Below are 91,605 nucleotides of genomic sequence, written 5' to 3' on the forward strand. Positions count from 1 at the left end.
GGGGGGACCCTGTGGGAGAGTAGGACGCCGCCGAACAATCATTGTGGGAAAGCCCCGCACCTTATGGTGCGGGGCTTTTCTGCGTTTACGGGCCGTTACCCGGGGTGGGCATTCCGGCGCAGCCCTCTTCACCAGTCGGCGGGGTAGCTCTTGAGGCCGGTCGTGTCGAGGATCCAACGGCCGGCGGTGACGGTGTCCCCGAAGGCGTAGGGAACCGTCTTGCGGTAGCGGATGCCGTCGGGTCCTTGTGAGGGGTCGCTGTGCACGGTGACGGTCTTCTTGTCCTTGCGGGGGTCCACCACGACATACGTCGGGACGCCCATCCTCGGGTAGTCGTGGAGCTTGTCACGGATGTCGGTGAGCGAGTTCGTGCGTGAGACGACCTCCACCACCATCAGGACATCGCGCGAGTTGACGACCTTCGCCGTGTCATCGGTGTCCTCTTCCGCGATGACCATGAGATCGGGGACCTTGGTCAGGCCGGTCTGGGGATCGCCCATGTTCGTGTCGTTGAGGGCCATGACCTCCGGGGTCTGGGCCTCGATCTGGCGGCGCAGCCGCACCACGTTGAGTCCGTGGGGAGCCGTGGGGCTCATCATCGTGAGGAAGATCTGACCATCGGTGGTCTGCACCTTCCACTGGTCTTCCTGGTGCTCCGCCAGCTCCGCGAGCTGCTCCGCGAACTCGTGCATGCGGCGCATCTGCTCGGGGGTGAGGTCGGCCATGGTGTCCTCCTGGTGGGTGCCCGACCAGGGTATCCAGCCCCGGTGCCGTGAAGCCTGCGGGCGACGGTCCGGGGAGGCTAGAGGCGGCCGGCGGCCTTGAGGGAGAGGTAGGTGTCGGCCAGGGCGGGAGCCAGGGTGTCCGGGGTCGCGTCGACGACGTGGACGCCGTGGCGGGAGAGCTGCTCGGCCGTGCGCAGTCGCTGGGACTGGGTCTGGGTGGCCGCGGCGGCCTCGTAGACGGCGTCCAGGGAGCCGCGGGAGGCGGCCATCTGCGCGATGTGGGGGTCCGCCACGGAGGCCAGGATCACCGTGTGCCGCTGGGTGAGGCGGGGGAGGTGCGGGAGCAGGCCCTCCTCGATCGGGGCCGCGTCCAGGCCGGTCAGCAGGACCACCAGGGAGCGGCGCGGGGCGCTGCGCAGGATCGTGGAGACCAGTGCCCGGGAATCCGTCTCGACCAGTGCCGGTTCGAGGCCGGCCATGGCGTTCACGAAGGCCGGGAGGGTGTCGGCGGCCGGGCGGCCCTGGATCTGGGCGCGCGTACGCCGGTCGTGGGCCAGCAGGTCGACGCGGTCGCCGGCGCGGGTGGCCAGGGCGGCCAGCAGCAGGGCCGCGTCCATCGAGGAGTCCAGGCGGGGGGCGTCGCCGACGCGGCCCGCGGCGGTGCGGCCGGTGTCCAGGCAGATCAGGATGTGCCGGTCGCGTTCCGGGCGCCAGGTGCGCACGGCGACCGTGTTCCGGCGGGCGGTGGCCCGCCAGTCGATGGAGCGGGTGTCGTCACCGGGGACGTAGTCCCGGAGGCTGTCGAACTCGGTGCCCTCACCGCGGGTCAGGACGCTGGTGCGGCCGTCCAGTTCGCGCAGCCGGGCGAGGCGGGACGGGAGGTGCTTGCGGCTGGTGAAGGGGGGCAGGACCCGCACCGTCCAGGGGACGGTGTGCGAGCCCTGGCGGGCGAGCAGGCGGAGGGGACCGTAGGAGCGGATCGTGACGCGGTCCGCCCGGCGGTCGCCGCGCCGGGTGGGGCGCAGGCGGGTGGTCAGACGTCGGCGTTCCCCCGCGGGGAGCGTCAGGGAGTGGCGGGAGGCGGCGGCCTCGGTGCCGGAGGGCCAGCTGCTCGGCGGCCAGGCGTCGCGGACGTCGGCGCGGAGCGTGCGGGTGCCCGGGTTGGCGAGGGTGAGGTGTACGTCGGCGGGCTCGCCGAGGCGGACCGAGGTGGCGCCCGAGCGGGTCGGCTTCAGGGTGCGTACGGGGGCCGCCAGGGCGTAGTCGACGGCGCAGGCCAGGGCGAGGGAGCCGTTGACCGCGAGGAGGCCCGTCCAGCTCGGTCCGAGGAGTCCGACGGGGATGCTGCCGAGGGCCGCCAGCAGGGCGGCGCGTCCGGTGAGGGCCATCAGCGGGGTACCGGGACGCGGGCGAGGATCGCCGAGATGACGCTGTCGGAGGTGACGCCCTCCATCTCGGCCTCGGGGCGGAGCTGCACGCGGTGGCGCAGGGTGGGGAGGGCGAGGGCCTTCACGTCGTCGGGGGTGACGTAGTCGCGGCCGGTGAGCCAGGCCCAGGCGCGGGCGGTGGCCAGCAGGGCGGTCGCGCCGCGCGGGGAGACGCCGAGGGTGAGGGAGGGCGATTCGCGGGTGGCGCGGCAGATGTCGACGACGTAGGCGGTGATCTCGGGGGAGACGGTGGTCCGGGCGACGGCTTCGCGGGCGGCTTCCAGGTCGTGGGCGCCGGCGACGGGGCGGATGCCCGCGCCGTGCAGGTCGCGCGGGTCGAAGCCGGCGGCGTGCCGGGTCAGGACGCCGATCTCGTCCTCGCGGGAGGGCAGCGGGACCGTCAGCTTGAGGAGGAAGCGGTCCAGTTGGGCCTCGGGGAGGGGGTAGGTGCCCTCGTACTCGACCGGGTTCATGGTGGCGGCGACGAGGAACGGCTCGGGCAGCTTGCGGGGGGTGCCGTCGACGGTGACCTGGCGTTCCTCCATCGCTTCGAGGAGCGAGGACTGCGTCTTGGGGGGTGTGCGGTTGATCTCGTCGGCGAGCAGGAGGTTGGTGAAGACCGGGCCGTCCTGGAAGGAGAACTCGGCGGTCCGGGCGTCGTAGACGAGGGAGCCGGTGACATCGGCCGGCATCAGGTCGGGGGTGAACTGGACGCGCTTGGTGTCGAGTTCGAGGGAGGCGGCGAGGGCGCGGACCAGGAGGGTCTTGGCGACGCCGGGGACGCCTTCGAGGAGGACGTGGCCCCGGCACAGGAGTGCGACGACGAGACCGGTGACGGCGGAGTCCTGGCCGACCACGGCCTTGGCGATCTCGGTGCGGAGCGCTTCCAGGGAGGAACGGGCGCTGTCCGTGGTGGCCGTCATGAGGTGCGGACCTCTCTTTCGAGGGCGTCGAGGTGGTCGGCGAGCGCGACGAGTGCCGCGTCGTCGGCGGGGGTGGTACCGAAGAGGAGGGCGGCCGGGTCGTTCGGGCGTCCGTCGGCGGTGAGGCGGGCCGATACGGCGGGGACCAGGGTCGCGGGGTCGTGGGCCTGCGGGGCCGGTACGCCGACCAGGGGGGCGAGGCGTTCGCGGGCGGCGGCGCGCAGTACGGTCGCGGCGCGGTCGCGGGCGTCGGCCCTGCGGTAGAGGCGGGCGCGGCCTTCGGTGGCCTCGGAGGCGCGGATCGCGACCGGAAGGTTCTCGGTGACGAGGGGTCCGAGCCTGCGGGCCCGCCACAGGGCGGCGAGGGCCGCGGCGGCGAACAGCTGGAGCAGGGCCCAGGTCCAGCCGGCCGGGACGAGGCCGAGGAGGGAGGTGTCCTCGGCGCCGGTGCCGGGGTCGGCGGACATGTCCGCGGGGGTGGGCAGGTACCAGACGAGTTCCGGGCGGGAGCCGAGGAGCTGGAGGGCGAGGGAGGCGTTGCCCTCGTCGGCGAGGCGCTTGTTGAGCAGGAAGGTCTCGGAGCCGAGGAGGACGGTGTCGCCGCCCTTGGTGGTGCTGGGGAGCACGAGCAGGGTGGGGTGTCCGTCGCTGGGGTAGCAGGCGGTGGCCCCGGGGAGGTCGGTGGTGTAGCGGAGGCCGTCGCCGGTGCCGGCCCGGCCGGCGGTGGCGGCGGGGAGGGCGCAGGCGGGGTGGCCCGGGTCGAGGTCGCGCTGGTGGGCGAAGCCCTTGGTGCGGGCGGCGGGGGCCAGCTCGGGGAGGGCGGTGCTGCCGGGGGCGACGAGGACGGTGCGGCCGCCGGAGAGGTCGATGGCCGAGCGGATGGCGCGGCGCTGGGGCTCGCCGAGCAGGTCGGGGTCGGCGACGAGGAGGGTGGTGCCGGGGCCGGCTGCCGCCGCGGCCTCCGCGGCGTTGGTGACCACCCGGGTGGTGACGCCGCGTTCCTTGAGGAGCTGGGCGAGGGCACGGCTGCCGTCGGGGTCGGCGGAGCGCGGGTCGAGCCGGCCGTGGTGGTCGCCCGCCTGGAGGCCGGCGAGGGCGACGGCGGCGGTGAGCAGGATGCCGGCCGCGAGGAGGAAGCCGCGGGCCCGGGTCCAGAACTGGGCGCGGGTGAGGGCGGTGGAGGTGGCGCCCGTGGTGCCGCCGGTGGTGCTGCCGGTGGTGCCGCCCGCGATGGGACCGGCGTCGGGACCGGTGGTGGGGCCGGCGGGGGCGGCCGTGGTGTCGGTGCGGTCGGGTGGGGTGGGCGTCATGGGGTGGGGCCCGTCAGGAGGGGCTTCGTGCGGGTCAGGGTGAGGTCGAGGTCGCGCAGGCGGGCGTAGGTGCCGGGGTCGCCGGAGCGGCCGCCGTAGGTGACGTCGTCGAAGGCGCGGGCCGCGGCGCGCAGGTCCGCGGCGTGGCCGGGGAGGGACGCGGCGGCTTCGGCGGCGGCCTCGTCGGCGGTGCGGCCGGGGCGGGGGTCGAGGAGGGTGCGTTCCTCCAGGGAGCGGACGAGGGCGCGCATGCGTTCCTGGACGGCCTCGGTCCAGCGGCCGGCGGCGGCGTGGGCCTCGGCGGCCGCGCGGTGGTCGTCGGCGGTGCGCGGGCCGTCGTCGAAGAGGGTGTCGGCGGCGGTGGCGGTGCGGCGGGGGGTGCCCAGGCGCCACCACAGGGCGCCGACGGCCAGGACGACGAGCAGGACGATGGCGAGGAGGCCGAGTCCGCCGCCCGGAGTGGCTCCGGAGGCGCGGTCGAGGAACTCGCCTATCCACTCCCAGAAGCGGTCCAGGGCGCGCTGGAGGAGCCCCGGGTCGTCCTGGTGGTACATCGGCTTGGACAGCTCGTGTTCGGCCGCCTCGCGGGCAGCCTCGCGCGATGTCGTCAGTGGTGGTGTCTCGGCGCGCGGCAGCAGGGCCGCCGCGCCCGTGACGATGAGTCCCCCCGTGCTCATCAGGGCGTCAGCCTCCGGTGACCGGTCCGCCGCCGTCCTGGCCGGCGGCCCGGGCGAGTTCCAGGTCCAGGGCCTCGCGGCGGATGCGCTGGTCGACGTAGAGGAGGGTGGTGACACCCGTCTGCATCGGCAGGGTGACGGTGGCGCCGACGACCGATCCGATCGCGGCGATGATCAGGAAGGTCCAGCCCGTGGTGGCGGAGCCGTCGAGCAGGGAGCCGAGGCCGCCGGGGGCCAGGAACAGGGCGACGGCCGCGAACGGCATGACGATGATCGCCGAGGTGATCCCCCGGAGCAGCCAGGTCAGCAGGCTGATGCCGAAGATCCGCCACCACGAGCCGCGGACCAGCTTGGCGGAGCGCTTGAGGGCGTCGGTGACCGAGCCGCGTTCCAGCATCAGCGCGGGCGGCGCCAGCACGAAGGTCACGTAGAACCAGGCCAGGAGCACCATGGAGACGGGGACGCCCAGGACCGCCAGCGGGGCGCTGCCCGCGAGGATGCCGGGGAGCACCGGCAGGACGGCGGCGGCGAGGGCGCCCAGCAGCAGGAGGGCGATGAGGCCGGCCAGGCGCGGGGCCAGCGGGCGGACGGCCCGCAGGGTGGCGGAGAGCGTGGAGGGCCGGCCGAGGACGGCGTGGCTGACGACGGGCGCGAGCAGGGCGGTGACCAGGAACAGCCCGAGGATCTCCAGGTAGTACTCGGCGCCGTACAGGAGCGCGGTGTCGCCGAGGAGCTTGCTCGTCTCGGCGGCGCTCGGCGTCGGGTCGGTGGTGATCACGGCGCTGCCCATGGTGGCGCGCTGGACGAAGAGCAGCGCGATCTGGGTCAGGGCGGCGACGACCAGGCTGACGGAGAGGACGGGGCGCCAGTGGCCGCGCAGGGTGCTCACGGCGCCGTCGAGGATCTCGCCGAGGCCCAGGGGGCGCAGCGGGATGACGCCGGGCTTGGCGGCGGGCGGCGGGCCGCCCCAGCCGCCGGGGTGGGCGTACGGGGAGCCGTGGGGCGTGCCCGGCTGCTGCTGCGGTCCGGAGTCGTACGATCCCCACCCGGTCTGCTGCTGAGGCGCCGGGGCCGCGGGCGGGGTCACGCCCTCGGCCGGGCTCGACCACTGGCCGGGCGGCGGCTGGGTGGCGGACCACTTGCCGTCGGCGGCGGGCGGCGCGGCGGGCCGGTCGCCTTCGGGGCCCTGGCCGTCGGACGGGGATCCGGGCGTGGCCCAGCCCGGAGAGTCGTTCATCGTCGCTCCTTCACGTGCACCTGCCGCGGCCGGCGCGCTGGTCGGCTGCCATCGTGCCACGGGGACCACGGAACGAACCGGCCGTACCCCCGGGTTCCCGGGCCGCTCGCCCTTCAATTGTCGCGTGGATCCGGGGCAGACTGGTCGTCCTGATCACCACGCAGGTCCGAGGGGCGATTTCCAGCCCTTTTGGCTGTGGGACAGCTCACCGCCAGGTAACGATTAGCTAATGGGATGATGTCAAGCATGAAGGGACGAGTCCTTGTCGTCGACGACGACACCGCGCTGGCCGAGATGCTCGGCATTGTGCTGCGTGGAGAAGGTTTTGAGCCGTCGTTCGTAGCGGACGGCGACAAGGCGCTGGCTGCCTTCCGGGAGGCGAAGCCGGATCTGGTGCTGCTCGACCTCATGCTGCCCGGACGGGACGGCATAGAGGTCTGCAGGCTGATCCGCGCCGAATCGGGTGTGCCGATCGTCATGCTCACGGCGAAGAGCGACACGGTGGACGTGGTGGTGGGCCTGGAGTCCGGGGCCGACGACTACATCGTCAAGCCGTTCAAGCCGAAGGAGCTGGTCGCCCGTATCCGGGCGCGCCTGCGCCGGTCGGAGGAGCCCGCGCCCGAGCAGCTGGTCATCGGTGACCTGGTCATCGACGTTGCCGGGCACTCGGTCAAGCGCGACGGCACCTCGATCGCCCTGACCCCGCTGGAGTTCGACCTGCTGGTCGCCCTCGCGCGCAAGCCCTGGCAGGTGTTCACCCGCGAGGTGCTGCTGGAGCAGGTCTGGGGCTACCGGCACGCGGCGGACACCCGCCTGGTCAACGTGCACGTACAGCGGCTGCGCTCCAAGGTCGAGAAGGATCCGGAGCGCCCCGAGATCGTCGTGACGGTCCGCGGTGTGGGCTACAAGGCCGGACCGAGCTGACGTGCAGCCCGGCACGCCCCGGGGCGGCCCCCGACGGGGAGTCCTGAGGGGCGGCCGGCTGCTCCAGGAGGGAGCGCCCGGCGGCCCCCTGTTGCGGTTGTTCGGACGTCTCGTCCGCCGGCCGCTGCTTCCGGCTGTCCGCCTGTGGCGCCGCAACATCCAGCTGAGGGTCGTCGCGGCGACGCTGCTGATGTCGCTCGCCGTGGTCCTGGCGCTGGGCTTCGTGGTCATCGCGCAGGTCAGCAAGGGTCTCCTGGACGCCAAGGAGGAGGCCGCGCAGAGCCAGGCCGCGGGCGGCTTCGCGGTCGCGCAGGAGAAGGCCAACACGCCGTCCGTGGCCGACGGGGCCGACACCACCGACAACAAGGTCGGACAGGACGCCAGCACCTGGATGAACGCGCTGGTCAAGCAGCTCGCCAGTGGCGGTCAGACCGCCTTCGAGGTGGTCGCGCTCGGTGCGGGCACCGGTGAGCAGGCGGCCGGCGCGCAGGGCGTCAAGGGTGCCCGCGCCTCCGGCAACGTGGACCCGACCGCGAGCGTCCCGTCGGCGCTGCGCAGGTCCGTCAACCACGGCACCGGCACCTTCAAGACCTTCTGGCAGATCCGGTACACCGCGGGCAGCGGGGACAAGGCGCCGGAGCCGGCCCTGGTCGTCGGCAAGCGGCTGACCGACATCAACGGGGACCCGTACGACCTGTACTACCTGTTCCCGCTCACCCAGGAGGAGGAATCCCTCAACCTGGTCAAGGTCACCATCGCCACCGCCGGCGTGTTCGTGGTCGTGCTGCTCGGCGCCATCGCCTGGCTCGTCGTACGCCAGGTCGTGACCCCCGTCCGGATGGCCGCCGGGATCGCCGAGCGGCTCTCGGCGGGGCGGCTCCAGGAGCGGATGAAGGTCACCGGCGAGGACGACATCGCCCGTCTGGGCGAAGCCTTCAACAAGATGGCCCAGAACCTCCAGAACAAGATCCAGCAGCTGGAGGACCTGTCCCGGCTGCAGCGCCGCTTCGTCTCCGACGTCTCCCACGAGCTGCGCACCCCGCTGACGACGGTCCGGATGGCCGCCGACGTGATCCACGACGCCCGCGCCGACTTCGACCCGGTCACCGCCCGGTCCGCGGAGCTCCTCGCGGGGCAGCTCGACCGCTTCGAGTCCCTCCTCGCCGACCTGCTGGAGATCAGCCGGTTCGACGCGGGAGCGGCCGCGCTGGAGGCGGAGCCCATCGACCTGCGGGACGTCGTGCGCCGGGTCATCGACGGCGCCGAGCCGCTGGCCGAGCACAAGGGGACCCGGATCCGGGTCCTCGGCGACACCCAGCCGGTGATAGCCGAGGCCGACGCGCGGCGGGTGGAGCGGGTGCTGCGCAACCTGGTCGTCAACGCCGTCGAGCACGGCGAGGGCCGTGACGTGATCGTCCGGCTCGCCTCGGCGGGCGGGGCCGTGGCGGTGGCCGTCCGCGACTACGGCGTCGGGCTCAAGCCCGGCGAGGCCACCCGTGTCTTCAACCGGTTCTGGCGCGCCGACCCGGCGCGGGCGCGCACGACCGGCGGTACGGGCCTTGGCCTGTCCATCGCCGTCGAGGACGCCCGGCTGCACGGCGGCTGGCTCCAGGCCTGGGGCGAGCCCGGCGGCGGCTCGCAGTTCCGCCTCACCCTGCCGCGCACCGCCGACGAACCGCTGCGCGGTTCGCCGATCCCGTTGGAGCCCGAGGACTCCCGGGGCAACCGGGCGCGGGCCGTGGCCGAAGCCGCGGGGCGCGGCAACGGGTCCGGCGGGCCGGGCGCCCGTACCGGCGCGGCCGGCGAGCGGGACGGCCGTTCGCCGATCCCGCCGCGGCCGGCCGTCACCACCGCCCAGCCGGTGCCCGCCGACCCGACGGCGCTGCCCGGCAACGGCGCCCGGGTCGTGTCCCGGCCCGCCGACCATGGAGCAGCACAGGAGGATGGATCCGGTGGAGGACGCTGAGCGCGCGTCGGCGTACGTACGGGGTGCGGGGCGCGCCGAGCCCGGGGACCGGGTGCGGGGCGTGCGGCGCGCGGGTTCCGCGGGCGTGCGGGCCGCCGCCGTCCTCGGTACCTTCGGGCTGCTGCTGGCGGGCTGCGCCTCCATGCCCGACCACGGCGAGATCCGCCGGGTGGATGCCTCGCAGGGCGTCGACTCCCAGGTACGGGTCTTCGGCGCGCCGCCGGCCGACAAGGCCAGTCCCGCCGACATCGTCGACGGCTTCCTGGAGGCCATGACCAGCGACGACCCCCAGCTGGCCACCGCCCGCAAGTACCTCACCGAGGACGCCGCGAAGGACTGGCGGCCGGGCTCGGCCGTCACCGTGCTCTCGGCCGGCCTCGACCGGGTGCGCGTCGAGGGCGAGAAGGACCCCGATTCGCCCCGCTGGAAGGTCACCGGCAAGAAGCTGGCGACCGTCGACGAGCGCAGCGCGTACCAGCCGGAGACCGGCGGCAAGCGCTACGAGGAGTTCCTGCAGCTGGTCCAGGTCAACAAGCAGTGGCGGATCTCGACGCCGCCCAGCAGCCTGGTGCTCAGCGAGTCCGACTTCCAGCGCATCTACAAGCCGGTGAACAAGTACTACTTCGCGGGCGGCAGGCTCGTCGCCGATCCGGTGTACGTGCGCCAGCGCAGTGATCCCGACTCCCGGATGGACCCGACCACGCAGACCGTGCAGTCGCTGCTGGACGGGCCCTCGAAGTGGCTCGGCCCGGTCGTCTCCACCGCCTTCCCCAGCGGTACGGCGCTGCGCGAAGGCACCAAGTCCCTTTCCTACGACGGCCAGAACACCCTGCGCGTGCCGCTCAACGAGAAGGGCAGCAACGTCGGGCAGCCGCAGTGCCAGAAGATGGCCACTCAACTCCTGTACACGGTGCGGGACCTGACGGCCTCCCGGCTCGACCGGGTCGAACTGCTGCGCTCCGACGGCAAGTCCTCGCTGTGCTGGGTGACGGGCGTGGCCGCCGCGTCCATCGCCGGCCGGCCGGCGCCGCCGGAGCACCAGTACTACGTGGACAAGGACTCCAAGCTGGTCCGGATGGTCCTCAACGCCAACGCCGACGAGCAGCAGCAGGACAAGCCGGAGGTGGCGCCGGGGCCGCTGGCGACGGCCGCCGCGTTCAAGGTGGGGTCGGCGGCGATCGCGTACGACGAGAAGCGGGCCGCGGTCGTCTCCGACGACGGGCACGGGCTGTACGTCGTGACGCTGACGACGGCCGGGCAGATGCCGCAGCCGCTGCTGACCAGCAAGACCGGCAAGCTGACCCCGCCCAGCTGGGACGCCCAGGGCGACCTGTGGATCGCGGACCTCGACCCGCAGACCCAGGGCCTGTACCGGATCCCGGGCGGGACCGGGACCCCGCAGAAGGTGGACGTCGCCGGGCTGGACGGCGGGCGGATCAGCGCGCTGAAGGCCTCCTCGGACGGGGTGCGCATCGCGCTGCTCGTCGAGAAGGAGGGCGGGCGCAAGAACCTGTACATCGGACGGATCGAGCGGCCCGAGGGCAAGGGGGACACCTCGCCGCTGTCGGTGCGGGAGCTGCGGCCCGCGGCCCCGCAGATGGCGGAGGTCACGGCGATGAGCTGGGCGCCGCGGGGCCGGCTGCTGGTGGTGGGCCGCGAGAGCGGCGGGGTCGACCAGGCCCGTTACATGCTGGCCGACGGCTCGATGGTGGCCGCGGGCCTGCCCGGGGCCACCGGGCTGACCGCGATCGCGGCGGCCGACGACGACTCGAAGCCGGTGGTGGCCTTCTCCGGCGAGGACGGGATCGTGTGGCTGCCGCCGGGGGCGCAGTGGCGCACGGTGGCGGCGGGCGGAAAGGCCCCGGTCTACCCGGGCTGAGCCCCGGGGCCGGCCGGTCCGCGGCCACGCCGGGCGGTTGTCCACAGGGGTCGCGCGGTCGGTGGGCGCCGGGCAGGGTGGTGGCATGCGGGGGTGGAGGCATGCGGGGGTGGAGGCATGCGGGGGTGGTGGCAGGAGCTGGCCGGGCTGGTGCTGCCGGGTGACTGCGCGGGCTGCGGGGCGGCGCGGGCCGTGCTGTGCCCGCGCTGCCGGGACGCGCTGAGCGGGGCCGGCGCGGGGCCGGTGCGTCCCGCGGCGCGGCGGGCGGGCCCGATCGGGCTGCCCGGTGTGCACGCGGGGGCGCGGTACGAGGGGGCCGTACGGGCAGTCCTGCTGGCCCACAAGGAACGCGGGGCGCTGCCCCTGGCGGCCCCCCTGGGCGCGGCCCTGGCGGCGGCGGTGCTCCGGGGCGGCGGGCCGCTTGGCGGGTCCCCGGACGGGTCCCGGGACCCGGCGGGCGGGTCCGGGGCGGGAGAGCTGGTGCTGGTGCCGGTGCCCTCGGCGCGGCGGGCCGTGCGGGCGCGCGGGCACGATCCGGCGCGGCGGATCGCCCTGGCCGCGTCGGGGCGGTTGCGCCGGGCGGGTGCGGCCGCCCGCGTGGCGCCCGTACTGCGGCTGCGCCGACGGGTCGCGGACCAGGCGGGCCTGGGGGCGCGGGAGCGGCTGGAGAACCTGGCGGGGGCCCTGGAGGTGTGCCGCGGCGGGGCCCGGGTGACGGCCGGGGCGCGGATCGTCCTGGTCGACGACGTGATCACCACCGGGGCCACGCTCGCCGAGGCCGCGCGGGCGCTGCGGGCGGCGGGTCTGGGGGTGGCGGAGGCGGCTGTGGTCGCGGCGCCGGCGGACTCCTTCGTGCGGATCCGGTCGGCAACTCGTACAGAGCAAAAATCTTGTGAATAGATTTGGAACTGCCGGGGAATGCGCATCGTTGCAGGTAGTAAGAGGGAACGGCCACCTGAACGGAGGTACGTTCCGGTAGCGGGTGCCGACAACCGGCTTTGAGGGATATGTTCGGTTGTGAGGAACTGGCGATCCTTGGGCACCGGGTACCGGAGCACCAGTCCGCCCGTTTTATTGCCAACCTTGTGTCAGTGCCTGTTCAGGGGGTTTCTCTCTACTCCCGAGTCGGTGGGATGTGGATCTTGCCGATGGGGGAGGAGGAGGTGAAAGTCGCCAAGTCCGAGGCTCCGGTGTTCACCGGGGCCTGGTGCGAAAGGGAGCGCTTCGCCACTGTCGGCGGGGCTCTCCGGGAACGGAGTTCTGCGTGGACATCGTCGTCAAGGGCCGCAAGACCGAGGTGCCCGAGCGGTTCCGCAAGCACGTGGCCGAGAAGCTGAATCCGGAGCGGATCCAGAAGCTCGACGCCAAGGTGATCAGCTTGGACGTCGAGGTGTCCAAGGAGCACAACCCGCGCCAGGCCGACCGTTCCGACCGCGTGGAGATCACCCTGCGTTCGCGGGGCCCGGTGATCCGGGCCGAGGCCGCCGCCGCCGACCCGTACGCGGCGCTCGACCTCGCCCAGGACAAGCTGGAGGCCCGGCTGCGCAAGCAGCACGACAAGCGGTTCACCCGCCGTGGCAACGGACGGCTTTCGGCGGCCGAGGTCGTCGACACGGTGCCGGGCGTCGCCACGCTCAACGGCAACGGCGAGCCGGTCGGTGAGGAGAAGGCGGACGGGATCCCGACCACCCGGATCGGTTCCCTGGAAGTGCAGGGCGAAGGCCCGCTCATCGTCCGCGAGAAGACCCACTCGGCCGGCCCCATGTCGCTCGACCAGGCCCTGTTCGAAATGGAACTGGTCGGACACGACTTCTATCTGTTCGTCGACTCCGAGACCAAGATGCCCAGCGTCGTCTACCGCCGTCACGCCTACGACTACGGCGTCGTCCACCTGAACGCCGACGGGGCCTCCAGCTCGGACGAACCGGCCGCGGGCGCGGGCGGCGCGCTGGGCGGCTGATCATCCATCCGTTGCCCCTGCGGAACGCCCCGGCGATCCGCAGGGGCACCTGTGTGAGTGCGGTGGCCGGTAGTCATCGGCTGGTGGCCGGTAGTGGCGTGTATGAGCCAGACGGGCTCCCGTGGACCCCCTTCCGGTCATCCGGGCATGGAATCATGGCGGGCAGTCAACCGGCGGCCGCTCCCGCCGGATTGGCCCAGCGGCTGAGCACATGCAGGGGGAGGAACGATGGCGGACACCTTCGGGCCGGTACGCGGTGACGACGGCGCGGGCTGTCGTGCGGCGGACCCGGCGGACCCGGCGGCGGATCCGGCCGGGGAGCCCATCCGGGTGCTCGTGGTCGACGACCACGCCCTCTTCCGGCGCGGCCTGGAGATCGTCCTCGCGCAGGAGGAGGACATCCAGGTCGTCGGCGAGGCCGGGGACGGGGCGGAGGCGGTGGACAAGGCCGCCGACCTGCTGCCGGACATCGTGCTGATGGACGTGCGGATGCCGCGCAGGGGCGGGATCGAGGCGTGCACCTCGATCAAGGAGGTGGCCCCCTCCGCGAAGATCATCATGCTGACGATCAGCGACGAGGAGGCGGACCTCTACGACGCGATCAAGGCCGGCGCGACGGGCTACCTGCTGAAGGAGATCTCCACGGACGAGGTCGCCACGGCGATCCGCGCCGTGGCGGACGGGCAGTCGCAGATCAGCCCCTCGATGGCGTCGAAGCTGCTGACCGAGTTCAAGTCGATGATCCAGCGCACCGACGAGCGCAGACTGGTGCCCGCGCCGCGGCTGACGGACCGCGAGCTGGAGGTGCTGAAGCTGGTGGCCACGGGGATGAACAACCGGGACATCGCCAAGCAGCTGTTCATCTCCGAGAACACCGTCAAGAACCACGTGCGCAACATCCTGGAGAAGCTGCAGCTGCACTCGCGGATGGAAGCGGTCGTCTACGCGATGCGCGAGAAGATCCTGGAGATCCGCTAGCCGCGGGCCGGGGTTCCGGCCCTAGAGCGCGTCCAGCTCCGCCGTGACCGCTGCGGCCTCCGCGGGCGAGGAGGCGCGTTCGACGCGGACCGCGTCGCAGCCGACCCACTCCGCCGCCTCCCGCAGGGCGCGGGCCATCGCGGGCGCCGCCTTCGGGGTCGTCAGCGAGAGCTGGCGGGCCACCAGCGTGGCGCCCTCGCGGCCCGGGTCCACCCGGCCCCGGAGCCGGCCCCCGGCCAGCAGCGGCATCGCGAAGTAGCCGTGGATCCGCTGCGGTTTGGGGACGTAGGCCTCCAGCTTGTGCGTGAAGCCGAAGATCCGCTCGGTGCGGGGGCGGTCCCACACGAGCGAGTCGAACGGGGACAGCAGGGTGGTGCGGTGGCGGCCCGCGGGGGCCACGGCCAGGGCGGCCGGATCGGCCCAGGCGGGCTTGGCCCAGCCCTCCACCGCCACCGGGACCAGCCCGGAATCCGCCACCACCGCGTCGAACTGCTCGCCCTTGAGGCGGTGGTAGTCGGCGATGTCGGCGCGGGTGCCGACGCCCAGGGACCGCCCGGCCAGGGCCACGAGCCGGCGCAGGCACTCGTGGTCGTCCAGGTCGTCGTGGAGCAGGGCGTCCGGGACGACCCGCTCGGCGAGGTCGTAGACCCGCTTCCAGCCGCGCCGCTCCGAGCAGACCACGTCACCGGTGTCGAGCAGCCACTCCACCGCGATCTTGGTTTCGGACCAGTCCCACCAGGGGCCGCCGTTCTTCGCGCCGCCCAGCTCGGTGGAGGTGAGCGGGCCGTCCGCCTTCAGCCGGTCCAGGACCAGGGCGCAGGAACCCTCCCGGTCCTTCATCCTGTGCCAGCGGTAGCCGTGCGCCCGCTTGACCCGGCGGCGGAACGCGAAGTGCGGCCACTCCTCGATCGGCAGGATGCACGCCGCGTGCGACCAGTACTCGAAGGCGTGGTTGTCGCTCCAGTAGGCCTTCTCCACGGTGTCCCGGCCGACCGCGCCGAGGCGCGCGTACGGGATCAGCTCGTGCGAGCGGGCCAGCACCGAGATCGTGTCCAGCTGTACGGCGCCCAGGTGGCGCAGCACTCCGCGGACCCCTCCCCGGCGGTCGGGCGCGCCGAGGAAGCCCTGCGCGCGCAGGGCGATGCGGCGGGCCTCGTCGGCGGACAGGGACACGGACGGCTGCGGCGCGCCGGCGGGGCTGCTGGTCATGGTGGGCAGCCTAGGCGGCCCCACCGACAACGGGTCAGGGCTGCCGGTCGGGGAGGTGCGGCAGCGCGGGGGTCAGGCCGAGGTCGGAGGGGAGCACGGCGCCGATCCAGCAGTCGCGGGCGGTGCCGTTGCGCAGCAGGGCGGCCCGCAGGGTGCCCTCGAAGCGGAAGCCGGCCTTCTCGGCGACGGCCCGGGAGCCCTCGTTGCCGACCTCGGCGCGCCATTCCAGCCGTACGGCGCCGAGCTCGGTGAAGGCCCAGCGGGCGACGCCGTCCAGGGCCTCGGCCATGTAGCCGTTGCCGCGGTGCTCCCGGGTCGCCCAGTAGCCGACCTCGTACGACTTCTCCCCGAACGCCGTGTGCACGTAGACGCCGACGGCCGCGACCAGCGGGCCGCCGGCGCCGAGGCGGACCGCGAAGGGGAAGCCCGTCTCCTCGCGCCAGCCGGTGGGTACCAGCTCGTTCACGAAGGTCTTCGCGTGCGCGCGTTCGTAGGGGGAGGGGACCATGGTCCAGCGTTGGATGTCCGGGTCCTGGGCGGCGGCGTACACCTCGTCCTCGTCCGACGGGGCGAAGGGCCGCAGGTCCAGGCGGGTCGTGCGCAGCGTCGTGGGTTCCATGGACGGATTGTGGCCGTCCGGGGGGACGGCGGGCGAGCAGTTTTCGTCCGGCCCGGCACCTTCGGCCCGGTCCACACGTTCTCATTCCGGGCACCCGTGCCCTGCGGACACGGCGGACCTCCCGGCGCGACCACGTCCTCGCTTACGATGGCCGTTGCGGTGGGGCCCACCTGCCGTGCCCGGTTACGAACAGTGCCCAGGCCCGACCGGCAAGGAGACAAACCTCGGTGTCCGTCTTCAACAAGCTCATGCGTGCAGGCGAAGGCAAGATCCTGCGCAAACTGCACCGCATCGCGGACCAGGTCAACTCCATCGAAGAGGACTTCGTCAACCTCTCCGACGCCGAGTTGCGTGCGCTCACGGACGAGTACAAGCAGCGCTACCAGGACGGCGAGAGCCTGGACGACCTGCTGCCCGAGGCCTTCGCGACCGTTCGCGAGGCCGCGAAGCGAGTGCTCGGCCAGCGGCACTACGACGTCCAGATCATGGGTGGCGCCGCGCTGCACCTCGGCTACGTCGCCGAGATGAAGACCGGTGAGGGCAAGACCCTCGTCGGCACGCTGCCGGCGTACCTGAACGCGCTGTCCGGCAAGGGCGTCCACCTGATCACGGTGAACGACTACCTCGCCGAGCGCGACTCCGAGATGATGGGCCGGGTCCACAAGTTCCTGGGCCTGTCGATCGGCTGCATCCTGGCGAACATGTCCCCGGCCCAGCGCCGGGAGCAGTACAGCAGCGACATCACGTACGGCACGAACAACGAGTTCGGCTTCGACTACCTGCGCGACAACATGGCGTGGTCGCAGGACGAGCTGGTGCAGCGCGGCCACAACTTCGCCGTGGTCGACGAGGTCGACTCGATCCTCGTCGACGAGGCCCGTACCCCGCTGATCATCTCCGGTCCGGCCGACCAGGCCACCAAGTGGTACGCGGACTTCGCCAAGCTGGTCACCCGGCTGACCAAGGGCGAGGCCGGGCAGCCGCTCAAGGGCATCGAGGAGACCGGCGACTACGAGGTCGACGAGAAGAAGCGCACCGTCGGCATCCACGAGGCCGGTGTCGCGAAGGTCGAGGACTGGCTCGGCATCGAGAACCTGTACGAGTCGGTGAACACCCCCCTCGTCGGGTACCTCAACAACGCGATCAAGGCCAAGGAACTCTTCAAGATCGACAAGGACTACGTCGTCATCGACGGCGAAGTCATGATCGTCGACGAGCACACCGGCCGCATCCTCGCCGGCCGCCGCTACAACGAGGGCATGCACCAGGCGATCGAGGCGAAGGAAGGGGTGGACATCAAGGACGAGAACCAGACCCTCGCCACGATCACCCTGCAGAACTTCTTCCGCCTGTACTCGAAGCTGTCGGGCATGACCGGTACGGCCATGACCGAGGCCGCCGAGTTCCACCAGATCTACAAGCTGGGCGTCGTGCCGATCCCGACGAACCGGTCGATGCAGCGCAAGGACCAGCCCGACCTGATCTACCGCACCGAGGTCGCCAAGTTCGCGGCGGTCGTCGACGACATCGCGGAGAAGCACGAGAAGGGCCAGCCGATCCTCGTCGGCACGACGTCGGTCGAGAAGTCCGAGTACCTCTCCCAGCAGCTGTCGAAGCGGGGCATCCCGCACGAGGTGCTGAACGCCAAGCAGCACGAGCGCGAGGCGTCGATCGTCGCCCAGGCCGGCCGCCGCGGCGCGGTCACGGTCGCCACGAACATGGCCGGCCGCGGTACCGACATCAAGCTCGGCGGCAACCCGGACGACCTCGCCGAGGCGGAGCTGCGCCAGCGCGGCCTCGACCCGGAGGAGCACATCGAGGAGTGGGCGCACGCCCTGCCCGAGGCGCTCAAGCGGGCAGAGGCGGCCGTGAAGGCCGAGTTCGAAGAGGTCAAGGAGCTCGGCGGGCTGTACGTGCTGGGCACCGAGCGGCACGAGTCGCGCCGTATCGACAACCAGCTGCGCGGCCGCTCCGGCCGTCAGGGCGACCCGGGCGAGTCCCGCTTCTACCTGTCGCTGGGCGACGACCTGATGCGCCTGTTCAAGGCGCAGATGGTCGAGCGGGTCATGGCGATGGCGAACGTGCCGGACGACGTGCCGATCGAGAACAAGATGGTCACGCGGGCCATCGCCTCGGCACAGTCGCAGGTCGAGACGCAGAACTTCGAGACCCGCAAGAACGTCCTGAAGTACGACGAGGTCCTCAACAGCCAGCGCGAGGTCATCTACGGCGAGCGCCGCCGCGTCCTGGAGGGCGAGGACCTGCACGAGCAGGTCGTCTTCTTCATGGACGACACGATCGACGCGTACATCGCGGCCGAGACGGTCGAGGGCTTCGCCGAGGAGTGGGACCTGGACCGGCTGTGGGGCGCCTTCCGGCAGCTCTACCCGATCAAGGTGACGGTGGAGGAGCTGGAGGAGGCCGCCGGCGACCGCGCGGGCATCACCGCCGAGTTCATCGCCGAGTCCGTCAAGGACGACATCCACGAGCAGTACGCGGCGCGCGAGAAGGCGCTCGGCTCCGACGTCATGCGTGAGCTGGAGCGGCGCGTGGTGCTGTCGGTGCTGGACCGCAAGTGGCGTGAGCACCTGTACGAGATGGACTACCTCCAGGAGGGCATCGGCCTGCGGGCGATGGCCCAGAAGGACCCGCTGGTCGAGTACCAGCGCGAGGGCTTCGACATGTTCAACGCCATGATGGAGGGCATCAAGGAGGAGTCCGTCGGCTACCTGTTCAACCTGGAGGTCCAGGTCGAGCAGCAGGTCGAGGAGGTTCCGGTGCAGGCCGCGGCGCCGTCCATGACGAAGGAGCCGGTCGGGGCCGCACGTCCCGAGATCCGGGCCAAGGGGCTGGACGCCCCGCAGCGTCCGGACCGGCTGCACTTCTCCGCGCCGTCGGTGGACGGCGAGGGCGGGGTCGTCGAGGGCGAGTTCGACGCGGACGGCTCCGCCGGTGACGGCGGGGACGGGATGACGCGGGCGGAGCGGCGCAAGGCGCAGAAGGCCTCCGGCGGGCGTCGGCGCAAGAAGTAACCCCGCTCGGGGTTCGTGGCAACACCACCGGCCGGGGCCGGACACCTGTGGGTGTCCGGCCCCGGCCGCGTCGCGTGGCGGGTGCGGCGCCGTTGCCGGAGGTACGGCCGGGTGGGTGAGGGGGAGTCGCCCATCGGGGGGTACGGGGGGTGGGTGCGGGCGTCCGTCCGGAGGGGTTCCGGGGCCCCGGGTGAGGCCGGCCCGGCCATGCCCCGCGCCCGGCCCGGGGACCGTGCCGGGACCACCGCCGCGCGCGGGCGCACGGTCACCCGGATAGGTGGTGCGGGGGCGGCCGTGCGCGGGCCCGGGGCGGTGATTGCCGAGCGTGGCCGGGGGCCGTAGAAACACCACACAGAGTGACCGCCCGGTACCGCCGCCGGGCCCGGCCCGTACGGGGGAACCGCCATGGACACCACCAAGAGCCCGACCCGCAGCCGTCCCGCCGGCCGGCGGGACTCGCGCCGGCCGGCCGGCACCCCGCGGGCCCGGCGCCGGCCCGGACCGCACGACTGGTTCGCGGAGCGCCTCCTGGCGGTGCTGAGCGGCCAGCGGCCCGTCCACTCGCTGCTGGGCCTCACGGTGGGCCCGGCCTACGAGCAGCTGGCGGACCTGGCCCCCACCGGGCCCCCGCTGGGCCGCCCCCGGCCCGTCCTGCGCCACTGCGGCCGCTTCCACCCCGGCCCGGGGGTCATCGAGGCCTTCGCCCGCATCGCCACCGGTGACCGCGTCTCGGCGATGGCCTTCCGCCTGGAACAGGGCCCGGACCTGCGCTGGCGTTGCGCGGCGATCGAGATCCGGGGCCCGCGCACCCGGGGGGATTCGGCCCGCGGGGCGGCGGTCGTATCCTGAGGGCGTTTCCGCCTACCGAAAGCAGCCGGCCATGCGCGTGTACGTCCCCCTGACACTCCCCGGCCTCGCCGAGGCGCACAAGGCGGGCGAGCTGGGGCCCGCCCCGCTCCGCGCCTACGCGGTGACCCCCGGGCTGCGGGAGTGGTACGTCTCGGACGACATCGAGGAGCTGGAGTACGCCGCCCTCAGCCGTGCCGCCGAGGCCTCCCTGCGCCTCCTGGCGGCCGACGCGGACGCCCCCCGCCGACGGGTCGTCGTCGCCCTCGACGTCGACGACAAGGCCGCCTCGGCGGTCCCCGGCCCCGACGAGGCCACCCTCGGCCAGGTCACCCTCGCCGCCGCCGTACGGCTCAAGGCGGCCGCCGCCGTCCACGTCGACGCCGACGACGCGACGCAGGACGTCGCCGCGGCCGCCGCGGCGCTGCCGGCCGCCGACGCCGGGGACGACGACGCCCGCTTCACCGTCGACGGTGCCGAGGACCACGAGCTGCTGTGGTTCGGCGTCCAGGAGATTCCGGGGCTGCTGACGTGAGCGCCGGCGGGGCCCACATCGTCTGGGACTGGAACGGCACGCTGCTGCACGACATCGACGCCGTCATCATCGCGACCAACGCCTCCTTCGCGGAGTTCGGGTTCGCGCCGATCACCCTGGAGACGTACCGGGACCTGTACGTCGTACCGGTCCCGAAGTTCTACGAGCGCCTCATGGGCCGGCTGCCCACCGAGGAGGAGTGGCTCGTCATGGACGAGACCTTCCACCGCTACTACTGGGCGGCGGCCGACGCGGCCGGCCTCGCCGAGGGCGCGCCGGAGCTGCTGCGCGCCTGGCAGGCCGACGGACTCACCCAGTCCCTGCTGTCCCTCGCACCCCACGACAAGCTCGTGCCGCTGGTGCGCACGCACGGCATAGACGGGCACTTCCTGCGCGTCGACGGCCGTACCGGGCCCTCCCACACCACCAAGGCGGGACACCTCGTACGCCATATGGCCGCCATGGAGCCCGCCGGAGTGACCGCCGGACGGACGGTCCTCATCGGCGACGCCGTGGACGACGCGCTCGCCGCGGCCCACGTGGGCGCACGGGCCGTGCTCTACACGGGCGGTTCGCACAGCCGGACCAGCCTCGAAGCCGCGGGCGTGCCCGTCGTCGACACCCTGGCCGAGGCCGTCGCCACCGCCCGCGAGCTGGCCGGATAAGGACCGGCACGGCCGGTCCGGCCACGTCGCTGGCCAGAGTGTCCAGGTTTCCCCCCGGGATTTGTACAGATGCTGTCAATGACGACCGGGGGGTGGGGCGAGATAGCCTGGACCCGTGATCAGCGCGATAGTCATCGGGGGCTCGGACGCCCCCGGCCCGCGCCCGGCGCACATCCGTGCCCGGGCCCTCGCTGGTCCCCACCGCCGGGACGTCCAGCCGATCATGGCCGAATCCCTCCCGGTCGGCTTTCCCGACGCCCCGGCGTCGACACAGAATCCGGACGCACCCACCGCCCCAGGGCGGCGCTGTGTCATTCCTTCCTTCACCTACGTCACGCAATGGCGCGCGACAGGAGCCAGAGGACATGCAGACCAAGCTGGACGAAGCAAAGGCCGAGCTGCTCGCGCGGGCGGCACGGGTAGCTGAGAACAGCCCGGCCGGGGGGCTACTTCCGACTGGGTCCGAGCAAGGGGAGCGTCCCGAACGGGGATCGACGCTCGCCTACCTCCAGCGCTACTACCTGCACACCGCCCCCGAGGACCTCGTCGACCGGGACCCGGTCGACGCGTTCGGTGCGGCACTCTCCCACTACCGGCTCGCCGAGAACCGGCCGCAGGGCACCGCGAACGTGCGCGTGCACACCCCCACGGTCGAGGAGAACGGCTGGACCTCCAGCCACTCCGTGGTCGAGGTCGTCACCGACGACATGCCCTTCCTCGTCGACTCCGTCACCAACGAGCTGTCCCGCCAGGGCCGCGGCATCCACCTGGTGATCCACCCGCAGGTCGTCGTGCGCCGCGACGTCACCGGCAAGCTGATCGAGATCCTCGGCCCCGACTGCGACGCCCACGGTCCCAGGACCGCCCGCCCGCACGACTCCCTCGTCGAGTCCTGGATCCACGTCGAGATCGACCGCGAGACCGACAAGGCCGACCTCAAGCAGATCACCGGCGATCTGCTGCGCGTCCTGTCCGACGTCCGCGAGTCCGTCGAGGACTGGGAGAAGATGCGCGACGCCGCGCTGCGCATCGCCGACGAGCTGCCGAACGAGCCCACCGCGCCCGACCTGCGCGAGTTCGAGCTCGAAGAGGCCCGCGAGCTGCTGCGCTGGCTCTCCGACGACCACTTCACCTTCCTCGGCTACCGCGAGTACAACCTCGTCGACGGTGACGCCCTCGCCGCCGTGCCCGGCACCGGCCTCGGCATCCTGCGCTCCGACCCGCTGCACAGCGGCAAGGAGGACGGCCACCCGGTGTCCCCGTCCTTCAACCGGCTGCCGGCCGATGCCCGCGCCAAGGCCCGCGAGCACCGCCTGCTGGTGCTGACCAAGGCCAACAGCCGCTCCACGGTGCACCGCCCCTCGTACCTCGACTACGTCGGCGTGAAGAAGTTCGACGCCGACGGCAACGTGGTCGGCGAGCGCCGCTTCCTCGGCCTGTTCTCCTCCGCCGCCTACACCGAATCGGTGCGCCGCGTCCCGGTCATCCGCCGCAAGGTCACCGAGGTCCTGGACGGCGCCGGCTTCGCCCCCTCCAGCCACGACGGCCGCGACCTCCTCCAGATCCTGGAGACCTACCCGCGCGACGAGCTGTTCCAGACCCCGGTCGACAAGCTCCGCGAGATCGTCACCTCCGTCCTGTACCTCCAGGAACGCCGCCGGCTGCGCCTGTACCTGCGCCAGGACGAGTACGGCCGCTACTACTCCGCGCTGGTCTACCTGCCGCGCGACCGCTTCACCACCGGCGTGCGGCTGCGCCTGATGGACATCCTGCGGGAGGAGCTCGACGGCATCAGCGTCGACTTCACCGCCTGGAACACCGAGTCGATCCTCTCCCGCATCCACTTCGTCGTCCGCGTCCCGCAGGGCACCGAGCTGCCCGTGCTGACCGACTCCGACGTCGAGCGCATCGAGGGCCGGCTCGTCGAGGCCGCCCGCTCCTGGGCCGACGGCTTCGGCGAGGCGCTGACCGCCGAACTGGGCGAGGAGCGCGCCGCCGAGCTGCTGCGCAAGTACGGGACCTCCTTCCCCGAGGGCTACAAGGCCGACCACTCGCCGCGCGCGGCCGTCGCCGACCTGTGCCACCTGGAACGGCTCTCCGCGAGCGACCGCGAGTTCGCGCTGTCGCTGTACGAGCCGGTCGGCGCGGGCCCCGGCGAGCGCCGCTTTAAGATCTACCGCACCGGCGAGCAGGTCTCCCTCTCCGCCGTCCTGCCCGTCCTGCAGCGTCTGGGCGTCGAGGTCACCGACGAGCGTCCGTACGAGCTGCGCCGCACCGACCGGGTCAGCGCGTGGATCTACGACTTCGGTCTGCGGATGCCGCTCGCCCCGGGCAACGGCGACTCCTACCTCGGCGACGACGCCCGCGAGCGCTTCCAGGAGGCCTTCGCGGCCGTCTGGACCGGCGAGGCCGAGAACGACAACTTCAACACCCTGGTCCTCGGCGCCGGGCTGACCTGGCGGCAGGCCGTCGTGCTGCGCGCGTACGCCAAGTACCTGCGCCAGGCCGGCTCCACCTTCAGCCAGGACTACATGGAGGACACCCTCCGCAACAACGTCCACACCACCCGGCTGCTGGTCTCCCTCTTCGAGGCCCGGATGTCGCCCGGCCGCCAGGTCGCCGGCACCGAGCTCATCGACGCCATGCTGGAGGAGCTGGACGGGGCCCTGGACCAGGTCGCCTCGCTCGACGAGGACCGCATCCTGCGCGCCTTCCTCACCCTCATCAAGGCCACCCTGCGCACGAACTTCTTCCAGCTCGACGAGGCGGGCGAGCAGCACGCCTACGTGTCGATGAAGTTCGACCCGCAGGCCATCCCGGACCTGCCGGCCCCGCGTCCCGCCTTCGAGATCTGGGTGTACTCCCCGCGCGTCGAGGGCGTCCACCTGCGCTTCGGCAAGGTCGCCCGGGGCGGTCTGCGCTGGTCCGACCGGCGCGAGGACTTCCGTACGGAGGTCCTCGGCCTGGTCAAGGCGCAGATGGTCAAGAACACCGTCATCGTCCCGGTCGGCGCCAAGGGCGGCTTCGTCGCCAAGAACCTGCCCGACCCGTCGGTGGACCGCGACGCCTGGCTCGCCGAGGGCATCGCCTCTTACAAGATCTTCATCTCGGCGCTGCTCGACATCACCGACAACATGGTCGCCGGCGAGGTCGTTCCCCCGCAGGGCGTCGTCCGCCACGACGAGGACGACACCTACCTCGTCGTCGCCGCCGACAAGGGCACCGCCACCTTCTCCGACATCGCCAACGGGGTCGCCGAGGACTACGGCTTCTGGCTGGGCGACGCCTTCGCCTCCGGCGGCAGCGCCGGCTACGACCACAAGGGCATGGGCATCACCGCCCGCGGTGCCTGGGAGTCGGTCAAGCGGCACTTCCGCGAGCTGGGCCACGACACCCAGACCGAGGACTTCACGGTCGTCGGCGTCGGCGACATGTCCGGTGACGTGTTCGGCAACGGCATGCTGCTCTCCGAGCACATCCGCCTCGTCGCCGCCTTCGACCACCGGCACATCTTCCTCGACCCGAACCCGGACGCGGCCACCTCCTACGCCGAGCGCCGCCGCCTGTTCGACCTGCCGCGCTCCTCCTGGGCGGACTACGACACCGCGCTGCTGTCGGCGGGCGGCGGCGTCCACCCGCGCAGCGCCAAGGCCATCCCGCTGAACGCGCAGGTCCGCGAGGCCCTGGGCATCGAGGCGGGCGTCGCCAAGATGACCCCGGCCGACCTGATGAAGGCCATCCTCCAGGCCCCCGTGGACCTGCTGTGGAACGGCGGCATCGGCACGTACGTCAAGGCGACCGCCGAGACCCACGCCGACGTCGGCGACAAGGCCAACGACGCCATCCGCGTCAACGGCTCCGACGTCCGCGCCCAGGTCATCGGCGAGGGCGGCAACCTGGGCCTGACCCAGCTCGGCCGCATCGAGTTCGCCCGCACCGGCGCCGGCGGCGAGGGCGGCAAGGTCAACACCGACGCCATCGACAACAGCGCGGGCGTGGACACCTCCGACCACGAGGTGAACATCAAGATCCTGCTCAACGCGGTCGTCGCGGACGGGGACATGACCGTCAAGCAGCGCAACAAGCTGCTCGCCGAGATGACCGACGAGGTGGGCCACCTCGTCCTGCGCAACAACTACGCGCAGAACACCGCGCTCGCCAACGGCGCCGCCCAGGCGCCCAGCCTGCTCCACGCCCAGCAGCGCTTCATGCGCCGTCTGGAGCGGGCGGGCCTGCTCGACCGGGGGCTGGAGTTCCTGCCCGCCGACCGGCAGATCCGCGAGCTGCTGAGCAACGGCAAGGGCCTGACCCAGCCGGAGCTGGCCGTGCTGTTCGCCTACACCAAGATCACGGTGGCGGGCGAACTCATCGGCACCGAGCTGCCGGACGACCCGTACCTGCGCCGCCTGCTGCACGCGTACTTCCCGGGCGCCCTGCTCTCCAGGTTCCAGGAGCAGATCGACGCCCACGCGCTGCGCCGGGAGATCATCACCACCCTGCTGGTCAACGACACCGTCAACACCGGCGGTTCGACCTTCTTGCACCGTCTGAAGGAAGAGACCGGCGCCTCCACGGAGGAGATCGTCCGGGCGCAGCTCGCGGCCCGCGAGATCTTCGGCCTGGCCGATGTGTGGGACGCGGTCGAGGCCCTCGACAACAAGGTCGCCGCCGACGTCCAGACCCGGGTGCGCCTGCACTCGCGGCGCCTGGTCGAGCGCGGTACGCGCTGGCTGCTCAACAACCGGCCGCAGCCCCTGCAGATCACCGAGACCATCGAGCTGTTCGCGGCCCGGGTCGAGCAGGTGTGGTCGGAGCTGCCGAAGCTGGTGCGCGGCGCCGACCTGGAGTGGTACGGGTCGATCCTGGACGAGCTGACCGGCGAGGGCGTGCCGGAGGAGCTCGCGGCGAAGGTGGCCGGCTTCTCGTCCGCCTTCCCGACGCTGGACATCGTCGCCATCGCCGACCGGACCGGCGTGGACCCCCTCGACGTCGCCGAGGTGTACTACGACCTCGCCGACCGACTGGACATCACGCAGCTGATGGACCGGATCATCGAGCTCCCGCGGTCCGACCGCTGGCAGTCGATGGCCCGTGCCTCCATCCGCGAGGACCTGTTCGCGGCGCACGCCGCGCTGACCGCCGACGTGCTGGCGGCCGGCAACGGCACTTCGACCCCCGAGGAGCGCTTCAAGCTCTGGGAGGAGAAGAACGCGGCGATCATCGGCCGGGCCCGGACGACCCTGGACGAGATCCGGGGCTCGGACGACTTCGACCTGGCGAACCTGTCCGTGGCGATGCGCACCATGCGCTCGCTGCTGCGCGCGCACAGCTGAGTGACGCCCCCTTCGGGGGGTGGGTGAACGGGCGGCCCGGGACCATCGGTCCCGGGCCGCCCGTCGTGCGTTCCGTCGCAGGTCATAGGCCTTTCGGTCCAACACGACGGCAGGGGGCGGGCAGTGCGGATCGAACGACACCAGGTGGACGGGGCCGCGGCGGACGCGACGCAGGAGGAGTTCGTCGACCGGATCGGCTCCATCACGCGCAGCATGTCGCGGGCCGGCCGGATGACCGTCTTCGACTGACAGATGATCTCCGAGGAGTTCCTCGACCGGCTCGGCGTCCTCTCGCTGGCCGACCCCGGCCTCGGCACCCCGGAGGCCGGGGCCGTGCTGGCGGCCGCGGCCGAAGCGGCCGCGGGCGCCGTCCGGTTCGCCGCCTATTACGCCTACGACTCCTTCCACGTGTCGCTCGGCCACGTGAACTTCGGCATGGGCTACCGGGGCGGCGACGCCGGGGACCGCGAGGACATCACCGCCGGGGACTGGCTCGACGCCTACTGCCTCGCGGTGCTCGCGGACGGCACGGGGCGGGACGGCGAGGCCTTCCACTTCGCCCGGGAGGCCTTCCGGGAGGACGGGGCGGGCCGTCCCGCGACGGAGCTCGTCGCCCGCACCCGGACACCCTCGCCCTGGACGTGCTGCGCGCCCTGGCCGCGGGCCAGGAGGAGGCGTACGGGGACGGGCTCGTGCGGCTGCTGCGCCGGCACGCCGAGACCTCCGGTCCCACGGGCGGGCCCCGGAGCCTGCTGCCGCTGGTGCCGGTCGCGCTGGCCGCGCTCGGTCACCGCGACCACGGCTGGTGGCCGCCCGTCGACATCGACTACCTGCCGTACGCACTGTACGAGGGCTACGAGGCCGACTCGGAGCGTTCCATCCGCGCGGCGTACCTCCCGGAGGACGGCGGGCGGCCGGACGCGCGGAAGCTGGTCGGTGCGCTGGATGATCAGGAGAGGCTCCTCATGATCCTCGCCTCGCGCGGGCCGGACGCCACGGACGAACAGGTGCGGGGGGTGCGGCGGCCCGCGCAGCTGGGTGCCGCGCTGTTCCGCACGACGCCGGCCGAACCGGACACGGATCGGGCCGGGAAGACCGGTGCCGTGCTCGACCTCGGCGTCCTGGCCCTGGCCTGCCACGCCCGGCGCCGCGGCCGGCGGGTTCCGGTGGCGTCGCCCTACCTGCCGCCGCGGCTGCTGACCGCGGCCGGGCCCCTCGTCGCGCGCTGAGGGGTGGCGGGGTGCCCGGCCGGCAGCGCGGCGGGGCGGCCGGGTGGGTCAGCCGCGCGAGGTGAAGGCCTCGTAGGCGTCGCATACCTCCTTGGAGGGGCCGTCCATGCGCAGGACGCCCGATTCCAGCCAGATCGCGCGGTCGCAGGTCTCGCGGACCGTTCCGATGCCGTGGCTGACGAGGAAGACGGTGCCCGCGCGGGCGCGCAGTTCCTCGATGCGGGCCTGGCTGCGGCGCTGGAAGGCGGCGTCGCCGGTGGCCAGGGCCTCGTCGATCATCAGGACGTCGTGGTCCTTGGCGGCGGCGATGGAGAACCGCAGCCGGGCGCCCATGCCGGAGGAGTAGGTGCGCATGGGCAGGGAGATGAAGTCGCCCTTCTCGTTGATGCCGGAGAAGTCGACGATGTCCTGGTAGCGCTCGCGGATCTGCCGGCGGGTCATGCCCATCGCGAGTCCGCCGAGGACCACGTTGCGCTCGCCGGTGAGGTCGTTCATCAGGGCCGCGTTCACGCCCAGCAGCGAGGGCTGGCCGTGCGAGTAGACCGCCCCGGAGGCCACGGGCTGGAGTCCGGCGATGGCCTTGAGGAGGGTGGACTTGCCGGAGCCGTTGGAGCCGATGAGGCCGATCGCCTCGCCCTTGTAGGCGGTGAAGCTGACGCCCTTGACGGCGTGCACCTCACGGACGCCGGGTGCCTGCCGGCGCGAGAAGATCCGGCTGAGGGCGGCGGTGGCGCCCCCCTTGCGGGTGCCGGCGCCGTGCACCTTGTAGATGACGTGGACCTCGTCGGCGATCACGGTCGGGACGCGGGTGCCGGCCGTCGTGCGGTCGGTGGACGTCGCGTCGCGGGTCAGGGTGTCAGCCACGGCCGTACTCCTCCTCTGCCTTCCAGAAGTAGACGAACCCGCCGACGCCGGCGAGCAGGGCCCAGCCGATGGCGATCGGCCAGACGTGGTGGGGCAGCGAGGCGGCCTTGAAGCTGTCGATCAGCGCGAAGCGCATGAGGTCGATGTAGACGGCCGCCGGGTTGGTCTTGAGCAGCAGGGTGATCCAGTGCGGCAGGTGGTCCGTCTTCAGGATGGAGTCGATGGACCACATCACGCCGGAGGAGTACATCCAGGTGCGCAGGACGAACGGCATCAGCTGGCTGACGTCCGGGTTCTTGCTGCCGATGCGGGCCATGACCATGGCGCAGCCCGCGCAGAAGACGGCCATCAGGAAGAGCGCCGGGAGGGCGTTCAGCCAGGCCGGGCCGGGGGTCTGGCCGAAGGCCAGGAGCAGGACGACCAGGGCGCCCATGGTGACGAGCAGCTGCTGGAAGAGCTGCACGACGGAGGAGATGGGCAGGCTGGCGCGGGGGAAGTGCAGGGCGCGGACCAGGCCGAGGTTGCCGTGGACGGCGCGGGTGCCGGCGTTGACGGAGCTGCCGATGAAGTCCCAGACGAAGACGCCGGTGATCAGGAACGGCAGGTAGTCCGGCACGCCGTGGCTGGCGTGCATGACGACGCCGAAGATGAAGTAGTAGACGGCCGCGTTGAGCAGCGGGGTCATCAGGTGCCAGACCTGGCCGAGCTTGGCCGTGCTGTACGTGGCCTGCATGCGGGCGCCGGCGTACGCCGTCACGAAGTGGCGGCGGCCCCAGAGCTGCGCCAGGTAGCGGGGCAGGGAGGGGCGGGCGCCGCTGACGGTCAGGCCGTGGGCTGCCGCCAGCTCTGCGGGGCTCTGCGGTGCGGTAACGGTGGTCACGGTCACGGGGGAGTCGCTTTCGACGGGGGCGGGGCGTCGCTGGCGGGGGTGCCTCCCAGCGGAGACTGGGGACGGGACGGGTCCGTATCGTCGCTACGTGGAGCGTAGGGCCCTCGACGTCGGAACGCAACCGTATCGTCGTGACGTGGCCGCCGCTATGCTCTGTGCATGACCACCGAGCCCTCCCCCGCCCCCGCCCGCCGCGCCCCCGCCGGGGCCGCCGTCCTGCGCGAGGACGTGACCGAGGCGATCCGGGCCGCGGTCGTCGAGGAACTCGCGGCGGTCGGCTTCGCCCGGATGTCCATCGAGGGCATCGCCCGGCGCGCCGGGGTCGGCAAGACCGCCGTGTACCGGCGCTGGAAGTCCAAGCTCCACCTGGTGCTCGACCTGGTGGGCGCCTTCGCCGCCGACGGCCTGCCGGTGCCGGCCACCGGGTCCCTGTACGGGGACCTGCGGGCCCTGCTGGAGGTCATGTCCCACGTACTGCGCCACCCCGTGGCCTCGGCGGTCATCCCCGACCTGCTCGTGGAGGCCGCCCGGAACCCGGAGATCGCCGACGCGGTGCGCGGGGCCCTCCTCGACGGCCAGCGCCGGCTCGCCGAGGGGATCGTCGCCGAGGCCGTCGAGCGGGGCGAACTGCCCGCGACGGCCTGCCCGGAGCGGGCGCTGGACCTGGCGATCGGGCCGCTGTACTGGCGGCAGGTGGTCGTGCGCGACGCCGTGCCGGCCGGCTACCTCGACGACCTGGCGCGCGCGGTCGTGGCGGGGCTGCGGGCCGGCTGACCGGACGCGTCAGAACGCGTAGCGGTGCGCCGGCGTCGCTTCCGGGGCCTGGGACGGGGCCGGCGGGGCGGGGTGGCGGTCCTCCGGCGGAGTGATCGCCGGGAGGGGCGCCGACTGCCCCAGGAAGACCCGGCGGACCACCCGTTCCGCCGCGTGCCCGTCGTCGAAGGAGCAGAACCGCGACCTGAAGGCGGAACGCAGCTGCGCCGAGCGCGACCCCTGCCAGTGGCCGGTGGCGAAGATGTCCACGAGCTCGTCCTCGGTGCGCGCGACCGCCCCCGGCGGGCACGCCCGCAGGTCGAAGTAGGTCCCGCGGGCTGCCTCGTACGCCTCCCAGTCGTCCGCGTGGATCACGATCGGCCGGTCCAGCACCGCGTAGTCGAACATCAGGGACGAGTAGTCCGTGACCAGCGCGTCCGAGGCCAGGCAGAGCTCCTCCACCGACGGGTGGGCGGAGACGTCGATCAGCCGCGGGTGCGGGTCCCACGGCCGGTCCCTGCCCGCGTACGTCAGGTGCGTGCGGGCGAGCAGCGTGAAGCGCGGGCCCAGGTCCCGCAGGACCCGCTCGAAGTCCAGGTGCTCGGGCCGGCTGCGGCGGTAGTCGCGGTGCGTCGGGGCGTAGAGGACGGCCGTGGAACCCGGCGGGACGCCCAGGCGTTCGCGCAGCTCCAGCACGTCGGACCGGGTGGCCCGGTGGAAGACGTCGTTGCGCGGATAGCCGTATTCGAGGGTGGTGTACGAGGACGGCACCGCCCGCTCCCAGACCAGGGTGGAGTGCCGGTTCGAGGAGAGCAGGTAGTCCCACTGGTCGGCGCCGCGCAGCAGGCCGGCGAAGTCCGGGGTCGGGGTGGCCGCCGGACGGTCCTGGAGATCGAGGCCGACCCGCTTGAGCGGGGTGCCGTGCTGGGTCTGCACCAGGATCTGCCCCGGGCGCTTGACCAGGGCGCGGTCGAAGTTGACGTTGGTGGTGAGGTACGTCGCGCGGGCCAGGGCCGTCCAGTACGCGGCCGAGCCCGGCCGCAGCGGGGTGGTCTCGGGCGGGAGCGTCGGGGTGTGCCGGGGGTCGCAGATCCACGCCGTGCGCATCCGAGGGGCCAGTTCCCGCAGCTTCGCCTCGATCGCCGCCGGGTTGCAGGCGTAGCCGCCGTGCCAGTACGCGGAGAACACCGCCAGTTCCGGGCGCAGCGGCAGCAGGCGCTGGATCCGGTAGTGCAGGCGCAGACAGGACTCGCGCAGCCCCCGCACCGGCGCGGCCCCCGCCCGGCCCGCCGCCAGGGACGCCGAGCGCAGCACGGACAGCAGCCGGTAGGCGCGCCGCAGGCCCAGCCGCATCAGGGCGTGCCGCAGCCGGTCCGTGCGGGACGGGGACGGCGGCAGGGAGCCGGAGCCCGCGCCGGGGGCCCGGTGGCGGCGCAGCAGGGCCGAGGCCCGCGCGAAGAACTCGGGGCGGGCGCCGTGGGGGATGCGGCCGCGGTGGGCGTACAGGACGCAGAAGTGCTCGGCCATCCGCCGGTGCACGGCCGGCCGCCAGCGCTCCAGCTCCGGGCGGGTGGCGAGGTAGCCGAAGACCCGCTCGTACTGGTCGAAGACGTCGAGGTGGCGGCGGGTGGAGGTGGTCAGGATCGAGCCGGTGCGGCGCTGGCGGTAGTGGACGCAGACCCGGTCGAGGACGGCCAGGGACTCGGCGGCCAGCAGTGCCGGATAGGTCCAGGGGGTGTCCTCGTAGAAGCCGGGCGGGAACGAGAGGCCCTCGCGCTCCACGTACTCGCGGCGGTACGCCTTGTTCCACACCACCATCAGCATGCCGAGGAGGGAGGGGCGGTCGGCGAGGCGGAAGCTGGCCGGGCCCTCTTCGCGGAGGCGGTGCGCGAGCCGGTTGCGGACCAGTTCGCCGGTCCAGAAGGAGCGGGCGTAGTCGTAGACCAGGACGTCGGGGGAGCCCGTGGCCTTGAGCCGGTCGGTGATGGCCTGGAGGGCGCCGGGGGCCAGGGTGTCGTCGCCGTCGAGGAAGAGCACGTAGTCGCCGCCCGCGCGGGCCAGACCCGCGTTGCGGGCCGGGCCCAGGCCGAGGTTGTGCGCCAGGTGCACGGCGGTGACCCGGGGGTCGCGCGCCGCGTACTCGTCGATGATCGCGCCGCAGGCGTCCGGGGAGGCGTCGTCGACCGCGATCAGCTCCAGATCCGGGTACGACTGGGACAGGACCGAGTCCAGGCTCTCCTGGAGGTACGCCTGCACCTTGTACGCGGGCACGATGACGCTGAACCGGGGCACGGCACATCCAGGGGTCGGCGCGGGCATGTGGCCCAGCAACCGCGGGCGCGGCGTTCGGGTTACGCACGGTGTGGCAATCGGGTTACCCGGCGTCAACACCGCACGTCAATGCCGTGATCACGCTGCTACTTGACGGCTCCGGCCATCACCCCCGTCACGAACTGCCGCTGGAACGCGAAGAAGACGACGAGCGGCACCACCATCGACAGGAAGGCCCCGGGCGCCAGGACGTCGATGTTGTTCCCGAACTGCCGCACCTGCTGCTGGAGCGCCACCGTGACGGGCGGGTGCGCCGAGTCCGCGAACACCAGCGCCACCAGCATGTCGTTCCACACCCACAGGAACTGGAAGATGCCGAGCGAGGCGATCGCCGGACCGCCCAGCGGGAGCACCACCCGCGCGAACAGCCGCAGTTCGCCCGCTCCGTCCAGGCGCGCCGCCTCCAGCAGCTCGCGCGGGATCTCCGCGAAGAAGTTGCGCAGCAGGAACACCGCGAAGGGCAGGCCGAAGGCGGTGTGGAAGAGGACCACCCCCGCCGTGGTCTCGAAAAGGCCGATGGCCCCGAAGAGTTCGGACACCGGGATCAGCGCCACCTGCACGGGAACCACCAACAGGCCCACGACGACCAGGAAGAGCCAGTCCCGGCCCGGGAACTCCAGCCAGGCGAAGGCGTATCCGGCGAGCGAGCCCAGCACGAGCACGAGCAGGGTCGCCGGAACGGCGATGGCCACCGTGTTCAGCAGCGAGCCGGTGATGGTGTCGTTGGCCAGCAGCCGGGCGTAGTTCGTCGCCGTCAGCTTCGAGGGCGCGGTCAGCGCCCGCCACCAGCCGCCCGTGTTGAGGTCGGTGGGGGACAGGAACGAGGAGATCAGCAGCCCGAGGGTGGGCAGCAGCCAGAAGAGCGCGGCCAGGACGAGGAAGACGCGGGTGGCGCCGGCCGCGGCGCGGGCCGCGATCCGGCCGACGGCGGTGGGTGTGCTCATCGGGACCCCTCCTTCCGCAGCCTGCGGATATTCAGCAGCATCACGGGCACCACCAGAACCAGCAGCAGCACCGCGATGGCACTGCCCAGCCCCTGGTCGGCGTCCGTTCCGAACGACGTCCGGTACAGCTGCAGCGCCAGCACGTTCGCGTCGTCCTGGACCGCGCCCGGCGCGATCACGAAGACCAGGTCGAAGATCTTCATGACGTTGATGACGAGGGTCACCAGGACCACCGCCAGCACCGGCGCGAGCAGCGGCACGGTGATCCGCCGGAACACCTGCCACTCACCCGCCCCGTCCACCCGCGCCGCCTCCAGCAGCTCCCGCGGTACGGCCGCCAGCCCGGCCCCGATCAGCACCATCGCGAACCCGGCCCACATCCACACGTACGCCCCGATCACCGCCGGCGTCACCAGCACCGGGCCGAGCCACTCCACCCCCGCGTACGCCTCCCGGAAGTTGGACCCCGGCAGCCGCAGCAGCGCCCCGTCCGCCGCCGCCGGCAGGGCGAAGGTGCCGTCCGCGCGGGCCGTCGTCGAAGCCACCACCCGCCCGCCGCGCACCGCCTCCACGCGCATCCCGGAGAAACCCCGCTCGGTCGGGTCGACCGCGTTCGGCCGGCCGCCCCCGCCCCGGGTGAAGTCCTGCCAGACGGTGCCGGTGACCTTCCCCGGCTCCGCGGGCGCCGCCGCGGCCGTACGGGTCCCCGCCGGCAGGGCCTCCGGCGCCACCCCGACCAGCGGCAGCAGCACCGGAACGCCCGCCCGTACGGGCGCCCGCGTCACGAAGGCGCCCCCGTCGGCGGGATCCAGCGGGGAGTCCCGGCCCGGCCGGGCCTTGGGGAAGGCCGAGGACTCCGCGAAGGTGTCGTGCACCCCCACCCAGACCGCGTTGGCCACGCCCCGGTGGGGGTCGTGGTCGTAGACGAGCCGGAAGATGATGCCCGCCGCCAGCATCGAGATCGCCATCGGCATGAAGACGAGCAGCTTGAACGCCGTTCCCCAGCGCACCCGTTCGGTGAGCACCGCGAAGACCAGGCCGAGCGCCGTGGCCACCGTCGGCGCCAGCACCACCCACAGCGCGGTGTTGCGCAGCGCCGTGCGGATGGTCGGGTCGCTCAGGATCTCCCGGTAGTTGCCCGCGCCGACGAACACGTCCCCGGAGCGGTCGAAGAGGCTGCGGTAGAGGGAGTACCCGATGGGCTGCACGACGAGCGCGCCCAGCAGCACCAGCGCCGGCAGGAGGAACGCCGCCGCGATCAGCCGCCGCCGCCCGGCCGCGGACCGTCCGGACGGCGTCCGGCCGGCTGCCGACGGGCCGGCTGCCGACGGGCCGGCTGCCGACGGGCCGGACGGCGATCGGCCGTCTGCCGTCCGGCCGTCTGCCGTCCGTCCGGCCGTCGGCGACGGGCCGTCCGGCGCGTTCGCCGTGCCCGTGCCCGTGCCCGTGCCCGTGCCCGTGGCGGCGGCCGCTGCGCGCGCCGCCGCCGTCCCGTCGTCCGGATCCCCGGCTGGCCCCTTGCCGGTCGTGGCGGTCACCGGATCAGTTCCCGTAGGCCTTGGCCGCGTCCGCCTCCAGTTTCGCCTGGGTGCCCGCCACGTCCGACGGGTTCGCCAGGAAGTCCTGGAGCGCCTTCCACTCCCCGGCGCCCGGCGTCCCGCCGAACGCCGCCGGAGCCTGGTCCGACATGTCGAAGCGGAAGTCGTCGCCCGCCGCGACCAGCGCCTTCGCGATGTCCCGCTGGATCGGATTCGGGTACGCGCCCGGATCCACGGCCTTGTTCGGGGAGACGAAACCGCCCTCGCGGGCCTGGATCTCCGCCGCGTCCGCCGAGGCCAGGAACGTCAGCAGCGCCTGCGCGCCCTTCGACGGCTTCAGCGCCACCGCCACGTCACCGCCCGACACCACCGGCGCCTTCGCGCCCACCGCCGGGAACGGGAACACCTTGGCGCCCTCGCCCACCTTCTCGCCGGTCTGCGCGATGTTCACCGCCACGAAGTCGCCCTCGAAGACCATCGCCGCCGCGGGCCGGTCGCCCCCGGAGAAGGTCTGCGTCACCGACTTCGGGAACTCCGTCGCCAGCGCCCCGCTCGTTCCGCCCGCCAGGAAGTCCTTGCGGCCGAACAGCTGCCCGAGCGTGGTCAGCGCTTCCTTGACGCTGTCGTCCGTCCACTTCAGCTCGTGCCGCGCCAGCCGGTCGTACTTCTCCGGACCGGCCTGCGACAGGTAGACGTTCTCGAACCAGTCCGTCAGGGTCCAGCCGTCCGCGCCCGCCACCGAGACCGCCGGGGTGCCGGAGGCGGACAGCGTGTCCGCCGCCGCGATCAGCTCCTTCCAGGTCTTGGGGGGCGCGACGCCCGCCGCCTCGAAGGCCTTCGCGTTGTACCAGACCAGCGACTTGTTGGCCGCCTTGTAGTACACCCCGTACTGGGTGCCGTCGACCGCGCCCAGCTTCTTCCAGCCCGCCGAGTAGTTCGCGTCCAGCTGGGCCGCGGCCTCCGGGCCCACCGGCTGCGCCCACTTGTTCCGGACCGCCGACACCAGCGCCCCGACCTGCGGGAGCAGCGCCACGTCCGGCGGCTGACCGCCCGCGATCTTGGTACCGAGGAAGGTGACGATGGGGTCCTGGGCCGGTACGAAGGTCACCTTCGCGCCCGTGCGCTTCTCGAACTCCTTGAGCACCTTGGCGAAGTTGGCCTGCTCCGGCCCCGTCCAGACCGCGGCGACCTCCAGCTTCTCGCCGGGCAGTTTCGGTAACTCCACCCGCGGCGACGCCGTTCCGCTCGGCCCGCGCTCCTCCGGCCCCGGCTGCGGACCGTCCCCGCACGCCGACAGCGCGAGTGCCCCCGCGGCCGCCAGGGCCGCCCACCCGATCGTCGTCCGGCTCGTTCCGTGCTTGCGCATGGCTGTGCCCCCGATGCCCGTGTGTGTCCCGGACCACAAGGTCTACGCCGACCCGCGCGGCCCCGCAATACCGCGTGAGGGGGCCGTCGGGGGGCCGCCGCGGGGGAGGAGGGGACGTCAGGGGGCGGGCGGGAACAGCACCGGGGTCGCCGACACCAGGTGGGAGGCCCGGTCGAGGGCGCTCGCCAGCAGCGCCAGGTCCGTCGGGCCGTTGCCCAGCTCGCGCACCGGACGGCGGGCCGGCGGATCACCCATCCGGTCCCACTCCACCGGGACCACCGTCGGCCGCAGCGTCGCCGTGCGCGGGATCCGGCCCGTGACCCGGCCCGCCTGGAACGGCACCGCACGCCCGTCCGCGTAGCGCAGCACGCCGCGGCCCGGACCCGGCTGGTCCGGGGCGTCCAGCTCGACCCGCAGCGTGGAGCGCCGGGCCAGCTCGGTGTCGGCCGTACGGTCCGGGCGCGCGCTCGTCGCTATCAGGTGCACCCCGAGCCGGGTGCCCTCCCGGGCCACCGCCTCCAGCGCCCGCACCACCGAACCGGCGGCCGGCCGGCCCGTACTGCCCAGCGCGGGCGCGACGAGCGCGTCGAAGTCGTCCACCAGCACCACCAGCCGGGGCAGCGGACTCGGCCCCGCCGCCGGCTCGGTGCGCGGCGCGGAGGCCCGCAGCCGCAGGGTGCCGCTGCGCTGCGGATCGAGGTCACCGCGGAGCTCGCCCGGCGTGGGCTGGCGGGGCGCGACCACCCGGCCCGTCAGCTCCCGGCCCGCGTGCCACTCCGCGAACGCCGTCCCGTCCAGCAGTTCGTGGCGGCGCTTCAGCTCGGCGCCGAGGGCTTGCGCGAACTCCCGCATGCGCAGCGGGTCCGAGGCCACCAGGTGGGCCGACACGTGCGGGAGTTCCGTGCAGGGCGCGAGGCCGTCGCCGCGCTCCCCGCCGGCGCCGTCCAGCAGGACCAGGCCCAGGCGGTCGGGGCGGGCCGCCGCCGACAGGGACGCCGCCAGCGAACGCAGCAGCTCCGTCCGGCCGCTGCCGGCGGGCCCCTCCACCAGCAGGTGCGGACCGTCGTGGACCAGCTCGGCACCGACCGGCCCGCGCCGGCCCGCGCCGAGGACGATCTCCACCCGGCCGCCGACGCCCTGGCCCTGATCGGTGGCCGCCGCCCAGCGGGCCATCAGGGACGCCGGGGTGGCCCGGGCCAGGCCGAGCTCGTCGAGGAGCCGCGCGGTCGCCGGGAGGCTCGCGGCGGCCGGACGGTACCCGGCGCCCTCCGCGGGCGCCGCGTCCGCGCGCAGCGGCGCCAGGGCCCGGGCGAACCGCTCCGCCCAGGCGGCGGAGACCCCGTCCGCGACCGCCGTCTCCCCGGGTCCGGCCGGCCGGCCGCCCGCGACGGGGAGGCTGCGCACCGCCGTGGCCACGTCGCCGCTCAGCAGGGCGGCCCGGCCGCAGTCGCGGAACGCCGGGGAGCTCGCACAGGCCGCCTCGTACGTCGCGGCCACCGGGGAGGCGGGCGTCGCCGCCGGGGCCTGTGCGAGGACGAGTACGTGGATGCCCGCCGCCGGCCCGTGCGAGGCCAGCCGGCCCGTCACCTCGCGCAGGTGGCCCGCGCCCGGATCGCCGTCCACGACCACCAGCGTGCGGGGCCCCGCGTAGGCGTGCGCGGCCCGGCGCAGCGACTCCGCGTCGGCGGCGGCCCAGTTGGTGCCGAGCGCGCTGTCGTCCAGCCGCCGGGTCAGCTCCCCGGTCCGCGCGGCCGCCTGGTCCCGGTCGTACGCGAGCAGCAGCCGGCAGTCCTGGCCGTGCGCCGGGCGTACGTGGGGCAGCCAGCCCAGCCAGCCCCAGTCGCGCCGCCGCTCCTGCACGGGGTACGCGCGGTCCGCCGCCAGCAGCACGATCTCCAGCCGCGCGGGCGCGTGCAGCCCGGCCAGCTGGGCGATCACGGACCGGGCGACGCCGGTCAGCCGGTCCCGCGGCCCCGCGATCCCGAGCGAGCCGCACTCGCGCAGCGAGACCCGGCTGCCCGCGCCGAGCCCCGCCTCCAGGAACCGGGGGTGTCCGGTCCCGCGCGACCACAGCCGCCGCGTCGGCCCGAGCGCGGCCAGCAGCAGCGCCGCCGGGTCGTCGGTGTCCGGTGCCGCGGCCCTGGCCGGCGCGTCCGGTTCGGCCTCCGCCGCCTGCTCGGGCTCCTCCCCGCGCACCCATCTGCGCGCCCAGGCCCCGAGCCCCCGGCGCCTGGCCGCGCCGGGCGTCCCGGGCTGAGTCCCGTCTCCGGGCGTCTGCGACAGGGGGGCGCCGGAGTGCCGGTCCGGTTCCGCGGCGGTGCCGCCGCCGGGGGCGGCCGGTGACGCCGGGCGGCCCGTGGCGGGGTGCGCCGCGCCGGGCGTGCCGGGCCTGGGGGTGCCGGGGCGCAGCCCCAGGACGGGGTCGGGGCCGGGGCCGCCGTGCGCGGAGGGGGCGTCCGTGCCGGGCTCCGTACCGTCGGCGCCCGTACCCGCCGGGCCGCCGGAGGGGCCCGGGGAGGGGAGGGAGAGGTGGCCCTCCAGGTCGGGGACCACCGTCAGGGGCCGGGCGTCCCCGGAGCCGGAGGCCAGCCGCAGGGTGGACTCGCCGACGCGCAGCAGCGCGCCCGGCGGCAGCGGTACCGTCCCCGCGCCCACGGGGGCGCCGTCGAGGGTGGTGCCGTTCGTCGAGCCGAGGTCGGCCACGGTCACCCGGCCGTCCGCCCGTACGGTCACCGCGCAGTGCAGCCGCGACACGTCCGGGTCGTCCAGCGGTATGTCCGCGTCCGCCGAGCGTCCGATCCGGACCGCCCCGGGGTGCAGCAGGTGGACCCCGCCCGCGTCGGGTCCGGCCACCACGTGCAGCTGCGGGGCGGCGTGTCCGTCGTCGGCCAGCGCGTCACCGTCGGGCGCGGGGGTGTGCAGCGTCAGCACCGCCCCGTCGACCAGCGGCGGCTCGCCGAGGACGGCCCGCTGCGGGTCGAGCCGGCGCGCTCCGGCGTACAGCACCACCGTGCCGCCGGTGTCGGGACCGCCCACGGTCGCCGCGAGCCCGGAGGCGACCGCGGCCAGCGCGGTCCCGGCGGGCGCGGTGACGAGGACGTCACAGCCGGCCGCCGCGGCGGCGGCCTGGTGGCCGCTGCGCGGCCCAAGGACGGTCAACCGGATCTGCATCGCCGTCAGCGGTCCCTTCTGCGCGGAGCGCAGTGCGCGGTGCGTGCGTCCGGCAGGGGACGGCGGGGCATGCCTGCCCGGTCACCCCCCGCCCGGCACGGACGCGTCGTCCGGTCAGGTCTGCCGGAAGGCAGGGCTCCCGTCCCGGCCGTTCCGTACGGGTGCATCCTCGCACCTGTCGCGTTCGACACGCCCGGCACCCGCCCACAATTGATCTTGATCGGTCACGGGTGGGCCGGCCCACCGTACGAATACGGACAGGGAGCTGCGCAAAATCGCCTCCGGCATACCCCGCATACCTCACCCTTCGCACATATGTGCGGCAACCAACCTCCGTCGGCCCGCGTCTTCCCCGGGGACACCCCCTAGAGTTGGGCCGGAAACCCACTCAGCGGAATCAGCCGGAACACTCCGGGAAAGACCCGACCACACGACAGCAGGGGAGCGCGAGACGTGCGGCCAGTCGGCAGCAAGTACCTGCTCGAAGAGCCGCTCGGACGCGGCGCGACGGGCACCGTCTGGCGGGCCCGCCAGCGGGAGACCGCCGGCGCGGAAGCGGCCGTCGCCGGGCAGCCCGGCGAGACCGTGGCCATCAAGGTCCTCAAGGAGGAGCTGGCCCAGGACGCGGACATCGTCATGCGCTTCCTGCGCGAGCGTTCCGTCCTGCTGCGCCTGACCCACCCCAACATCGTCCGCACCCGCGACCTCGTCGTCGAGGGGGACCTGCTGGCCCTGGTCATGGACCTGATCGACGGCCCGGACCTGCACCGGTACATCCGCGAGAACGGCCCCTTCAGCCCGGTCGCCGCGTGCCTGCTGACCGCGCAGATCGCCGACGCGCTCGCCGCCAGCCACGCCGACGGCGTCGTCCACCGCGACCTGAAGCCCGCCAACGTGCTGCTCGACGAGCGCGGCGGCCAGATGAAGCCGATGCTCACCGACTTCGGCATCGCGCGCCTGGCCGACTCCCCGGGCCTGACCCGCACCCACGAGTTCGTCGGCACCCCCGCCTACGTGGCGCCCGAGTCCGCCGAGGGCCGCCCGCAGACCTCCGCCGTCGACATCTACGGCGCCGGCATCCTCCTCTACGAGCTCGTCACCGGCCGCCCGCCCTTCGCCGGCGGCACCGCGCTCGAAGTGCTCCACCGCCACCTCAGCGAGGAGCCCCAGCGGCCCCCGAGCGTGCCCGAGCCGCTGTGGATCGTCATCGAGCGCTGCCTGCGCAAGGAGCCCGACGAGCGCCCCAGCGCCGAGAACCTGGCCCGCGGCCTGCGCGTGGTCGCCTCCGGCATCCGCGTGCACTCCTCGCCCGACGAGGTCGAGGCCGCGCTCGGCGTCGGCGCCCTGCTCGTGCCCGACCCCTCGCCCGCGCCCGTCCCCACCGTGCCCGGTGCCGCCGACCCGACGCAGGCGCTGCCCGCCGGGGCCGGGGCCGCGCAGCCGGGCGCGTACGACGCGTACGACCCGAACGCCATGACCAGCGTGCTGCCGCCGATCGGCGGGGGCGACGCCACCACCGTGCTGCCCAGCACCGGGGCCCCGGGCGCGCCCGGCGGCGCCCCGGACCCGACCTCCGTCATGCCCCCCGTGCAGCGGCCCGACAGCCCGCACCCGTGGGAGTCGCAGATGAGAGCCGCCCGGGACCGCAACGAGCAGACGCAGATGCACTACCTCGACCCGAGCGAGGACCCGCTGCGCCGCCGCCCCCAGCGGCAGGCCCCGCCGCCCCCGCAGCACCAGCCCCGGCCGCAGCAGCAGCAGTACCCGCAGCAGCCTCCGCAGCAGCAGCAGCCTCAGTACCGCCCGGCACCTTCGCCGCAGCAGTACCAGCAGCCGCAGCAGTATCAGCAGCCGCAGTACCAGCAGCCCCAGCAGCAGTACCAGCCCCAGCAGTACCAGCAGCCGCAGCAGCCCCAGTACCAGCCGCCGCAGCCGCCTCCGCAGCAGCAGCGGCCCCAGGCACAGGCCCGGCCGCAGGCACCCCAGCAGCAGCGGCCCCCGCGCGAGCCCCGTGAACCGCGCGAGCCCCGCCGCCGCAGCGCCAACCCGGTCCGGATCCCCGGCCTCGGCTGCCTCAAGGGCTGCCTGGTCATGATCCTGCTGCTGTTCATCGGCGGCTGGCTGGTCTGGGAGCTCACCCCGCTCCAGGAATGGGTCGGCACCGGCAAGAACTGGTGGGACCAGGTGTGGAGCTGGGGCAGCGACGCCGTCGACTTCGTCACCTCGATCGGGGACTCGGCGAGCGGCGGCGGTGGCACGCCCTGAGGCCGGCCGACAGCCCCTGAGGCCCGGCCGAGGCCCGGCCGAGGTCCCGCCGAAGGGCTCCCGTAGCGCCGACTTCGTGGATTTGTCGACATCCAGGACGTGATTTCGCCCGCAGAAGTGAAGGTCGCCGCGATCCGGAGCCTCCAACCCCCATTCGGCCGCGTAGCTTTGTCGCGTACTCCAGCCGCTGAGGGAGCAGTCGTGGCACGGAAGATCGGCAGCCGGTACACCGCGCACCAGATCCTGGGGCGCGGCAGCGCGGGCACGGTGTGGCTCGGCGAGGGGCCCGACGGGCCCGTCGCCGTCAAACTGCTGCGCGAGGACCTCGCCTCCGACCAGGAACTGGTCGGACGCTTCGTCCAGGAGCGCAGTGCGCTGCTCGGGCTGGAGCACCCCCACGTCGTGTCCGTCCGCGACCTCGTCGTCGACGGCAACGACCTCGCCCTCGTCATGGACCTCGTCCGCGGCACGGACCTGCGCACGCGCCTCGACCGCGAGCGGCGGCTCGCCCCCGAGGCGGCCGTGGCCATCGTCGCCGACGTCGCCGACGCCCTCGCCGCCGCCCACGCGGCCGGGGTCGTCCACCGGGACGTCAAGCCGGAGAACGTACTCCTCGACATGCAGGGCCCCCTCGGGCCGGGCGGCGCCCACCCCGCGCTGCTCACCGACTTCGGCGTGGCCAAGCTCATCGACTCCCCCCGGCGGGCGGCCGGGGGCCGGGCCACCGCGCCGACCACCCGGATCATCGGGACGCCGGACTACCTCGCGCCGGAGATAGTGGAAGGCCTGCCCCCGCGGGCGGCCGTCGACATATACGCCCTGGCCACCGTGCTGTACGAGCTGCTCGCCGGGTTCACCCCCTTCGGCGGGGGCCATCCGGGCGCGGTGCTGCGCCGGCACGTGACCGAGACCGTGGTGCCGCTGCCGGGGATCCCCGACGAGCTGTGGCAGCTCATGGTCCAGTGCCTGGCCAAGGCCCCCGCCTCGCGGCTTCGGGCCTCGGAGCTGTCCGTCCGGCTGCGGGAGCTGCTGCCGCTGCTGGCCGGGATGCCGCCGCTGGACGTGGACGAGCCGGACGACGCCGAAGCGGAACCGGAGCCCTCGGAGGAACCGGCGGCCGATCCCGTACGCCGGCGGGGCGTGGTCCCGCTGGTACCGGGTTCCGCGACGGACTCCAACCGGGACACCCACACCTCCATGCGCGTGCCGGCCCCCGACGAGCTGGCCGGCGGCGCCCTCGGCACCGCCCGCGTCCCGCGTCCGGCCGGCGGCCACCGTCCGGGCTCCGCCCGGCACCGGGCCGAGGCCGCGCGCAAGCGGCGGCTGGTGCTCTCGGCGTCGGCGCTGGCGCTGGCCGCCGCGGTGGGAGTGGGGAGCTGGCTCGCGGTGTCGGGCGGCGAGGACCCCGCGCCGCCGAAGCAGGACGGCAAGCACTCCGCCCCGGCGCCCCGCTAGGACCGCCCCGGCGCCCCGCTGGGCCCGCCCCGGACCCTGCCGGGCCCCGCTCCGGCCCCGCCGGGCCCCGTCCGGGGCCCGGCCGCCGTGCGGGCTACGCCGTGGCGAGTTCCGGGTGCCAGCGCCGGGCGACCTCCGGGTGGGCGCGGACCCAGCCCTTGAGCTCGTTGCGCCCGTACTCCGCGTGCAGCGGGTTCGAGGCGTCCTGGTCGATGCCGGGTGCCCCGCGCAGGTAGTCCCCGGGGACGGTCTCCACGACCGCGTCCAGCCGGGGGTTGTAGAAGAACGGCACCGAGAACCGCTCCACCGCGCCCGGCGGGCTGACCACCCGGTGGTCGGTGGCCCGCAGGTACCCCTCGGTGGCGATCTCCAGCAGCTCGCCCAGGTTGACCACGAAGGCCCCCGGCAGTGGCGGGATGTCGACGTACGCGCCGTCCCGGACCACCTGGAGCCCGCCCACCGAGTCCTGCAGGAGCAGCGTCAGGAACCCGTAGTCCTTGTGCGCACCCACCCCCTGGTCGGCGCCCGACGGGGCGGACCCGGGGTAGCGGATCAGCTTCGTGTGCAGGTGGGGGCGGTCCGCGAAGGCCGCGTCGAAGAAGTCGGCGGGGGCGCCGATCGAGGCGAGCAGCTCCCGGAGCAGCCGGTGCGCCACCGCCGCCAGCCGCGTCTGCCAGTCCAGGACCACCCCCCGCAGCTCCGGCAGCGCCGCCGGCCACTGGTTGGGGCCCTCCAGCCACAGGTACGCCGGGTCATCCGGCCCCAGCACCGGAGCCGGCCGCTCCGCGCCGACGTCGAGCTGGTCGCGCCAGTCGGAGGAGCCGCCCGTCAGCTCGTGCCCGATCCGGGTGTAGCCCCGGAAGTGCGGGGAGTTCAGATTGCTCACCGAGATCCGGTCCGCCTCCGGCAGCGCGAAGAACGCCCTGGTCAGCTCCAGGATCCGGGCGGTTTCGGCCTCGCCTATGCCGTGCCCGGTCAGGTACAGGAAGCCGGTGTCCCGGGCGGCGGCGTGCAGCTGCTTCAGGAAGTCGGCCCGCTCGGCCGGGTCGTCCGCCCGGGAGAGGTCGATGACGGCGAGCGACGCCGAGGAGGACGAGGAGGAGAGCGTGGCGGAAGAAGTAGAGGAGGAGGGGTGCGCGGACGGCATGACGGCTCCGTTTCGGATGTCACGGGGTCCTGTGCCCCGGAGATGGCGGGGCAGCGGGTGGGAGCGCACCGCCGGCAGGGATGGCGCCGGGGCGGCGGGGCCGCGTACAGGACCGAAGTCGGATCGGGGTGGATCAGGCTCGTGCGAGGTCCGGCGGCAGACAGCTCGTGGTGGTGACACGCATGTGGTCCACATGGCGACGCTTCACGAGTAGAACGGTCATACGGTGAGGGTACGCCCGTACCCACCCCTCTCCGTACGGGTTGATCCGGCCTGGCCGGAGAGTGCCGTCCGGGGACCGGCTACGCTGGACCCGTGGCAGTCGTCGATGTTTCCGAAGAGCTGAAGTCCCTCTCCTCGACCATGGGGTCGATCGAGGCCGTCCTGGACCTCGACAAGCTGAGGGCAGATATCGCCGTGCTCGAGGAGCAGGCCGCCGCGCCGTCCCTGTGGGACGACCCGGACGCCGCCCAGAAGATCACGAGCAAGCTTTCGCACCTCCAGGCGGAGGTGCGCAAGACCGAGACCCTGCGCGGCCGCATCGACGACCTCGCGGTGCTGTTCGAGCTCGCCCAGGAGATGGACGACGCGGACACCCTCGCCGAGGCCGAGGTCGAGCTCGTCTCCGTCCGCAAGGCGCTGGACGAGATGGAGGTCCGCACCCTTCTCTCCGGCGAGTACGCCGAACGCGAGGCGCTGGTCAACATCCGTGCCGAGGCCGGCGGCGTCGACGCCTCCGACTTCGCCGAGCGCCTCCAGCGCATGTACCTGCGCTGGGCCGAGCGGCACGGCTACTCCACCGAGATCTACGAGACCTCGTACGCGGAAGAGGCCGGCATCAAGTCGACCACCTTCGTCGTCAAGGCCCCGTACGCCTACGGCACCCTTTCCGTCGAGCAGGGCACGCACCGCCTCGTGCGCATCTCGCCCTTCGACAACCAGGGCCGCCGCCAGACCTCCTTCGCGGGCGTCGAGGTGCTCCCGGTCGTCGAGACCAGCGACCACGTCGAGATCGACGAGACCGAGCTGCGCGTGGACGTGTACCGCGCCTCCGGCCCCGGCGGCCAGGGCGTCAACACGACCGACTCGGCCGTGCGCATCACGCACCTCCCGACCGGCATCGTCGTCTCCTGCCAGAACGAGCGTTCGCAGATCCAGAACAAGGCCAGCGCGATGAACGTGCTCCAGGCCAAGCTGCTGGAGCGCCGCCGTCAGGAGGAGCAGGCCAAGATGGACGCCCTCAAGGACGGCGGCAGCTCCTGGGGCAACCAGATGCGCTCCTACGTCCTGCACCCGTACCAGATGGTCAAGGACCTGCGCACGGAGTTCGAGGTCGGCAACCCGCAGGCGGTCCTCGACGGCGAGATCGACGGCTTCCTGGAGGCCGGCATCCGCTGGCGCAAGCAGCAGGAGCAGAGCGCGTAACGCGCCCCGCGAGCGAAGGGCCCGGACACCCTCAGGTGTCCGGGCCCTTCGTCCTTACGTGTGATCGGGACGCGGCGTCGGCTACGCGGTCCGAGCCACCAACGCCAGTGCCGCCACCAGCGCCACCAGAAGCGCGATGAGCGTCACCGGATTCAGCCCGGCGAAGGGGCCCTCCTGCTGGAGGCGCTCCCGGTTCGCCCGGCACACAGGGCATCGGCCCTGGCTGACGGGTGCCGCGCAGTTCGCGCACACGAGCCGGTCATATGTCATGCGCTCCTCCTCTCGTCCCCTTCGTTAACGGCGTGGGGACCGAGTCCGTTCCCCTTACCACTGTGCCAGCTCCGCCGACATTCGGCGCGGCCCGTCCGGGCAACCGCGGAACCGCACCGCCGACAGCCGGGATATATCGGGGCAAGTGCGGATGCCGGGTCCACACCTCGCGCCCGGTCGCGTATGGTCACGCACACCTACTCCCGGCGACCGTGGTGCACCCGTGATCCGATTCGACAACGTCTCCAAGTCCTACCCGAAGCAGAACCGTCCCGCACTCAGAGACGTCTCCCTGGACATCGCCAAGGGCGAGTTCGTCTTCCTGGTCGGCTCCTCCGGCTCCGGCAAGTCCACGTTCCTGCGGCTGGTGCTGCGCGAGGAGCGGGCGAGCCACGGTCAGGTGCACGTCCTGGGCAAGGACCTCGCCAAGCTCTCCAACTGGAAGGTCCCGCACATGCGGCGCCAGCTGGGGACCGTCTTCCAGGACTTCCGCCTCCTGCCCAACAAGACGGTGGCCGAGAACGTCGCCTTCGCGCAGGAGGTGATCGGCAAACCGCGCGGCGAGATCCGCAAGGCCGTCCCGCAGGTGCTGGAGCTGGTCGGCCTCGGCGGCAAGGAGGGGCGGATGCCGGGCGAGCTCTCCGGCGGCGAGCAGCAGCGCGTCGCCATCGCCCGCGCCTTCGTCAACCGGCCCGCCCTGCTGATCGCGGACGAGCCGACGGGCAACCTCGACCCGCAGACCTCCGTCGGGATCATGAAGCTGCTGGACCGGATCAACCGCACCGGCACCACCGTGATCATGGCGACGCACGACCAGCAGATCGTCGACCAGATGCGCAAGCGCGTCATCGAACTCGAACAGGGCCGACTCGTGCGCGACCAGTCGCGCGGCGTCTACGGCTACCAGCACTGAAAGGTCCCCAGACGCCATGCGCGCCCAGTTCGTCATGTCGGAGATCGGCGTCGGCCTCCGCCGCAATCTCACCATGACCTTCGCGGTCATCATCTCCGTGGCCCTGTCGCTGGCCCTCTTCGGGGGCTCCCTCCTCATGCGCGACCAGGTCAGCGCGATGAAGGGGTTCTGGTACGACAAGGTCAACGTCACCGTCTACCTCTGCACCAAGAACGACGCCATCGACGCGGCGGGCGCCCCGGCCGCCGCCGGGGCGCCCGCCGCGGGCGGCGGCAAGCCCTGCTCCAAGGGGGCGGTGACCCCCGAGCAGAAGCAGGGCATCGAGACCGAGCTCAAGAAGATGGCACTCGTCCAGACCGTCATGTACGAGTCCTCGGACGAGGCCTACAAGCACTACAAGGAGCGCTTCGGGCACACGGCGCTCGCCTCGGTGGTCACCCCGGACCAGATGCCCGACTCCTTCCGGGTCAAGCTGCGCAACCCGGAGAAGTACGCGGTCATCACCTCGGCCTTCGCCGGCCGTGACGGGGTCCAGTCGGTCGCCGACCAGAGCAGCGAGCTCGACAACCTCTTCGCCCTGCTCGGCACCCTCAACTGGGCGGCGCTCGGCATCATGCTGATCATGCTGATCGTGGCCCTGCTGCTGATCGTCAACACGGTGCGCGTCTCGGCGTTCAGCCGTCGGCGGGAGACCGGCATCATGCGCCTGGTGGGCGCCTCCGGCTTCTACATCCAGGTGCCGTTCATCATGGAGGCGGCCGTGGCCGGCCTCATCGGCGCGGGCCTCGCCTGCGGCATGCTCGGCGCGGGCCAGTACTTCGTCATCGACCACGGCATCGCGCTCCGGGACAAGCTCCAGCTGATCAACTTCATCGGCTGGGACGCCGTCCTCACCAAGCTCCCCCTGGTCCTGGTGATCGGCCTCCTGATGCCCTCCCTGGCGGCCTTCGTCGCGCTGCGCAAGTACCTCAAGGTGTGATGAGCGCCCCGCTCCCGGTCCGGCCAACCAGCCGTACCGCGGCGGGGCTTGTCCTAGACTCGGCGCCATGCCGGGTCTGCCCGCTTTCTGTCTCCGGCCCCGCGACCTGCGTCGCGGGGCCGTTCTGACGTTGCTCTTCCTCGCCTCCGTGGGCGCCGGGGCGGGTAGCGGGTCCTGGGCGCCGAAGGAAGCGGACGCCGACCGGCCGCTCGCCCTCACCGGTACTCCGTTACCCGCCCCGCGCCGGAGCGGGACCGCGGACCGGGAGGCCGTCGCGCGCGCCGCCGCCGAGGCCGTCGCCGAGGGCAAGTCCGGCAAGAAGGCCGCCCAGGAGGTGGTCAGCCGCAGCGGCGACCGCTGGGGCACCGTCTACGACCGGGGCGAGTACGCGGCCTTCGCCGAGGACCTCGACGGACACTGGACCGGGGTCGGCCTCTGGACCGGGCGCCACCACGACGGCGTGATCGAGGTCGAACGGGTCCAGCCCGACAGCCCCGCCGCCCGGGCCGGCCTGCGCGCCGGGGACCGGCTGCTGAGCGTGGACGGCCGTGCCGTGACCGGGCTCGCCGTGGCCGACGTGGTGGCGCTGCTGCGCGGCGAGGCCGGCACCCCGGCGGTGCTCGGCCTCAGCCGGGACGGCGCAGGCCTCACCGAGACCCTCCGTCGGGAGCGGCTGCGCGTCGAACCGGTGACCGTGCGCAGGCTCGCGGACGGCATCACCGTGATCAAGGTGGCCTCCTTCACCCGGGGTTCGGGGGAGCGGGTGCGCGACGCCGTCCGCGCGGCCCCGCCCGGCGCCGGGGTGATGCTGGACCTGCGCGGCAACCCGGGCGGTCTGGTCACGGAGGCGGTGACGGCGGCCTCCGCGTTCCTGGACGGCGGGCTCGTGGCGACGTATGACGTACGGGGCTCCGAGCGCGCCCTGTACGCCGCCCCGGGCGGGGACACGGTCCGCCCCCTGGTGGCCCTGGTCGACGGCGGCACGATGAGTGCGGCCGAGCTGGTCACGGGCGCCCTCCAGGACCGGGGCCGGGCCGTCACCGTCGGCTCCCGGACCTTCGGCAAGGGCTCGGTGCAGATGCCCACCGAGCTCCCGGACGGCTCGGTGGCGGAGCTGACGGTGGGCACGTACCGCACCCCGGGCGGCCGCAGCCTCGACGGCGGGGGCATCACCCCCGACCTGACGGCGGCGGGGGACGGCGCGGAGGAGCGGGCGCGGACGGTATTGGGTGGCACCGGGGTGGGTCCGTAGTGCGAAAATGACCGCACTATGGCTAAGGAAAAAGGGCGCAAGCTGATCGCCCAGAACAAGAAGGCGCGGCACGACTACACGATCATCGACACCTACGAGTGCGGGATCGTGCTCACGGGCACCGAGGTCAAGTCCCTGCGCCAGGGCCGGGCCTCGCTGGTGGACGGCTTCGTGTCGGTCGAGGGCCGCGAGGTGTGGATGTACAACGTCCACGTGCCGGAGTACAGCCAGGGCACCTGGACCAACCACAGCGCGCGGCGCAAGCGCAAGCTCCTCATGCACCGGGAGGAGATCGACAAGCTGGAGCGCAAGGCGGACGAGTCGGGTCACACCGTCGTGCCGCTGGCCCTGTACTTCAAGGACGGCCGCGCGAAGGTGGAGATCGCGCTGGCGAAGGGCAAGAAGGAGTACGACAAGCGGCAGACCCTGCGGGAGAAGCAGGACACCCGCGAGACGAACCGCGCCATCTCGGCGATCCGGCGCAAGCAGCGGGGCACGGTTTAATCTCCTGGCACGCGGTGGTCCACTTCGCGTACCATGGCGTCAGCGCCTCCCGCTCGCGGGTGGTGCCGTTGAAAACAAAACATGGGGATGATCGGTTTCGACAGCGGATGTCGATGCAGGGGAAGCGAGCCGAGGAAGCGGCAATGATCTCGCTAACCACATGTCGCAAACAATAATCGCCAACTCCAAGAGCGATAACTCCCGCTTCACCCTCGCTGCCTAATAACAGTGAGCTGAAGCCTCTGTGAGGAGCGTCAGCCCGGAAGTGGTCCCGGTCCGGATCCTGGCGTCAACTAGGGATCTAAACCTCTAGCCCCGGTCACGGGGGTTGGAGGGAAACCAAACAGTGACTGAGCCCGTCGGAGACTTGTCCGTGTGATCTCCGGGGCTGAGAAAAGCGCAGCGGACTGCGCTCGGAGAAGCCCTGCTTCTGCACCGTTGGACGCGGGTTCGATTCCCGCCATCTCCACTCATCCCATGTGACAGAGAGCGCCAGCGACCACACCGGTCCTGGCGCTCTCTGCTGTGCCCGGGCCGGAGGTCACGGCCGGTCAGTAGTGGTAGCGCGCCTTGAGGATCTTCACTTCCTTGTCGTCCACGCGGTACACGAGCCGGTGTTCGTCATCGATGCGGCGGGACCAGTAGCCGGACAGGTCGCCCTTCAGGGGTTCCGGCTTGCCGGTTCCGGTGAACGGGGTGCGCTGGGCCTCGCCGATCAGGCGCGTGATCCTGACGGCCTTCCTCCGGTCGGACGCCAGCCAGAACAGGAAGTCCTCCCAGGCGTCGGGATCGAAGCTGACGTCCCTCACTCGTCACCGGCCGCGTCGGCCCCGAGGGACTCCAGTTCCTCCAAGGTCTTGGTGATGCCGGCCTCGCCTGCCTTGTCGCGGGCGACGGCCTCCATCAGGCGGCGGGCGTTGGCCGGGGAGCGGAGCAGATAGACGGTCTCCTGCCAGGACTCGTAGTCCTCGGCGGACATCAGGATGGCGTCACCCGCGTTGGAGGTGATGCGCGTGACGGTGTGGTCGGCGGCCACCTCCTTGATGAGGTTGAACAGGTTGGCGCGTGCGGAGGTCGCCGAGACGGCGGGTGTGGACACGGGTGCCCCTCTCGCGTACGGGAAACAGACATGTACCGGTTTCCGGTACATAAGAACGCTACCACCTGTACCGGATTCCCGTACGTGGTGAGTGGTGAAGGCCCCGCGGCCGGACGGCTGCGGGGCCTTCACGGGGCGTGGGCCCGGCGGGGTGGGCCGGGTCAGGCGCAGAACGGGAAGGGCGCTGGGGAGGAGCCCGGTCATCGCGGGGCGCGCGGGCCGGCCGTGAGTACCACGCGGGTACGGTCACTCGGGGGCCGGAGCGACAGGGCGAACAGGGCGGCAGCGGCCGGGAGGGCGTACGCGGTCGTGGTCCCCAGGTGGTCGACGGCCAGACCGGCCGCGGCGGACCCGGCGGCGATGCCCGCCAGGATCGCCGTGACCGCGAGGGTCATGCCCTCGTTGAGGCGGCCCTCGGGCGTCAGGGCGTGCACGCGGGACATGGCCGTCACCATCACCGGGGCCGTGGCCGTCCCCGCCAGCAGCAGGGCCCCGGCCAGCAGCGTCAGCGAACCCGTGGCCGCCGCGGCCCAGGGCAGCGCCATCGCGCAGGCCAGCCCGGCCAGGCAGGCCCGCAGGCTCCGGGGCCGCAGGGTCCCGTAGAGCAGTCCGGCCGCGCAGGAGCCGGCCGCCTGGAGCGCCAGCACCGGGCCGCTCCAGGCGCCGAGCCCCCGCCCGGTGAGGTGGGCGACCGAGGTGACCTCCATCGACCCGAACACCACCCCGGTGGCGAGGAACAGGGCGAGCAGCGGGAACAGCGCGCGCACCGGAGAGGGCCCGCGGACGGACCTGCGCCCGGCCGGCGGGGGCTCCGTGGCGCGGTGCGCGGTGAAGACGAGCATGCCGGTGAGGAGCAGCACCGCCCCGGTGAGGGTGCCGGCCTCGGGGAAGGCGGAGGTGCAGAGCAGGGCCGCGAGGACCGGGCCCAGCATGTAGCAGAGCTCGTCGGCCGCCTGCTCGAAGGACATCGCCGTGTGGTGCGCCTCCCGGGGCAGCAGATGCGTCCAGCGGGCCCGGGACAGACCGCCGATGTTGGGGGTCGTCGCGGTGGCCGCGTAGGAGGCGAACAGCGTCCAGGTGGGGGCTCCGGTCCGCACGCACACGATCAGGCAGAGCGAGCCGAGGACCGCGATCACGGTCGCCGGCACCGCGATCCGGGCCTGGCCGTGGCGGTCGACCAGCCGGGCCGTCCACGGCGCGACCACGGCGGTGGCGGCCAGTCCGGTCGCGGTGACCGCGCCGGCGAGGGCGTACGAGCCGCGCTGTCCGGCGATCATCATGACCGCGCTGATCCCGAACATCCCCATGGGGAGACGGGCGAGGAGGTTCCCGGCCGTGAAGCCGCGGGTGCCGGGGAGGGCGAAGAGACGGGCGTACGGGCCGCCCGCGCGGGCGGAGGCGGGGCGGGCGGGTGCGGGGGAGGAAGCGGGGGCGGCCAGGACCAGGGTGCTGCCGGTCACGGCCATCAGCGGGGTTCTCTGCGGCATGCCCCGATCCTGCGGTCCGGCCCGTACGACGGTCCAACACCTGTTCCGGCGCCATTCACGCACCCGTGTTGTCAATCCGCGTTGCTAGTCTCCGCGGGTGAACTCCCGTGACGTCGACCCCCGGCTGCTGCGCGGCTTCCTCGCCGTGGCCGAGGAGCTGCACTTCTCCCGCGCCGCCGCCCGGCTCTACGTCGCCCAGCAGGCCCTGAGCCGCGATGTGCGCCGCCTCGAACAGGTACTGGGCTCCGCGCTGTTCGTCCGCACCACCCGGGCGGTGGAACTCACCCTCGACGGGGAGCGGCTGCTGCCCCACGCCCGCGAGGTGCTGCGCGCCCACGAGGAACTGGCCGCGGCCTTCGCCGGTCCGCCCCGGGCCCTGCTCGTCGACGTGAACACCGACGGGCCCGGCACCGGCCGGCGGGTCCTGGAGCACGCCCGCGAACTCGCCCCCGGCTGCGAGCTGATGGCCCGCTTCGAGAGCGGGCTCACCCATGCCGCCGCCGAGATCGCCGCCGGCCGGCTCGACGTCTCCTTCGGGTACGCGGCCGGGCTGGCCCCCGCGCTGCGGTCCCGGCTCGCCCACCGGCCCGTCCGCTACGAACCGCTCGCCGTACTGCTGCCCGAGGACCACGCCCTGGCCGCCCGCGCCGAGGTGCCGCTGGCCGCGCTGGCCGGGGAGAGCGTGTACGCGGGCGCCGGGAACCCGCGGACCCTGGAGTGGACCGGGCTGGCCCGCGAGCTGTTCGCCGGGCGGGGCATCGCGCTGGCGCCGCCCGCGCCGGTGGCGGTGGGCAAGGAGGAGTTCGGGAGGGTGATGGCCAAGACCCGCACCCCGGTCCTGGCGACCGTGGACTTCGCCGAACTGCCCGGCTGCGTGAAACGGCCCCTGGTGGACCCCGTACCGCTCTCCCCGCTCGCCCTGGTGTGGCGCAGGGACCTGCGCCATCCCGGCCTGGACTCCCTCCAGCGGGCGGCCGACGGCCTGGCGGCCGCGCACGGCTGGCTGGAAGTCCCCCCGGGCAGCTGGCTCCCGGCGGCGCTCACACCGGGCGCCGCCCCCGGGTGAGCGGGAGGTTTCCCGCCGGTCATCCGGCGGGGACCGGGGCCGAAACGGGCCGTTCCTACCGTCGTTCCCACGGACGCGACAGATGGGGAGGCGTGTGATGACCCGTACCACCGCACCACGCGAGAGGGGCCGCTGGATCCAGCGGTGGGACCCCGAGGACGAGACGTTCTGGCGGGAATCGGGCGAGCGGATCGCCCGCCGCAACCTCCTCTACTCCGTGTTCTCCGAACACATCGGCTTCTCCATCTGGTCCCTGTGGTCGGTGATGGTGCTCTTCATGGGCCCCGGCTACGGGATCGACCCGGCCGGCAAGTTCTTCCTCATCGCCACCGCCACCTGCGTCGGCGCCCTGGTCCGGATCCCCTACACCTTCGCCGTCGCCCGCTTCGGCGGCCGCAACTGGACCGTCGTCAGCGCCCTGCTGCTGCTCGTGCCGACGGTGGCCGCGCTGGTGGTCATGGAGCCCGGAACCCCGTACGGGACCTTCCTGGCCGTGGCCGCGCTGACCGGCGTCGGCGGCGGCAACTTCGCCTCCTCGATGACCAACATCAACGCCTTCTTCCCCCTCCGCAAGAAGGGCTGGGCCCTCGGCCTCAACGCGGGCGGCGGGAACATCGGCGTCCCCGTCGTCCAGCTCGCCGCGCTGCTCGTCATCGCCACCGCCGGGGCCGGGCACCCGCGCCTGCTGCTCGCCGCCTACCTCCCCCTGATCGTGGCCGCGGCCGTGCTGGCCCTCGTCCGCATGGACAACCTGGCACCCGTGCGCGCCGACGCGGGCGCCGTACGGGAGGCGGCCCGCCAGCCCCACACCTGGATCATGGCCTTCCTCTACGTCGGCACCTTCGGCTCCTTCATCGGCTACGGCTTCGCCTTCGGGCTGGTCCTGCAGACCCAGTTCGGGCGCACCCCGCTCCAGGCCGCCTCGATGACCTTCCTCGGCCCGCTCCTCGGCTCCCTGTCCCGGCCCGTGGGCGGGGCGCTCGCGGACCGGTTCGGCGGGGCGCGGATCACCCTGGCCGCCTTCGTGGCGATGGCCGCGGCCACCGGGGTGGTCGTCCTGGCCTCCGTACGCGAATCCCTGCCCGTGTTCCTGACCGGCTTCGTCGCCCTCTTCGCGCTCAGCGGGGCCGGCAACGGCTCCACCTACAAGATGATCCCGGGGATCTTCCACGCCAAGGCCCTGGCGCGGGGCCTGGAGGGCGAGGAGGCGGCCGCGTACGGGCGGCGGATCTCCGGGGCCGCCATGGGCCTGATCGGCGCCGTGGGGGCCCTCGGCGGGCTCGGCATCAACCTGGTGTTCCGCCAGGCCTTCCAGGACTCCGGCTCCGGAACGGCCGCCTTCGTCACCTTCCTCGCCTTCTACGCGGCGTGCTGCGCCGTCACCTGGTCCGTATACCTCCGCCGGCCGCGGCAGCGCCCCAGGGCCGCCCCCGGAGCCCCGGGAGCCCCCGGAACCACCGCGAAGGCGCAGCTCACCTCCGTGTGAGGCGGGCCCGGTGCCGTGCGCGTTACGGCACCGAAATACGGCGGAACCGAGCCTGACACGACCCCTTGACAGGCTCGGTCCCGCGACGTGACACCCGCCCGGGCCCCGGACCCCGGGCAACGGCAGCCGAGGCAGGTCACCCCCCATGGACGAAGCAACGCACGGCCCCCTGGCGGGCTTCACCGTCGGCGTGACCGCCGCCCGGCGCGCCGACGATCTGATCGCCCTGCTGCGCCGGCGCGGCGCGAGCGTGGTGCACGCACCCGCGCTGCGGATCGTTCCCCTCGCCGACGACGGCGAGCTGATGGCCGCCACCAAGGAACTCATCGACTGCCCCCCGGACGCGGTCGTCGCGACCACCGCCATCGGCTTCCGGGGCTGGATCGAGGCCGCCGACGGATGGGGGATCGGCGAAGGGCTGCTGGAGCGGCTGCGCACCGCCGAACTGCTGGCGCGCGGGCCCAAGGTGAAGGGGGCCGTACGGGCCGCGGGGCTGGTGGAGGACTGGTCGCCGGGGTCGGAGTCCCTCGCGGAGGTGCTGGACCGGCTGCTGGCCGGCGGGGTCGCCGGACGGCGGATCGCGCTGCAGTTGCACGGGGAGCCGCTGCCCGGGTTCGTGGAGGCGCTGCGCGCGGGCGGGGCCGAGGTGGTGCCGGTGCCCGTGTACCGGTGGATGCCGCCGCAGGACCTGGCGCCGCTGGACCGGCTGCTGGACGCGGTCGCCGTCGGGGCGCTGGACGCCGTCAGCTTCACCTCGGCGCCCGCCGCCGTCTCGCTGCTGTCCCGCGCCGGGGAACGGGGGCTGCGGGAGGCCGTGGTGGAGGCGCTGCGCGGGCCGGTGCTCAGCGCCTGCGTCGGGCCCGTGACGGCGCTGCCTCTCCAGGCCGAGGGGATCCCCACCGTGGCGCCGGAGCGGTTCCGGCTGGGGCCGCTGGTGCAGCTGCTCTGCCAGGAACTGCCCGGCCGGGCACGGGTGTTGCCGGTCGGGGGCCGCCGGCTGGAGATCCGGGGCCGGGCGGTGCTCGTCGACGGCGCGCTGCGGCCGGTGCCGCCCGCCGGGATGGCGCTGCTGACGGCCCTGGCCCGGCGTCCGGGGTGGGTGGTGTCACGGGCCGAACTGCTGCGGACGCTGCCGGGGGCGGGGCGCGACGAGCACGCCGTGGAGACCGCGATGGCCCGGCTGCGGGCGGCGCTGGGGGCGCCGAAGCTGATCCAGACGGTGGTCAAGCGGGGGTACCGGCTGGCGCTGGACGCCGGGGAGTGCGGAGGCGGCGCTTCCGTCCGCTGAGGGGGTGCGCGCCGTCGTGGGGGTCGGTTAGCGTGCTCGGATGATCATTGACGGAGTGGAGATGAGGGGCGTCACGGTCGACGACGCCGCGGCGCTGGCCGTTGTGGTGGCCCGCAACCGGGAGGCCATGAAGCCCTACGAGCCCTTCCGGCGCGAGGAGTTCTACACGGAGGCCGGCCAGCGGGCCCGGATCGAGGCGCTGCTCGCGGAGCGCGAGTCCGGCCTCACCCTCCCGTTCCTGCTGGTCGCGGACGGGACCCCGGTCGGCTCGATCAACCTCGGCTCCATCGCCCTCGGGCCCCTGCGCAGCGGCGGCATCGGCTACTGGGTCGACCGCGACTGGCACGGCAAGGGCCTGGCCACCGCCGCCGTCGAGGAGGTCTGCCGGATCGCCCGCGACGAGGTCGGCCTGCACCGGGTCGAGGCCGGGACCCTGCTCGACAACGTCGCCTCCCAGCGGGTCCTGGCCAAGACGGGCTTCACCGAGTTCGGAGTCGCCCCCCGCTACCTCCACATCAACGGCGCCTGGCGCGACCACCGCCTCTTCCAGCGCCTCCTGCACGACGACCCGCCGCCGAAGTAACGGGCGGGGGCTTCGGCCCGGGGGGTTCCGCAACGCACGTGGCGGCGGCACTCTGGGGAGGCGACCCACGGGGGCCCACGGCGACCGAGGCGGTGACCGGCATGTGGTTCGACTCCGGGCGGGTCTGTCTTGACCTGCTGGCCACCTCCACGCCCCACGGGGACGCGGAGGGCATCGGTGACACCGACGAGCTGAGGCTGTGGCTGGTCGGCGCCGGACTGGTGCCCGACCGGACCCCGCTCGCCCGGCTGGGGCCCGACTGGGTGGCGGCCTTCCGCGGGCTGCGCGCCGACGTGGGCACCCTCGTACGGGCCGCCCTGGCCGGGGCCGGCCCCGAGGAGGACGCCCTCGCCCGGATCAACACGGCGGCCGCCGGCCCGCCCCCGGGCCTGTGTGCCGTACGGGACCGGGAGGGGCACCTGGTACGGGAGTTGTGCGGCGGGGTCGAGTGCGCGGGGCTCCTGGCGGCGGTGGCCCGGGACGCGGTGGAACTCCTCACCGACCCCGGCGACCTGGCCCTGCTGCGCGCCTGCGAGGGCGACGGCTGCGCCCGCGTCTACCTCGACACCTCCCGGGGCCACCGCCGCCGCTGGTGCTCCAGCGAACTGTGCGGCAACCGCGAACGCGTGGCCCGCCACCGGAGGCGGGTGCGGACGGCGGTGGGCGCGGGGGAGGGGTAGGGCGGGGGCCGGGGTCGGGCGCCCGCGGCGAGGGCCCGCCATCTCCCCCTCGACCCCGCGTGGCCGCCCGGCGCCTGCCCACCGCCTCCCGGGTGCGGGCGGGGGCTGCGCTGCGGCGGGATCCCTGCTGGTCCGCCTCAGGGAGGGTTCGGGGGTTTCCCGTCAGTCTCATCGTCTCTCCGCGTCGGGCCGGTCCCTCAAGGGCGCTCCCTTCGGTCGCGTCGCTCCGCGATGGCCTTCGGCCACCCTTGACCGACCGACCCGCCACGGAAATCCGAAGACTGCCGGGAAACCCCCAAAAGATACGGTCCACGGGGAGGAGGGGGAGGAGGGGGAGGAGCGGGCACCTCAGCGAAGCGAGACCCGCCTCCGCCCAGTCCCGCATTCCGGCCCGACATTCCATCGGCCCTCGGCCTGGGCCGCCCCAACCGCCCGATACGACGACCACAGCGACCAACGGGCCCCACGCGCGCCAGATCGCTACGCGCTTCGCACGGCATGGCGTCCGCCGGCCGTCCGGGGCTGCTACCCGCGCCAAAGGACGGCCAGAGCGCCCTGCGGAGCCCCCGGACGCGCCAGATCGCTACGCGCTCCTCATTCCTCGGCGTCTGCGGGCCGTCCCGCATACGACGTCGCCAGGATGACCGCACGTCAGGCCCTCGGCGTGCTCCAGAACGAAGGCCTCGCGGAGGCGCGGAAGGGAGCCGGCGTCTTCGTGCGGACGTTCAAGCCCCTGCGGCGCCGAGGCATCGAGCGGCTGGCACAGGAGCAGTGGGGCTCGGGGCGCTCCGTCTGGTCCGCCGACACCGAGGACCGGGAGCTCGTCGTCGACCAGGTCGAGGTACGGGAGGAGGCGGTCGGCCGCCTCGCCGACGCTCTCGGCCTCTCCGCCGGGTCCCGGGTGTGGGTGCGCAGCCGCCGTTTCGTGCTCGACGGTAAACCCGTCCTCTTCGCGACGTCGTACCTGCCGTCCGACGTGGTCGCCGACTCCGCCATCACGCGGGCCGACACCGGCCCCGGTGGAACGTACGCCCGGCTGGCCGAACTGGGCCACGAGCCCGTTCACTTCCGTGAGGAGATCCGCTGTCGGATGCCTTCGGCCGACGAAGCCGAGCGGCTTTCCCTTTCGCTGGGCACACCGGTCGTCCAGATCGTCCGCACCGCGTTCGCCGAGGGCGGTCGGGCCGTCGAAGTCAACGAGATGACCCTGGACTCCGCCTCCTACGTCCTGGAGTACGAGTTCGACGCCTGATCCACCGGTGACCAGCCCGAGACGGCCGTCGGACGCCATGCCGTGCGGAGCGCGTAGCGATCCGGTGCGCCGGTGGGGCCCGTTGGTCGCTGTGGTCGTCGTGTCGGGTGGTTTGGGCGCCCCGGGCCGGGGCCGATGAGGGATTGGGCCCGGAATGCGGGACCGGGCGGAGACGGGTCTCGCTTCGCTGAGGTGCCCGCCCCGCCCCCGCCCCCGCCCCCGCCCGGGAGGCGGGTGGGCAGGCGTCGGGCGGCCACGCGGGGTCGAGGGGGAGATGGCGGGTCCGTGGCCCCGCCCCGTACCCGTACGTATCCGTGCGATTCGTCCGGCGCGCGGAACCGGCGTGCGGACAGGGCCCGGGTTCGCGTACGGTTGACGGTCGCCCATGCACGTCAGAAGGGGGCCTTGGTGGCCGCGCAGAATGCCGCTGTCGACAGCACGGCGGATTCCGTCCGCGATCGGGAGATCGCGGCCGAGCAGACGCATCTCGATCAGGTGTACCGACGCCTTGAGGAGAAGATCCACGAGGCCGAGTTCCTGATGAACGACGCCGCCAAGCGGGGGCAGGTCGGCACGCCCGGCGCCCTCGCCGAGCGCGACGCGCAGGTCTTCCGCGCCGGGATCCACCTCAACCGGCTGAACAACGAGTTCGAGGACTTCCTCTTCGGGCGGATCGACCTCGTGCTGGGGAAGGACGGTGAGCGCGGTCCCGACGGCGCGTACACCTCCGTCGAGCCCGCCGACGACGCGATCCGCCCCGACCTCACCGCCGAGATCGCCGAGACCCTGCACATCGGGCGGATCGGCGTGCTCGACACCGACTACGCGCCGCTCGTCATCGACTGGCGCGCCCCGGCGGCCGCGCCGTTCTACCGCTCCACCCCCAAGGACCCCGGCCGCGTCGTGCGCCGCCGCGTGATCCGCTCCAAGGGCCGCAAGGTGCTCGGCGTCGAGGACGACCTGATGCGCCCCGAGCTCACCGCCACCCTGGACGGCAAGGAGCTGCCCGCCATCGGCGACGGCGCCCTGATGGCCGCGCTCGGGCGGGCCCGTACGCACTCCATGCGGGACATCGTCTCCTCCATCCAGGCCGAGCAGGACCTGGTGATCCGCGCTCCCGCCGCCTCCGTCGCGGAGGTCGCCGGCGGGCCCGGCACCGGGAAGACGGCCGTCGCCCTGCACCGGGCCGCGTACCTGCTCTACCAGGACCGGCGGCGCTACTCCGGCGGCATCCTGATCGTCTCCCCGACGCCGCTGCTCGTCGCCTACACCGAGGGCGTCCTGCCCTCCCTCGGCGAGGAGGGCCAGGTCGCCATCCGCGCGCTGGGCTCCCTCGTCGACGGGGCCGAGGCGACGACGTACGACGACCCGCCGGTGGCGCGGATCAAGGGCTCCTCCCGGATGCTCAAGGTGCTCCGCAAGGCCGTGCGCGGCGCGCTGGAGCTCGGGAACGCTCCCGAGCGGCTGCGCGTCGTGGCCTTCGGGCGGCGCCAGGAGCTGGAGGCTCCCGAGCTCGACCGGATCCGCCAGACCGTGCTCAGCGGCACCGCCCCGGTGAACCTGCTGCGCCCGCGCGCCCGCAAGCTGCTGCTCGACGCCCTCTACGCGAAGTCCGGCCAGTCGGGCCGGCACAGCGACCCGGAGCTGGCCGCCGAGCTGCGTTCCGCGTTCGACGAGGACATCTCCACCGAGGACGACTTCATCGGGTTCCTGAACGCCTGGTGGCCGGAGCTGACCCCGCGCAAGGTGCTGGCCGCGATGGCCGACGAGCGGCGCCTGGGCCGCTGGTCGCGCCGGGACCTGAACCCCCGCGAGACCCGCCAGCTGGCCCGTTCCCTGCGCCGGGTCGGCCCGGACGGCAAGGGGCCCCTGTCGGTGCACGACGTGGCCCTGCTGGACGAGCTGCACCAGCTGCTCGGCGCGCCCGCGCGGCCCAAGCGCAGGCGGGAGATGGATCCGCTCGACCAGCTCAGCGGGCTGGAGGAGCTGATGCCGACCCGCGAGGAGACGCAGTGGGAGCGGGCCGAGCGGATCGCGGCCGAGCGCACCGAGTACGCGCACGTGATCGTGGACGAGGCCCAGGACCTGACGCCGATGCAGTGGCGGATGGTGGGCCGGCGCGGCCGGTCGGGCACCTGGACGGTGGTCGGCGACCCGGCGCAGTCCTCGTGGACGGACCCCGACGAGGCGGCCGCCGCCCGTGACGAGGCCCTGGGGCGCCGCCCGCGCAGGCGGTTCACCCTGACCGTGAACTACCGCAACCCGGCCGAGGTGGCCGAGGTGGCCTCCCGGGTGCTGAAGCTGGCGGCGCCCGGGATGGAGCCGCCGACCGCGGTGCGCTCCACCGGCCTGGAGCCCCGTTTCGCGGCGGCCGGGGACGATCTGGGCGCGGCGGTCCGCGAGGAGACGCAGCGGCTGCTGGAGCAGGTGGACGGCACGGTCGGCGTGGTCGTGGCCATGGACCGGCGCGCGGAGGCCGCGGGCTGGCTCGCGGACCTCGGCGGGCGGGCGGTGGCGCTGGGCAGCCTGGAGGCCAAGGGCCTGGAGTACGACGCCACGGTGGTCGTCTCCCCGGCGGAGATCGCCGAGGAGTCCCCGGCGGGCCTGCGGGTGCTCTACGTGGCCCTGACGCGTGCGACGCAGCAGCTGACGGTGGTCTCGGCGGCGGGCGACCGGCCGGGCGAGGACGGCGTACCGGAGCTGCTGCGCCCCTGACGGGCCCGGGCGGGACCGGGCCCCGCCCCCGCCCCCGCCCCGGGCCCGTCCCCGCCCCGGTGGGGCCGGATGGCCCGCGGCCAGGCGCGTGAGCCGGGAGACCGACTCGTCGGAGGGGGGATCACATCCGGCGATCCTTTGTTAGCCTGGGTACGACACCGGCTCGATCCAAGCCCCCGGGCCCAACCTTCGTCGCCTAGAGCGACCACTTGCCGCGAGGCGAGCATGGCGGGTCGGTGTCGTCAGTCTGAGCGGGAACACCAGGTCCGCGCCCTCCACCCAGTGGGGGGCGCGGACCTGTTTTGTATTAACCCACCATTCCACCGGCCCCCGGTATCTCGTATGGTGGAAGTGTTCTTCCGAAATTTGTAGCTGGTTACCTTTTACCGGCTGGTAGGTGGGACGATCGGACAACGGGTCCGTCCACGTCTGCCGTGTGCGGGCCCGTGTACAGCGAAATCAGGGACAGAAGAGGAACACGGCCATGGCAACGGCGCCCAGCGTCTCGTATTCGATGACGGTCCGCCTGGAAGTGCCCGCGAGCGGAACCGCGGTCTCCCAGCTCACCACCGCCGTGGAGTCTTCGGGGGGCTCGGTCACCGGCCTCGACGTGACCGCGTCCGGCCACGCGAAGCTCCGTATCGACGTCACCATCGCCGCCACCTCCACCGCGCACGCCGACGAGATCGTCGAGAAGCTGCGCGGCATCGAGGGCGTCAGCCTCGGCAAGGTCTCGGACCGGACCTTCCTGATGCACCTCGGCGGCAAGATCGAAATGTCGTCCAAGCACCCCATCCGCAACCGCGACGACCTCTCGATGATCTACACCCCGGGCGTCGCCCGCGTGTGCATGGCCATCGCCGAGAACCCGGAGGACGCGCGCCGCCTCACCATCAAGCGCAACTCCGTCGCAGTCGTGACCGACGGCTCCGCGGTGCTGGGCCTGGGCAACATCGGCCCGATGGCCGCGCTGCCCGTCATGGAGGGCAAGGCGGCCCTCTTCAAGCGCTTCGCCGGCATCGACGCGTGGCCCATCTGCCTCGACACGCAGGACGCCGACGAGATCGTCGCGATCGTCAAGGCCATCGCCCCGGGCTTCGCCGGCATCAACCTGGAGGACATCTCCGCGCCGCGCTGCTTCGAGATCGAGGCCCGCCTGCGCGAGGCCCTCGACATCCCCGTCTTCCACGACGACCAGCACGGCACCGCCATCGTCGTCCTCGCCGCCCTGACCAACGCGCTTCGCGTGGTGGGCAAGGCAGTTGGCGACGTCAAGGTGGTCATGTCGGGCGCCGGCGCGGCCGGTACCGCCATCCTCAAGCTGCTCCTCGCGGCCGGCGTCAAGAACGCGGTCAGCGCCGACATCCACGGCGTCGTGCACGCGGACCGCCCCGACCTCGTCGACGCGGCCCCCGACTCCCCGCTGCGTTGGATCGCCGACAACACCAACCCCGAGGGATACACCGGCACTCTGAAGGAGGCCGTGGTCGGCGCCGACGTCTTCATCGGCGTCTCCGCCCCGAACGTGCTGTCCGGCGAGGACGTCGCCGCCATGGCCGAAGGCGCCATCGTGTTCGCGCTCGCGAACCCGGACCCGGAGGTCGACCCGGCCGTCGCCCGTCAGACCGCCGCCGTGGTGGCCACCGGCCGTTCGGACTTCCCGAACCAGATCAACAACGTGCTGGTCTTCCCGGGCGTCTTCCGCGGTCTCCTCGACGCCCAGTCGAGGACCGTGAACACCGACATGATGCTGGCCGCGGCGAGCGCCCTGGCCGACGTCGTCGGCGAGGACGAGCTGAACGCCAACTACATCATCCCGTCCGTCTTCAACGACAAGGTCGCGGGCGCGGTCGCCGGCGCGGTCCGCAAGGCCGCCTCCGCTCCTGTGACGGCGCCCACGTCCGTCTGATCCGGCGCGTCGCGGGGTGCGGGCCGGGCGGGGCGCCTCTAGGGTTGCGGGGATGCCCGCGTGGCCCGCGGTCCGCATCCACGGCGGTCCGACGGGTCCACCCGGCCCGGGGGACCGCTGAAGCCTTCGATGCGGACGGAGCGTCACCGCGGCGTGACTGTGGCGCTTTTCGTGTGACCCTGGCGGGTGCCGGATTGGCTTTCCCGCCGCTGGTGGGGGCAGGATGCGTAACCGGGCGAGAGGGTCTGACGTTCAGACCCGGGTCCGGGGACTGTCCGAGGGCCCTGGCAGCATCGGCTTCGATCTCACGCCTCTAAGGCAAGTTGAACACGGGAGTACAACATGAACCGCAGTGAGCTGGTGGCCGCTCTGTCCGAGCGCGCCGAGGTGACCCGCAAGGACGCCGACGCCGTTCTGGCCGCGCTCGCCGAGACCGTCGGCGAGATCGTCGCCAAGGGCGACGAGAAGGTCACCATCCCCGGCTTCCTGACCTTCGAGCGCACCCACCGTGCCGCTCGCACCGCGCGCAACCCGCAGACCGGCGACCCCATCCAGATCCCGGCCGGCTACAGCGTGAAGGTCTCCGCGGGCTCCAAGCTCAAGGAAGCCGCCAAGGGCAAGTAGTACGCCCTTGTGCCGGGGGCCGAACAGGCCCCCGGGACGGCAGTAGTACGTACGACGAAGGGCGGCCACCCCACGGGGGTGGCCGCCCTTCGGTCGTGCCCGGCCCGTGCGCGGCCCCCAGGAGGGCCTCACGGGCCCTTCCAGGGCCTCGTGGGGCCCTGGAAGGGATCGGTCCGGACCTGGACCGCCATCGGGTCTCAGGGTCCGGACCGGGAGCCGGTCTCAGACGAGGTCGCCGTTCGGCAGCTCGACCTTGGCGCCGAGCTCGACGAGCTTCTCCATGAAGTTCTCGTAGCCGCGGTTGATCAGGTCGATGCCGTGCACGCGCGAGGTGCCCTCGGCCGCCAGCGCCGCGATCAGGTACGAGAACCCGCCGCGCAGGTCGGGGATGACCAGGTCTGCGCCCTGGAGCTTGGTCGGGCCGGAGACGACGGCCGAGTGCAGGAAGTTGCGCTGGCCGAACCGGCACGCGCTGCCGCCCAGGCACTCGCGGTACAGCTGGATGTGAGCACCCATCTGGTTGAGCGCCGAGGTGAAGCCGAGCCGGGACTCGTAGACCGTCTCGTGGACGATCGACAGGCCCGACGCCTGCGTCAGGGCGACGACCAGCGGCTGCTGCCAGTCGGTCTGGAAGCCGGGGTGCACGTCCGTCTCCAGCGCGATGGCCTTCAGCGGGCCGCCCGGGTGCCAGAAGCGGATGCCCTCGTCGTCGATCTCGAACGCGCCGCCGACCCGGCGGAACGTGTTCAGGAAGGTCATCATCGAGCGCTGCTGCGCCCCGCGGACGTAGATGTTGCCGCCGGTCGCCAGGGCCGCGGACGCCCAGGAGGCGGCCTCCAGGCGGTCCGGGAGCGCCTTGTGGTTGTAGCCGCTCAGGCGGTCCACGCCGGTGATGCGGATGGTGCGGTCGGTGTCGACGGAGATGATCGCGCCCATCTTCTGCAGGACGCAGATGAGGTCTTCGATCTCCGGCTCGACGGCGGCGTTGCTGAGCTCGGTCACGCCCTCGGCCAGGACGGCCGTCAGCAGGACCTGCTCGGTCGAGCCGACCGACGGGTAGGGGAGGCGGATCTTGCAGCCGCGCAGGCGCTGCGGGGCCTCCAGGTACTGGCCGCCCTCGCGCTTCTCGATGGTCGCGCCGAACTGGCGGAGCACGTCGAAGTGGAAGTCGATCGGCCGGCCGCCGATGTCGCAGCCGCCGAGGCCCGGGATGAAGGCGTGGCCGAGGCGGTGCAGCAGCGGGCCGCAGAAGAGGATCGGGATTCGGGAGGATCCCGCGTGCGCGTCGATGTCGGCGACGTTGGCGCTCTCGACGTGGGTCGGGTCGAGGATCAGCTCGCCCGGCTCCTCGCCGGGCCGCACGGTCACGCCGTGCAGCTGGAGCAGCCCGCGCACGACCCGCACGTCACGGATGTCGGGAACATTGCGCAGCCGGCTCGGCTCGCTGCCGAGCAGGGCGGCGACCATGGCCTTCGGCACGAGGTTCTTCGCGCCGCGGACACGGATCTCGCCCTCGAGCGGGGTTCCGCCGTGGACAAGCAGGACATCGTTGCCGGTCATGGATCTCGCGTTCCGGAGAGGATGGGCAGGGGATCAGTGAAAAGGGTAAGGGTCGCCACCCCCTTGTTTGTATGGCCGACGTGGCCGTAGGACTGTCATGAATTCGGTACAGCACCCTGTGTGTGCGACAGGTGGCGGAGTGTCGCGTTCCGGGGCTTGGGAAGGCGCGCGCTCCTCTCTGCCGCCGTGCGCCCTGAGCTGCGCGTGATCCATTGCCGCCGTCCGCTCCCCCCGGAGGGCGATTGTGCGAGATCATGTCCGCATGACCGAGGTGTCCTCCCTCACAGGGCGGCTGCTCGTGGCCACCCCCGCCCTCGCGGACCCGAATTTCGACCGCGCGGTCGTGCTGCTGCTCGACCACGACGAGCAGGGCTCCCTCGGCGTGGTCCTCAACCGGCCGACCCCGGTGGACGTCCGCGACATCCTGCTGCCGTGGGCGCCGCTGGCCGGCGACCCGGGCGTGGTCTTCCAGGGCGGCCCCGTCGCGCTGGACTCCGCGTTGGGGGTCGCCGTGATCCCGGGCGAGGAAGGGCCGCTGGGCTGGCGCCGCGTGCACGGCGCGATCGGCCTCGTGGACCTGGAGGCCCCGCCCGAGCTCCTCGCCGCCGCCCTCGGCGGCCTGCGCATCTTCGCCGGCTACTCCGGATGGGGCCCCGGCCAGCTGGAGGCCGAGCTGGGCGACGGCGCCTGGTACGTGGTCGATTCCGAGCCCGGGGACGTCTCCTTCCCCGACCCCGAACGGCTGTGGCGGGCGGTGCTGCGCCGCCAGCGCAGCGAGCTCGCGATGGTCGCCACCTATCTGGACGACCCGTCGCTGAACTGACCCCGGCGGGGTTCAGTACCCTGGATTTCATGAGCACTCTTGAGCCCGAGCGCGGGACTGGTACGGGGACCCTCGTAGAGCCGACGCCGCAGGTGTCCCACGGCGACGGCGACCACGAGCGCTTCGCCCACTACGTCCAGAAGGACAAGATCATGGCGAGCGCGCTCGACGGCACCCCCGTCGTCGCGCTCTGCGGCAAGGTCTGGGTGCCGGGCCGCGACCCGAAGAAGTACCCGGTGTGCCCCATGTGCAAGGAGATCTACGAATCCATGGGCTCCGGCGGCGACAAGGACAAGGGCGGCAAGGACAAGTAACCGGGTCCGGTGGTCCGGATCCGGGGTCCGGTGGTCCCGGGTCCGGTGGTCCGGTGGTCCCGGGGGCGAAAGTCCCGACCGTCGAGGCGAAGGCCCTCGGTGCGCGCGATCGCGCCCGGGGGCCTTTTGCGTGCCCCGGGGCCGGGCTAGGGTCGGCCCGACGAGCACGCTGCGAAACGAGCGTTGCGCAGGGTGCAACAGGCTCGCTGCCGCGAAGGGCTGACGCATGGACCTGATCCCCGCACCGCAGGACGCCACCGTGGACGAGGAGGGCCGGCGCTACGCGTTCGGCCCGCAGCCGGTGCTCGCCGCAGGACCCGGCGGCGAGGGGGTCGCGCGCTGGCTGCGCCGCGAGCTCGGGGCCGCCACCGGGTGGGAGCTGCCGGCCGCGGGGCCCGGCGCGCGGGGCGACGTACGCCTGGCCGTCGACCCCGGGCGCGCGCAGGCCGACGGGCCCGAGTCCTACCGGCTGACCGTGGCCGCGGACGGGGTGGAGCTGACGGGCGCCTCCGCCGCCGGGCTGTTCTGGGGGGCGCAGACGCTGCGTCAGCTGCTCGGGCCCGCCGCGTACCGCAGGGCGCCGCTGGCCGGGCCCTCCGGGCGGCCCGGCTGGAGCCTGCCGTACGTCACCGTCGCCGACGCCCCCCGCTTCGGCTGGCGCGGGATGCTGCTGGACGTCGCCCGGCACTTCACGCCCAAGGACGGGGTGCTGCGGTACATCGACCTCCTCGTCGCCCACAAGCTGAACGTGCTCCACCTGCACCTGACGGACGACCAGGGCTGGCGGATCGAGATCGCGCGGTACCCGAGGCTCACGGAGGTGGGGGCCTGGCGCGCGCGCAGCCGCTGGGGGCACCGGGCCTCGCCGCTGTGGAACGAGACCCCGCACGGCGGTTTCTACACCCGGGACGACATCCGCGAGATCGTCGCGTACGCGGCCGAACGGCACGTGCGGGTGGTCCCCGAGATCGACGTCCCGGGGCATTCCCAGGCCGCGATCGCCGCCTACCCCGAGCTGGGCAACCGCGACGTCGTGGACACCGCCGCGCTCGGCGTGTGGGACGACTGGGGCGTCAACGAGAACGTGCTCGCCCCCACCGAGGACGTACTGCGCTTCTACGAGGGAGTGTTCGAGGAGGTCCTGGAGCTGTTCCCGGCGGAGGTCTCGCCCTTCGTGCACGTGGGCGGCGACGAGTGCCCCAGGACGCAGTGGCGCGCCTCCCCGGCGGCACAGGCGCGGATCGGGGAACTGGGGGTGGACGGCGAGGACGGGCTCCAGGCCTGGTTCATCCGGCACTTCGACGGCTGGCTCGCCGCGCGCGGGCGCCGGCTCGTCGGCTGGGACGAGATCCTGGAGGGCGGGCTGGCGGACGGCGCCGTCGTCTCCTCCTGGCGCGGCTACGGGGGCGGCATCGCCGCGGCCGAGGCCGGACATGACGTGGTGATGTGCCCCGAGCAGCGGGTGTACCTGGACCACCGTCAGGCGGACGGCCCGGACGAGCCGATGCCCATCGGGTACGTGCGCTCGCTGGAGGACGTCTACCGCTTCGAGCCGGTGCCGCCGAAGCTCTCCGCGGAGGCCGCCGCCCACGTGCTGGGAGCGCAGGCCAACGTGTGGACCGAGGTGATGGAGAACCAGGCGCGGGTCGACTACCAGGTGTTCCCGCGGCTGGCCGCCTTCGCGGAGACGGTGTGGTCCCGGCTGCCGGAACCGGAATCCAGGGACTACGAGGGCTTCGAGGCCCGGATGGCGGCGCACTACGCACGGCTCGACGCCCTCGGAGTCGACTACCGGCCACCGGCGGGACCGTTGCCGTGGCAGCGTCGGCCGGGGGTGCCGGGGCGTCCGCTGGAGGGCACGCCCCCGATCGTGTGACCCGGGGGACGTGCCGCCCGCCCGGCCGTCGTCGACCGGAAGCGGAACTCTTCGGAAACCTTTGGAACTCTGCCTCGAATCAGAGCGATACGGGGGAAAACGGGCGTTCGGGAGGTAGGGGAAACAGGTGGTGCGAGGCGGTGCCGACGGCGTCCGGGCAGGGTGCGGGTGGGGTGCGCGGCCGGGCCGCGGGCGGCACCCCGCCGCCCCTCCCGGCCGCCGTACGGGCCGCGCCGGGGGGTTCGGCCCGGCGGAGGCGGCGGGGAGACCCTCGCGCGGGGTGGTCCCGAAGATGTGCCAGAGTTGCCACGTCCCGGCGGTGAGCACGTACCGTACGGCGGACAGGCGTGAGCGCCGGGACCGGGACATCGGGAAGGGGCAGCTGGGTTGACCACGCACGCACCGCACGCATCGCATTCGACTCAGGGGCCGCAACCACCGCAAGCGGCCCAAACGGCGCAGTCCGTGACGCTGCCGACCTCGCTCGACGAGGCCGTGGCGGCGCTCACCGCCATGCCCGCGGCCGTGCCCGTGGCGGGCGGCACCGACCTCATGGCCGCCGTCAACGCCGGGCTGCTGCGCCCCGCCGCGCTGGTCGGCCTGGGGCGCATCAACGAGATCCGCGGCTGGCAGTACCAGGACGGGCACGCGCTGCTCGGCGCCGGACTGACGCACGCCCGGATGGGACGGCCGGATTTCGCCGCTCTGATCCCCGCGCTCGCCGCCGCCGCCAGGGCCGCCGGACCGCCGCAGATCCGCAACGCCGGCACCCTCGGCGGGAACATCGCGACGGCCGCGCCGACCGGTGACGCCCTGCCCGTGCTGGCGGCGCTGGAGGCGGTCCTGGTCATCGTCGGCCCCGACGGCTCGCGCGAGATCCCGGTCTCCCACCTGCTCGCCGGGCGCGAGATGCTGCGGCCGGGCGAGCTGATCGGCTTCGTGCGCGTCCCGCTGCTGCACGCGCCGCAGGTCTTCCTGAAGGCCACCGGACGTACGGGGCCCGGCCGCGCGGTGGCGTCCGTGGGGCTGGTGCTGGATCCCGCGCGCCGGGGCGTGCGGTGCGCCATCGGCGCGGTGGCCCCGATGCCGCTGCGGCCGCTGGAGGCCGAGCAGTGGGTGGCCTCGCTGATCGACTGGGACGGGGACCGCAGCCTGGCCCCCGAGGCACTGGAGGCCTTCGGCGAGTACGTCGCGGCCGCCTGCGTGCCCGACCAGGGGGAACCGGTGTCCTCCGGAGTACTGCATCTGCGGCGGACGGTGGCCGTGCTGGCGCGCAGGGCCCTGGGGAGGGCGCTGACCTCATGAGTGAGAACGAGAACGTGAGCGGAACGACGGGGAACGCGGGCGGCGCGGGCAACGGCTGGGGCTGGGAGCCGGTGCCGCAGGGCGGCGAGTACGACTCGGAGGCCACGGCCTTCGTGAAGCTGCCGCAGGACATGCTGGACGCCCTCGACAACGGGGAACCCCTCGCCGCGCCCGGCCACGGGTACGTGCCGCCCCCGATGATCGTGCCGCTGGGCTCGGCCAGTGCGGACCCCAGCGCCACGGGCACCTGGACGATGCCGGTGCAGTGGCCCGAGGCGGGCACGGACCGGGCTCCGGCCGAACCCGCGCCCGCGCGGGGGCCGATCCCGGCTTCCATCCCGCTGCCGCCGTCGGTGGCGGCGGCCTTCCCGGAGCCCGCGGGTGGCGGCGCCGGAGCCGTGAGCGGCGCGGCCGGGGAGCACGACCAGGGGGCGACGGCCGAGTGGCAGTTCCCCGACGCGGTGCACCAGCCCGACGAGCCGGCGGCCACCGGGCAGTGGACCCTGCCGACGGTCGGTGAACCGCTGCCGGGTACGGGTGAGTTCCCGGCCGGCGGGTACGCGGGCGACGGGTACGCGGCCGACGGGTACGGGGGCGACGGGTACGGGGCCGACGGGTACGGGGCCGACGGGGGTGCGGGGGCGGCCGGCTGGAGCCAGGCTCCGGCGACCCTGCCCGGCGGTGCGGCGGCCCCGTGGGCGCAGCCCGGGGCGCAGGCCGCCGGCGCCGGTGCGGCGGGCGGCGCCTTCGGGGCCGAGACGCTGATGAGCTCCGGCGTGCTGCCGGGCGAAGGGCCCGGAGCCGACGCGCCGGGACGCGGCCCGAGGGTGCTGGGCGGGCCCGGGGTCGGGACCCCGCTGCCGGACGGCTACGCGCAGCCCGGCCCGGAGCCGGAGGGCGTGCTGCACGCCGCCCCGGACATCGACGCCGCCCACGGCCCGGCGCAGCCGCCGGTCGAGGAGCAGCGGCCGCGCCCGGTGGAGGCCGAGGCGGAGACCGGGCCCGCGGGGCGGCAGGACGAGGGGCTCGGGCAGGAACACGGGTACGAGCACGAGCACGGGCACGGGCACGGGCAGGAGCGCGGGCAGGAGCGGGGCTTCGCGGAGGCGGCACCGGCCGCCGCTCCCGAACAGGCCGATCCCGATTTCGCTGCCGCTGCCGCTGCCGCTGCCGCTGCCGCTGCCGCTGCCGCTGTCGATCCCGATCCCGCTCCCGATGAGGTTCCCGTCGCCGAAGCGGGGGCCGCGGGCGTGCCGGGTGAGGACACCGCCGACAGCGCTGTCACGCCCCCGGGCGAGGGCGGTGCCGAAGGGGCGCCGGTGCAGGAGGAGACGTACGAGGAAGAGGGACTTCCCGCCGTCGCCCATCACGAGCACCCGGCGGCTTCCTACGTCCTGCGCGTCAACGGCGCCGACCGGCCCGTCACCGGCGCCTGGATCGGCGAGTCGCTCCTGTACGTGCTGCGCGAGCGCCTCGGCCTGGCCGGCGCCAAGGACGGCTGCTCGCAGGGCGAGTGCGGAGCCTGCGCGGTGCAGGTCGACGGACGGCTCGTGGCCTCCTGCCTCGTCCCCGCGGCGACGGCGGCGGGCAGCGAGGTCCGCACCGTGGAGGGTCTCGCGACCGGCGGGCAACTGTCGGACGTGCAAGAGGCGTTGTGCAGGTCGGGCGGGGTGCAGTGCGGCTTCTGCGTACCGGGCATGGCCATGACCATCCACGACCTGCTGGAGGGCAACCACGCCCCCAGCGACCTGGAGACCCGGCAGGCGCTGTGCGGCAACCTCTGCCGCTGCTCCGGCTACAAGGGCGTCGTCGAGGCGGTCCGCGAGGTCGTCGCGGAGCGCGAGGCGACGGCGGCCGAGGCCGCGGCGGCGACCGCCGCCGGGGAACCCACCACGGCCGAACCGCGCATCCCGCACCAGGCACCGCCCGGCGAGGGCGGCGTCCACGGCGGCCACGGCGGCCCCGGAGCGTACGGAGCCCACGGCGGTCACGACACGCTGGGCGGGGGCGAGGCCCTTCCCGGCGTCCACGACTCCCTGGGCAGCGGTCAGGTCCTGCACGGCGGTCACGACACCATGGGCGGCGGCCAGGTCTTCCCCGGCGTCCACGACACCTACGGCGCCGGCCAGGGCATCCCCGGCCTCCACGACCCCCAGCACGGCGGCCACGACCCCCACCACGGCGGGCAGCACGTCCAGGGCGGCCACGACACCTACGGCGGCGGCCAGGGCATCCACGGCATCCAGGGCGGCCACGACACCCTCGGCGGCCAGGGCATCCACGGGATCCACCACAACGGAGGCACGGCGTGAGCGGGCAGGACGCGGCCACGGCGACGACCGCCGTCACCACGGTCGGTGCCACGGCGGAAGGGGAGCCGACGTCGCCGCGCGTGCGCGGAATCGGCGCTTCCGTCCCCTCGGCGGACGTCCGTGCCAAGACCGAGGGCACTTTCCCGTACGCCGCGGACCTGTGGGCCGAGGGCCTGCTGTGGGCGGCCGTGCTGCGGTCCCCGCACGCCCACGCCCGCATCCTGTCCATCGACACCTCGGCCGCGGCCGAGATGCCCGGCGTCCGCGCCGTGATCACCCACGCCGACGTTCCCGGCGCGACCACGCACGGCCGCCGGATCGCCGACCGGCCGGTGTTCGCCCACGACGTGGTCCGCCACCACGGCGAGGCCATCGCCGCCGTCGCCGCCGACCACCCCGACACGGCACGTCTCGCGGCCGCCGCCATCACGGTCGAGTACGAGCTGCTGGACGCCGTCACGGACCCCGAGCAGTCCTTCGGCGCCGCCCCGCTGCACCCGGACGGCAACCTGATCCGGCACATCCCGCTGCGCTACGGCGACCCCGAGGCGACGGGGGAGGTCGTGGTCGAGGGCCTCTACCGGATCGGCCGCCAGGACCCCGCCCCCATCGGAGCCGAGGCCGGCCTCGCGGTGCCCCGCCCCGACGGCGGGGTGGAGATCTACACCGCCTCCACCGACCCGCACACCGACCGCGACCTCGCCGCCGCCTGCTTCGGGCTCGACCCGGACCGCGTCCGCGTCGTCGTCACCGGCGTGCCCGGCGCGACGGCCGACCGCGAGGACCCCGCGTTCCAGCTCCCGCTCGGGCTGCTCGCGCTGCGCACCGGCTGCCCGGTGAAGCTGGCCGCCACCCGCGAGGAGTCCTTCCTCGGCCACGCCCACCGCCACCCGACGCTGCTGCGCTACCGCCACCACGCGGACGCGGAGGGCCGGCTGGTCAAGGTCGAGGCCCAGATCCTGATGGACGCGGGCGCGTACGCCGACTCCTCCGCGGAATCCCTCGCGGCGGCGGTGGCGTTCGCGTGCGGCCCGTACATCGTCCCGCACGCCTTCGTGGAGGGCTGGGCGGTCCGCACCAACAACCCCCCGTCCGGTCATGTGCGCGGCGAAGGCGCCATGCAGGTCTGCGCGGCCTACGAGGGCCAGATGGACAAGCTCGCCGCCGCCCTCGGCATCGACGGCGCGGAAGTGCGGATGCGCAACGTCCTGTCGACGGGCGACCTCCTGCCCACCGGCCAGACGGTCACCTGCCCGGCCCCGGTCGCCGAACTCCTGCGGTCGGTCCGCGACTTCCCGCTCCCCTCCCTCCCGAAGGACGCCCCGGAGGAGGAGTGGCTGCTGCCCGGCGGCCCCGAGGGCGCGGGCGAACCCGGTGCTGTGCGGCGCGGGGTCGGCTACGGCGTGGGCATGGTCCACATGCTCGGCGCCGAGGGGGCGGACGAGGTCTCCACGGCCACCGTGAAGGTCGTCGGCGGCACGGCCACCGTCATCTGCGCGGCCGTCGACACCGGCCAGGGCTTCGCGACCCTCGCCCGTCAGATCGTCCAGGAGGTCCTCGGCGTGGACGAGGTGGCGATGGCCCCCGTCGACACCGACCAGCCGCCGGCGGGCCCGTCGGCGCACGGCCGCCACACCTGGGTCTCGGGCGGGGCCGTCGAGCGCGCGGCGAAGATGGTCCGTACGCAGCTCCTCCAGCCCATGGCGCACAAGCTGGGCATGTCCACCGAGCTCCTGCAGATCGCGGACGGCCGGATCACGTCGTACGACGGCGCCTTCTCGACGACGGTCGCGGAGGCGATCGAGGGCAAGGAGCTCTGGGCGACGGCCCAGTGCCGCCCCCACCCGACGGAGCCGCTGGGCGCGGACGGCCAGGGCGACGCGTTCGTCGGCCTCGCCTTCTGCGCGATCCGCGCGGTGGTGGACGTCGACATCGAGCTGGGGTCGGTACGCGTCGTGGAACTCGCGGTCGCCCAGGACGTGGGCCGGATCCTCAACCCCCGCCAGTTGGAGGCCCGTATCGAAGCGGGCGTCACCCAGGGCGTGGGCGCGGCGCTGACGGAGAACCTCCGCTCGGTCGCGGGCCTGGTCCGCCACCCCGACCTGACCGGCTACGCCCTCCCGACCTCGCTCGACGCCCCGGCGGTGCGCATCGTCCGGCTGGTGGAGGAGCGCGACGTGGTGGCCCCGTTCGGCGCGAAGGCGGCGAGCGCGGTACCGGTGGTGACCACCCCGGCGGCGATCGCGGCGGCGGTCCGCGCGGCGACGGGACGGCCCGTGAACAGGATCCCGATCCGGCCATCGGCGGCGGTGGCGGCGTCCAACTCGTAACCGTGTGACCCGCATTGCACGTGCAACCCGAGCTTGGGCCTGTCGGCGCCGATCGATAGAGTGATCGGCGGCACCCGGAACGTGCGGGTGCGAACGGGGACGGGGAGCGGCGCCGGAGACGTGCGCCGCGCCCGCGGGGAGACGGGGAAGCGGGGAGGCCGGCGTGGCAGAAGACAACGGGCCGATGCTGTTGGGGAGCAACGTCGGCGCGAGCGTGGCGGACGCCGTCATGAGCCAGGCGAAGGCCCTCCAGGTCGAGTACGAGTCGATGACCGGCTACAAGAAGCTGGTCGACGCCCTCCTGAAGAAGCTCGACGGCTCGGACGCGGACGACAAGAAGCTCGCCCACGGCACCCTGCCGACAGGCACCCTCGGCACGGGTTTCCCGGAGGCCGACTCCCTGTTCAAGGCGTACTCGACGGTCCACTCGGAGCTGCAGAAGCTCTCCCAGGGCCTGGCCGCCCAGATCGAGGCCCTCGGCATCGCGGTCCTGACGGCGGGCAAGGGCTACGCGGGGGTGGACGAGGACACGCAGGCGCGCATGCGGGCCATCATCGTGCAGTCGAAGCAGGACTACGTCCGGGACCGCGACCCGCTGGTCCGCGAGGAGAAGGAAGCCCAGCAAAAGGCCGCGGCCCAGCAGGGCACCCCGGCGCCGAACCCGAGCACGTCGAAGGGCTCTATCTGATGGCGACGGACTTCGAGGGTTACACGCACGAGCAGCTGCTCGCGATGATCGCCTCCCTCGACTCGGAGACGGTCGTCGCACGCGCCACCCAGCTGTCGGGTGCCGCGGTGGTGATCAAGGACATCGGGGAGAGCCTTCGGAAGCACCAGGTCAAGGGCTGGGAGGGCGAGGCGGCCGATGTGTTCCAGACGTGGGTGACCGGGGCGGGCAACGCGACGCTGCGGCTGGCGGATTACAGCGAAGAGGGCAGCAAGTGGATGACGCACGCGGCCCAGACGATGGTGGAGGTCAAGGCCAACACCCCGAAGTACGACACGTCGGCGGCGGCGAACCTGGCGTCGGCGCACGAGTTCCACAACGACCCGGACGCGCAGCAGATGGGCCGGACGGCACACGCGAAGCTGAGCGGTGACCGCCATGAGGCGATCCAGCAGCTGACGAAGCTGGCGCAGTCGTACGACACATCGGCGACCCAGATGAACAGGGCGGAGATCCCTACGTTTCCGCCTCCGCCGAAGAGGTTCGAGCCGACGGGCTACAACGACCTTGAACACGTGAGTCGTTCAGGGAGCGTCGACAGTGGGTCAGGAACAGGCGGCGGTTCCTACCTGCAGTCCTCCTCAAAGGGTGGTGGATCCGTGCACGGGACTGCTGGTGTGCTGGATCGGCCTTCCTTGGGTAGCACCTTGCAGCCGACGGCTGGGCCGATGCCGACCCCGGTGCTTCCGGACCGAGGTGCCGACGTAGGCCTCGATCACGTGGCGATTCTCCCGGACAAGACCCTGACACCCGTCACCGGCTTGCCCGGCGGGGGCGGACCCGCCCTTCCGGGGGGTGGGGGGCCCAGCTCCGTCCCGCCCATGCCGCCCCTGACGCTCCCCCCGACCCGGGGGGTGCCCGGCCCGGTGGGTGGCCCGCTGCCGAGCGTGAGGCCTCCGGGGGGCGGCGTCAGCAGCAGAGTCGGCCTGCCGCCTCGCGATACCGGGATTGTAGGCGGGAAGCCCATTGCCTCCGGCCCCTCCGCTGCCGGGATTCCCCGTGGCACCGTCATCGGTGGGGAAGGCGCACATCCCGGTGGACGGGGGATGGGCAGCCCGATGGGCGGTGGTGTCGGTGGAGGTCCGCCAAGTCCCCGCGGTGGCTTCCCGGTCGGTCGCCGGCTGGCGATGGAGCCGGGTGGCGTTGTCGGTGGTCGCCAGGCGGTTGGAGGCGGCCAGTCGTTCACCCAGGGTGGCTCCGGCCTCGTGCGCAACGGATCAGGACCCGGCGTGGCAGGCAGCGGGATGGGCCACGGTGGTGCCGGCGCGTCTACTCCGGGCGGACGGCGTAGGGGCCAGGGGAGCGGACGTCCCGGCTACCTGGCCGAGGACGAAGAGACCTGGCAGGGTGACCGTCGTGTCGTTCCGCCGGTGATCGACTGAGCGGAACGGATGTTGCACGGGATGCGTATGCGCAAGGCGACCTCGGCCGTGGTGGGTCTGCTGCTGGCGGGGGTCGCCGCGACCCCTGCGCATGCGCAGACGATCCGTGAACGGCAGTGGCACCTCGATGCCATGAAGGCAGATGACATCTGGAAGATCACCACGGGCAAGGGAGTCACCATCGCTGTCGTCGACAGTGGTGTAGCGCGAGTTTCCGAACTTGAGGGGCAGGTTCTTCCGGGCAAGGATCTTGCGACATCGCAAGATGGAGATGAGCGCACCGACTACGACAACCACGGCACATCCATGGCCGCGATGATCGCTGGGACTGGAAGACACCCCAGTGGTGACGGAGCGATCGGACTGGCGCCAGGCGCGAAGATCCTCCCGATCCGCGTCCCGATTGAGAACGATGCGACCCACCCTGCCTGGACGCAAGCGATTCGTTACGCGGCAGATTCCGATGCCAAGATCATCAATATTTCCATGGGCACGGACAAGGATGACCCTGCGCGGCTCGACGCGGTGAAATACGCCCTCTCCAAAGGGAAATTGATCTTTGCCAGCGTTGGGAACGACGCAGAAACGCTCAACACCCTCAGATATCCTGCAGCGACTCCTGGGGTTGTGGGTGTCGGGGCGATCGGCCCTGATGGCGGCGCTACTCAGGAGTCGCAGCACGGACCGCAGGTGGACATGGCCGCCCCTGGCATCGATATCTACTCTGCCTGTGTCGGAAAGACGGAAGTATGTGCCAGCCACGGCACCAGCGACGCCTCCGCTCTCGCTTCCGCCTCCGCCGCCCTGCTCTGGTCAGTTCACCCCGACTGGACCAACAACCAGGTCCTCCGGGTCCTGCTGAACACGGCCGGCAAGCCCGCAGACGGTGCCGAGCGGAACGACTACGTCGGCTACGGCGTCGTCCGGCCGCGGATCGCGGTGCCCACTCCCGGCGATCCGGGGCCCCGGGACGTGTACCCGCTTCCCGACCTGGCGGCGGCGGATGCCGCGAAGAAGCCAGCGGCTCCGCCGGCCGGCTCGAAGCCCGCACCGCAGGCGAAGGCCGCCGAGCGCGAGGGCGACGGCAGCAGCCTGCCCTGGATCGCCCTGGGGCTGGGTGCCTGCGTCGTCATCGGCGGGGCTGTCACCGCCGTCGTCGTGCGACGCAACCGCCGCTGAGGGGCCTCCATGAGGCCGAGGCCTTGAACTCACTCCTGTTCCGAGCACGTCGAAGGGCTCTGTCTGATGGCGACGGACTTCGAGGGTTACACGCACGAGCAGCTGCTCGCGATGATCGCCTCCCTCGACTCGGAGACGGTCGTCGCACGCGCCACCCAGCTGTCGGGTGCCGCGGTGGTGATCAAGGACATCGGGGAGAGCCTTCGGAAGCACCAGGTCAAGGGCTGGGAGGGCGAGGCGGCCGATGTGTTCCAGGCGTGGGTGACCGGGGCGGGCAACGCGACGCTGCGGTTGGCGGATTACAGCGAAGAGGGCAGCAAGTGGATGACGCACGCGGCCCAGACGATGGTGGAGGTCAAGGCCAACACCCCGAAGTACGACACGTCGGCGGCGGCGAACCTGGCGTCGGCGCACGAGTTCCACAATGACCCGGACGCGCAGCAGATGGGCCAGACGGCACACGCGAAGCTGAGCGGTGACCGCCATGAGGCGATCCAGCAGCTGACGAAGCTGGCGCAGTCGTACGACACATCGGCGACCCAGATGAACACGGCGGAGGCCCCTACCTTCCCGCCACCGCCACCGGAGTTCGCCCCGGATGAACGAGATCGCAGTTCCGCCATCGCGCGTCCGAGCGGTGCGACGGGGCGCGAGTCCTACTCCGAAAGTTCGTCGTATACGCCATCGACGCCCAGCGCAGGGCAGGCCCCTGAGCCGGGTGTCGTGACTGGTGGCCTGCCGCAATGGGGCGGCGCCACACCTTCAGCGGCCGGGGGTATGCCCACACCTTCACCAGTCCCGCCGGATCGGGACGTGAGCGTGGGCCTCAACCAAGTCGCGACGCTGCCGGACAGGACCTTGCCTTCGGTACCGGCTGCGCCTGGTGTTGGGCCTGTCGGTCCGGGGAGTGGCAACACCAATCCCGTAGGCCTCGTTCCACCTCTGGTGTTCCCCCCGACGACAGGTCTGAAGGTGCCCGATGGTGGCCCCATGCCCAGCACTAGGCCTCCGAGCGCCATTGGCGGCAGCAAGGTCGTAGGGCCGCCCCCGCGGGACGCGGGCATCGTGGGTGGTCGGCCGATTTCTCCTGGCACGCCTGGAGCGGCCATCCCGCGAGGTACCGTCATCGGCGCGGAAGGCGCGCCCCCTGCCGGCCAAGGCATGCCTGGCTCGATGGGCGGTGGACTCGGTGGCCCGCACGGGCCGTCAGGTGGTTCGCCGGTCGGCCGTCGGTTGGCCATGGAGCCAGGCGGCATCATCGGAGGTCGACAACCCGCTGTGGGTGGTCGACCGGCCACGGACGGGCAGCCGTTCACTCAGGGCGGTTCCGGACTCGTCCGCAACCCTGGCGGGATGGGCCACGCCGGCGCAGGGATTCATAACCCGAGTAAGCGGCGTGGAGAGCAAGTGGGTGCACGCCCTGACTACCTGGCTGAGGACGAAGAGACCTGGCAGGGTGACCGGCGGGTCGTTCCGCCAGTGATCGACTGAATAGAAGGGATGTTGCACGGGATGCGTATGCGCAAGACGACCTCGACCCTGGTGGGTTTGGTGCTGGCTGGGGTCGCGGCGACCCCAGCTCATGCGCAGACGATCCGTGAGCAGCAGTGGCACCTCGATGCCATGAAGGCAGACGACATCTGGAAGACCAGTACGGGCAAGGGCATCACCGTCGCGGTCATCGACAGCGGGGTCGAGCGCATTCCCGAGCTCGATGGCCAAGTTCTCCCCGGCAAGGACTTTGCGGAGGGGTACAAAGGTGACGAACGCACGGGCTACAACACCCATGGCACTTCGATGGCGGCTTTGATCGCTGGCTCGGGTCGGCATCCCAGTGGCGACGGAGCGTTTGGGCTGGCACCAGGCGCGAAGATTCTCCCCATTCGAGTTCCGGATGAGATGAGTGCTTCGACTCCGTCTTGGGTTGACGCCATCAGGTATGCGGCGGAATCGGACGCAAAGGTCATTAATATTTCCCTTGGGGTTGAAGGCTCACCCAAGGATGACGAGGCGCGTGCTTCGGTCGTCAAATACGCACTATCCAAAGGGAAATTGATCTTCGCTGCTGTGGGTAACGATGGCGACACGACCAATAAGTTGGAGTATCCAGGTGCCACACCCGGAGTCGTAGGTGTGGGCGCTGTGGGCGCTGACGGTGGTGCGACGAAGGAGTCTCAGCACGGTCCGCAAGTCGACATGGCGGCCCCTGGCATCGGCATCATCACGGCCTGCGCGAGAGAGACAGGGCTCTGTACCAGCGAAGGCACCAGCGACGCCACCGCCCTAGCCTCTGCCTCCGCCGCCCTGCTCTGGTCGGCCCACCCCGACTGGACCAACAACCAGGTCCTCCGGGTCCTGCTGAACACCGCTGGCAAGCCCGCAGACGGTGCCGAGCGGAACGACTACGTCGGGTACGGCGTCGTCCGGCCGCGGATCGCGGTGCCCACGCCCGGGGACCCGGGGCCCGCAGACGTGTTTCCGCTGCCCGATCTGGCGGCGGCCGGCGCCGCTGGCGGGAAAACGGCTGAAACTGGCGCGTCCAAGCCCGTACCGTTGCCCGAGGCACGCGTTAAAAAGAGTGACGGCAGTAGCCTTCCGTGGATCGCCCTCGGGCTGGGTGCCTGCGTCGTCATCGGCGGGGCCGTTACCGCCGTCGCCGTACGTCGCAACCGCCGCTGAACCGAACAGACCGCACTGCCCCTGGAGGCCCGGATGTCGTTCGACGAGGAATGGGCCGCCGCGCGCACCACGGCAGCGGCCAACGTTTCCATGCGGCTCAACCAGGCCCCGGCCGTCGGCGGTCAGGACCTCGAACTCAACCAGGACCACATCGGCGCCGTCGGCACCGAGGCGCACACGCTGCACTCCCGCCTCCAGACCGACGGCAAGCACGCCGCCACCGCCACCGCCGAAGCGGCCGGCGCGCTCGGCAGGGAGGGCTTCGCGAGCGGGGCGGCCCTGACGAAGCTCAACTCCCGTTGGGAGAGCCAGGTGAAGACCCTCGTCGCCGCCTGCGCGCAGATCTCCAATGGGCTGAACTACTCCCTCTCCTCGCACAACAAGGAAGAGCAGCAGCTCTACGCCGAGTTCACGACCTCGAAGCTCGACGAATACCTCAAGTAGGCGGCGCCCGTGCTGACGTACGAGAACGTGCTCAACGCCCCCGTCGACAAGCTCCAGACGGCGGCCACCGACTGGCAGGCCATGGTCGCGAAGCTGGAGGAGCTGGCGGAGACGGCCCGCAACGGCATGAAGGCCAAGGCCGACAAGGCCGAGTGGAGCGGGGTCACCGCCGGGGTGGCGCGGCCGTTCGTGGCGAAGACGGCCAAGGAGTTCGAGGACGCCGCCAAGGAGGCGAAGGGCATCCAGCAGGCGCTCACCCAGGCCCACGCCACGTTCAAGTCGTCCCGCGACCGGTTGAAGAAGCTCTCCGAGGAGGAGGTGCCCGCCGCCGGGTTCAGGGTGGACGCCAAGGGCAAGGTGCAGGCCGCTCCCCTCGTCTCCGAGGAGGAGCGCTACGCGGCCCGGCACGATCCCGATTACCAGGAGTCCATCCGCGTCAACCTGCCGCTGTGGCAGGCGAAGATCGACGCGGCCGTCGACGCCTGCGACGACGTCGACCAGTCGCTCGCCCGCCTGCTGGGCGCCAACGTCGCCGAGGACCACAACTTCGGCTCACCCAAGTACGCCGGCCTCGCCGCAGAGCAGGCCGGCCACGCCGCCGCCCTCGCGAAGAAGGGGCGGGACCTCTCCCACGCCGAGCTCGTAGAACTGAACGAGCTGCTTGCGGACAACGCGAAGGTCCCGGAGTTCTCCACGGCCTTCTACCAGGAGCTGGGCCCCAAGGGTGCACTCCACTTCTTCGGCTCCATGTCGACCGACACCCAGGAGTGGGGCAAGGTCGACGAACAGCGGCTCAAGGACGTTCAGGAACTCCAGAAGAACCTGGGCCTCAACCTCGCGACGGCGACCCGCACCACGTCCGAGCCGCACCTCCCGGACAGCTATGCGCAGGAGCTGCGCAAGCTCGGCACCCAGCACATCCCGCTGGCGAAGTACGACCAGAACCCGCCCTACGGCTACCAGCTGCTCGGCGGGATCATGCGCTACGGCAACTACGACCCCAAGTTCCTGGTCCCCATCGCCGAACACGCCACCCAGATCCACGCGAAGGACCCCGACTTCTTCAACGGGACCCGCCGCCTGGACGGTCTCGGAAAGAACCTGTTCAACCCTTCCGGGATCAACGGCGCCGGATACGACCCGGTGGTCAGCTTCCTGGAGGCCCTGGGGCACAGCCCGGAAGCCTCGGCCGAGTTCTTCGACCCGGGACGGCCCCTGCACGCCTACAACCAGGACGGCACGGAGAAGCCGGGCGTACCGAACCTGGGCAAGGACGCCAAGGGCAAGCCGATCACCGGCTACCTCGACTTCTTCGCCCGGGAGGATTACGACTACACCATCGACATGGAGGGCACGAACTTCGACGACCTGAAGAAGGTCGAGAAACACATGCCGGATGCCTTGGGGCATGCCCTGGAGGCGGCTGCCCTCGGTCATGCCTGGGACGACCCGAAGCCCGAGCTCCACCGGACCGAAACCGGCGCGGCGGTCATGGCGGCGGTCGCGGCCAAGTACGGCGGCGACCCCGGACTCCTTCATCACCAGGACGTCCTGGCCGACAGCCTGGGCAATATGACGGCCGGCTACATCGACGACGTCAACCGAGCGCTGAGCTCGGACCCCGACCACAGCGTCTTCGCCCCACGGGACGGGGACGATCGGGGCCATGCGCAATTCGAGCGCGACGGCGCCCGTGACCTGCTGGCCGCGCTCGGGCAGCATCCCGATGCCTATGCCACCGTGTCCACCGCAGAGCGTGTCTACTCCGTGAGCGTGCTGGAAGGCCAGGCGGCACACGACGGAAACATCGACGAGGGCCGGGCCCGGTCGACGATCCGGACCACGGCCGAGGTGCAGGGCATCCTCGACGAGTCCCGAGCGGGACAGGTCCAGGGAGTCGGCGAGAAGAAGCACGAGGAGTACGAGAAGGCGCACGAACAGCAGTCCGCTTGGGTCGAGTTCGGGACGACGGCGGCCATCGCGGGTGGTGTGGCGTTCCTCCCCGCCACGGCCGCAGCAGCGGGAGCGGCGGCGGTCGTCGTTCCGCTGGCCATCGATCTCGGTAGCGGTGCTGCCGAGCAGGCGGCCTCAGGAGTCGTGGGAGAGTGGTCGGACGAGGCCAAGGAAGAGCACAAAGACAAGATCGACGGCGAGACTCACGACAGCAACAAGGCCATGTTCCAGGCCGGCGAGCACAGTGCCGAGGCGCCCATGCGGAAGTTCATGGAGCGCCATGACGTAGATCCGAACAGCCGCTTCGGGAACGATTTCGTCGAGTCGATGCGCATCGGCTACGAAACCGGCAACTCCATCGCCCGTCAGCAGGGCCACGAGGCCCAGACCAAAGGCGTCGAGTGAGCCGGGGCCCGATACAGCGGAGGCCGGTCGCCCTGATGCTCTGGCGGGCGGTCTTCGCCGCAGCGGTGGTGGGCTGCTCCATCGCTGAGCCGGAGCCCTCCGTCTCGCCCACTCCTGAGCCGCTGCTCGCCGTCGGCCAGATCTGTGCCGGGCTCTTCACGGACGACGGGGGAAAGGCATTGGAGCGGATCCTCGAATCCACGCAATTCCAGGTCCAGGACGAGAACAGGAATCCCGAGGCCGGTTCAGTGGCGCGGACAATGGAAGACGCCTACCGGTCCAGGGCGAAGATCCATTACGCGCCCCAACCGGTCTGCCGGATCGTAGGGACGGCAAAGGACGGCTACCGCCGCACGGCGCAGGTCATGTTCACCGCGTACAGCAAGTACGACGCAGTTCCGGCCGATCTTCCCGGGGTGAGCGCTCGGGGGCCGAGGGTCTGGGCACGGGGGAAGTCGATCGACGTCACGTTCGACTGTGTCAGTGCACGAGTCGGCTCGACCTCTGACATCCCCTTGCAGGTCACTGCCGCGTTCCACGATCAGTGGGGTGAGAGCAAGGGCGCGGCCGTCCTGAGCCAGGACTACCTGGCCGTCACCCACTCGGCGGCGCTCGCCGTGGCCAAGGAGCTCGGGTGTGTGAATGACGGAGGGCTTCCTGCCAGGGCGCAGGAGCTGCCCCCGGCCAACGCCGATGCAGGCTCGGCACCCACCGAGAGCCCCACCCCGTAGCCCCCCGCACACCAGCAAGGCCGCCCTGGGGACGGATCCCCCGGGCGGCCCTCCGTGGAAGCCGTGACCGGAATCGAACCGGCGTAACCCGCTTTGCAGGCGAGTCCCTCAACCACTCGGGCACACGGCTGTGTGGTGGTGACGCGTACGACGCTACGGGCGGCTCGCGGGGTGGGGAAGAGGGGTGGGCGGGGTGCAATGTGACTGCCATGTCGCGTTCACAGTCCTAGGTCCCGGGGCCGAGGGGGGATCCGTCCAAAAGACAGGGGCGTCAGGCCAGTGCGGGCCTTACTCTGGGGCGATGAGCGCCCTTGAACCCCGGATATCCGTGCCCGACGCCGCCCCGCCCCCGCAGGGCGGCGTTCTCGGGCCCGCGTACCGGACGCTCAGCGTCGGGATGATCTCCGTCATCTTCCTGATCGCCTTCGAGGCCACCGCCGTCGGGACGGCCATGCCCGTCGCCGCCCGGGAGCTGGACGGGATCGGGCTCTACGCCTTCGCGTTCTCCGCCTACTTCACCACCAGCCTCTTCGGGATGGTCCTGTCCGGGCAGTGGTCCGACCGGCAGGGGCCGCTGCGACCGCTCACCGTCGGGATCGGGGCCTTCGCCGCCGGGCTGGTGTGCTCCGGGACCGCCGTGGGCATGGGGGTCTTCGTCCTCGGGCGGGCCGTGCAGGGGTTCGGGGGCGGGCTGGTCATCGTCGCGCTCTACGTGGTGGTCAGCCGGGCCTACGAGGAGCGGCTGAGGCCCGCCATCATGGCCGCCTTCGCCGCGAGCTGGGTCGTGCCGTCCATCGTCGGGCCGCTGGCCGCCGGGACGGTCACCGAGCACCTCGGCTGGCGGTGGGTGTTCCTCGGCATCCCGGCGCTGGTCGTCGTACCGCTGGTGGTGGCCCTGCCCGCGATCCGGCGGACCGCCTCCGGGCCCGTGGACCCCGGGGCGGTCACCGCGTTCGACCGGCGCCGGATCGGGTTCGCCCTCGGGATCTCGCTGGGCGCGGGGCTGCTCCAGTACGCCGCCCAGGACCTGCGCTGGCTGTCGCTGCTGCCCGGCGCCGCGGGCGTGGCCCTGCTGGTGCCGGCCGTGCGGGCGCTGATGCCGCGCGGGACGTACCTGGCCCGGCGCGGCCTGCCGTCCGTGGTGCTGCTGCGCGGGGTCGCGGCGGGGTCCTTCATCGGGGCGGAGAGCTTCGTGCCGCTCATGCTGGTCACCCAGCGGGGGCTGAGCCCCACGCTGGCCGGCTTCTCGCTGGCGCTGGGCGGGGTGACGTGGGCGGTCGGTTCCTGGGTGCAGTCCAAGGGGCGGATGGCGCCGTACCGGGAGCGGCTCATGGTCGCCGGGATGGTCATGGTGGCCCTCGCCATCGCGGCGGCCCCGGCGGTGCTCATCGAGGCCGTCCCCGTCTGGACGGTGGCGCTGGCCTGGGCGGGGGGCTGCCTCGGCATGGGGCTGGTGATCGGCCCGACCAGCGTGCTGCTGCTGGAACTGTCGGCGCCCGAGGAGGCCGGGGCGAACTCCGCCGCGCTACAGATCTCCGACGCCCTCGCGAACGTGGTGCTGCTCGCGGCCGTCGGTGCGGCCTTCGCCGGGCTCGGCGGGGGAGCGGTGGGGTCGGCCGGGCACACCCCGGCCGCGGAGGCCACCGCCTCGCACCCCGCCGCCTTCCTGGCGGTGTTCCTGCCGATGGCGTGCGTGGCGCTGGTGGGGGCCTGGGTCGCGACCCGGCTGGACCCCGCCCCGAACCGGCTGGACCCCGCGGAGACCCGGCTGGGCCCCGCCCCGGCGGCGACGGGTACTGCCCCCGCCGAGACGGGTACTGCCCCGGCCGAGACGGGCACCGCCCCGGCCGAGACGGGTACCCCGAAAAGCTGACGGGGCGGGCGGCTCCAGGGGATAGGTTCGGCGGCATGTACGAGCTGACCCTCCCCCTGACCGACGCCGAGCGCGCCGACCTCTCCGACCTGGCCGACGCCACCGGCCGCACGCCCGAGGAGCTCGCGCTGGACGCCGTACGGGAGCACCTGCGGGCGGAGCGCGAGCGCGTCGGGGAGGCCGCCGCGCGCCTGGCCCGCGCCCACGCCCCGCTGCTGGAGAGGCTCGGGCGGTGAGCGCCGTGGACGGGGCCGCCGTGGACGGGGCCGCCGTGGACGGGGCCGCCATGGACGGGGGTGCCGTGCGCCACCTCACCCTCGCCGAGGTCCTCGACCTCGCCCGGCACGCCTGCCTGGCCCGGGACCAGTCCGTGGAACTGCGCGCCCCCGGGCTGCTGGAGTCCGCCGTGCACCGGCCCAGGGCCCGCATGTTCGGGGTGCCGGCCTACGAGGACCCGTACGAGCAGGCGGCCGCGCTGCTCCACGGCATCGCCGTGAACCACCCCCTGGTCGACGGGAACAAGCGGACGGCCTGGCTGGCCGCCGCCACCTTCCTCGCCGTGAACGGCGTGGATCTCGCGGCGGTGGACCAGGACGCGGCGTACGGCCTGGTCATCGATGTCGCCGCCGGGCACGAGGCCGATGTCGCCGTGATCGCGGAGCGGTTGCGCGCGATGTGAGCGCCGGGAGGTTCCCGATGTGACGCTCGCCGCACCCGCCGAGGTCACGGGCCTGTCCCTCCGGGAGGGGCGGGCGGGGGCCGGTAAGGTGGCCCGGTTGTCCTACGTACGACCGCGACCGTGACTGAGACGAACCGGAGACCGTGACTACTACCGCCTCCCACCACCTCTCACCCGCCTTCCCCGGCCGCGCGCCGTGGGGCACCGCCAGCAAGCTGCGTGCCTGGCAGGAGGGTGCCCTGACCCGGTACATCGAGACGCAGCCGCGCGACTTCCTCGCGGTCGCGACCCCCGGAGCCGGCAAGACGACCTTCGCGCTGACCCTCGCGTCCTGGCTGCTGCACCACCACGTGGTGCAGCAGGTGACCGTCGTCGCGCCGACCGAGCACCTGAAGAAGCAGTGGGCGGAGGCGGCGGCCCGGATAGGCATCCGGCTCGACCCGGAGTACTCCGCCGGGCCGCTGAGCAAGGACTACCACGGGGTCGCCGTCACCTACGCGGGTGTCGGCGTGCGCCCGATGCTGCACCGCAACCGCTGCGAGCAGCGCAAGACCCTGGTGATCCTCGACGAGATCCACCACGCGGGCGACTCGAAGTCGTGGGGCGAGGCCTGCCTGGAGGCCTTCGACCCGGCGACCCGGCGCCTGGCGCTGACCGGCACGCCCTTCCGGTCCGACACGAACCCGATCCCCTTCGTCACGTACGAGGAGGGCAACGACGGGATCCGCCGGTCCTCCGCGGACTACACGTACGGCTACGGCAACGCGCTCGGCGACGGCGTCGTGCGGCCGGTCATCTTCCTCTCCTACAGCGGCAACATGCGCTGGCGCACCAAGGCGGGCGACGAGATCGCCGCCCGCCTCGGCGAGCCGATGACCAAGGACGCCATCTCGCAGGCCTGGCGCACGGCGCTGGACCCGCGCGGCGACTGGATGCCGAACGTGCTGCGCGCCGCCGACCAGCGCCTGACGGAGGTCAGGAAGGGCATCCCGGACGCGGGCGGCCTCGTCATCGCCTCCGACCAGGACTCGGCCCGCGCGTACGCCAAGCTGATCCGCGAGATCACCGGGACGAAGGCGACCCTGGTGCTGTCGGACGACACGGGCGCCTCGAAGAACATCGACACCTTCAGCGGGAACGACGACCGCTGGATGGTCGCGGTCCGCATGGTGTCCGAGGGCGTCGACGTCCCGCGCCTGGCGGTCGGCGTGTACGCGACGACGATCTCGACGCCGCTGTTCTTCGCGCAGGCGGTCGGGCGTTTCGTGCGATCGCGCAGGCGCGGCGAGACGGCGTCCGTGTTCCTTCCGACGATCCCCTACCTGCTCGGCTTCGCGAACGAGATGGAGGTCGAGCGCGACCACGTCCTCGACAAGCCGAAGAAGCAGGGCGAGGAGGACCCGTACGCCGAGTCCGAGAAGGAGATGGACGAGGCGAACCGGCAGGAGGACGAGGACACCGGCGAGGACGAGCAGATGTCCTTCGAGGCGCTGGAGTCCGACGCCGTCTTCGACCGGGTGCTCTACGACGGCGCCGAGTTCGGCATGCAGGCGCACCCCGGCAGCGAGGAAGAGCAGGACTACCTCGGCATCCCGGGGCTGCTGGAGCCCGACCAGGTGCAGATGCTGCTCCAGAAGCGGCAGTCGCGGCAGATCGCGCACAGCCGGCGCAAGCCGGACTCGGAGGCGGACCTGCTGGAGCTGCCGGCCGACCGGCGGCCGGTGGTTTCGCACAAGGAACTGCTGGAGCTGCGCAAGTCGCTGAACACGATGGTCGGCGCGTACGTCCACCAGAGCGGCAAGCCGCACGGGGTGATCCACACGGAGCTGCGGCGCGTGTGCGGCGGGCCGCCGAGCGCGGAGGCGACGGCGGGGCAGCTGCGGGAGCGGATCAAGAAGGTGCAGGAGTGGGCCACGCGGATGCGGTAGCGCGTCCGCGGGGGGTGTGACACGCGGAACGGGGTCCGTGCGCTGCTGCGCACGGACCCCGTTCTCGTACTGCCTACTGGCTGTTTACTGCCTGCCGTCAGGCGCCGACGCGCCGACGGCGGCCGTTGCCCGCGACGAGGGCCGCACCCAGGGCGAGCGCGACGCCGCCGGCGCCGAGGGCCCAGGTGGTGGCTGCGTCGGTACCGGTCTCGGCGAGCTGACCGCCGGCGTTGGTGGTGGTGCCCGTGGAGACGGTGGTGCCGGTGCCAGTGTTGTGGTCGACGATCGGCGTGGTGGAGGTGCCACCGTTCGGCTTGGTGCCGCCACCGGTGTGGCCGCCACCGGTGTTGCCGCCCGTGTTGCCCGTGTTGCCGCCGGTCTTGCCCTCGACCTTGGACTCGACGATGTTGTCCGCGGAGTAGCTCTCGTCACCCTCGGCGTTGCTCCACCCCGCGGGGGTGAGGGCGATGTCCGTCGTGGGGGTGTCCTTCGAGAACTTCAGACGGAGCTTGATGTCGAACTTGTCGTCCTTCGCGATCGCCCCGTGTCCGAAGGTCAGGAAGAACTCGTTGTCGGAGCCGGTCGACTCCGCCGGGTACCAGTCCCAGTCGCCTTCCTCGTTGGGGAGGTAGACCTCAAGGGCGATGTTGCCGTCCTTGACCTTCGTGCGGGTCATCAGGTCAACGGCGAGGGAGTAGTCCTTGTGGTCCTTGCCGCCGGTGTTGTCCACCTCAAGGGTGAACTCCTGCCAGCCGCCGCCGGCCTTGAAGGAGGACGGCAGGTCCTTGATCGCGAGCTTCGGGCCGTCGGCGACCCACTTCGCGGCGTCCTTGGCGTCGGCCGCGTCCGCGGCCTTCGCGGCCGGAGCCGGGGTCTGGGCGGCGGGCTTGGCGGCGTCGGCGGCCGGAACCGCCGGGGTCTCCGCGGCGGGCTTGGCGGCGTCGGCGGCCGGGGTGGTCGCCGGGGTCTCGGCGGCGGGCTTCGCGGCCGGGGTCTCGGCGGCCGGGGCCGGGGTCTCCGCGGCGGGCTTGGCAGCCTCCGCCGGGGTCGCCGGGGTCTCCACGGCCGGCTTGGCGGCGGCGTCGGCGGCCGGAGCCGCGTCCGGCGTGGTGATCGCCGGGTTCTGGACCTCGTCCGCCATGGCGGGCGTGGCCATGAGGACCGTCGGGCCCACCACGGCAGCGGCGGCGACGATGGCCATGCGCTTCAGCTTCACTTGTACTTCTTTCCCCTACGTGGGCACGGCGTCGCACGCCCTGCCCACCCCCAAAAATCTTTTTGAACGTGATCAGACTAAGGGGGCTGTAAAGCGGTTTTCGCTTGAGGAACATTACGAATTGGCACAGGCGTCAGCAGAAAAGGACACAAACCGACAGCAGGCGCCCGGATTCTGGACGAGGCCTTCCGCTGAGCGGACCCGCTCGCTACTGTCCCCGCATCGAACGCCCCGTGGCAGCGCCGCCGCGGGAGCGCAGCCGGTGCCATGGCCGCTACCGGCGGCCTCTCCGTGCGTCGCCGAGGGACCGGCAGCGCTCCACCCCGTGAGAGTCACCGCCGCCCACCCGAAGGAGAGGGAGAGGCGTCGTGACCGCGGAAACCTCCCAGACTCTCGATCGAGGGCTGAGAGTCCTCAAGCTGCTCGCCGACACCGACCACGGTCTGACTGTCACCGAGCTCTCCAACCGCCTCGGTGTCAACCGCACCGTGGTCTACCGACTGCTCGCGACCCTCGAACAGCACGCCCTGGTCCGCCGCGACCTCGGCGGCCGGGCCCGCGTCGGGCTCGGCGTGCTGCGGCTGGGGCGTCAGGTCCACCCGCTCGTGCGGGAGGCGGCGCTGCCCGCGCTGCGCTCGCTCGCCGAGGACATAGGCGCCACCGCGCACCTGACCCTCGTCGACGGCACAGAGGCGCTCGCCGTCGCCGTCGTCGAGCCGACCTGGACCGACTACCACGTCGCCTACCGGGCCGGTTTCCGTCACCCCCTGGACCGCGGTGCGGCCGGCCGGGCCATCCTGGCCGCCCGCCAGGGCACGCTCATCGAGCCCGGCTACACCCTGACCCACGGCGAACTCGAAGCGGGCGCCAGCGGCGCCGCCGCCCCGCTGGTCGGCATCACCGGGCTGGAGGGCAGCGTCGGCGTGGTGATGCTGGCCGACGCCGTACCGGAGCGGGTGGGCCCGCGCGTGGTCGACGCCGCCCGCGAGGTCGCCGACGCCCTGCGCTAGCCGGTGGCCGCCCGCCGCGGTGTTCCCGGAGGGGGCGCCGCGCCGGATGCGGTACCGCCGCCGGGGAGCCCCACCAACGGCGGTCGCGGGCCCCGGACACCTGCGCCCCGGACACCGGTGCCACGGGCGCGGGCGCGCGGCCCGATAGATTGGCCGGGTGCTCTCTCGCCTCACACGTCTGCCGCGTCCCGCCGCCCTGGCCATCTGCGCCGCGCCCGTAGCCGCGCTGTTCGCGGTGGCGGCCCTCGCGCCACTGCCCTTCGTGATCGCCCAGCCGGGCCTCACGGCCGACGTGCTCGGCGCCCGTGACGGCAAGCCCGTCATCACCGTCAGCGGCGCGCCCACCCGGGACACCAAGGGCCAGCTGCGGATGACCACCATCCAGGCGACCGGCCCCTCCAGCACCGTCACCCTGCCCGAGCTGCTCGGGAACTGGTTCGACAGCACCCGGGCGGTCATGCCGAAGGGGGCCGTCTACCCGTCGGGCGGAAGCGACAAGGAGATCGAGCAGCACAACCTGGAGGAGATGACGCAGTCCCAGTCGGCCGCCGCCCAGGCCGCCCTCGGATATCTCCACAAGGACCCGAAGACGGTCAAGGCCGACCTCAACCTCGCCGACGTCGGCGGCCCCAGCGCCGGACTGCTCTTCTCCCTCGGCATCGTCGACAAGCTCGACGGCGACGGCAGCGGCGGCGACCTCACCGGCGGGCGCACCATCGCCGGTACGGGAACCATCACCGCCGACGGGACGGTCGGCGCCGTCGGGGGAGTGGGCCTGAAGACCCAGGCGGCCCGCCGCGACGGGGCGACGGTCTTCCTCGTCCCGAAGGCGGAATGCTCCGACGCCAAGGCCGAACTCCCCCAGGGGCTGCGGCTGATCCCCGTCACCTCGCTGTCGGGCGCGGTGGACTCCCTGCGGGCGCTCCAGCGGGGCGGGGAGGTTCCGGCCTGCTGACGGCGAGGACCAGGGTCGAACGGACCAAGCGGGCGTGGGGGGGGGGGGGGGGGGGGGGGGGGGGGGGGGGGGGGGGGGGGGGGGGGGGGGGGGGGGGGGAGGGGAGGGGGGGGGGGGGGGGGGGGGGGGGGGGGGGGGGGGGGGGGGGGGGGGGGGGGGGGGGGGGGGGGGGGGGGGGGGGGGGGGGGGGGGGGG

71 protein-coding genes, 1 tRNA gene, 1 other RNA gene and 1 pseudogene are annotated in these 91,605 nt (G+C 72.9%); 51 read left to right on the top strand and 23 right to left on the bottom strand.

Annotated features, from left to right (window positions below):
- Positions 1 to 128: 128 nt before the first annotated feature.
- From ACZ5D2_RS28015 to ACZ5D2_RS28040, 6 genes are all read right to left on the bottom strand, one after another.
- Positions 129 to 725 (bottom strand): Uma2 family endonuclease, encoded by a 597-nt coding sequence (locus ACZ5D2_RS28015; protein WP_371678289.1) that lies wholly within the window; start codon positions 723 to 725, stop codon positions 129 to 131.
- Positions 726 to 802: 77 nt separating this feature from the next.
- On the bottom strand, positions 803 to 2,113 hold the full coding sequence (locus ACZ5D2_RS28020) for a DUF58 domain-containing protein (protein WP_468933025.1): 1,311 nt from the start codon (positions 2,111 to 2,113) through the stop codon (positions 803 to 805).
- Positions 2,113 to 3,075 carry an AAA family ATPase gene (locus ACZ5D2_RS28025; protein WP_371678292.1) on the bottom strand — a complete coding sequence of 321 codons (963 nt, stop codon included), beginning with the start codon at positions 3,073 to 3,075 and terminating at the stop codon, positions 2,113 to 2,115. Before ACZ5D2_RS28025 ends, ACZ5D2_RS28020 begins: the two co-directional genes overlap by 1 nt.
- The gene (locus ACZ5D2_RS28030) at positions 3,072 to 4,385 is read right to left on the bottom strand and encodes a DUF4350 domain-containing protein (RefSeq protein WP_468933029.1); all 1,314 of its coding nucleotides are present in this window, start codon (positions 4,383 to 4,385) and stop codon (positions 3,072 to 3,074) included. Before ACZ5D2_RS28030 ends, ACZ5D2_RS28025 begins: the two co-directional genes overlap by 4 nt.
- Positions 4,382 to 5,065 carry a DUF4129 domain-containing protein gene (locus ACZ5D2_RS28035; RefSeq protein WP_468933142.1) on the bottom strand — a complete coding sequence of 228 codons (684 nt, stop codon included), beginning with the start codon at positions 5,063 to 5,065 and terminating at the stop codon, positions 4,382 to 4,384. Before ACZ5D2_RS28035 ends, ACZ5D2_RS28030 begins: the two co-directional genes overlap by 4 nt.
- A gap of 4 nt (positions 5,066 to 5,069) precedes the next feature.
- The gene (locus ACZ5D2_RS28040) at positions 5,070 to 6,299 is read right to left on the bottom strand and encodes a hypothetical protein (protein WP_371678294.1); all 1,230 of its coding nucleotides are present in this window, start codon (positions 6,297 to 6,299) and stop codon (positions 5,070 to 5,072) included.
- 234 nt (positions 6,300 to 6,533) lie between these two features.
- On the opposite strand from ACZ5D2_RS28040, the gene mtrA reads away from it, so the two are divergent.
- From mtrA to ACZ5D2_RS28070, 6 genes are all read left to right on the top strand, one after another.
- The gene (gene mtrA / locus ACZ5D2_RS28045; RefSeq protein ID WP_356224172.1) at positions 6,534 to 7,223 is read left to right on the top strand and encodes a two-component system response regulator MtrA; all 690 of its coding nucleotides are present in this window, start codon (positions 6,534 to 6,536) and stop codon (positions 7,221 to 7,223) included.
- A 1-nt stretch (position 7,224) separates the two neighbouring features.
- Entirely contained in the window at positions 7,225 to 9,189 is a 1,965-nt protein-coding gene (gene mtrB / locus ACZ5D2_RS28050; RefSeq protein WP_371678295.1) for an MtrAB system histidine kinase MtrB, read from the top strand.
- Positions 9,176 to 11,068, top strand: a complete 1,893-nt coding sequence (locus ACZ5D2_RS28055; protein ID WP_371678296.1) for an LpqB family beta-propeller domain-containing protein — start codon at positions 9,176 to 9,178, stop codon at positions 11,066 to 11,068. Before mtrB ends, ACZ5D2_RS28055 begins: the two co-directional genes overlap by 14 nt.
- A 117-nt stretch (positions 11,069 to 11,185) precedes the next feature.
- Positions 11,186 to 11,968 (top strand): ComF family protein, encoded by a 783-nt coding sequence (locus tag ACZ5D2_RS28060; protein ID WP_468933035.1) that lies wholly within the window; start codon positions 11,186 to 11,188, stop codon positions 11,966 to 11,968.
- Positions 11,969 to 12,332: 364 nt separating this feature from the next.
- Positions 12,333 to 13,028 (top strand): ribosome hibernation-promoting factor, HPF/YfiA family, encoded by a 696-nt coding sequence (gene hpf / locus ACZ5D2_RS28065; RefSeq protein ID WP_371678299.1) that lies wholly within the window; start codon positions 12,333 to 12,335, stop codon positions 13,026 to 13,028.
- 228 nt (positions 13,029 to 13,256) lie between these two features.
- Positions 13,257 to 14,006: a response regulator gene (locus ACZ5D2_RS28070; RefSeq protein ID WP_266839364.1), complete on the top strand. Its 750-nt coding sequence runs from the start codon at positions 13,257 to 13,259 to the stop codon at positions 14,004 to 14,006.
- Positions 14,007 to 14,027: 21 nt separating this feature from the next.
- On the opposite strand, the gene ACZ5D2_RS28075 is transcribed toward ACZ5D2_RS28070, so the two are convergent.
- Positions 14,028 to 15,215, bottom strand: a complete 1,188-nt coding sequence (locus ACZ5D2_RS28075; RefSeq protein ID WP_468933039.1) for a winged helix-turn-helix domain-containing protein — start codon at positions 15,213 to 15,215, stop codon at positions 14,028 to 14,030.
- Positions 15,216 to 15,249: 34 nt separating this feature from the next.
- Positions 15,250 to 15,834 carry a GNAT family N-acetyltransferase gene (locus ACZ5D2_RS28080; RefSeq protein WP_371678301.1) on the bottom strand — a complete coding sequence of 195 codons (585 nt, stop codon included), beginning with the start codon at positions 15,832 to 15,834 and terminating at the stop codon, positions 15,250 to 15,252.
- 227 nt (positions 15,835 to 16,061) lie between these two features.
- On the opposite strand from ACZ5D2_RS28080, the gene secA reads away from it, so the two are divergent.
- The 7 genes from secA (at position 16,062) to ACZ5D2_RS28115 (ending at position 27,474) form a co-directional block, all read left to right on the top strand.
- Positions 16,062 to 18,866: a preprotein translocase subunit SecA gene (gene secA, locus ACZ5D2_RS28085; RefSeq protein ID WP_371678302.1), complete on the top strand. Its 2,805-nt coding sequence runs from the start codon at positions 16,062 to 16,064 to the stop codon at positions 18,864 to 18,866.
- Between the two features lie 405 nt (positions 18,867 to 19,271).
- A complete protein-coding gene (locus ACZ5D2_RS28090; protein ID WP_280920272.1) occupies positions 19,272 to 19,715 on the top strand; it encodes an Rv3235 family protein in 444 nt (147 codons plus the stop codon).
- Between the two features lie 31 nt (positions 19,716 to 19,746).
- A complete protein-coding gene (locus ACZ5D2_RS28095) occupies positions 19,747 to 20,247 on the top strand; it encodes a DUF6912 family protein (protein ID WP_371678303.1) in 501 nt (166 codons plus the stop codon).
- Positions 20,244 to 20,912, top strand: a complete 669-nt coding sequence (locus ACZ5D2_RS28100) for an HAD family hydrolase (protein ID WP_468933044.1) — start codon at positions 20,244 to 20,246, stop codon at positions 20,910 to 20,912. Before ACZ5D2_RS28095 ends, ACZ5D2_RS28100 begins: the two co-directional genes overlap by 4 nt.
- A gap of 365 nt (positions 20,913 to 21,277) precedes the next feature.
- Positions 21,278 to 26,245: an NAD-glutamate dehydrogenase gene (locus ACZ5D2_RS28105; protein ID WP_371678305.1), complete on the top strand. Its 4,968-nt coding sequence runs from the start codon at positions 21,278 to 21,280 to the stop codon at positions 26,243 to 26,245.
- Positions 26,246 to 26,368: 123 nt separating this feature from the next.
- On the top strand, positions 26,369 to 26,494 hold the full coding sequence (locus ACZ5D2_RS28110) for a hypothetical protein (protein WP_468933049.1): 126 nt from the start codon (positions 26,369 to 26,371) through the stop codon (positions 26,492 to 26,494).
- A 392-nt stretch (positions 26,495 to 26,886) separates the two neighbouring features.
- Positions 26,887 to 27,474: an Imm49 family immunity protein gene (locus tag ACZ5D2_RS28115; RefSeq protein WP_468933052.1), complete on the top strand. Its 588-nt coding sequence runs from the start codon at positions 26,887 to 26,889 to the stop codon at positions 27,472 to 27,474.
- A gap of 48 nt (positions 27,475 to 27,522) precedes the next feature.
- On the opposite strand, the gene ACZ5D2_RS28120 is transcribed toward ACZ5D2_RS28115, so the two are convergent.
- Entirely contained in the window at positions 27,523 to 28,338 is an 816-nt protein-coding gene (locus ACZ5D2_RS28120) for an ABC transporter ATP-binding protein (protein ID WP_371678306.1), read from the bottom strand.
- Positions 28,331 to 29,224 carry an ABC transporter permease gene (locus tag ACZ5D2_RS28125; protein WP_468933055.1) on the bottom strand — a complete coding sequence of 298 codons (894 nt, stop codon included), beginning with the start codon at positions 29,222 to 29,224 and terminating at the stop codon, positions 28,331 to 28,333. The genes ACZ5D2_RS28120 and ACZ5D2_RS28125 overlap by 8 nt, the downstream gene beginning before the upstream one ends.
- Before the next feature lie 162 nt (positions 29,225 to 29,386).
- Between ACZ5D2_RS28125 and ACZ5D2_RS28130 the strand changes: the two genes are divergently transcribed.
- Positions 29,387 to 30,001: a TetR/AcrR family transcriptional regulator gene (locus ACZ5D2_RS28130; protein ID WP_371678308.1), complete on the top strand. Its 615-nt coding sequence runs from the start codon at positions 29,387 to 29,389 to the stop codon at positions 29,999 to 30,001.
- A gap of 9 nt (positions 30,002 to 30,010) precedes the next feature.
- On the opposite strand, the gene ACZ5D2_RS28135 is transcribed toward ACZ5D2_RS28130, so the two are convergent.
- The 5 genes from ACZ5D2_RS28135 to ACZ5D2_RS28155 all read right to left on the bottom strand — a co-directional run bounded on the left by ACZ5D2_RS28135 (position 30,011) and on the right by ACZ5D2_RS28155 (position 39,330).
- The gene (locus tag ACZ5D2_RS28135; protein ID WP_468933058.1) at positions 30,011 to 32,272 is read right to left on the bottom strand and encodes a bifunctional glycosyltransferase/CDP-glycerol:glycerophosphate glycerophosphotransferase; all 2,262 of its coding nucleotides are present in this window, start codon (positions 32,270 to 32,272) and stop codon (positions 30,011 to 30,013) included.
- A 125-nt stretch (positions 32,273 to 32,397) separates the two neighbouring features.
- Positions 32,398 to 33,255: a carbohydrate ABC transporter permease gene (locus tag ACZ5D2_RS28140; protein ID WP_371678310.1), complete on the bottom strand. Its 858-nt coding sequence runs from the start codon at positions 33,253 to 33,255 to the stop codon at positions 32,398 to 32,400.
- Positions 33,252 to 34,793, bottom strand: coding sequence for a carbohydrate ABC transporter permease (locus ACZ5D2_RS28145; protein WP_468933062.1), 1,542 nt, complete (start codon positions 34,791 to 34,793; stop codon positions 33,252 to 33,254). Before ACZ5D2_RS28145 ends, ACZ5D2_RS28140 begins: the two co-directional genes overlap by 4 nt.
- Positions 34,794 to 34,797: 4 nt before the next feature.
- Entirely contained in the window at positions 34,798 to 36,159 is a 1,362-nt protein-coding gene (locus tag ACZ5D2_RS28150) for an ABC transporter substrate-binding protein (RefSeq protein WP_468933065.1), read from the bottom strand.
- A gap of 117 nt (positions 36,160 to 36,276) precedes the next feature.
- Positions 36,277 to 39,330, bottom strand: a complete 3,054-nt coding sequence (locus tag ACZ5D2_RS28155; protein WP_468933069.1) for an FtsK/SpoIIIE domain-containing protein — start codon at positions 39,328 to 39,330, stop codon at positions 36,277 to 36,279.
- A gap of 453 nt (positions 39,331 to 39,783) precedes the next feature.
- On the opposite strand from ACZ5D2_RS28155, the gene ACZ5D2_RS28160 reads away from it, so the two are divergent.
- On the top strand, positions 39,784 to 41,595 hold the full coding sequence (locus ACZ5D2_RS28160) for a serine/threonine-protein kinase (protein ID WP_468933072.1): 1,812 nt from the start codon (positions 39,784 to 39,786) through the stop codon (positions 41,593 to 41,595).
- Positions 41,596 to 41,796: 201 nt separating this feature from the next.
- Positions 41,797 to 43,050 carry a serine/threonine-protein kinase gene (locus ACZ5D2_RS28165; protein ID WP_371678315.1) on the top strand — a complete coding sequence of 418 codons (1,254 nt, stop codon included), beginning with the start codon at positions 41,797 to 41,799 and terminating at the stop codon, positions 43,048 to 43,050.
- A gap of 94 nt (positions 43,051 to 43,144) precedes the next feature.
- Here the strand turns inward: ACZ5D2_RS28165 and ACZ5D2_RS28170 are convergent, their stop codons facing one another.
- Positions 43,145 to 44,197 carry an isopenicillin N synthase family dioxygenase gene (locus ACZ5D2_RS28170; RefSeq protein ID WP_371678316.1) on the bottom strand — a complete coding sequence of 351 codons (1,053 nt, stop codon included), beginning with the start codon at positions 44,195 to 44,197 and terminating at the stop codon, positions 43,145 to 43,147.
- A 315-nt stretch (positions 44,198 to 44,512) separates the two neighbouring features.
- Between ACZ5D2_RS28170 and prfB the strand changes: the two genes are divergently transcribed.
- Positions 44,513 to 45,622 carry a peptide chain release factor 2 gene (prfB, locus tag ACZ5D2_RS28175; RefSeq protein WP_371678317.1) on the top strand — a complete coding sequence of 370 codons (1,110 nt, stop codon included), beginning with the start codon at positions 44,513 to 44,515 and terminating at the stop codon, positions 45,620 to 45,622.
- An 81-nt stretch (positions 45,623 to 45,703) separates the two neighbouring features.
- Here prfB and ACZ5D2_RS28180 read toward each other — a convergent pair whose 3' ends face one another.
- Complete coding sequence (locus tag ACZ5D2_RS28180) at positions 45,704 to 45,892, bottom strand: hypothetical protein (RefSeq protein WP_030240481.1); 189 nt, start codon at positions 45,890 to 45,892, stop codon at positions 45,704 to 45,706.
- A 223-nt stretch (positions 45,893 to 46,115) separates the two neighbouring features.
- Between ACZ5D2_RS28180 and ftsE the strand changes: the two genes are divergently transcribed.
- From ftsE to ssrA, 5 genes are all read left to right on the top strand, one after another.
- Complete coding sequence (gene ftsE / locus ACZ5D2_RS28185) at positions 46,116 to 46,805, top strand: cell division ATP-binding protein FtsE (RefSeq protein ID WP_030240478.1); 690 nt, start codon at positions 46,116 to 46,118, stop codon at positions 46,803 to 46,805.
- Positions 46,806 to 46,821: 16 nt separating this feature from the next.
- Positions 46,822 to 47,784 (top strand): permease-like cell division protein FtsX, encoded by a 963-nt coding sequence (gene ftsX, locus ACZ5D2_RS28190; protein ID WP_285543260.1) that lies wholly within the window; start codon positions 46,822 to 46,824, stop codon positions 47,782 to 47,784.
- 67 nt (positions 47,785 to 47,851) lie between these two features.
- The gene (locus ACZ5D2_RS28195) at positions 47,852 to 49,036 is read left to right on the top strand and encodes a S41 family peptidase (RefSeq protein WP_371678318.1); all 1,185 of its coding nucleotides are present in this window, start codon (positions 47,852 to 47,854) and stop codon (positions 49,034 to 49,036) included.
- 18 nt (positions 49,037 to 49,054) lie between these two features.
- Positions 49,055 to 49,540 carry an SsrA-binding protein SmpB gene (smpB, locus tag ACZ5D2_RS28200; protein ID WP_030240466.1) on the top strand — a complete coding sequence of 162 codons (486 nt, stop codon included), beginning with the start codon at positions 49,055 to 49,057 and terminating at the stop codon, positions 49,538 to 49,540.
- Between the two features lie 83 nt (positions 49,541 to 49,623).
- Positions 49,624 to 50,012, top strand: a transfer-messenger RNA (tmRNA) gene (gene ssrA / locus ACZ5D2_RS28205).
- Between the two features lie 79 nt (positions 50,013 to 50,091).
- On the opposite strand, the gene ACZ5D2_RS28210 is transcribed toward ssrA, so the two are convergent.
- The 3 genes from ACZ5D2_RS28210 to ACZ5D2_RS28220 form a co-directional block, all read right to left on the bottom strand.
- A complete protein-coding gene (locus ACZ5D2_RS28210; RefSeq protein ID WP_371678319.1) occupies positions 50,092 to 50,349 on the bottom strand; it encodes a Txe/YoeB family addiction module toxin in 258 nt (85 codons plus the stop codon).
- Entirely contained in the window at positions 50,346 to 50,639 is a 294-nt protein-coding gene (locus ACZ5D2_RS28215) for a type II toxin-antitoxin system Phd/YefM family antitoxin (protein ID WP_468933083.1), read from the bottom strand. Before ACZ5D2_RS28215 ends, ACZ5D2_RS28210 begins: the two co-directional genes overlap by 4 nt.
- 200 nt (positions 50,640 to 50,839) lie before the next feature.
- Positions 50,840 to 52,126 (bottom strand): MFS transporter, encoded by a 1,287-nt coding sequence (locus ACZ5D2_RS28220; protein WP_468933085.1) that lies wholly within the window; start codon positions 52,124 to 52,126, stop codon positions 50,840 to 50,842.
- A gap of 97 nt (positions 52,127 to 52,223) precedes the next feature.
- Between ACZ5D2_RS28220 and ACZ5D2_RS28225 the strand changes: the two genes are divergently transcribed.
- The 9 genes and pseudogenes from ACZ5D2_RS28225 (at position 52,224) to ACZ5D2_RS28265 (ending at position 63,729) form a co-directional block, all read left to right on the top strand.
- Positions 52,224 to 53,192, top strand: coding sequence for a LysR family transcriptional regulator (locus ACZ5D2_RS28225; protein WP_468933088.1), 969 nt, complete (start codon positions 52,224 to 52,226; stop codon positions 53,190 to 53,192).
- Between the two features lie 97 nt (positions 53,193 to 53,289).
- Entirely contained in the window at positions 53,290 to 54,678 is a 1,389-nt protein-coding gene (locus tag ACZ5D2_RS28230) for a nitrate/nitrite transporter (protein WP_468933091.1), read from the top strand.
- Between the two features lie 145 nt (positions 54,679 to 54,823).
- Positions 54,824 to 55,966 carry a uroporphyrinogen-III synthase gene (locus ACZ5D2_RS28235; protein WP_371678323.1) on the top strand — a complete coding sequence of 381 codons (1,143 nt, stop codon included), beginning with the start codon at positions 54,824 to 54,826 and terminating at the stop codon, positions 55,964 to 55,966.
- A gap of 40 nt (positions 55,967 to 56,006) precedes the next feature.
- Positions 56,007 to 56,549, top strand: a complete 543-nt coding sequence (locus ACZ5D2_RS28240) for a GNAT family N-acetyltransferase (RefSeq protein ID WP_371678324.1) — start codon at positions 56,007 to 56,009, stop codon at positions 56,547 to 56,549.
- Positions 56,550 to 56,650: 101 nt separating this feature from the next.
- Positions 56,651 to 57,229, top strand: a complete 579-nt coding sequence (locus ACZ5D2_RS28245; protein WP_371678325.1) for a CGNR zinc finger domain-containing protein — start codon at positions 56,651 to 56,653, stop codon at positions 57,227 to 57,229.
- Positions 57,230 to 57,851: 622 nt separating this feature from the next.
- Positions 57,852 to 58,481: pseudogene (locus ACZ5D2_RS28250) on the top strand (GntR family transcriptional regulator); the annotation flags it as partial.
- A 408-nt stretch (positions 58,482 to 58,889) separates the two neighbouring features.
- Positions 58,890 to 61,196: a HelD family protein gene (locus tag ACZ5D2_RS28255; protein ID WP_468933097.1), complete on the top strand. Its 2,307-nt coding sequence runs from the start codon at positions 58,890 to 58,892 to the stop codon at positions 61,194 to 61,196.
- 484 nt (positions 61,197 to 61,680) lie between these two features.
- Positions 61,681 to 63,105 carry an NAD-dependent malic enzyme gene (locus tag ACZ5D2_RS28260; RefSeq protein ID WP_371678327.1) on the top strand — a complete coding sequence of 475 codons (1,425 nt, stop codon included), beginning with the start codon at positions 61,681 to 61,683 and terminating at the stop codon, positions 63,103 to 63,105.
- Positions 63,106 to 63,447: 342 nt separating this feature from the next.
- Positions 63,448 to 63,729 (top strand): HU family DNA-binding protein, encoded by a 282-nt coding sequence (locus tag ACZ5D2_RS28265; protein ID WP_007264399.1) that lies wholly within the window; start codon positions 63,448 to 63,450, stop codon positions 63,727 to 63,729.
- A 222-nt stretch (positions 63,730 to 63,951) separates the two neighbouring features.
- Here ACZ5D2_RS28265 and murA read toward each other — a convergent pair whose 3' ends face one another.
- A complete protein-coding gene (gene murA, locus ACZ5D2_RS28270; protein WP_030239179.1) occupies positions 63,952 to 65,289 on the bottom strand; it encodes a UDP-N-acetylglucosamine 1-carboxyvinyltransferase in 1,338 nt (445 codons plus the stop codon).
- A 262-nt stretch (positions 65,290 to 65,551) separates the two neighbouring features.
- On the opposite strand from murA, the gene ACZ5D2_RS28275 reads away from it, so the two are divergent.
- From ACZ5D2_RS28275 to ACZ5D2_RS28340, 14 genes are all read left to right on the top strand, one after another.
- Positions 65,552 to 66,112 (top strand): YqgE/AlgH family protein, encoded by a 561-nt coding sequence (locus tag ACZ5D2_RS28275; RefSeq protein WP_042817019.1) that lies wholly within the window; start codon positions 65,552 to 65,554, stop codon positions 66,110 to 66,112.
- A 29-nt stretch (positions 66,113 to 66,141) separates the two neighbouring features.
- Positions 66,142 to 66,426, top strand: coding sequence for a DUF3039 domain-containing protein (locus tag ACZ5D2_RS28280; RefSeq protein WP_063760367.1), 285 nt, complete (start codon positions 66,142 to 66,144; stop codon positions 66,424 to 66,426).
- A 226-nt stretch (positions 66,427 to 66,652) separates the two neighbouring features.
- Positions 66,653 to 68,302, top strand: coding sequence for a beta-N-acetylhexosaminidase (locus ACZ5D2_RS28285; RefSeq protein WP_371678328.1), 1,650 nt, complete (start codon positions 66,653 to 66,655; stop codon positions 68,300 to 68,302).
- Between the two features lie 387 nt (positions 68,303 to 68,689).
- Complete coding sequence (locus ACZ5D2_RS28290) at positions 68,690 to 69,607, top strand: FAD binding domain-containing protein (protein WP_371678329.1); 918 nt, start codon at positions 68,690 to 68,692, stop codon at positions 69,605 to 69,607.
- Positions 69,604 to 71,919: a (2Fe-2S)-binding protein gene (locus ACZ5D2_RS28295; RefSeq protein ID WP_468933104.1), complete on the top strand. Its 2,316-nt coding sequence runs from the start codon at positions 69,604 to 69,606 to the stop codon at positions 71,917 to 71,919. Before ACZ5D2_RS28290 ends, ACZ5D2_RS28295 begins: the two co-directional genes overlap by 4 nt.
- Complete coding sequence (locus ACZ5D2_RS28300; RefSeq protein ID WP_371678331.1) at positions 71,916 to 74,249, top strand: xanthine dehydrogenase family protein molybdopterin-binding subunit; 2,334 nt, start codon at positions 71,916 to 71,918, stop codon at positions 74,247 to 74,249. The genes ACZ5D2_RS28295 and ACZ5D2_RS28300 overlap by 4 nt, the downstream gene beginning before the upstream one ends.
- A 163-nt stretch (positions 74,250 to 74,412) precedes the next feature.
- Entirely contained in the window at positions 74,413 to 74,937 is a 525-nt protein-coding gene (locus ACZ5D2_RS28305; protein WP_371678332.1) for a DUF2563 family protein, read from the top strand.
- On the top strand, positions 74,937 to 76,358 hold the full coding sequence (locus ACZ5D2_RS28310) for a WXG100 family type VII secretion target (RefSeq protein WP_468933109.1): 1,422 nt from the start codon (positions 74,937 to 74,939) through the stop codon (positions 76,356 to 76,358). Before ACZ5D2_RS28305 ends, ACZ5D2_RS28310 begins: the two co-directional genes overlap by 1 nt.
- 21 nt (positions 76,359 to 76,379) lie before the next feature.
- Positions 76,380 to 77,537 (top strand): type VII secretion-associated serine protease mycosin, encoded by a 1,158-nt coding sequence (gene mycP, locus ACZ5D2_RS28315; RefSeq protein ID WP_468933112.1) that lies wholly within the window; start codon positions 76,380 to 76,382, stop codon positions 77,535 to 77,537.
- 66 nt (positions 77,538 to 77,603) lie between these two features.
- A complete protein-coding gene (locus tag ACZ5D2_RS28320; RefSeq protein ID WP_468933115.1) occupies positions 77,604 to 79,028 on the top strand; it encodes a WXG100 family type VII secretion target in 1,425 nt (474 codons plus the stop codon).
- A 27-nt stretch (positions 79,029 to 79,055) separates the two neighbouring features.
- The gene (gene mycP / locus ACZ5D2_RS28325; protein WP_468933118.1) at positions 79,056 to 80,216 is read left to right on the top strand and encodes a type VII secretion-associated serine protease mycosin; all 1,161 of its coding nucleotides are present in this window, start codon (positions 79,056 to 79,058) and stop codon (positions 80,214 to 80,216) included.
- 33 nt (positions 80,217 to 80,249) lie between these two features.
- Positions 80,250 to 80,660 (top strand): hypothetical protein, encoded by a 411-nt coding sequence (locus ACZ5D2_RS28330; RefSeq protein WP_468933121.1) that lies wholly within the window; start codon positions 80,250 to 80,252, stop codon positions 80,658 to 80,660.
- A gap of 9 nt (positions 80,661 to 80,669) precedes the next feature.
- Positions 80,670 to 83,018 carry a hypothetical protein gene (locus tag ACZ5D2_RS28335; protein WP_468933124.1) on the top strand — a complete coding sequence of 783 codons (2,349 nt, stop codon included), beginning with the start codon at positions 80,670 to 80,672 and terminating at the stop codon, positions 83,016 to 83,018.
- A gap of 35 nt (positions 83,019 to 83,053) precedes the next feature.
- The gene (locus ACZ5D2_RS28340; protein ID WP_468933127.1) at positions 83,054 to 83,749 is read left to right on the top strand and encodes a hypothetical protein; all 696 of its coding nucleotides are present in this window, start codon (positions 83,054 to 83,056) and stop codon (positions 83,747 to 83,749) included.
- A gap of 55 nt (positions 83,750 to 83,804) precedes the next feature.
- Here the strand turns inward: ACZ5D2_RS28340 and ACZ5D2_RS28345 are convergent.
- Positions 83,805 to 83,879: transfer RNA gene (locus ACZ5D2_RS28345), tRNA-Cys, on the bottom strand.
- Between the two features lie 171 nt (positions 83,880 to 84,050).
- On the opposite strand from ACZ5D2_RS28345, the gene ACZ5D2_RS28350 reads away from it, so the two are divergent.
- The 4 genes from ACZ5D2_RS28350 (at position 84,051) to ACZ5D2_RS28365 (ending at position 88,229) form a co-directional block, all read left to right on the top strand.
- Positions 84,051 to 85,622 carry an MFS transporter gene (locus ACZ5D2_RS28350; protein WP_468933130.1) on the top strand — a complete coding sequence of 524 codons (1,572 nt, stop codon included), beginning with the start codon at positions 84,051 to 84,053 and terminating at the stop codon, positions 85,620 to 85,622.
- A gap of 35 nt (positions 85,623 to 85,657) precedes the next feature.
- On the top strand, positions 85,658 to 85,858 hold the full coding sequence (locus tag ACZ5D2_RS28355; RefSeq protein ID WP_468933133.1) for a hypothetical protein: 201 nt from the start codon (positions 85,658 to 85,660) through the stop codon (positions 85,856 to 85,858).
- Between the two features lie 50 nt (positions 85,859 to 85,908).
- Positions 85,909 to 86,301, top strand: coding sequence for a type II toxin-antitoxin system death-on-curing family toxin (locus tag ACZ5D2_RS28360; RefSeq protein ID WP_468933145.1), 393 nt, complete (start codon positions 85,909 to 85,911; stop codon positions 86,299 to 86,301).
- 143 nt (positions 86,302 to 86,444) lie between these two features.
- Positions 86,445 to 88,229: a DEAD/DEAH box helicase gene (locus ACZ5D2_RS28365; protein ID WP_030239135.1), complete on the top strand. Its 1,785-nt coding sequence runs from the start codon at positions 86,445 to 86,447 to the stop codon at positions 88,227 to 88,229.
- A 97-nt stretch (positions 88,230 to 88,326) separates the two neighbouring features.
- Here ACZ5D2_RS28365 and ACZ5D2_RS28370 read toward each other — a convergent pair whose 3' ends face one another.
- On the bottom strand, positions 88,327 to 89,445 hold the full coding sequence (locus ACZ5D2_RS28370) for a hypothetical protein (RefSeq protein WP_468933137.1): 1,119 nt from the start codon (positions 89,443 to 89,445) through the stop codon (positions 88,327 to 88,329).
- Positions 89,446 to 89,813: 368 nt separating this feature from the next.
- On the opposite strand from ACZ5D2_RS28370, the gene ACZ5D2_RS28375 reads away from it, so the two are divergent.
- Together ACZ5D2_RS28375 and ACZ5D2_RS28380 are read left to right on the top strand one after the other, a co-directional pair.
- Positions 89,814 to 90,455, top strand: a complete 642-nt coding sequence (locus tag ACZ5D2_RS28375) for an IclR family transcriptional regulator (protein WP_008742627.1) — start codon at positions 89,814 to 89,816, stop codon at positions 90,453 to 90,455.
- A gap of 157 nt (positions 90,456 to 90,612) precedes the next feature.
- A complete protein-coding gene (locus ACZ5D2_RS28380) occupies positions 90,613 to 91,410 on the top strand; it encodes a S16 family serine protease (protein ID WP_371678359.1) in 798 nt (265 codons plus the stop codon).
- The last annotated feature ends 195 nt before the right edge of the window (positions 91,411 to 91,605 follow it).

Source organism: Streptomyces sp. NPDC031479, from assembly GCF_055581065.1.

Bases quoted from the DNA above. Each gene is read 5' to 3' on its own strand.
- ACZ5D2_RS28015 (WP_371678289.1), bottom strand. From the start codon at position 725: ATGGCCGACCTCACCCCCGAGCAGATGCGCCGCATGCACGAGTTCGCG.
- ACZ5D2_RS28020 (WP_468933025.1), bottom strand. From the start codon at position 2,113: ATGGCCCTCACCGGACGCGCCGCCCTGCTGGCGGCCCTCGGCAGCATC.
- ACZ5D2_RS28025 (WP_371678292.1), bottom strand. From the start codon at position 3,075: ATGACGGCCACCACGGACAGCGCCCGTTCCTCCCTGGAAGCGCTCCGC.
- ACZ5D2_RS28030 (WP_468933029.1), bottom strand. From the start codon at position 4,385: ATGACGCCCACCCCACCCGACCGCACCGACACCACGGCCGCCCCCGCC.
- ACZ5D2_RS28040 (WP_371678294.1), bottom strand. From the start codon at position 6,299: ATGAACGACTCTCCGGGCTGGGCCACGCCCGGATCCCCGTCCGACGGC.
- mtrA (WP_356224172.1), top strand. From the start codon at position 6,534: ATGATGTCAAGCATGAAGGGACGAGTCCTTGTCGTCGACGACGACACC.
- ACZ5D2_RS28060 (WP_468933035.1), top strand. From the start codon at position 11,186: ATGCGGGGGTGGTGGCAGGAGCTGGCCGGGCTGGTGCTGCCGGGTGAC.
- ACZ5D2_RS28070 (WP_266839364.1), top strand. From the start codon at position 13,257: ATGGCGGACACCTTCGGGCCGGTACGCGGTGACGACGGCGCGGGCTGT.
- ACZ5D2_RS28075 (WP_468933039.1), bottom strand. From the start codon at position 15,215: ATGACCAGCAGCCCCGCCGGCGCGCCGCAGCCGTCCGTGTCCCTGTCC.
- ACZ5D2_RS28080 (WP_371678301.1), bottom strand. From the start codon at position 15,834: ATGGAACCCACGACGCTGCGCACGACCCGCCTGGACCTGCGGCCCTTC.
- ACZ5D2_RS28090 (WP_280920272.1), top strand. From the start codon at position 19,272: ATGGACACCACCAAGAGCCCGACCCGCAGCCGTCCCGCCGGCCGGCGG.
- ACZ5D2_RS28095 (WP_371678303.1), top strand. From the start codon at position 19,747: ATGCGCGTGTACGTCCCCCTGACACTCCCCGGCCTCGCCGAGGCGCAC.
- ACZ5D2_RS28105 (WP_371678305.1), top strand. From the start codon at position 21,278: ATGCAGACCAAGCTGGACGAAGCAAAGGCCGAGCTGCTCGCGCGGGCG.
- ACZ5D2_RS28130 (WP_371678308.1), top strand. From the start codon at position 29,387: ATGACCACCGAGCCCTCCCCCGCCCCCGCCCGCCGCGCCCCCGCCGGG.
- ACZ5D2_RS28140 (WP_371678310.1), bottom strand. From the start codon at position 33,255: ATGAGCACACCCACCGCCGTCGGCCGGATCGCGGCCCGCGCCGCGGCC.
- ACZ5D2_RS28150 (WP_468933065.1), bottom strand. From the start codon at position 36,159: ATGCGCAAGCACGGAACGAGCCGGACGACGATCGGGTGGGCGGCCCTG.
- ACZ5D2_RS28155 (WP_468933069.1), bottom strand. From the start codon at position 39,330: ATGCAGATCCGGTTGACCGTCCTTGGGCCGCGCAGCGGCCACCAGGCC.
- ACZ5D2_RS28170 (WP_371678316.1), bottom strand. From the start codon at position 44,197: ATGCCGTCCGCGCACCCCTCCTCCTCTACTTCTTCCGCCACGCTCTCC.
- ACZ5D2_RS28180 (WP_030240481.1), bottom strand. From the start codon at position 45,892: ATGACATATGACCGGCTCGTGTGCGCGAACTGCGCGGCACCCGTCAGC.
- ftsX (WP_285543260.1), top strand. From the start codon at position 46,822: ATGCGCGCCCAGTTCGTCATGTCGGAGATCGGCGTCGGCCTCCGCCGC.
- ACZ5D2_RS28195 (WP_371678318.1), top strand. From the start codon at position 47,852: ATGCCGGGTCTGCCCGCTTTCTGTCTCCGGCCCCGCGACCTGCGTCGC.
- smpB (WP_030240466.1), top strand. From the start codon at position 49,055: ATGGCTAAGGAAAAAGGGCGCAAGCTGATCGCCCAGAACAAGAAGGCG.
- ACZ5D2_RS28220 (WP_468933085.1), bottom strand. From the start codon at position 52,126: ATGCCGCAGAGAACCCCGCTGATGGCCGTGACCGGCAGCACCCTGGTC.
- ACZ5D2_RS28230 (WP_468933091.1), top strand. From the start codon at position 53,290: ATGACCCGTACCACCGCACCACGCGAGAGGGGCCGCTGGATCCAGCGG.
- ACZ5D2_RS28235 (WP_371678323.1), top strand. From the start codon at position 54,824: ATGGACGAAGCAACGCACGGCCCCCTGGCGGGCTTCACCGTCGGCGTG.
- ACZ5D2_RS28240 (WP_371678324.1), top strand. From the start codon at position 56,007: ATGATCATTGACGGAGTGGAGATGAGGGGCGTCACGGTCGACGACGCC.
- ACZ5D2_RS28245 (WP_371678325.1), top strand. From the start codon at position 56,651: ATGTGGTTCGACTCCGGGCGGGTCTGTCTTGACCTGCTGGCCACCTCC.
- ACZ5D2_RS28260 (WP_371678327.1), top strand. From the start codon at position 61,681: ATGGCAACGGCGCCCAGCGTCTCGTATTCGATGACGGTCCGCCTGGAA.
- ACZ5D2_RS28265 (WP_007264399.1), top strand. From the start codon at position 63,448: ATGAACCGCAGTGAGCTGGTGGCCGCTCTGTCCGAGCGCGCCGAGGTG.
- murA (WP_030239179.1), bottom strand. From the start codon at position 65,289: ATGACCGGCAACGATGTCCTGCTTGTCCACGGCGGAACCCCGCTCGAG.
- ACZ5D2_RS28275 (WP_042817019.1), top strand. From the start codon at position 65,552: ATGACCGAGGTGTCCTCCCTCACAGGGCGGCTGCTCGTGGCCACCCCC.
- ACZ5D2_RS28280 (WP_063760367.1), top strand. From the start codon at position 66,142: ATGAGCACTCTTGAGCCCGAGCGCGGGACTGGTACGGGGACCCTCGTA.
- ACZ5D2_RS28285 (WP_371678328.1), top strand. From the start codon at position 66,653: ATGGACCTGATCCCCGCACCGCAGGACGCCACCGTGGACGAGGAGGGC.
- ACZ5D2_RS28295 (WP_468933104.1), top strand. From the start codon at position 69,604: ATGAGTGAGAACGAGAACGTGAGCGGAACGACGGGGAACGCGGGCGGC.
- ACZ5D2_RS28310 (WP_468933109.1), top strand. From the start codon at position 74,937: ATGGCGACGGACTTCGAGGGTTACACGCACGAGCAGCTGCTCGCGATG.
- mycP (WP_468933112.1), top strand. From the start codon at position 76,380: ATGCGTATGCGCAAGGCGACCTCGGCCGTGGTGGGTCTGCTGCTGGCG.
- ACZ5D2_RS28320 (WP_468933115.1), top strand. From the start codon at position 77,604: ATGGCGACGGACTTCGAGGGTTACACGCACGAGCAGCTGCTCGCGATG.
- mycP (WP_468933118.1), top strand. From the start codon at position 79,056: ATGCGCAAGACGACCTCGACCCTGGTGGGTTTGGTGCTGGCTGGGGTC.
- ACZ5D2_RS28330 (WP_468933121.1), top strand. From the start codon at position 80,250: ATGTCGTTCGACGAGGAATGGGCCGCCGCGCGCACCACGGCAGCGGCC.
- ACZ5D2_RS28340 (WP_468933127.1), top strand. From the start codon at position 83,054: ATGCTCTGGCGGGCGGTCTTCGCCGCAGCGGTGGTGGGCTGCTCCATC.
- ACZ5D2_RS28350 (WP_468933130.1), top strand. From the start codon at position 84,051: ATGAGCGCCCTTGAACCCCGGATATCCGTGCCCGACGCCGCCCCGCCC.
- ACZ5D2_RS28355 (WP_468933133.1), top strand. From the start codon at position 85,658: ATGTACGAGCTGACCCTCCCCCTGACCGACGCCGAGCGCGCCGACCTC.
- ACZ5D2_RS28360 (WP_468933145.1), top strand. From the start codon at position 85,909: ATGGACGGGGGTGCCGTGCGCCACCTCACCCTCGCCGAGGTCCTCGAC.